Here is a 115,343-nt window from a genome sequence, read left to right as displayed (position 1 = left end):
AAACGTTAATATCATGAAATATATTTTTACAATAATTTTTTGCTTGGCGGGAATGGTTTCTTTTGCTCAGCAAGCTACAGATGAAAACGGACGCCCCGTGGGTAGTAAACCTGCTTTGGTGGTATCATCGGAAGAATCAGATATCTATTTAAGAAAGGGTACAGCAAAGACCACTTCTTCTGATATTACAGTGGAATACTCTTTGCCTTTTGGCAAATCTGGTGGTAAATTGGTTTTGTTTCATCCTAAAAAGGATGAGGAGCTGAAAACCATAACGCTAACAGGTAACCACGGAAGCGTGGTGATAGACACCAAGGAACTAGGTTTTGAAGGGTTTAACGCTGGTCTATATTTAAGTGATGGCACTTTTGTTAAGAGCCAGTCTATTTATTAAGCATAAAAGTTTTTAAGTTGTCATTATTAATAGCAGCCCATATTTGGCTGCTATTTTTTGTTTTAAGGAATAATAGTTTGGATACGGAACCCTTCATCCAAAGTCCAGAAAGGGTGTTTGGCACAAATTTAAAACTACCATTACCTTGATTTAAGAGAAGGCAGCTTTTACTGCCTTCTGTATAACCTGAGTTGATAGGTTCCGCCTCGAAGTCGTTTCCGGCTAATAGTAAATCCTTTTTGCCGTCTTTGTCAATATCTGTTATCAAAATTGACTTAATAGTGAAATGTTGAGCTTCTTTGGGTAATTCTTGAGTCTCAATCTCCTTACCGCCCTTGTTCCAAAGAATTACGCTTTTCATAAAGTTGGCAGACAGCTTGGTGTTTTTAGATGTTAAGCCTGTTGGCTTATAAATAGCGTAAGAATTATAGTCTGGGAAAAGGCGTCTTAAATACGGATATTCTCTAATTAGCTCGTCTCTTGCAGGGATAATTAAACGGTTTCCATTTTGAAAGTACGTTTGAATCTTTTCTGTTTTACCCGTTTCTGTAAGGTCGAGTTCATGATATTCTAATGGGCTTTCTTTATGAAACGGGTATCGGAAATTGACTCCTTTGTTGCCTAAAACTAAATCGTCAAAACCATCATCGTCTAAATCTGCTATTTGAATACTATTCCATAAACCTTTCTGGTTTCCAAAAATATCGCTTTTTACTAGTTTTCCTTTTTGGTTTATGAAAAGGGTAGGAGCCATGTATTCGCCTACTATTATCAAGTCTTCCCAACCATCCTTATTGAAATCAATGGCTTTTACGTCTGAAACTAAACCTAAACTTCCAAGTTCAATTTTCTGAAACTTTGTATTGACGTTTTTTAGAATGTAAGAGTCTCCCACGTCAGGAAAAGTGCCAGGAAGCACCCCTCCTGCTCTGAAAATATCTTTCTGGCCATCATTGTTAAGGTCAATCAAGCAAGCAACAGATGCGGGGAAATTATCCTTTGGAAGGTGGTCAAAAGATTCTTTCCAACTTTTCCCTTCATGGTTTAAATAAAGATGGTCTTGATAATTTGCTGAGTTGAGAGGAAATTCATTGCTGCCGCTAGCGGTATATAAGTCTAAATATCCGTCATGATTGACGTCTATGAAAAGAGCAGATGCGTCCTCCCACGTTTGTGTAATTTTTAAGGACGTTTTAGAAAAACCACCATCTGAATTTTGAAAAAAGAAGTAGGATGGTGTCTCGGTATTTCCACCAATAAATACATCATCCCATTTATCATTATTAATATCTCCAGAGATTAAAACAGGACCATTTTGAGAATATTTTTTTAATAATAAATTCTCTCTATAAAAATCAATAAACCTAGATTCTGTATGCTTGTAGTCAAACGGTTTTTCAGTAAAAAGAGTAGGGGTGATTTTTTGTCCAATTTTGAATGGACTGGCTTTAGTAATATCGGCGGTGATGGTTTGGTTTGCTTCAATATCTTTAAAAAGCTGACTTTGTCCGTCGGCCCAAAATATCCTTAATGAATCTAATTTTTCGTTTTTACCTAGCCCAATGTTTATAGGCGTAAGCATAGCAGAAAGGTATCCCCTCGTAATAGCATTGGTATATGTTTGGCAAGTACCACCGGCAAAAGCTTTAATTCTAGTTCCCTGATTAAGAATAGCTTGATTTCCTTTTATGATTTGGACCTTTATAAAATTGTTCTTAGACTCATTTCTGAAAATATGGGCAGCTTCATTGATATTATTGACAACATAATCGAGATCTCCATCATTGTCCAAATCAGCGAAGATGGCTCCGTTTGAAAAACCCTCCGTTTGGGTAATCCATTGGTCTGAAGAGTTAGAGAACTTGAATTTTTCTTCATTTTTGAAAAACACATTTTTTCTTTTAAGTTTTGGTGAATTCAAGGCGTTAGAATTCATGAAATCCCTCATTTCTTGCTGAGATTCCGTTTTTTGAGCAAAGCTCATGTTATAAGAAATGTTATCCGAATTGGTCACATCTCTGAGATATCCATTAGAAATATAGAGGTCTTTAAGTCCGTCATTATCGAAATCTAGAATCAAAGGAGCCCAAGACCAATCTGTCGCGTGAATATCGCTGTATTGACCAATTTCATTAAAATAGGTATTGCCATTGGCATCATTTCCGGCGTTTTGAAATAACATATTTCGTGTGAACTCCTTCTGGTAGCCTAAGGTCTGTTCCGTTTCAAAAACATGATAAGAGGTCATCAGCATTTTCTTTTGCTGTTCGTTATCTGGCGGCAGCATATCTACAGTAACCATATCTAGCAAGCCATCGTTATTGATATCTGCTATGTCGTTTCCCATAGAGAACCGACTTTGGTAGGGTAAAAAGTCAGCGGCCATATTAGTGAAAGTGCCGTCTTGGTTATTGATGTATAAAATATCATTAGGAAGGAAATCGCTGGATGCCAAGATATCTTCCCACCCGTCATTATTAATATCTGCTATGGCTAAACCCAAGCCATGATTATTGGCGTTAATGCCACTTTCAAGCCCTACTTCTTGATAATGGCCGGTGCCATCATTTTTGTAAAGTTTATCTAAAGCATAATTCCCATATTGGTCTATTTTTCGGAGTAGATTTGGATTGCGGATGAGGTTAGAGGTGGTCAAAACATAGAGATCCAAATCGCCATCTTTGTCATAATCGAAAAATGCCGATTGGGTAGAAAGCGAAGTATCGGCAATTCCCCGCTCTTCCGCTTCTTCTTTAAATGTCAAGTTTCCTTGATTTACATAGAGTAGGTTTTTCAGGTTTTCTTCCGTCTCATTTCCCGCTTTGCAAACGTATAAATCTAGTAAACCATCATTATTGACATCTGTGATGGTTACTCCTGTAGACCAGCCCTTTTGGATAATTCCTGCCTGCTCCGTAATGTCTTCAAACACAAAATTGCCTTTATTCAAATACAGCTTGTCGTTTACCTGATTTCCGGTAAAATAAAGGTCAATAAGTCCGTCATTATTAATGTCGAATGCCGCAATGCCGCCACCGTTATAGAGGTTATGATAATCATAAACATTATACTTTTCATTTTCAACAATATTATTAGAAAAGTAAATATTACTGTGCTCAGAACTAACTTGTAAAAAGAGTTTACTGTCTTTCTTTGAACAGGAAAATAGGAATAAGGAGAAGAAGAAAGATAGAATTATTTTCAATGACTTAGGCGTAACTGGCATAATCAAATTTACGCAATCCGCTTGTAAATCTCCATACATGCACGGGCATTATGGTAGGGGGCTTTCCATGGGTTGCCTTTGGAGCCGTTTGTTACTTCATGTTTGGCGTTAACGCCGCCATACCATTCGCCGTTTACATGGTCAATAAGGTAATCGTTAATAAAAGCCCAGCAGTTCTCCGATTTCTCTAGGTAATTCACTTTACCGCTCATTTGGTAAGCATTATAAAAGCCAACCATGGCTTCTGCCATTACCCACCAGTCTCGCGAAAAGTTACCGTGACCCGTTTCTGGGTCAATTTCGTAAATCATGCCATGGTCTCCTTGGATTCCGTCTGCGGAATCTCTCGCCATAGGAAGACAAACTTCTTTACATCTTTCTACAAGGTGTTCGTTCCCTAAGATTTCGGCGGCTTCTAAAATGAGCCAACTGGCTTCAATGTCGTGCCCATAAGAAATGATTTTAGATTGAGGTGTCCAATCCTCTGAAAAGAACAAGGTCATTCTAGTATTTCCTTCACCAATGATTTTATCCAGCATTACTTCTAAACAATGCTTTAAATGAAAATGAACCTTCTCTGATTGGTCAACACGGTACAGATTTGCGAAGCATTCTAATAAATGGAGGTGTGTGTTCATGGATTTTCTAGAAGGACCTTTGGATAGTATATAGTCGTCTGTTTCAGACCAATCTTCATTATAAGCTTCTATATAACCTCCTTTTTTAGCATCGTATGAGTGCTCAATAATAGCAGCAAAGCACTTTTGTGCCATTTCTAAAGCAGGTTTATATCCCGTGGCTCTGTAGTATTCGCTCATACCATACACATAAAAGCTATGACCATACATCAGTTTTTTACCTTCCTCTTTCTTTCCTTGGGCATTTACAGTCCAGAAAACACCACCATTTTTAGAGTCCCAGAAGTTGTCCTTCAGGCTATCAAAAGCTCTTTGTGAAAGTTTTTCATAACTGGGTATCAAATGACTGTAATGTAACAGACTTGGTGTGTTTTTTATAAAATGAACGGCGGTGCTAAAACCCCAAAGTATTCGGGCGGTAGCCACCACAGATTTCTGAGTTTCTTTAGGTTGATTGTTGGCGTCTATAGTTCCGTAAAATCCTCCATTTTTTAGGTCTGGAGAATGCTTTGCCCAGAAATCAAGAATACTGAAAAATTCTTCTTTTACTTCTGTTTTAAAAGATTGTTTTGATAATGCCATTTATTTTAGGGTTGAATGTCTAGCAATTTAGTTAAAGGAAATATGTTTTTCTAGTTTGAGAATAGTCTGTTTGATTTCGTTTGGTTTAAATATGGTATATTGACGATATTAATAAGAAAAGAATGGACATTAAACTTGCGGTGCTTATAGATGGAGATAATATCCCGTCAGCTTATATCAAAGAAATGATGGAGGAGATAGCCAAATATGGCAACCCTACCATCAAAAGGATTTACGGCGACTGGACTAAACCACATCTTTCTAAATGGAAAAATCTCCTTTTGGAAAATGCTATAACACCCATTCAGCAATACGGATATACAACAGGAAAAAATGCGACAGATTCCGCCATGATTATTGACGCCATGGATATTCTATACTCTGAAAAAGTGGATGGCTTTTGTTTAGTATCTAGTGATAGTGATTTCACCAGGTTGGCCACAAGGCTCAGAGAGGCGGGCATGCAAGTTTATGGAATAGGAGAGAAGAAAACACCAAGCCCATTTATAGTGGCTTGTGATAAATTTATATATCTGGAGATTCTTAAACAGAGTCCTGATGCAGAGGAAAGTGATTTGCCAGGGCAAATCAAACCTAAGAAAAATGAAGTAGACAAGATTACCCCTAAAGAATTAAGCCTTATAGCTGGCACTATATCAGATTTGGCGGATGATGATGGTTGGGCATTCTTGGGAGATGTGGGTAATTTGCTTCAAAAAAAGATGCCAAATTTTGACTCCCGAAATTATGGGTTTCAAAAATTGACACCTCTTATAAGATCCATCAAAGGTTTTGAGATTGAAGAAAGAGAAAATCAGAAGGGAAGATTGAAGCTTATTTATGTTAGGATTAAGGGTTAAACTAGACCTTAATTCAAGGTTTAAAAATACTTCTACCTATCATTACTTTTTCTATCATTTCTCTGTTCATGAGCTCATGACGTTTGCCGCCTTCGGCAAACATTTTGGCTTGGTCCTTATAATGAGCATTCCTGAAATAGCCTGATTGTCCTGTCGGAATCACGCCGTAGCCCACTTCTGGATTGTTAAAGTCAATGATTCGCCTTAGGGCTGGCCCACTTCTTACTTTATATAGTCCTGTAGAATCCATGGTGAAATCCATGTTATTGATGGTTTCTCTACCGCCAGCTATGGAGCCGATATTTACATTGAAAAACTTATCTAAACCTTGAACTATTCCCATAGGATGTACATGTTCTAAGGTGTGAACTTTTGACCAGTGCCACTCAGAAGAGTTGTTGCCTAATTGAGCGATTAAAGCTTCTGAAGTTTCGTTTAATGACTTCGCAAATATCTGGGCTCTGGTTTCCTTTTCAGGGGTAGCTATATTATCCCACCACGGAGAACTGTCGTTTTCAAAGAAAGCTTTTACGTTTCTTTTTAAAGTATGACTGTGTTCAAATCGGTCGAAAAAAGAACTACCTAGCTCGTCTAATAAGGTATTCTTTTCAATCGTATAAAGTAGTTTGTAGAAAATGGTAGGCTCAATATTTGTCAAATTGTGAGCTCCATCCCATTTTTTTAGGATGCCCATCAATTCCTTAGCTTCCGATGTTAAATCTCCCAAACGAACGGCAGTAGAAATACTATCTATCATTTCTGGATAGGTGCTAGAAACCACATCATTGATTATAGTTCTTAAAGACTCTTCAGTCCAGTCGGTTTTATTTATGGCTATAAGTTCTTCTATTCTTTTGGCTCTATTTGACGGTACATAATAGCCGGGAACAAGACCATTGCCCATGTCGTCAGGCTGATTGTTTGCAGTGATAAGATATCCTTTCTCAGGGTTTAATACTTGTGGATTGTATTTGAAATCTGCATATCCTTTCCATTCATCTTCTCCTGAACTGCCATCTAGAATTAAGTTAGGGTTAACATGTGGAGGTCTGATAGGAAGTTTTCCTGCTGCCCACCATGCTATATTTCCTTCGGTGTCTCCCCACATAATATTTAAGCCAGGAGCAGTCAGTTGTTCCGCGGCTTTTTGAGCATCGCTGGCATTTTTAGATTGAGATAATTGGTAAAAGGCTTCTAAACTTTTACTGGGCCACTGGTGGTAGACCCATTGGAATGCAATAGGGTCAGATTCGTGACTGATACCTTCAAATGCCCCATTGAGAATATAGCCGTGGCGAGTACGCTTTATGTCAATTTCAACATCTGGTTTATCTTTAATTTTAATGACCTCCTTTTTGATGGTCATATCTTCCCAATGGTTTTTAAACCAAACTTGTTTTGGATTTTTGGGATTTATCTTTTCCCTGTAAAAGTCTGCATCGTCGTTTTCAAACATGGTTATGCCCCAGCCGCCATTTTTATTATGACCAAGAGCAGGGAAGGGACCACCAGCCAAAAAGCTGCCGTAAACCTCAAAAGTAGGGCAGGATAAGTGTGCCTCGTACCACACAGAAGGTTGAGAGAAAGCTATATGAGTATCGTTTGAAAGTATAGGTTTGCCAGACTGGGTTTTACTGCCAGAAATAACCCAGCCATTTGAGCCATGAAAGGGTTTAAACGGAAGCTCGGCACTTAAGCCTCTAAGTTGTTCGCCCATTATGGCGAGGTTTTGAGCTGCTTTTACTTGGCCCACTGGGTCTACGGATATTCTGTAAGCATCCGTTGGCCATGTTTTTAAAACATCTGGAAGGTATGCCTCACCAAACTCATTAAGAATATAAGTAGCCACGGCGTCGGTTTGAAATGCCGCCTCAAAGGTATATCCCATATAACCCACTATCATTTCCACATCTTCTGCGGTAAACGCTCTTTTGGGAATTCCGGCCAAAGTAAATTCTATAGGTGTTTTTCCTTTTTCAAGATAGGTGTTAACCCCTTTTAAATAGGCGGCCATACCTTTGGCTTCCATACTTTGAGGGTCTCTTGCGGCTATGGCTCTTTTGGCATGTTCTTTAAAATCTAGGGTTCTAAAAAACTTGTCGGTTTGTAGAGCTTTTTCTCCAAAAACTTCTGACAGTGTGCCAGACGCCAGTCTGCGGAGAATTTCCATTTGAAAAAGACGGTCTTGTGCATGTATGTATCCGAAGGTTTGGAACAAGTCCGTCTCATTTTTGGCATAAATATGAGGTATGGCGTGGGCATCAAAAATAACTTCTACCTCGTTTTCTAAATCTGGAATTTCTACTTCAGCATTATAGTCAGTGTCTAGCGTATGGAGGTAACAATAAATGCCTGCAGCAATAAAAATGGCAATAAGAAGAACTGCGGCAAAAAGACGTTTCAGTAATTTCATTTAATTAGGGTTCCGTTAAGAAGTGAATTTATCAGTATTTTATCAGAACCCCAATTTCTATGACGAGCTGTTTGAATTACAATTCATTTGAGGCTTAGTATTTGGTACCTCTTCCGTGTCCTCTCCTTTTTTTATGTAATCCTTTTTTAGGTTTTTCTGGTTCATTATCAAAACGCACTGTTCTTACTTTCTTCTTGATGTTTGATTTCCAGTTATAGGCTTTTTTCACAGGCTCTTCTACTTTTTTGGTAGACTCATTCACCCTTAGCTTTCTATCTAATATCTCAAAGCCGTTAAGTTTATAAATGGCAGTTTTGGCTTCTGGAAGGTTTGGCATTTTTACAAAACCAAAGCCTTTGTTTTGTCTGGATTTGTGGTCTATAACAATAGTTGCTGACTCAACTGTACCATGTTTTTCAAAAAGCTCTTTTAATTCTTCTTCCTTCATTTTGAAGGGAATATTACTAACGTGAATGTCCATATACTTCTTTTGTAAGAATGCAAAGGTATGTTCTTTAGTATGAATTTCTTTGAAAACTTAATTTGCTTTCAATATCGAAGACTTTTGATATGAATTTAAAGCATACTTCTAAAGTGTATTTTAGCTCTGAGTCTGTAGACTCAGAGAGAAAGTATTGCCTTAAAGATGATCTCTTATGACTAATCCTAGTTCATTTCCGAAATATAAGAAAGCTGGAATAACAAAATAATTTGAATGTCTAAAACAAAGACCATAAAGTTTGCTCGGTTTTTTTAAGAATACTTTTGTCATGTTTTATGAGAAAAACACAGATTTTTTGAAAGATCGTCAGTTCTATTCGTTTTAGCAGACTGAAGGAGGAGAAATGAGTTTAGTGGAAAATGAAACCCATTTTATGCATTAGAAAATCTCCCGATTTTATCGGGACCGTAACTAAATTTCTTTAATTGTCTGATTTATTACACTTTAGCTACTAATTGCAATTCTCCAATGCATAAATCGGGTTTAACAAGGGGAAGATGATAAAACAGTCAAAGGATTATTTTTGTATCAACTAAATGCTACAGCCAGTAGAGTAGAGAAGTGATTTATTCACGTTCTGAAAATAATTATTGATACTCAACCTAACCTTAGAATGAGAACCCTGCCTTTAATGTAAGTCGGGGTTTCTCTTCTTCTTTTTCCTTCGGCAAAAACACCCCAAAAGTAAAAGTTAAAGCATCTACAGGAGCCAGCCAAACGCCGCCGCCATAACTATAATGCCAGCTGTCAGAATGTTCTGACGGTAACCAAACTCTACCATGGTCAAAACTCCCGAAAACGCCATATGTGATAGGTACCAATGGGTTATAATTACTCTTTAGTTTGTATCTTAAATCGGTGGATTGCCAGAAACTAGTCTTTCCATAAAACCTTTCAGATCTATATCCTCGCAAACCTTGTTTGCCGCCAATGAAAGGCATCTGATAAAATTCAAAGCCATTACCTCCTAGGATTATTCCTGTGCCAAATTGGGTGGCTAAAATTAGTTTTTCTTTGCTATCCAAAGCTCTAAAGAAACTCAAACTAGCGTTGATAGAACCGAAATCTTTAGAATTATTGGTTTGATGAGACCATTTTAGTTCAGAGTTGAAAATGATACCATTATGAGGGGCGATGAAATTGTCAACACTATTAAAACTGAATAAGAACTTAGAACCTACAAAGTTCTTGCCTTCAAACAATTGATTATCAACCGTGTTTTCTGCTAAAAATCTTCCTTGAGTAGCTTGTAAATTTAGGCGTTCGGCAAATGGACCAATGCTGAAGTATGCACTGTTATGAGCAAACCTTTTCTTTATGGCTGGGTAAATGTGTAATGCACCTTGTCTAACGCGATAGTAGTTTTCGTTATCTTCCGTTCTAAGGGTATTGTTTCCAATTCCTGCAAAATTGAAAGCATAACTAGGTCCATGTAAAAATGATTCTAGGTAAAAATCCCATTCGCCAAAGGCATCTATAAAGTCGCCTTTGTAATTTAAACTTAGTGATTTGGTCTGAAAGGCATAGCTCGTTTTAAAGTCCTGCACAGAGGAGAAAGGTTCTTTCTTAAAACCATATTTTGTAAAGTTGACACTTCCGCCTATAAGCAGACCGTCGTCAGTGTTGAAACCAAGCACTGGCAGCACCATGGCTATGTCATAATTGCTGTCGTTATTTCTTCTGTCGTAAACGTTATATCTGAAAATGTCTGTTCTTTTATCCTTAAATGCTGCGGCACGCTTTAGTTTATCTTTTTTGAAGTCATCATAAATGGATACCTTTTTTTTGCCCGTTGAGGCAGTAGATAGGTCTTTAAAGGTATCTTTCCCGTCTCCACCTATAAATCTTATTTTAAGTTTATTGTCTGATTCGCCTTCAAAAATGAATTCGTCTTTATCGCCGTTTCCATATAGGTTCACATACGCCGTAATATTGTTGTCAAAAATTCTGTGGTAAATCACCTTTCGTTTTTCGCCCTCCTTATCAAGGTCAAATACGGTTACTTCTGTGTTATTTTCATCTATTTTTTTGACTTCAAAATACTCTTCTTTTTCAGAACCAATTACATTAACAGATTTACTGACAAACTCATAATGTGCTCTCGCAATCTTCATTAAATCTGCCCTTCTGTTTTTAATACTGTGAGAGATTCTTTCTATGGAAATTTCTTTGGCTTTAGGAGGCCAGTTGTCAAAAGAGCGTTCAATAATCTCGTCTGTTAAGTTTTTTTGAATGAAAAGCACCTGCTCTTCCCAGTCTTCCCAGCTCAGGCCGTTTAGAAATGTCCTGTCTACCAGTCGTGCACTCCAGGTCGTCCATTTCATGCTTTTTATCTCTGGGTCAAAACTCTGCAACTGTCTTAAAAAGGGAGCTGTTAGTCTTGCCAAGTTTGCCGCTGCTCCATTATATAATGAGAAAGCTTGATCTCGGTCTTTTGGTATAGGTCTGTAAATGGTTTCTCCTTTGTCTTGTTTTATTTCAGCCCAAGCCCACTGGTCGTCATGCCTGTCCCAGTCACCTATGAGGAAATCAAAAAGTCGAGTTCTTACCATCCATTTTTCATCCACTCGGTCTTTATTGTCTTCCAGAATGGCCTCCATTAAGTCTGGGGTGTTGATGATTTTATCTGGATTTCCGAAAAAGTCCGCATCTTTCCAGTGTTTGCCTTTAGGTCTTTCTTCAAAGAGATTCATGGACTCACCGAAAATGTTATTGTAGGCATCTAAACTGGGCTGTTTAGGTACATAATACAGTTTGGGATTGGTATGATAGACGTTTATGGCGTCTGCCAATGCAGGCATAGAAAGTGGGGCAAAGGGGTTTGTAGAAAGGAAATTATCTTCTACAATAAATTTAGCAACACTCATTTTATTGAAAGGAAATGGCAAAAAACGAGTGACGTCTTTCGTTAAGTTTCGAAGGACATATTGTTTTTTGTCTGGGGCGTCAAAACGCAAAGAGTTGGTTTGGTTTCCTCCTCCTAACTTTACGGGTGTAAGTCCGCCTTTCATACTAGAAAGGTCCAAAACGGGGAAATAATAACTTTCTAAATACAGGTCTCTGTTATGCTTTCCCAGTAAGAAATTGTGAGCCTTGCCTACAGGTACTATTTTGTTTTTCGTCAGTTTATGCTTGGCGGAATCTAGCTTACTTTCATGTTCTGAAAAATCTACATCGATGCTTTCGTCTTCTAAAGTTTTGGCATCCTTTATTTTTTTTCGATAAACCAATGTCGCCTCTGTTCCGGTGATATTTACGGTATAGTAATTGACCCAAGTTTCTCCGCTTTCATAAAAGTCTAGTTTGCTGTAACCCATGCCTGAAGTGGCAAATTCGGAGCCTTTTCCCATCGCCACAGGGCTGCTTTTAGAACCGCTACCACTTACAATAAAATGCTGTCCATTGTTTTCAATATGTTGTAGTGTATGCTCATGGCCGCTGGCAAAAATGAAGTTGCCATTTTTACCTACACCAGCCAAAAGGGTGGAGCGTAGGTTCTTATAGTTTTTGTTGGCTAAATCCTGCCTAGACCCTATGGCTCCTCTTATTATGGCACTTAAACTGCCGAGGACAGGAATTGGGACAAAAAGATTAGGATTTAATTCTGTTAATGGAAAAAGATGCTCTTTAGCTGTAAACCTTCCGCCATGTGGCCCATAAGTATAAAGAGGGTGGTGCATGGCAATCACGATATTCTTATTCCTATATTTTCTTATGACGTTTTCAAAAACAAATTCAAAGTTCTCTCTGTTTTTGATGGCACATTCGTCATTAATTTCAGGGTCATTGTCCCAGTCGGCTAGCCACCACTGAGAGTCCACCACTACCACCACGATGTCTTCATTTAGTTCTACCACCTCTGGTCCAGAACAGCCATCTAGTGGTAAAAAGTAATCTTCATAGTCCTCTTTATCTTTGTCTTTGTTAAGGTATTTCTGAACGTACTTGCTTTGTCTTTTTAAGCCTTTTACTCCATCAATTCGCCAATCGTGATTTCCAGGGAGAACAATGGGCCTGCCTTTAAAGTTATCTAGCATTTTCAACTGTTCATTTAAGCGGTATTCTGCATCAGCTCTAGCCTTTTTGTCTGCGTTTGAAGGCATACCTTCTTGGTAGATATTATCTCCTAAAAAAATGATAGAACTGTTTTCCGATTCTTTTTCTAACTCATTTTCTAGAAAATTAATAACAGGCGATCGGTGTGAGGGTGTAGAGTTTCCCGCATCACCTATAAGATACATGGTGTGTTTTATTTGAAGAGAATCTGAAGGATGATTTTTTTGCCAATTTTCTGCTTCCTTAGTGTACTGCGTTTTATATGTGGCACAGGAATAGCAGAATGATAAAAGTAAAAGAGGGAGTAATTTGTTGATGCTAAATTTCATAAATAGAAGCCCTATTCAATGGCTCGATTAAACAAAAGTATTTTTCCTTTGGTATAGTCATCTCCTTCACTTGAAATGTATAGGTGTCCTTCTTTGTCAAAAGCAATGCCTTCCGGCTGCCAGAACTTGTCTTTTTTTAATGGAACGCTTTCTTTGAAATCCCAATTGGAATCAAAAACCAGAAGAGCCTCATTAATGGCAGAAATGACATACCAATCTTTATCTATCGGGTTTCGGGCTAGGGCAGATGGTGCAAAGCCTTTCTTTGAAAAGCTTTTTGTTTTTATTTCGAAAGTTTCAGGTTTCTTGTCCTGTTTTTTTAAGTCATATCGGAAACCCAGAATACTATTTTTTTTATCACAATTTTTGCACAAAATAAATAGTGATTCCGATTCTGAATCGGCATAAAGTGATTCATACTCCCCTTTAGGGAGTTTTATATCTATCTCTTCGGTTTCGGATGTTTTTTGTTCTACGGTTTCGATTAAAGGGGTACGGAATATCTTTCCGCTGCTTTCTAAAATGTATATTTGGTTCTTTAGAATACTCAGGTCTTCATAATCGCCATTTTTTCTAAACTCGGTTTCCTGTATTATCTTATCTTTATCTATTTGATAAATAGCTCCTTTTTCGTCCTGGACAGCATAGGTGATTTTGGGATCACCATTATGAAACGCAATTCCTGATATTTCTAAAAGACTTAAGGGTAAATAATAAACCTCGGGTTTATCAAGATTATATGGAAAATCTGAACTACTCCGTATGGCTGAAGAAGATGATGAGCAAGCTTGGCCTATTATCAATAATAATAAGGTATTTAAAGAGAAGTTTTTTTTCATATCAAAGGAGCCGACTTTTCTTGAATGATGGCCATTGTAATAAAAGCTAAAACAGAAACTATCACGCCAAACATAAAAATGTTGTAGGCTATTCTTAGAAGTCTGTATTTTCTTCCTAAAACCACGCCTTGTGAGTATATGTCTTTTGTGAGTGAGCCATATAGGAATTCCCTGTCCTCCATGAGGATGGTCATTCCGTTAGAAAAGTCTTCAAATGGCATTTTATAAAAATTCCCAAAAAACAGAAGGTTAACCTTTTTTTCCATCAAGTCCCTTGGTGTAAAGGTGCCATTGGGTATAGTGGGTCTTGTGGCCAAGATGGAAAAAACCATGGTCACTACACAAACAGATGAGAGAATCAAATTAGGAATAAGTAGGTACTGGTTTTGTTCCATTTCTCTGAAAAGAATGGTAAGCACTACAGACAGAATAATAGAAGTAGTAGTAACCATAATGTGTGCCTTGTTGTCGGCCATGTCGCTCAATCTTTGATGGTTATTTGAGCTTATCCTAAACATGGTTTCAATTCCCCTATCTGGTCTTTTAGATGGCACATTCTTGGATTTAGTTTTCCCTTTACCTTTCTTTTTTTTGAGCTTTGCGATATTGTCATTTTTTTTATTTGCCAATATATCTTTACCAAAAGACGTTTTAAAAGTATGCCCTTCTAATAATTTAATGGTTTTTTTTCGCCACTTTTTATCCGAAATGTTTTGACCAGAAAAGTGCTCTGTTTCTAACTTCATGTTTTCATTAAACTGCTGAAAATCCTCTGTTCCGAAGTGAAAAAGGTCCGCATCGCAAATGATTTCTTGTAAGAGATTACTTGGGTTTTGAGGTATAGTGGTAGATTGAATACATTGAGTTATTTCTTCTAAAGTCTCTTTTTCAATATTGTATTTGTTTAGGAAATGGATGGTAAAGTCTATGCCTCTTTTTTCATGTTCCACCACGTTTCCATTGCAGTAACCTGTATCATGAAACCAAGCGGAGGCTAAAACAATAAAGGTGTCTCGCTCATTAAGTTCATAGTATTTTGCCAGCATTTTGGCATTGGTAACTACGAGCTGAGTGTGTTTTAGGCCATGGAAAATTAAGTGGTCCTCAGCATGAGTTTTGATTAATTCACTAACGTAATTTTCAATGTCGTCTAGTATTTGCTGATAATTCATTGAACTATGTTTGTTTCAAAAATTAAATTTATGCCAACCCTCAGAGCCTTTAAACCATTAACACCTTGAAGGTGTTCGAGTTCTAAAAGCTCTAAGTCATCCAAAAGTAAACCTTGTGCCTGTAATTCTTCAATGTACGGAATATACTCTTTGGCAGTTTGGGAATCAAAGTACACCAAAGCTATTTTCCCTGGTTGCGTAAGTCTTTCGTCTTTGCCCTTTAATTTAACCTTATCAATTCGCTTTTTTATGACTTCATACCTAATGTTATAAGAGCCTTCCACGTCAAATCTTCTTTCGTCTTCTCTAAAACTAATGTCTATGGAGCCAGGGTTAATAAAAATTAACTGGGTGGTTCTTAATGGCAATGATAGTTTAGGCAATAAAGCTTCATTCAAGATCGCAATTTCCGCCATGGAGCTTATTTGCCATTTCCTGATATTTTCTAGATAGACCGTTTTAAAAGTCTTTTTAGGTTCTATAGATTGACCAAGGTATATGTCATATTCTACGCCATCTGTTCTGAATTTTTCAAAATAGGTAGGAAAGTCTTTCTGTAATTCTCCTTTACTTTTTTCAAGATATCTATTAACTGTGGAGTTAATCGTTTGCATGTCGTTTTCAAATCCTCGCCTATGTAAATGAGCTTCTCCAGAATCTTCTTTGCTTAATTCCCGATAATCCTCTATAAATTTAAGGGTATGGGTATCGGATTTGGGAAGACGGTTTTTTACTTCGTTTATGAGGATAGGAACTTCAGCATCTAAAAAGGTTTGAATTTTTAGCTCATCGCCTGCATAATTATTTTGGGTTACGCTATCTAAATACTTTTCACATCTCTTTGTTAGTTTGTCGGTCAAATCATCCTTTACTAAGTATAGCGTTTTTAGGAGAGCAGTTAATTGAAACGTAAAATCTAAATGCTGTGCTTTATTTCTTTCCATGGTAGAGTTTCTAACATCTATGGCTCCATACAAAGGATATACATTCTTAAAACCAACAGTTTCCACTTTTTTGACCAACAAGGTGTTTAACCTTTCTTCCATATAGTGAAGAGCGGCTTCTTTAAATTTCCATGCCACAGCTTCTTGTAGGAAGGTGTATTTTTCTCGTATTATGTTTTCCAGTTTTTGATTAAAAGCTTCAATGTCATGCTCTAAACTCTGACTTATAACAGAGATAGCGGAGTGAAGCTGTCCCATCACAATTTCGTTTATCGCGTTCTCTCTTTTCGAATAGCTTATCAAAATACCAATCACCATTTTTTTGCAAACCACTGGAACTATAGCTAATGACTTAAATTCGCTTTTAATAAGTTTAAGATCGAATTCATTTTCTCCGCAAGAGGCGATTTCCAAGGATGGTTTGAAAACCATGGAAGGATTTTTGAAGAACTCCTTGCAAAAATTGATGTATGTATTTTGCTCCTTATCTCCATTAAAAGTATGCCTGAACAACTGGCTATTGCACAAGTTGTCGGGGTTTAATACCACTTCATCGTTTACTTTTAGAAGCGGAACTAAGTCAAAGAATAGATTAGCGTCACCTGTTAAGTTTTTTAAAGAGTTTACAATCTCCTCGTGATAACTGCTATCTGGATAAGAAGCCCTTTCTAGGATAAGACTTTTCATGTGTTCCACTGTTTGAGCGGCGGTAATGTCTTCCAGTTTCATGATAGAAAAGCCCTCAAACCTAAATAATGACAAGGGCAGTAGTTCTAAAATAGAATTTAGATCGAAGTCTTTCTGCCACGATTCTCTTATGGCCATTAAATCAAACTCAGGAAGATCCCCTTTTGGACTGACGGTTACAAAAGTGTTATCAATATGTAATTTGTAATATTTCTTAAGTATGCCGTCTGAAGCTTTAACACTAATGATGAAGCTCCTTAATGGATGCGGTGGGAAACCATAAAGTTTTTCCAAAATAAAAGAATAGACCTGAATGATGTCTTTTTTCGGAGAAGGGGCATACTCTTCTATGGCTTCTTGATTTACATAGTCTTTTCCTTCTTTTAATAGTAAATTATAGAAAGCGTCTGTTCCGTAAAAAAAGATAGGTTTTACAGGAGTACTAAGTGCTAGATAGACTTCCGACTCGTCAGAAGCGGGGGGCACTAAGAGTCTATATATTTCTTCAAAGACATTTTCATGATTCGGAATACTTGAGATGGGGATATTGCCTTTAAGGTCAAACTCGTTCTCCAGTTTATGAAGTAGATTTTCAAAATAAGTGTTATTTACGGAATATGGATTTCTTATTTTCTCCTTCACAAATGCAATAAGAGGCTCGACAGAGATATGGGCTTCTAAATCCTTGAATCCAACCTGTGAATCCTTTGAAACGTCAAGTAATAGGCTTTTCATTGGTAAAGTAGTTGTCTGGCTATAGAAATAATTTATGTTTCTAGATAAGTAAAAATAAGATGGATAAAGCCAAATTGGCTAAAATAGAATTATAAAAGCTCAAAAAAAGAAAAGGGAAGCTTTGTTGCCCATTTCCGTTTTAAGACCTAAATACATTAGGCTAATTAAACATTTAGTATTGCCTATTTGGTTCAGACACCTGTCTGTGATGCTAAGCTGCTAGAGGTAGGGTAGAAATGTGTAATTATATCTGTGTTAACCGATTATAAGAAAAAGGAGTTTTTGTTTTATCCTAAACTAGGAATCTGAATCCCCGTTATTTTTCTATAAAGATCTACAGCATAAATGTCTGTCATGCCTGAAATGAAATCTAAAACAGAAAGTATATTTAAGTAGAGCCCCTGCTCCTCATTGATGTCAAACTGTTGAGGAATGAGTCTTTTCATTTTTTTAGATTTGGCAGATTTGGGTTCTAAAATAGCCCCAAGGAATTCTTTCAGTAGACCACCAATCACATGAAAACCAGCAATTTCTATTTCAACTACAGATTTGTGATTATAGATTTTACTCACAGAAACATGGTCAATTTTGTCAATCAACGCAATCGATTTTTTATCGATTAATTCAATCAATGATTTATTAACATCTCCATTTAAAAGACCTGTCTCGTGAGCCATAAAGGCATCTGAACACTTTCTGGTCAACAGGCTAATGAGCATGGCTCTGAGCAACGAGAGTTTTTGTTTTTCGTCTCTCATGGTAATCATCTGCTCTTTTATGTAAGCGAAATTATTTTCTGCTTCAAAAAACGGAAGTAGCAGTGATTTTACTTCTTCAAAAGACAGTATATGTAAACGAAAGGCGTCTTCTAGGTCAATAATTCTATAGCAAATGTCGTCGGCGGCTTCTACTAAAAACACAAAAGGATGTCTGGCTAAATGGGTCTTAGACGCGTCTATATAAGTCATTTTCAAATCATCAACCATTTGCTTGACTACTGGAAGTTCAGCGTCAAAATAGCCAGATTTTTTAGTAGAAATAAGACCAGTAGATTTATCAAAACCGTGTAAACTGTCAATTGGGTATTTGACAATTGAAGCTAAAGTGGTATAAGTGAGTTTTAGCCCGGCATGAAGAAAAATGGTGCTGAGTACGCGGAAGGCGTTGGCATTACCTTCAAAGTTTTTTAAATCTGCTAGTTGGTTTGGCGTCAACTCGTTTTCTAAAGTTTCCTTTTGGCTGCCAGAAAGTTCTTCAAAGAAGGTTCTGATAGCATCTTCTCCTGAATGCCCAAAGGGCGGGTTACCGATATCATGAGCGATGCAGCCCGTTTGAATAACATCTGCTAGAGCAAATTTGTAAAATTCTATTGCTGGAGTGCTTAAAGCGTCGGCATTTTTCTGGGCTATTTTTTCGCCTACCAGCCTTCCTAGAGAACGGCCTACCGATGCCACTTCAAGGCTATGTGTTAATCTATTATGTACAAAAACAGAGCCTGGTAACGGGAAAACCTGCGTTTTGTCCTGAAGTCTTCTGAACTGGGATGAAAAAATAAGTCGGTCGTAATCTCTCAAATACTCTCCACGAGTCTCGTCTGTATTTTGGAGGTTTCTAGAGCCGTATCTTTTGTTAGAAAAAAGTGTTTCCCAGTGCATAGTTTGAATTTTGACAAAGCTAAGGCAAAATATAGACCTACAGGAATTGAAAAAGGCTTATTTCTATTTTTCTAGCAGCTCTACCGTCACTAAATAGGCACAATGGTCTGATGCCACCGTATCTTGAATCACCTCAGAGCTTAATACCTTCCATCTGTTTTTGGGGTAAAACATAACATAATCAATTTTGACTTTGGGTTTATCTGAAGGATACGTGGGCTCTGGGTTCGCTTTGTCATAAGAAGAAAGCCAAAGTTTTTCTAAGGTATTTATAGCCATACTTCCAGGCACATCATTTAAATCGCCTGCCAAAATTGTCGGGTATGGATTAGAAGAGAAGTGCATGTTTATACTTTCTGTTTGAGCGAGCCTATCTTTTCCATCTTTCAAATGGTCTAAATGAGTTCCTATAAAAGATATGGTATCACCAGACGACAATACAGAAGTGACCTCTAAGGCTGCTCTGGGTTCGCTTCCAATACTGTGGGGCAAACCAACATTTCTGGTATTTAGAAAGGTGTATTTGGATAAAATCCCTTCGCCATACTCGCCGCCATCATATTTCATGGCTCTGCCAAAGAGGGGTGAAAGTTTGGTTCTAAAGCCGAGTTCCGTGACCAAATCATATTTTCTTGCTCTATTGGTTTTATAGTCTACTTCCTGTAAGGCTACAAAATCAGGATGAGTATCAGAAATTACCTTAGCAATATGATCTAAATTAAAATCTCCATAGGTGGTAGCACCATGAAGAATATTGAAAGTAAGTATTCTTATTACTCTTGAATTGTTGTCAGAAGATTGTGCCCAAGTATTTAGACTAAGAAAGAAGCAAAGTAGAATAGGAAACGTTTTCGGTTTCATACCTGAATAGGATTTGGTTTAAAACGAAAATACATCTTATACTTAAGAAAGCCATTTACTATGAATGCTCAAAAAATATCGAATGACGTGTGGTTAGTCGTGATTTTGGTCCGAAGTTAAGGCAGCTGAAACTGAATCAGTTCTTTTTCAATCAAACCATCTTCAAGCTTGGGTAAATTATAGGGAATAAACTTCACAAAACTATTTATGGCCTTCACAGCCAAAAGGTCTTTAGTGTCCGCTCTTGTTTGTATCGGCATGACCAGGTTCTTTCTCCAAAGTAAGTTGCCCGTTTGCCCATCAAAAAGTGAGGCCGTGAAAAGCATGTCTTTACCTAAGTCTTCTACTGTTCTTACTCCAGGCCTATCCACACTTTTGTCAGAATCATCAAAATACTGACAAAAAAATATGGCGTCTACACCTAAGAGTTTTCCTAAACTCGCCTTATCCATGTCTTTCAAAGTAGGATATGTGATTTTGTTATCTTTTAAAATCTCATTCGTTTTTAAGAAACTTTGAACGACTAAATCAAGCTTGCCTTTATTGACTTTCTTTGCAAATGCAGTAAAGATTTTTTTCTGAAGAAATGGTCCAGATATTTCCATTTGTTCTTGCCATAAATCAAGTTCCCCTTTTTCTCGCATTTGCCAAGTAGAATAGGGTTCGTAAGGAAGAATGGCAATTTTTTCATGACCTGCTGTGGCCTGCTCAAAATCTTCGGTAATGTAAGGTGGGTTTTTAGCTACGCCACATCCCAAAAAAGCAGCGGTTACTATTGTATAGATTATGATTCTTAACATATTGTGTGTTTTTTTGGATAATTATTAAAAGCGGACTGTAACAGTTAGACTAAAATCATATGGTTTAGTCTGGTTTCAAAACGAAAATCTCAAGTAAGATATTGTTTTTTGACAATGCAGTCGCTACGCTAATATCATCCGTAATAAATGCGGAAGCAGAAAGCGTGAGAAATATTCGCTATCCGCGACACCAAGGAAAATAGAGCAATGGGTAGGAATAATTGCCCAGACTTCTATGGTTTATTTAAATTTAAAACTGGCCAAATAAGGTTCTATCATTTCTTCGTAGTATCCATATTTTTTTGCTTCTGCAGAGAATGTTACAATATAGACCTTGCTATTTTTGACGTGATAGTATTGTCTCCAAGTTTGGCGGAGGTTGTTTTTTACTCCCGTATAAGTAATTCTGTAGCTTCTTGAGTTGAGCTTAGTTTTTTCTAAGACTTTACACTCACCACTTTAGGTAAATAACCGATAGAAAAATTGGCATATTTTTCTGCCGTATAGCTGGCGGACGAAAGTTTATTGACACCGAAATGTAACTAATTATCTTTTTTTATGTATATATCGAAATCGTCAAAACTTTTTAAGAAATCATAATTCTGAAGTAGATAGTTGTGTAGGTCTGGAATGGTTTTGATAGTCTTCATAGTCATATCCCAATAGGAATATTTTTTAGTAGTAGCTACAAGGAAAAAATAAGGTTCAGATATTTTAAGGTCGTTTAGGTAAATGTTTCGGGCTTTTTCCACAATTTTTTTATCAGAGGCTTGAAATCCTAATAACCTTTCTGGTGTGTTATAGTGAGTAGCCTGCATAGAACCAGTTTCCACGTAAATCTCATTTCTCCAGTCAAATATGGCTAATCTAGGGTCTGTTATCCCTTTTTTTTCTGAGTATGAAAGTAGAAATTTGCTTGTAGGTGATCGCACAAGCTTATTTTTAGAATGGTCTGTAATGCTTGAAATATTATTTGAATAGTTAAGCTGGTGTTGCTTCATAGAAAAACCGAAGAAAGCAGTCCCTATTGATAAGAGGGCTAGAATGTAAATTTTGAATAGGTAGGGTTTGAAGTGCAGTTCTAAGCCTTCACCCAAACAAGAAATTCCTAACCCTATGCTGAGAAAAAGGTAGTTGAAATAGTGCCCATAATAAGTTCCAGGAAGTGAAATCGAGTAGATCGTTAAAGCTGAGATGGCGAAGTAAAGAATGATTTTTTTGTTAACTTTCTTGATAAATAGAGCCATTATAATGTTTGCAATTAGAAGAGCAATATAAAAGTGCTTTACAAAATAGTTAATGAAAGGTTCAGATGTGGAGCGTACAATAAAAGTATTTATAAATCTTATGAATATACTATCAGAGGTTCCATAGCTAGAGTTAGTAGTTATGTAATAAAATATAAAATCATCTAATGCTTTGAAATGAGCAAGCACTCCAAAGGAAACTATTGTGAAAATCAATCCTGAAACTATAATTTTGATGAAATAACTTTTTTCAAGTTTTGTAGTTGAATTGAACTTCTGAAGTAATATGAAAAAACACAGACCAAAAGCTAAAATGGCAGCATGAGGTTTAGCATAAACCGAAAGCGATAATAGGAAAATGGCTAGATAATCATAGCGGGATTTGTGTTTTGATGATATGAAGTTTAGACTATAAAAAAATAGACCAGAACTTAAAAACAATAAACTGGTAGATTCATTATAAAAATAGTTGAAATCATAAATAAGGGAAGTAGATGCAAGAAGAAATGGGTAGAAAAGGAACACAAAAGCTTTTTGTGTTGAAAATAGATTCTTTATTGTTAGAAAAATAAAAGTTTGGGTTCCAAACCAATATATAATCCATATCCATCTTGTTGCGGCAAATGAAATATCTAATCCTACTAGTTGAGGAATGATAAAAGAGAAAACATGTAGAGGTCCTAAAGTTGAAAACTCTACACTTCTATAGGGTATGGGATCAATTGTTAGAAGTGATAAGGCACTACTATATACGATTGCTTCATCTCCATTCAGGGGAGCATTATACAGAAGCGGATACCATTTAAAGGCAAAAACCCAGACAACAATAAGAATTCCTAGTAAATAGCCTTCTTTTATTGATATACTTTTTTTTAAAAAGATGATTCTAATTATTTCTATCGTAAAAATAAGGAAAATGAAATATTTAAGTGCGGGTATGTCAAGGGTGTGGAGAAGTTCAGTCACTAATTGGATATAAATTTTCGCAAAAGTATTGATTTCATTCTGATTAATTTAAGGGTTTTACATTTTAATAATACTCATTTAAAAATAAAGGTGAAGAGAATACAGATGTATATAGAATCGATGCTTTGTTTCCTGTTTCCGTTTTATGCGGATGATCTTTAGGGGCAAGCGGTCCTTAACCTCGAGCTGATACGAACTCTTAGCTGGTAAACTATCAGTTGTTTATAAATTGTGAGTTCAAGCAGTCAAAGGCCTATTTAGAGGCTAATAAAATTCTTTTTAAAGGGCCTGATCCAAATACGCAATCTTTTTCGTAATAAGCTGCCGAATGGAGAGAGTGAGGATAGAGCCCTAAAGAGAAGGAAATGAAGAAATGAAACTTCTGGTTATTGATGGACAAAATATCGTTTGCCATCTTTCTAGAGAATATGTATATGCTTCCAAAGTAGGAATGCCTTTGAATATTCCAGAATCTAAATTAGCCGTAGAAAGGATTTATAGGACGTATGCTTTACATCAACTCATTCTTATGGCTAAGTAATTATGTGACGAATGGCTCAACAAGTTTGACTTAACATAATGTTCGTTTTGTGATTATTATTAAAAGAAAGCTATATTAGTTAGACTAAAAGCAGAAGGCATATGTCTATTTTGAAAACGAAATGTTAAAGTAAATTAATGCCTTTTTTGAACATGATGTCGCTATACGAATACCTTCCTGAATAAATGCCGAATGTAGTCGTGAGAAGTATTCGCTATCCACGACACCAAGGAAAATAGAGCAATGGGTAGGAATAATTGCCCAGACTTCTATGGTTTATTTAAATTTAAAACTGGCCAAATAAGGTTCTATCATTTCTTCGTAGTATCTATATTTTTTTGCTTCTGCAGAGAATGTTACAATATAGACCTTGCTATTTTTGACGTGATAGTATTGTCTCCAAGTTTGGCGGAGGTTGTTTTTTACTCCTGTATAAGTAATTCTGTAGCTTCTTGAGTTGAGCTTAGTTTTTTCAAGGACTTTAAATTCACTCACCACTTTAGGTAAATAACCGATAGAAAAATTGGCATATTTTTCTGCCGTATAGCTGGCGGATGAAAGTTTATTGACGGTAAGATTGATGCTTTCTAAATAGATGTCATAACCACCAATGGTATCACCTTTAGAAACGGCGGTGCATTGCGTGTCTGTACAGCCTGTTTTTATCTCCCAAGTATCTGGTATTTCTATGCTGTAGGCGGGGTTGTCTATGAGTAAAAGAACTTTCGTTTCTAGGCTGTCTACTTTTTCTGACACAGTTTGAGCTGTACTGAGCAATGGAGAGAGGGTCAAAAATAATAGGAAAACGTATTTCATTTTTTGGAGTCTGTTAAAAATGCAAATTAGTCAGTTTATGCGAAAGATGAAGAAACAAGCGTAATTGATACCATTTGGTTTAAGACTCTTTGGCTAATTGATTTACTTAAAACAGGACTTAATTTGAATTAAGAAATCCTATTTAAGGGCGTCTTCCTCCATCTTCAATTTTGAAAACCCATTCTTTATTTTGAGCATTAAATCTTCCTTATTTATTGGTTTGCTGATATAATCGTCCATTCCAGCTTCTAGGCATATTTCTTTATCTCCTTGCATCGCATTTGCTGTCATAGCGATTATTATAGGCTGTTTTTTCGAGAGTTTTCTTATTTGCTGGGTAGCTTCTAAACCGTCCATTTCGGGCATTTGAATATCCATCAAAATCATATTGAAATCTCCTTGCTTAAACTTTTCTATGACTTGAACTCCATTCACAGCTATAGTTGGATGAAAGCCAAGTCCCTTTAAAACCTTAGTTATAACCATTTGATTTATTAAGTTATCTTCCGCCACGATGATGTTGGCGGGGTGTTTTTGGGCAAAATACTCATCTGTTTTCTTGTTTTCTGCTTGAATATCGGGCTTTTGAAGATTAACAGGAGTTTTGAGTTGAGTAAGAATTTCTTTAAAGAGCAGCTGTTGTTTTACAGGCTTGGTAAGGCTTGCTGAAATGAGGTCTGCATGGTTTTTATAGGATATGTCACCTAGAGAACTCAGCAAAATGATCGGTGTCTTCGAACCCCTTTTACGCACTTCATGAGCAAGCTCTAAACCGTTCATTTCAGGCATTTCCATATCCGTTAAAATAATATCGAAACTTTCCGAATTTTCCATCAATTTTAGTGCTTCTGAAGCAGAGGATGCAAGAATCGGTTTGTATTCCCAGAAATTAAGTTGTGCTTCTAAGATTTTCCTATTTGTTTCATTATCATCTATTACCAAAATACGTTTTCCCCTTAAAGCGTCTAGTCCGCCTGTTGCGATATAGGCGGGCTCAGATGCTTCACCCGGCATTGTTATAATGTTAAAATAGAAAGTAGTGCCAGTTCCTTCCTGACTTTCTATACCAATTTCTCCACCCATTAAATTGACCAATCGCTTACTGATAATTAAGCCTAAGCCAGTTCCTCCGTATTTTCTTGTTACGGAGGAATCCACTTGTGAAAACGCTTGGAATAGTTTATCTCTTTTCTCATTAGGGATTCCAATCCCTGTATCGCGGACTTCAAAGGATAGGTTGATTTTATCAGGAATTTGTCTTTCAGCCAGTTTTACTTTTAGGAAAATTTCGCCTTCATGGGTGAATTTAAGGGCATTTCCGATGAGATTTATTAGAACTTGTCTAAGCCTAGTTGGGTCTCCATAAATGTGTGTTGAAACCTTTGGGTCTATCTGATAAATGAGGTCTAAGTTCTTTTCAACTGCTTTTTTCGCAAACAGGTCAATCACTTCTTCAATACAAGTCCTGAGTTTAAAATCTCTGTCTTCAAGTTCCATTTTCCCAGACTCTATTTTTGAAAAGTCTAGAATATCGTTAATGACCGTTAGCAGGTTGTCGGCCGAAATGCCAATTGTTTCTGCATAGCTTTTTTGTTCTTTGTTTAACTCTGTTTCCAATAAGAGATTACTCATTCCTATGACGCCATTCATTGGTGTCCGTATCTCATGGCTCATTGTAGCCAAAAAAACACTTTTGGCTTTGTTGGCAAGTTCAGCATCTATTCTAGCTTTTTCGGCTTCTTCACGAGCTGCAATTTCATGTTCGGTTGATATTTGAAGTTCGCTTGTGCGTTTTCTGATTTCCCTTTCTAGGGAAGCCTTTTTTCTTCTTATTGCTCTCGTTCTGTATCTATAGAGTGCAAAGATGCTTCCAAAGAAGGCCATTATGATTAATAGTCTAAACCACCAAGTTTTCCAAAATGGTGGCGTAATAGTGAGATATAGCTCTTTAGGATGTTCAGACCAATTACCGTCATTGTTCAGACCATTTACTTGAAATATGTATTTGCCAGGGTCTAGATTAGTATAAGTAGCGGAATGTTCGTTTCCCACTTGCTGCCATTCTTGGTCAAAGCCGAGCATTCTATATTGATATTTTTTCTTTTTATCGGATACGAAGTTCAAAGAAGAAAAATCGAATGAAAAAACCTGGTCTTTATAAGAGAGTGTTATTTTATCAACGATTGAAATGTTTTTCTTTAAGGGTGAGATATCTTTCTCGTCCTTTGCTACGGCAATGTTTTTATTGAAAATCTTAAAACCAGTGATGAGCAATGGAGGCTCAAAGCTGACTTGCTTTACACTGTCAGGCCAGAAAGCGTTGATTCCATTATTTCCCCCGAAATACATTTTACCCATCTTGGTTTTACAAAAAGCTAATTCTTTAAATTGGCCTTTTTGAAGCCCATCAGCTTCAGAATAATTATGAAAGGTCCTCGTCGTTGGATTATATCTACTTATGCCTTTATTGGTGCTAATCCATAGGTTTTCGTTATTGTCTTCTAATACTCCTTGAATGATATTTCCTTCTAAGCCATCTTCTTCTGAGAACTGAGTAAAAAGCTTTTCTTTTGGTTTGTATAAATCCAAACCATTCTTAGTGCTAATCCAAAGGTTACCATTCTTATCTTCAAAAACATTATCAACACTATTGCTACTGATACTGTTGTTGTTATCGTGGTGCATGAAATATGAAAAAGACTTATCCGCTTTTTTCATTCTATTCAGGCCGCCCCCATCTGTCCCAATCCAGATAAAACCTTTCGTGTCTTCTGTGATAGAAAGTATCTTATTATTATTTGTGCCTTTCTTTTCAGGAAGCGGGTCGGAGGGAAATTGTATAAAAGAATTGTTTGAAGGATTGTAAAGATTAATGCCTCCGCCGTATGTACCAATCCAGATGTTTTTATCCACATCTTGATGCATGACCCAAATGTTATTGTTACTCAGAGATGTCTTGTTTAAAGGGTTGTTTTTATAATGCCGGAGTATTTTAGCGTCAGCATTAAAAACAGTAATTCCTTTTCCCCAAGTGCCAACCCATATTTCTCCGTTTTCCATTTCTAGGACGCTTAAAACGTGGTCACCAGCAATAGTCTTAATATCTTTATTGTTATGGGTGAAATGTCTGAAACTTCCATTTTTAGGATTCATTATATTTAGACCACCACCATCCGTCCCAATCCATATTTGGGCTTTCTTGTCCTCATAAATTGTAAGAATATTATCATTATTAAGGCTATTGACTTTGGATTTATGTCGATAATGGACAAACTTTTCAGCATCAATATTTACTTGATTTATACCAGAGTTGAAGGTGCCCACCCACATGTTTCCTTTTTGATCTTTTAATAAGGAGTGTACTGAATTACTACTCAGACTATAGGAGTCCAACTCATCATTTTGAAAAGTTTCAAAAGAATTTTCCCTTTGGTTGAAGATAGAGAGTCCCCCATTTTCGGTGCCAATCCATATATTTCCTTTCGGACCTTCTTCTAAGGCATATATGACATTACTACCTAAGCCTTTGGGTTTATTCTCATCATAAACATAATGTTGAATAGAATTGCTGGTTGTGTTGTATTTAAATAAACCATTACCATTAGTGCCTATCCATAATTGGTTTTTACTGTCTTCTAATATGGTTCTTACGCTTACTTTAGTGGAGGTATATTTGCTAAAATCAAAGGGGGCGAATGACTTTGTTTTATGGTTAAAAATATAAAGTCCATTCTGGCTTCCTACCCAAATTTGATTTTTGCTGTCCTCATATATCGCTTCTATAAAATTATCTTCTAGACCAGAGGTCATATTAGCAGTATAATGTGAAAAGGAATTGTCCTTTGGTGAATATACATCTACGCCCTTGCCGTCAGTCCCTATCCATACATTTCCTTTATGATCTTCGAATACGGTATTTAGGGAATTAGAGGAAACCGAATTGGTGTTCTTTGCTTCGTGCTTAAAGCTTGTAAAGTGATCCTTAGTGTTGTCATAAAGGTTTAAGCCCCCTCCGGTTGTGGTAATCCACAAGTTTCCGTTTTTACTTTGATGAATATCGGTGACTTGATTACTACTTATACTAGTTGGATCTTTGGACTTACTTTGATAAACTTTAAAGGAATATCCATCATATCTATTAAGACCATTTCTTGTTCCCAGCCAAAGAAAGCCTTGTTTATCTTGACAGATACTTCGTACATAACTATGTGAGAGTCCTTCTGAAATACCAAAATTCTCAAATTTAAGGTAATTTTTTTGGCATATACTTTTGTTGGGAATCAAAAACAACCCTAAAAGGGTAAAAAAGCAAACGCTGAAACTCAAATTAATGAATTTGGTATTAGCAGGTCTCATAGGGGTTTTATTATAGAGCTAAAAAATATACAATAAGCTCTGTATCAATATTCAGTCCAAAATGGCGTATTGTTGATTGTCAAGAGGTTTTGTAGCGTTGCAGGGTGTTGTGCTTATATGTTATAATAACGTTATGTGTATATGAGATTGCCTTTTGTAGTTATGATGATTGCTTTAATGAGTATAAGGAAGTAGCTCAACGCACGGTTAAAATATTTATCCACATAGAATAGGGCATCAGTAAAAGAACAAAATCTCCTCTTTGAAATTGTTTATGAATCAATTAGTGGATGGCGATAAGATTGAAGGAAATGAATATATTTCCCTTCTTGGGAAGGTTTTATTAAAGATCAATGACTACCGGTACAGTGCCAACGCAAGGGATTATTTAGAATTGTTTTGAGCATTTATTCGTGTGGATGCCATTGTATATTATTAAAGACGTTTATGACATACCTTAAGAAAATTAAGGGACGAGTCTTTTCAAAATAGTTTTTCAATATGCCGTAAAATAAAACTCACTGATTTGGGGTTTTAAACATCTGATTTTCAAGTATTTTTGGAATATATATCTTGAAATATGAAAAGAATACTATTTCTTCTAGGCTTAGTTTTCGTGTCAGCCTTAGTTACTGCCCAGTCAGTTCTCATTACGCCAGGTGCCCATAGCATAAATGATGACGGCACCAACCAAGACCAGTTAAATGTTTTTGGTAATGGCCTGTTAGTGGGTCCTAAAGTTAAATTTACCAAAGAAGACCCAGCTAGCAATGTGCGTACCATGAGTTGTGCTTCTATTGATATAAGTTCTGCCTTAGCAGGAATCCTAAGAGACCCAAGTGGTGATGCAGATTACATAGGCGGGTTGTCTTACGACTGTTCCTTTGGCTTAAATACATTTGACCCACTTTTTCAAGCCTATCATATAGATTTTGAATCGTTAGATACAGAAGCAGATGGAGATACGGTTTATGTTTTAGATTTTTATTCTTCTGAGGTTCTTGGAGCGTATTCTGGTAATGCCTTACCCTTAAGTTTAATTGTTAATAATAACTTGATAAGAATTAAATTCAAGACAGATAATGATGCTAATGTAGGAGCGGGGTTTGTTTTAAAATGGAAGGCAATTTTACGAGATGGTGTTACATCGGCCGTTCAAAAATATATTGGACGGGGTCTTGTATATGATGTCGGGTCTGGTGCCTTATGGGCAGGTTTGCATAAGCTTTCAGATTTTAAAGCTAGAGGAACTTCTTCTACAGCTCTGGGTTATATTACAGCTGCCTCAGGTTCTAGTTCCACTGCTCTAGGTTATCGTACAGTTGCCTCAGGTAATTATTCCATAGCTCTGGGTTATGTTAACTCTGCCTCAGGTTCATATTCTGCAGCTCTGGGTTCTTCTACATCTGCTTCTGGTACTTCTTCTACAGCTCTTGGATCTTATACATCTGCTTCTGGTAATTTTTCTACAGCTATAGGATCTTATACATCTGCCTCAGGTACTTCTTCTACAGCTATGGGCTATCGTACTAAAGCATCTGGTTCTTACAGCACGGCAATAGGAGTTATGGCAACTACTAATGGTTTTCAAGGGGCATTGGTCTTAAGCGATTATGTTTCAGATTCAGGAGACTCCTTGAAAGCAGATGTGGAAAATAGGCTTTTGGCTCGCTTTGAAAATGGTTATACTTTTTTTACTGATAATAACCTAAGTAGTGTTATTAAATACGGCATAATGGCTCATAATAAAGCAAACTCATGGTCGTCTATATCTGACTCTACTAAGAAAGAAAACTTTATTGCTTCTAATGGGGAAAGAGTCCTAAAGAGCGTATCTCAGATGTTTATAGGCACCTGGAACTACAAAGGGGATGATAGCTCAAAAAACCGCCACTGGGGTGTGATGGCACAAGAATTCCATCATCATTTTGGTAAAGATGCCTATGGCACTATAGGAAACGACACCACCATAGCCACTGCAGATTTTGACGGGGTAAGTTTTGCCGCCATAAAAGCTTTGGAAGAAAGAACGAAGAAATTGCAAAGTGACTTAGCTAGTGAAATGAGGTTCTCGGCTACGCTCGAACTGACAGCCCAGAAGCAAGAAGAGGAAATAGAGAAGCTACAAGAGCAACTGCAAAAGCAAATTCAGAAAAACACGGCGTATGAGTCAGAACTCTTATCCGTGCGAGCAGAGTCAATGTCAGTTCGAGCGGAGTCAAGAACAGTCCAAGCAGAGACCAAAGCCTTAAAAAATGACCTTAAAGAGCTTAAAGAAATGTTATTGAAGACAGTGGCTGTGAAGGAAGATTGATTTAGAGTATAAGCTTTAGGTATTAAGAAGACTTTGGGTTTCGATACCCGAAGTCTTCTTTTTTTGCAAAAACGACAACGTTTCCGGCAACATTAAAAGCAAAAAAGCCACTGAAATTAATCAGCAGCTTTTTCTAGTTAACCCGGAAGGACTCGAACCCTCAATAAGGGCACCAAAAGCCCCTGTGTTACCATTACACCACGGGTCAATCGTGTAATTAGGCTGCAAAAATAAGGGCAATTTTCTTTCCTGTCAAGTCATTTGAGAGAAAGTTTTTAAATTATTTTCTGTCAAATATGAGCTGTTACCCCTAAGTTCCTTAATATTAGTTATTAACAACTATATTCCAGAAACCTCTACATCCGCAGCTATTTTGCTTACTAAGCCTTGAAGCACTTTTCCTGGCCCACACTCCACAAAGCTAGTCGCTCCGTCTGCTACCATATTTTGTACAGATTGTGTCCATCTTACAGGTGCTGTTAGTTGGGCAATGAGGTTGGCTTTAATCGTACTAATGTCTGTCGAAGGCTTGGCGGTTACGTTTTGGTAGATAGGGCAAGAGGGGCTGTTAAAAACGGTGTTTTCTATGGCTGCTGCCAACTCTTCTCTAGCTGGCTCCATTAATGGAGAATGGAATGCACCACCTACAGGTAAAACTAAGGCTCTTTTAGCTCCCGCTTCTTTCATTTTCTCACAAGCAATATCTATTCCTTTTACAGTACCAGAAATCACCAGTTGCCCTGGACAGTTGTAATTAGCAGCTACTACAGTTTCACCCGTTTCCTCCGTTATTTGTGCACAAATCTCTTCAACTTTATCATCTTCTAGTCTTAATACTGCTGCCATGGTAGAAGGTGTTATTTCGCATGCTTTTTGCATGGCTTCGGCTCTTTGAGATACCAGCTTAAGGCCATCTTCAAAAGACAATACACCAGCCACGACCAAGGATGAAAACTCTCCTAAGGAATGACCTGCTACCATGTCAGCCTTAATCTCATCTGCACAGAGTGCTTTTATAACCGAGTGAAGATAAACTGCAGGCTGGGTTACATTGGTCTTCTGCAAGTCTTCTGCGGATCCTTCAAACATAATTTTGGTGATTTCAAAACCTAATATTTCATTGGCTTTGTCAAAAAGTTCTTTGGCCTTGGTAGACTCTTCATAAAGCTCTTTGCCCATTCCACTAAATTGAGCTCCTTGACCTGGAAATACGTATGCTGTCATAATTTTAATGATTCAATTAATGATATATAGAAACCAACCTTAGGTCAAAATCTATATTAGTTTAAAACTTGATTTAAAAATATTTTTGCTCCTTCTGTCGGGTTTGCAGTGTCAATGGCCCTAACGAAAGCACTTCCTATAATGGCACCGTTGGCGTATTGACTGGCTTCATTAAAGGTCTCCTTGTCTTTTATTCCGAAACCTATCAATCTCGGAATTTTTAAATTCATTTTGTTAACTCTGTCGAAATAGCCTTTCATTTCTTCTGTAATACCAGCGGTAGAACCTGTGGTAGAGGCAGAAGAAACCATATAAACGAATCCAGAAGAATACTCATCTATCTCTCTAATTCTGTCTTCCGAGGTTTGCGGTGTAATTAAAAAGATATTTATCAATCCATGCTTATCAAAAAGCTCTTTAAAATCTTGAAGATACTCTGCCATTGGTAAGTTGGGAAGAATTAGACCATCTACACCCACTTCTTCACATTTCTGACAAAATTCTGCTATGCCGAACTGGAAAACTGGATTAATGTCTCCCATTAAAATAATTGGAAGATTTATCTGCTCTCGCATACCTTTCAATTGCTCAAAAAGCAAAGCCACAGACATGCCATTTTGGAGAGACCTTAAATTGGCCTTTTGAATAGTTTCTCCATCTACTACGGGGTCAGAAAAAGGCATACCTATTTCCACTAAACTAGCTCCACCTTCTTGTGCCGCCTCTAACAAAGGCACGGTGTCGTTAAGATTAGGAAAACCAGCCGTAAAGTAGATGTTCAAAACATCATTTGGCTTATCAATAAATAGCTGTTCTAATCGATTCATTTATTACGTAAAATACTACAATCACAAATTCATTATTACAGTTAACTGAGACTCATTAGTTGACTGAGGCTCTCTAAGTCAACCTTATTTATTCCAATAATCCATCACCATAACTTTATCTAGAACAGGACCTAAACCCTCTCCAAATGCTTTGTGAGCAGGATGTGGCAAATAAACTGCTCTACCTTCTTCAGAATCAAAAGTCAGTGTAAAAATATGGGTATACTCCTGATTCAAACCTTCTGGGCTGTTATTAACACCCCACTCAAAACCTTTGATTTCTGGAATTTCGTTTGGTAGATTTTCAAAAGAAGTCACCACAGCGTCTACGGCCTCCTTGGTGGCGTCATCTTTAAATTTAAACATGACTACGTGTCTTAATTTCGCTGTTTCTTCCATTGTTACTGTTTCTTTGACTTCTTCTTCTTTTGTTTCCGTTTGTGGTTGGCAAGCCATTCCTAATACGGCGATAGATAATACTAAAAGTGTTTTTTTCACTGCTAAAGGTTTGTATTTGGCCTAGGCCAAAAGGGTTGATTATAAATGCTTCATGTAAGTACTTAAGTCTTTGTCTCCTCTTCCAGATAAACTTACCACTACGGTTTCGTTTTTCTGTGCTCCTAATTTGCCTAAAACGGCTAGGGCATGAGAAGATTCTATGGCGGGTATAATGCCTTCTAGTTTTGTTAACTCAAAACCAGCTGCTAAAGCTTCGTCATCTGTGGCATCATAAAATTTAGCTCTGCCAGATTCCCAAAGATGAGCATGCATTGGTCCTATACCCGGATAATCCAGTCCTGCAGAAATGGAATGCGGCTCTATCACTTGTCCGTCGGCGGTCTGCATCAAAAGGCTTTTGCTGCCATGTAAAACACCTTTTTTCCCAAGGAAAGTTGTAGCGGCAGATTTGTCGGTCGTAATACCGTGTCCGGCGGCTTCTGCTGCTATAATCTTAACGGAAGGCTCATCCAGATAATGGAAATAGGTTCCGGCTGCATTAGACCCTCCGCCTACACAAGCGACCACATAATCAGGGTTTGCATTTCCAGTATGTTCCAAAAGTTGCTTTTTGATTTCTTCCGAAATAACGGACTGAAATCTAGCGACCATATCAGGGTAAGGGTGAGGCCCTACTACCGAGCCTATAATATAATGGGTGTCGGTCGGATTATTAATCCAATGCCTCATGGCTTCGTTGGTCGCATCTTTTAAAGTTCTTGAACCACTTTTGGCGGGTCTCACTTCGGCTCCTAACATTTTCATTCTGGCTACATTGGGTGCCTGTCTTTCAATGTCCACTTCCCCCATGTAAACAATGCACTCTATGCCCTTTAAGGCACATACGGTGGCCGTGGCTACGCCATGCTGTCCAGCACCGGTTTCTGCTACAATCTTATTTTTGCCTAATCTTTGGGCTAATAAAATCTGGCCAATGGTGTTATTGACTTTGTGAGCTCCCGTATGACACAAATCTTCTCTCTTGAGGTAAATATTGGTTTGATATTTCTCAGAAAGTCTGTTGGCGAAATAAAGTGGGGTAGGGCGTCCTACATAGTTTTTTAACAAGTCGTTAAACTCTTCTTGAAACTCATCTTTGTAGATGATGTCTAAATAGTTTTGGCGAAGCTCCTCCACATTGGGATAAAGCATTTCTGGAATCCATGCTCCACCAAAATTCCCGTAATATCCTCTCTCATTAACAGCAAAAGCTGAATTTTCTATTTGCAGCATGTAATTATCGTAATCAAATTCTAATGGTAAAAATAGCTAATTGGCTTTTAAAAACGATGTCATTTAGTTTTAAATGCGTCCAGCACCAGTTTGAGCTCTTTTAGTTTTTCTATATCTTTTTTAGCCGGTTCTGTTTCAAACTTGCTATTCACATCGATTCCCATGAAAGAGGGATTCTCAATGTATTGTAATTGGTCAATGTTACTAAGATCTATTCCTCCCGCTAAGAAAAAAGGTGTTTCTAAGGTATACTTTTTTAACAAATTCCAATCGAAAGAAATGCCATGACCACCATGTCCTCCTGACGCTTTGGTGTCAAAAAGAAAATAATCCGAAACTTTCTGATAGCTTTCAACCGTCTCAAAATCGAAATTTTCATCAACTGAGAAGGCCTTCATTACAGGAATTTTAAGGCTACGGAGTTTCTGGCAATAAGAAACCGTTTCTTTTCCGTGAAGCTGCACTAAATCTAGCTGGTATCTTCTTACTTTATCGACAACAAATTCCTCTGGGGCATCTACAAAAACACCTACTTTTTTAGTGTCTTTAGGGAAGTTGTTGAATCTTGCTGTAAGGTCGTAATCTCCAATGTTTCTTGGAGATTTTTCAAAGAAAATAAAACCCATAAAGTCTGGTTTAAGAGTTAAAACATCTTGAATGTTTTGACCCTCTCTCATGCCACATACTTTGAGCTTTAAATTCATTATTGTTTTTCTAATTCTAGAATAAATGTCTTCAATGCGTTTCCTGGGTCTTCGGCTTTCATGAAGTTTTCTCCAATTAAAAAACCCTGAAACCCTACTGCTTGAAGTTCCTTTATGGTGGCAGTTTCACTAATACAACTCTCAGATATCTTAACCATTTCTTTTGGAATAAGGTTTATAAGATTTAGGGAGGCATTCACATTGCTTTCACTGAAGTTCTTGAGATTTCTGTTATTCACACCTATCACATCTATATGTTCTAAAGGACTACTCGCCAACTCTTCTTCATTATGGATTTCTAATAAAACCTCTAAACCAATCTCATGAGCCATTGAACTGAGTTCCATGATCTCTTTAGGACTTAAACAGGCCGCAATAAGTAGAATCACGTCTGCTCCCCATGCTTTAGCTTCAAAAAGTTGATAACTGTCCACCATGAAATCCTTTCTAAGAAGCGGAGTGTTTGGATTAGCCTTTCTTGCTTCAAGAAGATCTTCTTTAGAGCCCCCAAAAAAACTGTTGTCTGTTAAGATACTCATTCCAGCAGCTCCACCGGAAGCATATCCTTGGGTAATTTCCGTGATATTGGCGTCGTTCTTGATAAAACCCTTAGAAGGAGACTTTCTTTTAAATTCTGCAATGATTCCTGAAGAGCCTTTTCGGCTCAAAGAGTCCTTTAATGACAGACCCACACGGTCAAAGTGTTTGTAAGTCTTTAAATTCTCAATAGGGATGCTTTCTTTAGCAAGGGCTATTTCAGCCCTTTTCTTTTCTACGATGGTATCCAGAATTGTCATTCTCTTTTATCAGATGCTTTGGGTTTGCAAAAATGAGGCTTTTACGTCGATTTAGCTAAAATAAGAAACTGAATTTCGTGGCCTAGAATGTATGGTTTACGAAGTCTAAAATCTTGCCTAAGTGTGTATTTTGGATGTTATTATGGAGATAAGGTCTTAGGTCATAAGAAATGTTTTTATAAATGTTTGCAACGGAAATTCCTTTGGAACAGTCTATTACATTGTGTTTATGTAGATGTTTTTTTATCTTTAAACTTTGGCGTTATTATTGTAATTATATGGATATGAATAAATTTCCTAATAGAATGAAAATTGAAAAGAAGGTACTTTTAATGCTTGGTTTGCTGTCTTTAGGCATCACAGGGTGTAATTCTGATGGTGGTCAGTCGGATGCTTTAAGTTCATCTGAAACTGCAGCAACTCCTATTACATCTACTCCGATGACAGTTGCTGAGCCTGTGGCAGTTTCTAATACAGATAATATATCTTCCGGTGCAGAAATTCATCCTCCTACCAAATTGGGTCAGTTGATGAACTTGAATGCCCCTAAAAACTTTAGTGGTTCAACTTCTGGTCTGAACCCGGCTCACGGAATGCCTGGACATGATTGTGCTGTGTCAGTGGGTGCTCCTTTGCCTAAAGCTGCTGTTGCGGTAAGCCAGCCTGTGGCAGCAACACCTGCTTTAAGTGCACCAGTAGCCGCTACGCCAAATTTGAATGCCAATCTTAAAAACATCAATCCTGCTCATGGTCAGCCAGGGCATGATTGTGCCGTTGCAGTAGGTGATCCTTTGCCGGCGGCAGGGTCTTCTCAAGCTGCTGTTCCTAGTTTAGCAGCACCAACAGCAGCAACGCCTAATTTTGGTGTACCCAATGGAGGGAAATTAAACCCTGCACATGGTCAACCAGGTCATGATTGTGCAGTAGCAGTAGGTGCTCCGTTGCCAGGTTAATAGCAAATATGTTTTCGAGAATTAATAGACTTTTAGAAACCTTCTTCAGCAATGGAGAAGGTTTCTTGTTTTTCTTAATCTTGCTTTTAATCTGGGTCAGATACTACTTCTCTATTAAAGGCTAATGTTTGATGATGCGTAATTATAGCTGCGACATTTTAAACTTACCCACAAAAAAACCTTCCCAATTTCTTGAGAAGGTTTTAATAAAGACTTGCTAAAAGCTATTATCTCATTCTGAAGTGAGAGAATGCTTTGTTTGCGTCTGCCATTCTGTGCGTGTCGTCTTTTTTCTTAACGGCTGCACCTTCACCTTTAGCTGCTGCGATAATCTCGCCAGCTAAACGCTCTGTAATGGTTTTTTCTCCACGCTTACGAGCATAGCTAATAAGCCATTTCATGCCTAAAGACTGACGTCTTTCAACACGAACCTCGATAGGCACCTGAAAAGTAGCACCACCTACACGACGGCTTTTTACTTCTACAGATGGAGAAACATTGTTTAATGCTTTTTTCCATGCTTCAAGACCATTTTCCTCGGTTCTTTTTTCAACCAATTCTAATGCTCCGTAAAAAATGCTATAGGCTAAGCTTTTTTTACCTTGAATCATCAAATTATTTACAAATTTGGTAACGTTAGTGTCCCTGAATTTTGGGTCAGGCAATACGTAACGTTTTGGCGGTTTTCTTTTTCTCATTTCTTTGTTTTTTTAATGAGGTTTCGTTTAAATAAACTAATTCACATTACTCATTGTGAGTAACATTACTTCCCTGTTTTATATATATGGTATTGCTACCCTAATTTAAAAACAATGGGGACTACTTTTTGGCTGCTTTAGGTCTCTTAGCACCATACTTAGAACGACCTTGCATTCTGCTCGCTACACCTGCGGTATCCAATGCTCCACGAACGATGTGATAACGTACACCAGGAAGATCTTTGATTCTACCACCTCTTATCAATACGATAGAGTGCTCTTGTAGATTATGACCTTCACCCGGGATGTAAGCGTTCACTTCTTTCTGGTTTGTAAGTCTCACACGAGCTACTTTTCTAAGAGCCGAATTTGGTTTCTTAGGAGTAGTAGTGTAAACACGAGTACAAACGCCACGACGCTGTGGGCAAGAATCCAATGCAGGAGATTTTGACTTATGCTGAAGCTGCTCTCTTCCTTTTCTTACTAACTGTTGTATAGTAGGCATTGTAAAAATTAAAAATGTTAAAAAAAATATGTTCTCCCCTGAAAAAGGGAGTGCAAAGGTAATGAAATTATTTTACCAAAAGATAAGTAGAAGAAAAATAGTTGATAAGCTTGTTTAGAATTTAAATTCCCTATATTATATAGGTGTAAATTTCCTTACAATAAACAAGCTTTATCAAGACAGACTTAGGTTTCTAGGCTTCGCCCATTGGGCCGCCAAAGTTCATAGGAAACGGGGCGGCATCATTGTTTTCTCTGATAGCACCAAAATTATCTTCGTATTTGCTGATGTTGTCCTGAAGTGCCGCTAGTAATCTTTGAGCGTGCTCAGGCGTCAGAATTATTCTTGATTTTACCTTGGCCTTTGGTACTCCTGGCATCAATCTTATGAAATCTATCACAAATTCAGAGTTGGAATGGGCTATCATCGCTAAGTTGGCGTATACGCCTTCGGCCATTTCTTCGGATAGTTCGATATTGATTTGTGGATCTTCGGTCTTGGTGTTTTTTGCCATGATTGTCTCTTTTTACTTTGAGCTGTCAAACTTAAATAATTGTTTCTGATTTGTGACTTTTTGAAATTGAAATCTTATTCAATGGTGCTTAAAATCTATAATATTACTTCTTTACACACTTATACTATCAAAGATAGTTTATTTCTTAGAAAAAAGTATGTACTTTTGCACCCCGAAAACAGAAAGGTAACTTTAGGATCTTTATAAGTCCTGATTCTGTTGATAGGCAACGATTTAGGTCTAAAAATAAGTAAATATTTAATAATGGCTCGCGATTTAAAATACACAAGAAACATTGGTATTGCCGCTCATATTGATGCTGGTAAAACTACCACTACCGAACGTATCCTTTATTATGGGGGTGTTAGTCACAAGATAGGAGAAGTACATGATGGTGCTGCTACTATGGACTGGATGGAGCAGGAGCAAGAAAGAGGTATTACCATTACTTCTGCTGCTACTACGCTAGACTGGAAATATAAAGGTCACAGCTATCACATGAATATCATTGATACTCCTGGTCACGTGGATTTCACAGTGGAGGTTAATAGATCTTTACGTGTACTTGATGGTTTAGTATTCTTATTTTCTGCAGTAGATGGTGTAGAGCCACAATCTGAAACAAACTGGCGTCTTGCAAATAACTATAACGTAGCACGTTTAGGTTTTGTAAACAAAATGGATCGTCAGGGTTCAGACTTTTTAAATGTTTGTGCTCAAGTAAAAGAAATGTTAGGTAGCAACGCCGTGCCTCTTCAATTGCCAATTGGTAATGAGGAGAACTTTATTGGTGTTGTTGACTTAGTTTATAACAGAGGTGTCGTTTGGAACGAAGAGGATAAAGGAATGACTTTCACAGAAGTTCCTATTCCTGCGGATATGGTGGAAGAGGTAGCTCAGTGGAGAGAAAATCTATTGGAGTCTGTGGCTTCTGTAGATGAGTCTTTAATGGAGAAATACTTTGAAGATCCAGAGTCTATTTCTGCCGAAGAAATTATTAAAGCTCTTAGAACTGCTACGATCAATTTGGATATCGTACCAATGCTTTGCGGAACTGCCTTTAAAAACAAAGGGGTTCAGACAATGCTTGACTACGTAATGGAATTACTGCCTTCTCCGTTGGATAGAGATGGTATTAGAGGTACTGACCCAGATACAGGTGATGTTATTATCCGTCAACCTGATGTTAAAGAGCCGTTTGCTGCATTGGCATTTAAAATTGCAACTGATCCATTCGTAGGTCGTTTATGCTTTATCCGTTCTTATTCTGGTGCGTTGCCATCTGGTTCTTACGTGTTAAATAATCGTTCTGGTAACAAAGAGCGTATTTCTCGTATTTTCCAAATGCATGCTAATAAGCAAAATCAGATTGATGTATTAGAAGCTGGTGATATAGCTGCGGTAGTAGGGTTTAAAGATATCAAAACAGGAGATACTCTTTCTGATGAGAAATTTCCTATTGTTTTGGAATCTATGGATTTTCCAGATCCAGTTATTGGATATGCTATTGAGCCTAAGAAAACAGCTGATCAAGATAAATTCAGTAATGCCATTACTAAATTAGTAGAGGAAGATCCAACACTTCAAGTGGAAACTGATGAGGAAACTGGTCAGACTATCATGAGAGGTATGGGTGAGCTTCACTTAGATATTATCATTGACAGAATGCGTCGTGAATTTAAAGTGGAGATTAACCAAGGTGCACCACAGGTAGCTTATAAAGAAACACTTACCCAGACTCATGACGGAAGAGAGGTTTATAAAAAGCAATCAGGTGGTCGTGGTAAATTTGCCGATATCGTATTCGAAATCGGACCCCGCGATGAGCCGGAAGAAGGAAAAGAAAAAGAAACTGGTTTACAGTTTGTAAATAATATTGTAGGTGGTACTATTCCTCGTGAATTTATTCCATCTATTGAGAAAGGTTTTAGAGAAGCAATGAAAAATGGTCCTTTAGCTGGTTTCCCTGTGGATTCTATGAAGGTTCGTCTGTATCATGGTTCTTTCCATGATGTGGATTCAGATTCTTTCTCTTTTGAGATGGCTGCTAGATTGGCATTCCGTAACGCTGGTAAATTAGCTGGTGCTAAATTATTGGAGCCTATCATGGCAGTAGAAATATTAACTCCTGATGAGTATACAGGACCTATTACTGGTGACATGAACCGTCGTCGTGGTGTAATGAAGGGAATGGATACAAAGCAAGGTTCTCAGGTGATAAAGGCTTCTGTGCCATTATCTGAGTTGTTTGGTTATGTTACCGACTTAAGAACTATTTCTTCAGGTCGTGCCACTGCCAACCTTACTTTTTCACATTATGATATCGTTCCTCAGAGTATTGCTGAAGAAGTTATCAAGAAAGAAAAAGGAGAGTAATAATCTCAAATTCGTATTAGGAAAAGGGCAGCCATCGGCTGCCCTTTTTGTTTGAAGAGGTCTACAAATTTACTTATCCAGCATAGTTTGGAAATAAAAAAAAGGCTCCTAAATAAGTTTTTATCTAGGAGCCCGAAATGAGGAAAAGGATTTTATATTTTATTAATCAATCTATTTTCTTCTGGAATATCATCTACATCTACTAGCTCTAGTCCAAATCTCAAATACGCGGGAGTGTTTTCAATATCTTCTTTTGTATTTTCATTTTTAGAAAAGGAAGTTACAGTTTCTCTTAATTTTTCTTCTCCCTCAAACAGACCAACTTGATTGTCTGGAATGGTTTTTATTTTCTTTTTAATTGATTTTGAACTAGCAAGACCTGGCATACCGAACGTAGAAAAAGGACTGTCCTCGTCCATTTCGGTATCATTTTCTGTTTCTTTCTTTTGCTCAGACAGGCTCGTGCCAAAATCTGTAATTCCAGCTGCTACGATGGTTACTCTAATACGATCTTCTAAAGATCTATCAATAGAATAACCATGTTTTACAATCTTTGCCTTGGTCTTTATTTCATTTTCAATGAAACGCATGATCATGGCTTGATCACTCATCTTAATTTTGTATTCTGGTTTTTCATCAGAGTAACATATGGACACCAACAATCTTTTGGATCCTTTAATGTTATTGCTGTGTAATAATGGGGACTTTAAGGCCTCTTCTACGGCTATTTTAGCCCTATCTACACCAGAAGCTTCAGCAGAGCCCATAACGGCCTGTCCGGCGTTTTTAAGAACTGTTTTTACGTCAGCATAGTCTAAGTTAATGATACCTGGTCTAGTGATAAGCTCTGCAATACTTTTAACACCATTAGCAAGGATTCCGTCAGCTCTTTCAAAGGCTTCTTGAATGTCCATATCATGAAAAAGATTTTCTAATCTATCATTTTTCACAATCAGCACAGTGTCACAGTAGGTTTTCATTTTTTCTATACCTTCCAGAGCCTGCTCTATCTTCTCTGTTCCTTCCCAGCTGAATGGATCGGTAACCACGCCTACGGTAAGCATGTTTCTTTCCTGAGCTATTCGGGCTATCACTGGAGCGGCACCTGTGCCTGTTCCTCCACCCATACCAGCAGTGATGAAGACCATTTCTGTGGGCTCATTAAAAAGCTGATTAATAGAGTCTTCACTTTCAAGGGCGGCTTCTTCACCTACTCTTGGAATTGCACCCGCACCAAGACCTTTTGTTAATTGAGCCCCAAGCTGTAATCTAGTGATCTCACTTGGTAGGTTCTTAAGAACTTGTAAATCCGTATTGGCTGCAATAATATTGACATCTTTAATGCCCATCTTGTGAAGCGTTTTTACGGCATTGCCACCCGCACCACCTACACCTATTACCGTGATAATGTTAGGCATGTCAGATTGGAAATCTAGTCCATAGTCTTGAGGGTATAACATAATTTCTAAATTTTAAATGAAAGCACTAATTGTAGGCTTGTCTAAGTTCAGGATCTTCCAGTCTTTCCAGAAAAGAAGAAATTGGATTATTTTTAAAAAATGAGATAGGGATTTTCCTTTTCTCTTTCATAACATTACTCATAGGCAGTCTTTCGTCTACCGATTTCAGGGTAGAAAGCATAAGTCCTACGGCTGTGCTGTATTTCGGATGAGAAAGCTCAAAGAAAGCATTATTGTCAATATTTCTAGTGGAATCTGCCACACGAACAATTAACGGTGAGAATGATTTTTCAAATATTCTTTTTACCAATTCTAATCTGGCAACGGCTCCTGAAACCATAACACCGTTTCCAAGAACTCTGGCGTAATCACTTTCAATTACGTTTGACGCTATTAAGGCTACTATTTCTTTTAATCTGCTCTCAATTACTATTGCAACAGACTTTAATAGTAATTGTTTGGTTGGTAGTCCGTCTTTACCTTCAAGCTCCAAAACTTCATTTATTTCAATCTCATTGCTGCTTTTCTCGCAACTGGAACGCAACACTTCTTCCGCTTGCTTCTCGGTGATGTTAAAGGCTTGAATAAGGTCTTTTAGGATAGCTGATGAGCCAATACCTAAAACACTAGTATGTCTTAGTCCAAAGTCTTTAAAAACCGTAATTTCTGTTAGTTGTGAGCCGAAATTTATAAGTAAAATACCATTTTGTTTGTCTTCAACAGAAAGTACAGCAATGGCATCTGCTATAGGGCCGTAAATAATCTGCTCTACCGTCACAGGATTACCGGATTTCTTAGTTTCTATGAAATCATAATTAAGGTTACTTACGGTGTCGTAAAAGTTCTCAAGCTTTTCTTTTGGGCTGGTAACAAAATTAAAATTACAAGTGAGTTTATTTCCAGTGGCACCTTCAGGATATTTATTGATTTTATCGCCATCGATGTAAAAATCTGTTGGTAGCGGATGAAGGCACTCTATCTTATTCTTTTTCCTGAAGTTTTCTTTGGCTGTTCTTACAATCTGATCTAATGTATTATCATTTACCGTGAATTTGTTTCCAGAGTTTGTGTACTCTTCTCTTGCGTTTTTGACACTGATAAACTCATTGGAGTAATTACAGTTGACAGAGCCAATATCTAAGCTCGATTTATTGGCAAGTTTTTGTAAAACGCGACTAGCGGTTTGGTCAAAGTTTTGACGATTTTTGGAAAAGCCTTTCGACATAGATTCGTAATCTGGGTCATACTTTTCTTCGGCGTAATGTAGGATTGTGATGTTTCCGTGAGCGTCTTTTTTTCCTGCTACTGCACACATTTTGGAATTACCCATGTCTAACCCCACAGAGTACATTGTTTCTTTTTTCTCTTTCATTTTTCTCGATTATTAGGATTCACATTTTTATTCGCACACAAGTTGGTTGGCATACTGTACTTTTACTTTGGAAAACTTATCCCAGCCTTTGACAGTCATTATTTGTTTATAAAATATCTTCAGTTTACTAAGTTTCTGGTCAATGTTCTCTGCCTTTCCAAATTCTATAATTTGATTCCCTAAGACAGGAACAAACTTTATTTCTCCATTTCTGCTTACATCCACTTGTGCGATTTGTGCATTCCAAAATGAGTCGTCTTTAATGATGCGAATCAGTTCCATGAGTTCCTGATCTTTTACCTTATTTAAATCTAACGAAGTTTTTCGGTTAAAGTAACTACCTGATAATAATAATACTCTGGCAGAAAAATGCTTTGAGAGGGGGAAGAAGTAACCATCTTCATTCAAATACTGGTCGTTTTGAGAAACCGATGAAATGATTCTGGCGTAAGGGATAAAAGGTTTCACTTTTATATGAAGCATACCTTTCAAATCACCAAAAGCTTCGCAGAATTCTATTTGTTCAATTTCCTGAATTCGCTCTTCCAGTAATGCAAGGTCAATGTCGGAAAGTAATTTTCCTTCTAAGGGCTCTCGACCATTTCTTGTGACATATTTTTTTATATCTTCCTTAGATATATAAAACTGGTCATTATTATCCACAAGGGTTACATCTATTCCCTGACAACGCTGTATTTTGGATTTCTCGTCTACAAACGCTATGAGTGACAGCATGACAGCTAGTCCGACGAATGCAAAACCATATTCTTTAATTTTGGTAAGATTTAGCTTCATATTAAAGTTCGTTTAAGAAGTTATTTGGTTCAGTCAGTAATTTAAATCTGTCGGAAGGTTTAGGTTCTAAATCTGAGTTACAGTAAGTTTTCAGAAGCTTTACGTCCGAATTCCACTTGCTCCCATCCCAAAACTCTAATCCTTTATGATCTCTAATTTTATAGAGAGCCGCTGGCTTGTAAGCCGTCCCCAAATAAACATGTTTTAGCTTATTTTCTTGTGCCCAATTTATGGTACGCCACATCATCCATTTGCCTAAAGAGTGACTCTTCATATAATCCGTGTCAAAAAAAGCAAACCAATAATGTAACATGTTATCTGTAAGGCTAATCAATATATAGCCTAGATCTTTTTCTGCGTTTTTAAATTTCAATATATGCGTGCCAATGCTGCTATTAAGAATGTATTGCCATCGTTCTAAAGTCATATTGCTTTCGCCAATTCTCTCAGAGATATATGCTTCGCAAAGTTTTTTAAATGCGGGCTCATTGAGATCGAAATCTGACTTTTTTATCACTTCTAGTTCAACAGCTAAAGGCTCTATTTGACGACATACTCTTCTGTTTTCAGAAGTGTCAGAAAAATTTTCAAGGTTAACTCTTAGACTTCTGGCCAAGTAGAAAGTCTCGCCTTCAAGATCAATATTTCCTGTATAAGGCAAAAATCCTTTATCATAAATAGGGGAAACGTCTTCTTGTCCTTCTCTTAACGCATATATGGCGTAGGAGAAAGTGTAACTACCGTAATCCACATTACTTTCTGAATAAAAAATCTTCATGCTTCTATTATCTTTTGTACTTCGTCTACTATTTCTTTAGCTGCATTTGGTTTAGCAAAGGCGGCGATATTATTTATTAATGCTGTCTGCAGGTCACTATCATTGACAAGTGCGAGACATCTTTTTATCAAGGATTTTTCCACCTCGCTGTCTTTTACAATAAGGGCAGCTCCCAGATTTACAAGGCTCATCGCATTTTTGGTTTGATGATCTTCCGCAGCATTTGGAAAAGGAACAAGTATGGAAGGTTTCGCCGTTAGGCATAGTTCGGAAACAGAAAGAGCACCTGCTCTAGAAATGACCACATCTGCGGCTTTATAAGCCTTGTCCATTTCATAAATGAAATCAGAAACATAGGTGCTCGATTCAGCTTTTTTATGCTCAATCGTGGCGGAAAAACTTTTTCCTGTTTGCCAGATTACTTGCAGGTTTTCATCCAGGAGTTTAGAGATTCCATTTTGAATGGCATTGTTAATACTTCTAGCTCCTTGGCTGCCACCAATGATAAGAATCGTTTTCTTGTCTTTTTTAAGATTGAAGTGGGCCAGAGCGTCTTCTTTAGAAACATTGCTTTTGTATATGTCGTTTCTTACGGGATTGCCCGTAAAAGTGATTTTATCTGCAGGGAAAAATGCCTCCATATTTGGGTAAGCCACACATATCCTCTCTGCCTTTTTGGATAGAAATTTATTGGTAATTCCGGCATAAGAGTTTTGCTCTTGTAAAAAAGTCTTAACCTTTAGAAAGTTTGCCATAAGAAGGGTAGGCCCACTGGCATAACCTCCTACGCCAATTGCTATGTCGGGTTGGAAATCTTTAACCGTTCTTCTAGCTAGTTTAAGGCTTTTTAGGAGTTTTAAAGGAAAACCTAGGTTGGCAATGATGCTGGAACGGTTAATTCCAGCAATGGGTAGCCCTATGATTTTATAACCTGATTTGGGTACTTTTTCCATTTCCATTTTACCCTCTGCACCTACAAAAAGTATCTCAGCATTAGGAAATCTAGCCTTAATTTCGTTTGCAATTGCCACAGCTGGGTAAATGTGCCCGCCTGTGCCTCCTCCGCTGATAATTATTTTGTAAGGTTTACTCATCTTAATTTGTTAGCTGCTTTACTCTCATGATTTTTTGAAACACTCAAGACAATTCCTAATGCTATGGAAGTAAACAATATGGAAGTACCTCCCTTACTTATTAAAGGTAAAGTTTGACCTGTTACGGGACCTAAACCCACATTTATAAACATGTGCGTTAGGGCCTGAAAAACGATACTTAATGTCAGACCAATACTCAAAAGACCACCAAAGGCATGGGTCGTATTTTCAATGTTTTTAAAGCCTCGTGCTAAGAGCCAGAGATAAAGACATAAAATAAACATACCTCCAATAAGCCCATATTCTTCAATGATAATGGCATAAATAAAGTCGGAATAAGATTCTGCCATACCATGTTTAATGGCACTTTTCCCAGGCCCCACACCTAAAATCCCGCCTCTGGCTACTGCTGCTAATGCTTGGTCTTGCTGTATGCTGTTACTGCCTACCAATCCACCAATCATGTTGTTGCGGTCCAAGTCGGTTCCGATAAATGCTTCAACCCTGTCAATTACAGTTTGTGTTCTACCAAAGTCTTTGCCGAAAACGGCTTTAGATAAAAGCCCCGCAGAAAAGGCAAAAACGAGTCCTAAAAAAACTGATCCTGTAAGCCTGAAAATGTATTTACGAGGTACCCGACCAATGATCATAATCATAAGGCAGGTTATTCCAAGAATAACAGAGGTAGAGAAACTGGATATCGCCAATAAAGCACAAAGAACCCCACACCAAATAATAATCGGCCAAAGGTCTTTGACATTATTTAGCGTATTCTGTTTTCTGGCCAGCATGGCAGAAAGGTTGGTTATTAACACTAGACGTACCAAATCTGAAGTTTGGAATGTCCAGCCAAAAAGTGAAATCCATCTTTTAGCTCCACCCACTTCTTTTCCCGAAGAGAGTGTGTAAATAAGAATTAAGGGTGTGAGCCAAAGTAAAATTTTAGCCAATGGGGCTAGGTTAATGAAATCGAATCTATGAACAAAGTAGGTGATGAAAAAACCAAATGCAACTAGAAATGTATGCTTTAAAAGTATCATTTCTGTGGTACCCGATGTTCTATATGCCAAAGCAGAAATAGAACTGTATACTGCAGCAATTCCGAAAAAAGACAAGAATATAATGATAACCCATATCTGCATGTCTCCTTGCAGATGGTCCTTAAGTTTGAACCTATTCATAGCACGTATTATTAAGAAAGCTTTGTATTGATCTAATTATCAGTGGATAATTAAATAACTGTTATTCAAAATTACATTTTCTAAGGTGGGTTCAAAAGATATTTTCATAATTTAATTATCCCCAAAAGAGAAAAAGGGAGAAACCTCTCGATTCTCCCTTTTTCTACCAATGTGATCTTTAAAAAATCACTTTTTTAAAGCATCTCTTATTTCTTTCAAAATGTCTAGTTCAGATGGACCAGCCGGAGCCGCTATAGGTGCAGGATCTTTTGTTTTGTTATAAGCTTTTACAATGACAAAAAGAACTATACCGACCGTGATAAGATTAATAATGCTGTTGATCCAGATACCATAATTAATAGCGTTTTCAGGAGTTGAAACTGTACCATCTGCGGCTACGATAGCTGGATCTAAAACCACTTTTAGGTCGGCAAAATCAAGTCCGCCGGCAAAGTGTCCTACTATGGGCATCATGATGTTTCCTACAAAGCCACTGACTACAAGGCCAACCGCCCCCGCCAGGATTACAGCAACTGCAAGGTCAATGACATTACCTGTCATGATGAAATTTTTGAATTCTTTAAGCATTTTTTTATGATTTTTAGGGTTAAAAAAAATTATAGGGCAAGTGAGAAACCTGCTGATAAGCCTTGGCTAAGTTGAAATTTATCAACTTGGTCTTTATCATAGATTCCTATCAGTGAGAAATTTACGTTAAAATACTTACCTATCTTAGAAGTTGCTATTAAATTAATGTTATGGTCAATAGGTTTAGATTCGGGAGCGTATGCTACAAATGCTTGATACCGCCATTTAAGATTGAAATTTTCGGTAATGTTTTTGTCAAATGCCGCAACAGCCTGAACGCCAAATTCATTAAGGATATTCTTGCCTCTATCTACGCCATATGCTCTATAAATCTCATTGTCATTTTTGTCTAGAACTAGAATTTCTTTATTTTCTCTTACCTCATCATTGAATAATAAGGTTTGACGCACTGTGGCACCGCCTAACTGTACTGTAAAAAATGGTTTAGGTACCCATTCCACACCAATGCCTTCTGAAAGAAAAGCTGGAGCAAAAATATTAGATATTAGGTTTCCTCTAGAGCCGTCCTCGTTAAAATCATATCCACCAGAAATTTGGCTTAAAAGATTTACACCAGCAAACCAGTTGAATTTTGGATTTATTTTTTTTGCATACTTACTTTCTGCAAAAAGTCTATCCACACTTTTTCTTAGATCTAAGCCTTTGTTTCTTAAAAAGCCGAATTGAAATTGTATGTCGTTAGTCCAGACACCAGTGCCTTTATGCTTTACTGCAAGATTGTTGAAAAGTAAACCTACGGCAAAGTTATTTACGCCGCCACCCTGCCAGCTGTTATTGAAAGAAGCTTGAGAGAAGTTAACTGCTAATTGGGTGTTTCTGTCCCACCAACCAACTCTTAATGAGTCTTCTAAATTTTTCATTACAATGGGCTCTTGGGCTGCGGCTCCAAATGCCATGATACTTAAGAAAAGGATACTAAGAATACTTTGTTTCATTTTGAAAATCTGGGGTTTTATTGATTGTGTATTGTTACTTTTTCAGTTTGCAAGACTCTTAAAGGGAAAACAGTTTTAGTCTCACCACTTTTTAAGGTTATGGATGTATTATCCACACTTATTACTTCACCTTTTATACCATCAATTTCAATGACTTGACCTTCTGCGTATTTGTTTCTGGAATAAAAGGAACTTATAATATTGAGCAATATTTCTTTGGAGGCAAATCCGTAACCTATTGAAAAGGCTAAAATGATTCCAGCAATTAGAATATTAAAACTACTTTCTAAAAGAGTCGTATTTATGCCAGCTTGACCTAGTGCAGCTATAATCGTTATTACTAAAAGGAAGAAGAAAACGCCTGAACCTATTAATTTGCCAGAGGCTATATTAAAAGATTCACAAATACCCACTACAAAAGATTTGACGGCATCTGCCAACAGAAGACCCGCAAAAATCATAATAGAAGCTGAAATTACTTTAGGGATATAATCCACCAGCATCACAAACATGTTTGAGATGGCAGGCACTCCCAAAGTTTGTGCTGCTTGTATTAGGAAAACTATTAATATGAAATAGTAAACCACTACAGAAATAACTTTGCTCAGCTTAATATCTAAGTCAAACTTCTTGATGGCATCTATGTTGTTTATTTTTTCTCCGAGCTTATCTAGTCCAATTTTGGAAAAGACGTTTCTTAAAACAGTACTAGCAATTTTTGCGGTAAGCCAGCCTATTAGAAGTACTACAATGGCACCTATGAGGTTAGAAGTGAATTCTCCAAATTGTACAATAAGGTTTTGGAAAGTCGAAAATAGGATGTCCTTTATATTAGGTAGTTTATTCATTATTATTTTTATGACTAGTGCTGTTAGATTCTAATTCTTGAAGCATTGCTGCTCCTATTTTAAAAGGTTCGCCTATAAACATGTTGACCAAGACCATTGCTTCCCTAATAATGTCAATCTCAGAAACTAACTGATTTTTGACTTTTTCAGAGCCCTCAAATAAAAGTTCTTTATTAATGTCGAAATTATTTTTCTCCATTTCTATTTTTTTAAGAGTAGCAATACTTTAAGAACCACCAGGCTAAACAAAGCAAGATGCTCAAGATAGAGTCTTTTCATTTTTTCCTTTGTTCTTAGAAGCCTCATTTTTGTGGCACTTTCAGAAAGTTCAAAGGTTTCAGAGATCTCCTTAATGCTGAAATTGTCTTGATATTTCATTAATAACATGGCCTTTTCTTGAGGAGAAATTTGTTCTAAGCTTTTATGTAAACCTTCCGTTTTCATGCCTAGAAGCTCGGTGTCCATCTCTTCTTCTACAAATTCCATTTTATCATCCCATGCTTCTTCTCTGGCTTTTTTCTCTTTTCTGATGTTATCCATACAGTAATTATAGGTGATGGAATATAACCAAGTAGAGAATTTGGCGTTTTCTTTAAACGTACCAATCTTAGTGATCACCTTCAAAAAAACATCATGAGCGAGGTCTTCAGCTTTTGCGGAATCTCCCGTAAAAGAGAAACATTTTCTATAGACCTTGTCGGAATATCTATCGTATATTTTCTCAAAATAAATGTTGTTTTGAGAGGAAATATAGTTCCTGACAAGCTCTTCATCTTTCATCTTTTCTACTAGTGGACTCTGCATTTAAGACTATGTTCTTTAAAAAAGTAACTTAAAAATCAGGAAATTTTTAGGTTTGGTGCCATAAATGCAAATATCCAAAAAATATTACGCTCAGTATTATCGACAAGGATAAATAAATGTAATTGTATATAAGATAGGGATTAAGGCTTTGGTTAAAGCACATTTTTAATAGAACCCAAAAGTCGAAATGGTTATATTTGTAGAAAAAATAACAACAAACTAATGAACGCAAAAGAATTTCTACAAAGGATACCCACAAAAGTAAATGCGGAAGAAAATAAGGACTTGAACACTGCCCTGCATTTTGATTTTAATGAGGAGAAATATACGCTATCTGTTAAAAATGGAGTCGCTGAATTTTCGGAAGGATTGGTAGGCGAAGCAGAAGTAACCTTAAAAGCTAAAGCCGATGACTTTGCTAAAATAGCTTCTGGTGAAATGAATCCTATGACGGCTATGATGTTTGGAAAATTGAAAGTCTCAAACCCAGGAGCCATGATGAAATATGCCAAAATGCTAGGTTTCATGTAAAATCAACTTTCTTCATCAATAATTAAAACCCTACAAAAAAATGGCTGAAAAATATTTCGACCGAAAAACATTGAATTTTATTCTGGAGCAAGTGCATGCAGGGTCTTCCCTAACTTCTTTACCATATTTTGAGGATCACGATAGCGAAACTTTCAAAATGGTACTGGATACCGCGGAGCACATCGGCGATACTATCATGTTTCCAAACCTTAAGGCGGTCGATAAGGGCCAGCCGGAATTGGTGAATGGTGAAGTGAAAGTGCATTCATCTGTTGGAGATTATCTTAAGGCCGTGGGAGAAGCAGGAATTTTGGCATCTGATTTTTCTTATGAGGACGGAGGTTCACAGCTGCCCTTAACGGTTTCTAGTTTGGTGGGTTTTACCCTGATAGCCGCTAATAATGGTATGCTATATAGTGGACTTACTACCGGCTCCGCGAGGTTAATTACAACTTTTGGTACACAAGATCTAAAGGAAAGGTATGCGTCTAAAATGCTTGATGGTACTTTTCAAGGCACCATGTGCTTGACAGAGCCTCAGGCAGGTTCCTCTTTATCGGACATTAACGCCTTTGCTACCAGAAATGATGATGGTACTTTTAACCTTACTGGCCAGAAGATATTTATCTCAGCGGGAGATCATAACTTTTGTGAAAATGTAGTGCATTTGGTTATTGCAAGAATTAAAGGAGCACCCTCCGGCTCAAAAGGTATCTCTCTTTTTGTGGTACCTAAGATTTTACCCAATGGAGGGCTTAATGACGTTACCAACGTTGGTATTTTTCATAAATTAGGTCAGAAGGGAGTGCCCGCTATGCATCTGGGGTTTGGAGATAAGAGCAACAATTGCGTAGCGTATCTCATTGGAGAGGAGAACAAAGGCTTAAGTTACATGTTTCAAATGATGAATGAAGCTAGAATAGGTGTTGGGATAACGGGAGCGGCTATAGCTTCTGCCGCTTATCAAGCATCATTAGAATATGCTAAGGAAAGGCCTCAAAGTAGAAGGTTAAATGAAAAGTCGGAGATAGAAACGCCACAGGTATATATTATTCAGCATCCAGATGTGAGGAGAATGCTGTTTTTTCAAAAGGCCGTGGTAGAAGGATCAATGTCTCTTCTTACAGAAGTGTCTAAGTATCATGATTTATCTCATCATGCCGAGAGCCAAGAAGAGAAAATGAAGTATCATTTACTCTTGGAGCTTTTAACACCAGTAGCTAAGACATACCCTTGTGAAGCCGGCATGAAATCCATATCTGAGGCCGTGCAAGTTTTTGGTGGTTACGGTTTTACAGAGGATTTTCCTGTAGAACAGTATTATAGAGATATTAGAATTACTTCTATTTATGAAGGAACTACTGGTATACAGTCTTTAGATTTATTAGGAAGAAAAGTGCTTATGGCAAATGGTAAGGCCATGCAGCTTTTAGCCGAAGAGATGAGTCATACCATTCAAGAGGCCAGTGGAAATGATGAGCTTAAAAGGTATGCAATAAAACTAGGGGTTTCTATAAAAGAACTTACGGAGGTTACCCAGCATCTTATGAAAGTAGCGGGCAGCGGAGATGTGGAGCTGTTTCTTTCTGATGCCACCTTATATATGGAATTATTTAGTTTAGTAAGTATTGCTTGGCAGTGGCTTAAGATGGGTAACGCCGCAGCTTCTGGTTTAGAACACGTAGGTTCCAATAATGAAGAAAAGGCATTTCTGAATAGTAAAATTCAAACGATGAAGTTCTTTTATCATTACGAACTCCCTAAAACAGCAGGTTTTATTACGCGGTTAAAAGACCCAGAAGTAATTACTGTTTTAAGGAATGAAGAAGAAGTAGTATTTTAGAAAATATACTTTTAAAGGTGAAATGCTTATTCCTTTATGGAGGCTAGGCTTTCACCTTTTATTTTATCTTGTAGTTTTAAAATTCCTCCTATTAAAGCTTCGGGTCTAGGTGGGCATCCTGGAACATACACATCCACTGGGATTATCCTGTCAACACCTTTTACTACGTGATAGCCATGCTCCCAATATGGACCACCGCAGTTAGAACAGCTACCCATAGAAATTACATATTTGGGTTCCGCCATTTGCTCATATAACCTTTTAATTCTATCAGCCATTTTAAAGGTAACCGTTCCAGAAATTATGATAAGGTCAGACTGCCTTGGAGAGTTCCTTGGGAAAATCCCAAAACGTTCTAAATCGTAGTTTGAAGCCATGGAAGCCATCATTTCAATGGCACAGCAGGCCAATCCAAAACCTAAAGGCCAAAGAGAGTTAGCTCTTGCCCAATTGGCTAGCTCGTCAAGGTTGGTCAATATGACTTCGCCCTGACCATCTTTTATTCTATCGCTATTTTCTAGGGAATCAAAATTCATTTGTACTTCTCGTTAATAGATTCATAAGCCGACATTGGGATTTTAGGTTCGAAGTCGGACTTTTTAAAAGAGGAACTAACCCAGTCCAAATGTCCTTCCTTCCAAGCATAAACCAAGCCCAAAGTCAGTAGAAATATGAAAATAAACATTTCACTAATGGCATACCAAGCCCATTTTCCGGAAGTTTCCATGATAAGATCTGCATTACCAAAAACGGTAGCCCAAGGGAAAAGTAAGACTAACTCTACCTCGAAAAGCAGAAATATAATGGCTACAACATAAAAGCGAATATTAAAACTTACCAGAGCAGAACCCTCAACATCTTCGCCAGATTCATAGGTGCTTAACTTTTCTGGGTTCGGTTTGTCTGGTCTTAAAAACTTAGCTACCCCCAAAAGCACGGAGACCATTAGAAATGCCCCGAGAATAAAAAGGAAGATAAATGTGAAGTTTTGAGCCATAGTTAATTCTTAAATTGCAAACCTATGTTATTTAATTTAAAAATGTAACATAAGGTTTCTTAAGGATTGAAATATTTGGAATTAAATTTGTACTAATTCAGGTAAAATTACCGTATTTATATAGATTCATGTTTAGTTTTATAGTCGGACATGTTAAATAAGATATTCATTTTGATTCTGGGATTGACCATTTTTAAAGGTTTTGGTCAGGATAGTGCTATACCCGAACCGGTGATTTGCCATGCTGATGAACGCGATGCTTTTACTCAGATTATAGATCTTTCCTTTGAGCAGTCTAGAAGGGCTTCAACAAGTGACATTATAGTTCAATACACTGATTTTCCGAATGAAGCCAAACAGGCTTTTGAAAAGGCCGTTAGCATCTGGGAAAGTACATTGATTTCAAAACAACCCATTAGAATAAATGCCGTTTGGGAAAACATAGAGGGAACCACCTTGGCTTTTTCTGGTGCTACAAGAATTTATAGAAACACCGATAATGTGCCGTATAGGGATGTCTGGTATGTAGGGCCATTGGCTGAAGCCATTTCTGGGAAAGACTTAAATAATGGCGATTTTGACATCAATGTTACGCTTAATAGTAATACGAACTGGTCTTACAGTACAGATGGCTCTACGTTTTCTGGTCGGTTTGATATGGTTACGGTAGTGATGCATGAAATTGCTCATGGTCTAGGCTTTTCCTCCTCTATGAAGCTCATTAATGACAATTCTGAAGGACAATGGGGACAATCAGGCTTCCCGTATATATATGATATGTTTATTCGAAACGAGAATGGTTTGGTAGTGGTTGAAAAAAAGAATTTTCAGAATCCATCATTGGAATTAAAAAATCAAATGATTAGCAATAGTTTAATTTTCAATGTCTCAAACAGAAATTATAATGGACGTAAACCGCAAATATTTTGTCCTGACCCTTACAAAGAAGGAGCCAGTTTGTCTCATATAGACTTTAGGGAAGGTTCTGGTTCTTCATTGATGTCTCCCGCTATAAAATCTTCATTCGCTATATATTCACCGGGGAATGAGATTTTAACGATGTTGAATGAAATAGGGTGGCCTGTTAATAACCTTGAGACGGTGAACGTTTTGGCGAATGAGCCTGAACCCAAAATTTTAGTTTTTCCAAACCCCAGTATGGGAAGTTTGGCTATAGCCATGCCGGAGAGCTTAAGTTCTGAGAACACTGAAGTTATAATTCTCGATAACCTAGGGCGTGTTTTTGACTCCTTCATTAAAAATACCCATATGGAGAGAACGTTTTATTTCTCCATAGATAATCTCCCTGCGGGTCACTATTTCTTAAAGATAAACTCCGAGAAAGGTAGTATTACAAAGCAGTTGGTGAAGTTGTAGCTTTTCTGAAAATGAAAAGGCCTGCTACCGTCAAAATACCATTCAATAATAAATTCTCAAATCCAAACCTATAAGAAGTCTGCGTTTCTATGAGGTTCACCAATGCGTAAGTTAGTATGGGTGCTGCAATACATACATAAGGCACAAACTTGTCTTTTACACCTTGTTTCGTATAAATTCCATAAGCAAATAAGCCTAATAAAGGCCCATAGGTATAACTCGCAATCTGGTAAACCGCCGAAATTACATCCGTGCTGTTAAGAGCATTGAAAATTAAGATAACCACAAAGAAGAGAAGAGAAAAGCCAATATGAGTGATGTTCTTGAGCTTTTTCCTTTCGGTTTCTGGTCTTCCCTCAAAATTCAAAAAGTCAATACAGAAAGCTGTAGTAAGTGCGGTTAAAGCAGAATCTGAACTGGCGTAGGTGGCTGCTGTAATTCCAATCAAAAACATAACGGCCACTAAAGTTCCTCCAATTCCGAAGTCGATTCCTCCAAAGTGTTGGAGGGCCATCATAGGGTAGAGATCATCTGTTTTAGCAGGTATACTCAGTCCTTTCTGCTCTGCATAAATATACATTAATGCACCAAGTGTAAGGAACATAAGATTAACAAATACCAGAACCACGGTAAACCAAAGCATGTTTTTCTTGGCTTCACCGATGTCTTTACAGACCAAATTCTTTTGCATAAGGTCTTGGTCTAGACCCGTCATTACTATGGCAATTAGGGCTCCCGAGAAGAACTGTTTAAAGAAATTTTGTGGGTCAGACCAGCCACCTTCAAAAAAGAAAATGTCGGAATAGGAGTTTGATGAAACCGTGTGGAGCATTTCCCCAAAACCCAAGCCCATTTCTGACGTAATGAGATAAATAGTGAGTGCAACAGCAGAAACCAAAAAGGTGGTTTGCAGCGTATCTGTGATGACAATTGTTTTTATTCCACCTTTAAAAGTATAAATCCAAATAAGGGCAATCGTAATTAACACAGAAAGCCAAAATGGAACACCTAGTGGGTCGTAAATGACTATTTGAAGAACCTGAGCAGCTATATAAAGTCTTACTGCAGAGCCTAAGGTTCTACTCAATAAGAAAAATGCCGAACCCGTTTTGTAGGACCAGAAGCCGAAACGCTTTTCTAAATAAGTATAAATTGAAATTAGGTTTAGCCTATAATAGATGGGCATAAGAACGGTGGCTATGAATAAATATCCTAGGGTAAAGCCCAGCACCATTTGGAAATAGGAGAAGTCTTTAGTGCCAACAGCTCCAGGAACAGAAATAAAGGTTACACCAGATAAAGACGTGCCTATCATTCCAAAAGCCACTAAATACCAAGGAACATCCTTATTTGCATTAAAAAAAGAGTTGGTATCAGCTCCTTTAGAGGTTTTTATAGAAATTAATACTAGTACAGTAAAGTAAACTAAGAGAATGGTTATGGCTAATCCTGGGCTCATAAAATTGGATTGGTTATTCAGAAAGGCTCAAAGATAAGCATTAGAAAACAGCTTTTTTTGATATTTTTGTATCGCTTTAAATGACCAAAGAATGAATCCAGAAGAAAGTCCTCAGATAGAAGTAATTGAACAAGTAGACGAAGTCATAGAAAGTGTTAAGCTTTGGAGTCTTGTGGTATTTAATGATGATGTAAATACTTTTGACCATGTGATAGACACGTTGATGGATGTTTGTGGCCATGAAGGCACGCAGGCAGAACAGTGTGCTATGATCATTCACCTTAAAGGAAAGTGTGCCGTAAATTCAGGTGAATATGATGAACTGGTAAGCCAGCGAAACGAAATCTGTAGAAGAGGGATTTCTGCCGAAGTCATGATAAAATGATAGGATTTTTTTAAAGCATTAGAAATGCTCATAAATATAAATTGTGAATTACCCTTCCAAATTAATTGAAAATGCCATAACAGAAATCTCTAAGTTACCTGGCATTGGTAAGAAATCTGCTTTAAGGCTGGCACTGCATTTATTGAAAGCGGATGAGTCAAAGACTATGAGCCTTTCACAGGCACTTATAGATTTAAGAACTAAAACGACCTACTGCCGAAGTTGTCATAACATTGCTGACGCTGAAATATGCCAAATATGTAACTCAATCAATAGAGACCAAGAGCTTATCTGTGTAGTACAGGATACAAGAGATGTATTGGCTATTGAAAATACGGCTCAATACCAAGGCCTCTATCATGTTTTAGGTGGTATAATTTCCCCTATTGCTGGAATCGGCCCAAATGATTTAAATATAGATTCTTTGGTGAATAGGATATCGGAAAACGGAGGAGTGAAAGAGGTGATTTTAGCACTGTCTCCTACCATGGAAGGGGATACTACTGCTTTTTATATTCAAAAAAAACTTTCAGACTTTGACCTTCAGATTAGTACCATAGCCAGGGGTATACCAATAGGTGGAGATTTGGAATATGCCGACGAAATAACTTTAGGAAGAAGTATAGCCAGTAGAACCAGAAGTGATGTGAAATAGTTTGAGGACATTATCAGGTAAAGCATGTGCACCGTTAATGCAAGGAATACTTCGGAAATATAATGAGATAGATAAGCTGTTGTTATATTGACTTTAGTCTTATTTATGACGTACTTTTGAGCTAATAAATATCTACAAAAATGTCTCAACAAACACTTTTAGATACAATACCTTCGGTAGATTTAGCCGAATTCGTTTCAGGTGATGCTACACTTAAAAGCAAATTTGTAAGTGAGTTAGGAGCAGCCTTTACCAATATAGGTTTTGTAGCACTAAAGAATCATGGACTTTCAGAGGATCTAAGAGAAAAACTTTATGCTGCCGTGCAGCGTTTTTTTTATCAAGAAGATAGTTTAAAAACCAAATACGAATTTCCTGAATTAGCCGGTCAAAGGGGTTATATAGGAAAGAATAAAGAAACAGCAAAAGGCTTTAAAAAGCCCGATCTAAAGGAGTTTTATCATGTAGGTCAGCTAAATCCTCGTGAAGATATGGCTGAGAATGTTTTCCCAGCTGAGGTTCCTGATTTTGAGGAATTTACCAAAGAAACCTTCAAAATATTTGAAAATACTGGACGAACGCTTTTGAAAGCGATTGCGATTTATTTAGAGCTTCCAGAAGATTATTTCGAGGCAAAGGTTTATCAAGGAGACAGTATTTTGAGAGCTTTGCATTATTTTCCAATAGAAAATCCAGAACTATTAGAAGAAGGTGCTGTAAGAGCTGCCGCCCATGGAGATATCAATTTGATAACACTTTTGATGGGTGCCTCTGCAGACGGTCTTCAAGTATTAAGAGCAGATGGAGAGTGGATTGCGGTTACTGCTCTACCTGACCAAATTGTGATAAATGTGGGTGATATGTTAGACCGACTCACTAATCATAAATTAAAATCGACGATTCATAGAGTGGTGAATCCACCTGTGGAAAAAATGAAGACTTCTAGATTTTCGATACCGTTTTTTATGCACCCGCGTGCAGAAATGGATTTAACCTCTTTGGAGTCGTGTATAACTGCTGAGCATCCGAAAGTATATGTAGATATGACGGCCGGCGAGTTTTTAGAAGAAAGATTAAGAGAATTAGGACTGAAAAAATAAATATAATAAACAAATGAAAAAAGTAATCTTAGCCATGTTTGTGGCATCCGCCATGATGTCTTGTAACTCATCTTCCTCTGAAAGTACAGAAACTACGGAAGATGTGTCAGAAGCTACGGCATATAATTTTAATTTGGCCAAAACCAAACTTACTTGGACTGCCTTTAAAACGCCAGACAAAGTGGGTGTTCCTGGTTCCTTTGATGAAATTAGCCTTTCTGGAAACTCTTTCACGATTAATACTAAAACAGTAAATACTGGTAATGAGCCTCGTGATGCTAAATTAGTGGAGTTTTTCTTTAATAACTTAAGCGATTCTTTAATTACGGGTTCTTACGGAGCGGCCGCAGACGGTAAAATTCCGGTTACGCTTAAAATGAATGGCATTGAAAAAACCTTCAGTTTCGCCATTGCGGAAAATGACACTGCGACTATCGTATCTGGAAGTATAGATATTCTTGGAGATTTTAGTGGAAATACTGCCTTAGAGCGTATTAGTGAGGCATGTAAAGAACTTCACTTGAATAAGACATGGTCTGATGTTAGCCTTCAAGTAGTTGAGATGAAATAAGATTTTAGTCATAATGTCTTTATAAAAAATAAATCGGTGTTTACGCCGATTTATTTTTTGTTAGATTGTGCTCTTATTCAGATTAATAATTTGATAACGACTCGTCAATTACGCAATTTGGTCTTCTTAAAGGAAGTGCTCTTAATAGCATTGACGGGGTTTGGTGGGCCTAATGTTCACCTCACTATGTTTATCAAATTCTTTGTTTTAAAGCGGAGGTACCTGACAGAAGCCGAGCTGATGGAGCTTCAGGCTTTATGCCAAATTTTACCGGGGCCTACTTCTACACAGACCATAACGGCTATAGGTTTTAAACTTGGCGGGCCGGTTTTGGCTTTACTTACCTTGTTTATTTGGATTCTTCCAGCGAGTCTTATTATGGCTTTGGCGGCACTAGGGGTGTCTTTTGTAGACAAAGACCTACTTTTAAAGATGACTCGGTTTATAAAGCCGATGGGAGTTTCTTTTATTTTTTATGCCGCTTATGTTATCGGCAGAAAAGTAATCCATTCTAGAACCAGCTGGGTATTGATGGTTTTGGGGGCAGGAATGGCGTTTTTGTATCGGTCTCCTTATATCACGCCAGCATTGATTTTATTAGGTGGCGTAGTTTCTTCTTTCAAATTTGAGCAGCTAGAAAAGTTTGATAAAAACCCTATCAAAATTCACTGGCGAAATTTTATTTTATGGGCAGGTATTTTTGTTATTTCTATTGCGGCAGGGTCTATTACCCAAAGTTTGCCCATTAGGCTTTTTGAAAACTTTTATAGAAATGGGAGCTTGGCCTTTGGTGGAGGTCATATTATGAAACCATTATTGTATAATGAGTTTGTGGAGTTTAAACACTATTTGTCTGCAGACGAATTTCTATCTGGTATCGCCATAGCCGAATTGGTTCCAGGCCCAACGTTTTCCATTGCTACTTTTGTCGGCTCTCTTTCTATGAGAGAATGGGGTGTGAGCGGTCAAATGTTAGGAGCGGGCATAGCATCATTGGGCATTTTCTTGCCGGGTATTTTAATGATTTTCTTTGTTATCAGGTTTTGGGATCAGCTTAAACAGTATCGCGTTGTAAGGGCTTCCTTGGAAGGAATTAATGCATCCAGTACGGGTCTAACCATAGCTGCTGGTATCTCTTTGTTTGAGCCTATGGCAGATTCTATGCTGTCCGTATGGACTATACTTTTAACTTTCATTATTCTGATTGGCACTAAAATACCCTCTTATTTAATAATTATAGGCGGTTTAATCTTGGGTTTAATTGTAAATATTTAATTTAGAATCTCTTATTCTTGTTAACAATCTTATTTTTTCAAAAGAATTGCTTCTATGAAAAGGAAAAACTTGGTTTCGGGTACGCTATGGGAAGAAAGAATTGGATATTCTAGAGGAGTTAGGATAAACAACATTATTGAAATAAGTGGTACGGTTTCAGTCACAAGCAGTGGTGAAATAGTGGGGGAGGCTGATCCGTATTTACAAACTCGTTTTATTTTAATGCGAATTCAAAATGCCATTGAGCAGCTAGGTGGTTCCTTGGAGGATGTCATTAGAACCAGAATATATGTCCATGACATTTCAAATTGGGAGAAAATAGCTAAGGCTCATTCTGAGTTTTTTGGAGAAATTAAACCCTGTAATAGTCTGGTAGAAGTGAGTAAAATGATTGACGAAGCTTATCTCGTAGAGATTGAGGCCAGTGCCGTTTTAGTCAACGATTAAAAGAAAGATATACTTTGATTTTTTGGTAGAATATGGAGAACTATATATTTTAAGTTTCTAAATCTTCCATAAATAATTTCAAAAGGATTACTTTAGTACGTTATTTGCTGTATAAAAGTCAAAGACACTTCATGGAAAAAGTGAAATACATATTGGAAGGTAGGCTATTCGGAGTCTGTGCTAAAATGGGTGAAAGACTTAGTTTTTCTGCCAGTAGCATAAGATTATATTTTATTTACGCCTCTTTCTTTACTTTGGGCTCGCCCATTATCATTTATATGGTTTTGGCATTTTGGATGGAAGTAAGAAAGCATCTAAGAAGACACCAAAATCCAAGTGTTTGGGAGTTATAGATTATCGGTCTACTTCTCCCATAACTACATCTATAGATCCCACTATAGCTACTAGGTCGGCTATCATGGTTCCTCTAGCTAATTCTGGTAGGATAGAAAGATTGTTAAACGAGCATGCTCTCACTTTAGCTCTTTCAGGAATATCTGATTTCCCATTTGTTTTAAAGAAGAATCCTAGCTCACCTTTTGGGTTTTCAGCTCTGCAATAAAAATCCATGGCTTTTGGTCTTATTTTTTTTGGTACCAAAGCTTGCGGGTCAAAACTCCTCTCACGTTTGTGTTCTTTGGTCAGTTTTTCTAGACACTGTTCGATAATCTTGACAGATTCAGAACATTCCAATACCCTTACATTGTTTCTGTCCCAGCAGTCGCCTATGCTGCCCATCTCTCCTTTTCCTACTGGAATATCAAAATCAATTTCGGGATAAACGGAATAAGCATCTACTCTTCTTAAATCATATTTTAAACCACTACCTCTTAAAACTGGCCCTGTACAACCGTAGTTTACTGCCATTTGAAGGGGAAGTACGCCTAGGTTGGCTGTTCTTTTAATGAAAATATGATTATCAATAATGATTTGACGAAGTTCTACTAGTTTGGGTTTTAGATATTTAACAAACTCCGCACACTTTTCTTCAAAGCCCACAGGTAAATCATAAAAAAGACCTCCAATCCAGATATAATTGTACAGCATTCTAGCTCCTGAAACCCATTCTAGCATTCGCATGATGGTTTCTCGGTCTCTAAAGAGCCAAAGAAATGGGGTAGCGGCACCAATATCTAAACCATAGGTGCCTATGGCTATAAAATGGGACGCCAGTCTGTTTAATTCAGCTACTAAAACACGAATGTATTCTACTCTTTTAGGAATGTCGTTTTCAATGCCTAACATTTTTTCAATGCCCATGGCCCAAGCGTGCTCGGAGTTCATGGCGGCCACATAATCTAGCCTGTCCACATATGGAATAGCTTGATTAAAAGGGACAGATTCGGCGTGTTTTTCAAAACATCTATGTAGATACCCCATATGAGGTACCACATCTTTAATGACTTCTCCCTCTGTGACTACCTCTAGTCTCAATACCCCGTGAGTGGAAGGGTGCTGAGGACCAATATTGATAATCATTTCTTCACTTTTTAAGTCTGAGGCCGTGTATTTGACAGGCTCAGAAAGTGTAAGATGCTCTGGTTTGTATTTGTATTGAACTTTTGACATTTCTGAAGGTAAAGTTAGGAATGAAAAAGTCAGGTGCTATTATTTTTTTGTAAATATGACAGGCCTCATTTAAGATTGGTTGCTTTCTCTTGAGTTTGGAGCAAAAGCCATTGTTGAAGTAATTTTGGTTTTTATATGAAAAAAGCTTTCGTGCTGTTAAACAATGCAGCATTCCAGTTGAAATTCATGTTAATTTATAGTTATTGGGTTACTAAATTTAAAGTGTTCGGCGGGTATGATAAGAAATTACAGTTGGTATAATGGACAGATAATGCTTTCCGACAAAGTGAGCATAAGTGCAAATGACTTGGGGCTATTAAGAGGGTATGGTCTTTTTGATTATTTCAGAACTTATAATAGAAAACCTTTTCAATGGGATTGGTACTGGCAGCGATTTAGTAATTCCGCTAAAATATTAAAGATTCCCTTAAATATTACACAAGAAGAAGTAGCGGAAATATTAGTGGAATTAACCATGCTTTCGGAGCATAAAGAGATAGCCTTTCGTTTTCTGCTAACTGGAGGAGATGCCCCAGATAGCTCCACCATGATAAAGCCTAATTTACTGATCAGATCAGAGGCTATTTCTGAGGTCTCTGCGGAAACTTATGAGAAAGGTATTTCAATCATTACGCATAGCTACGCTAGGGATATGCCAGAGTTGAAATCTACAGATTATAAAAGAGTGCTGTCTCTTCAGGAGCACTTGAAAGAAGTGGGAGCTTCGGATGTTTTATATCATACAGACGAAGTAATTACGGAAATGAGTAGGAGCAATGTGTTTTTGGTAAAAAACGGAAAGATCAAAACGCCTAAAGTGGGTATTTTAAAGGGGATTACTCGCAGAACTACCATTGAGCTGGTTAAACCAGATTTTGAAATAGAAGAATCGGATATTTTAGTATCTGAGCTTTATGAGGCTGACGAAGTTTTTACCACTTCTACGAATAAAAAGATATTGGCCGTTTCAAAGATTGATGGAAAGGAGATTGGCAATGGTTTGGCAGGGTCAGTGAGTAAAGAATTATTAAAACGATTTGAAGATTTTACCGAAAACTGGTAAGAAATAAAATCTTTTTTAAATCCGAGGCGTTTATTTAACCAATGCACGAAATAGAACCATACCATAACTGGCAAAAATATTATCAAGCGGAGAAAGATATGCGTTCCCCTTTCTTTGGGAGGGAATATAGCATTTATTATGAAAATGATGTTTATGGTTATTATATAGACCCAAGGTGGGATGAAATAGGCTCTGAAACGCTTTATATTAAACTACTATATACAGATTACGCAAGAAATGTGGCGGTACTAGAGCTTTTTGGCGAATGGAATGACACGCTTCATAACGATATCATGTATCTGAAAAGGAATGTGATTGACAGGCTGTTGAAAAACGGCATTGATAAGTTTATTCTGATTGCAGAAAACCTTTTTCAATTTCATGGTGGGGATCAAGACTATTATGAAGAGTGGTTTGAAGAAGTGGAAGGGGGCTGGGTAAGCATTATTAACGCACCAGATTTTATTCTTTCCGAAATGCAGAAATACAGATTGGATTATTATCTGAATTTTGGGGGCACGTTGCAGTTTGAAAACTGGCGAACATTGAAACCTAGCAGGTTGTTTGAACTGGTTCAGGCATTAATGCAACGGAGGCTGGGATAAACATTAAAAGATACATTTTTCCTGAGCAAGGCCTATCGGAACTTCTTCGCAGGTTTCATAAGTAACGTCAATGATGACATTTAACTTAATATCTGCTATAAAGGCTCCCTCATAAGCTATGCCATTCATCTCCATGGTATATACTCGGTCATTGGAGTAGCCATCTATGTCTGATCTGTCTACAAGTACATCCGTAAGAAAGGCTTTTACCTTTTCAGCACCTTTAGAGTTTAACCATTTGTCAACCGCCCAACGACTAAGCCCAGCTACGGTTTGAGTGACGGGAGCCTCACCTGACTTTGATAGGAAAACTGTTCTACCGATGGTGGTTCCGTTGTTTACATAAATTCTATAATCGAGTGAGGTTGCTTTACTGGCAGGGTTTAAATTAACACCAATGTTGACATTCTTTATGTCTACCCGTTTTATGATAAAGTCATCCGCTAAGTCTAAGTCTAAGATTTGCCTAATGATTTCGTTACCTTTAATGCTAGAGCTTTCATTGAACTCACCGGCTTTTGTAAGGGTAAATGGGAAGGACTGATTTACGGTAGTGACATATTTGAATTTCCCTCGTTCTAAACAACCAGATAAAAGAATTGATGTCACTAAAATTAAGGCAATTGATTTAAGTTTCATGTTATTAGATTAAAATGAAAGTCCGATATGTGCCGAAACTACCGTTGGCTGTAAAAGAGAAACTTCGGCGTTTAGGAGTAAAACAGAGAGTTTAAGACCAGCTCCAATTCCACCTACTAGCTTGTTTCTGTTTTTCAAGCTAATGTTAAATTGAGAAGTTAAATCTTGGCTACCTTCATATTCAAAATCTGCGTCCAATTTCCCGCTTTGAAAACCTACAAAACCATAGTATTGATAAAATTTAGCCTGTCTACCCACATGCAAACTGGCCCTTTGGGTAACAAAATCAAAGTAATTGTTCATGCCTAGTTTCTGAAAGGCATAGTTTAGGACTACAAAATCGTTTTGATTTTTCAAGAAGTATCTTCCTAAGTTATGCTGTAAACCAACTCCCAGCCACTTGAAGGTGTCATCACTCTCTTTTACTTTATATTGAGCAAATCTGAAACTTAGGCTTGAACCAACAATATTCCCGATGGTGATTTGAGGAGCCACTAATGGGATAAATCGGCTACCTGAGCCAGGGACGTAAGTATTTGCAGAGCCATTTTCATTTTCTTTGACCACGGTTTCTGATGGACCAACAATAGTTGGTACTTGAAAACCGAGTGCACGCCCTTCCGAGTCTATGGGTTCAAACGTTCTGAGTTTATCATTAATGAAATAAGATCTGTTTCCAATAAGCTTAATGGTGAAGTGAAAACCACTGTCTAATGGCATTCTATCTACATGGCCTGTATTAAGTCCTGCTGTAAGAACATCGGCAAGGGGTTGAAAATAGGAAACTTGATTTTGCCCTTCATATGCCTTAAGGAGGTCATCAAAGTTTTGAGCTTCTATCTTAAGCGAAAGACAAAGTACGAGCAGAAGAGCTAGTGTTTTTTTCATCTTAATGTCATGGTTAGCCTTTAGACTTCGCAGATTTTTATGGGAAAATGCGAGCTTAAAAATGTAGGATAATTAAGATACAAAAAAAACTTATAAAGTCAAATGATTGATGTGTAGTTTATTAGGTAGGGGTCTGTTCTTTTTAGCACTTGGTGTGGTAAAAAAAAGACGGCTTTTCTCATAAGAGATACACCGTCTTTTGTCGATTTTAAGGTACTGAGTCGTATATCTTAACGGTGCTCCATAAATGACTATAGTCTTCTACAAATTTTAAGTGGATAGGGTCAACTTGATACATTTCTTCTTCTTCCATATTCTTAAAGAAACACATCCAACTCACTGCGTAGTCTTTTACTATCACCTCTCTGTCTGTAGCTGCAGGGAAGCCGATATAGTGCTGCTGTATAGTTTCTACTTCAGCTAGTTTATTTAAACCTTCTACCAATTTGGCTCTATCCTCCATGCTATCTGGATTATTAAGATAGAAAAAAACGTGGTGGATAAAAGGGTTTTCTATAGCTGGGCTTTCTATCGTTACTGTTTCTGTTACTTCTTCCGCTGCTGGTGTGCATGAAAAAGCGAATGCCAAGACTAAAAGAGATAAGATTGATTTCATATGTTTTGTTTTAAATTATAAGTGTATTTTATTTTAATATTTTTTCAATTTGAGTTAACTCATCAGCTGAGAAAACTTTATTATCTAAAGCACCTAAAGAGTTTTCTAGTTGAGAAACACGGCTAGCACCTATAAGAACCGTGGTTACTCTCTCATCTTTTAATAACCAAGCTATGGCCATTTGAGCAAGAGATTGTCCACGACCTTCGGCTAGGTCGTTTAGTTTTTGAATTTTACCAATAACCGTTTCGTTAAGTTCGTCTTTTTGCAAAAAGCCGTGGTCTAATGCCGCACGAGAACCTTCAGGAATTCCTTTTAGGTATTTATTGGTTAAAAGCCCTTGAGCCAAAGGCGAAAACGGGATACAGCCTACACCGTTATCTCCCAATACATCCATAAGTCCTTGCTCTGCATCACGCACAAACATGCTGTATTTAGGTTGGTGAATAAGGCATGGCGTACCTAAGTCTTTCAAAATAGCTAGAGCTTCTGTAGTTTGCTCTGGGTTATAATTACTAAGACCAGCATATAATGCTTTCCCAGAACGAACTATACTGTCTAGTGCTCCCATGGTTTCTTCCATTGGGGTGTCTGGGTCTGGACGGTGAGAGTAAAAAATATCTACATATTCTAAGCCCATTCTTTTAAGGCTCTGGTCGCAACTAGAGATTAGATATTTTCTAGAACCCCACTCTCCATAAGGACCTGGCCACATGTGGTAACCCGCTTTAGAAGAAATGATGAGCTCGTCTCTATAGGGTAAAAAGTCTTTTTTCAGTATTGCACCAAAGTTTTCTTCTGCAGAGCCAGGAGGTGGACCGTAATTGTTGGCTAGGTCAAAATGCGTGATACCGGAGTCAAATGCCGTTCTTAGAATAGCTCGGTAGGTTTCGTAGGTATCTACGCCACCGAAATTATGCCATAGGCCCAGAGATATCTCGGGTAATCTTATGCCGCTTTTACCGCACCTGCGATACTCCATTTTATCATATCTCGCTGGATTTGCTACGTATGTCATTTAGGGTAGTTATTTATTATTGATTGAGAAAATTATGCTAAGGTAATAAGCTCTTTTCAGGTCTGCTTTATTTTCTTGACCAAATATGAGATTTTGGTGATATGCACATCCTCTTTTTATTGCGTGCGATGTGCCAGTACGATGGGCGGTTCTCCATTAAAAGGGTTCATCATGCTTCCTATGCTTTTGGCTCCAAAAGTAGATGCTCTCATTACGCTTCTGGCACCAAAACGGTCACGCACTTTATCCATGCCTTCATAGAGGTTAGCTGTTTTCCTACTGTCTTCAAAAAGGCTCATTTGGTAGCTCCCTTGAGTAATGTCGCTAAACTTTACGCCTACCAAACGTACCAATAGTCTGCGGCTGTAAAGGTTTTCAAAAAGCTCTAATACTTTGGGTATCATGATATGATCTGCAGAAGAGTAGGGTATTCTTACTTGTTTAGAATAAGTGTTAAAATCTGAGTAACGAACTTTTACGCCTATGCAGGCTGCTATTTTTCCTGCTCGCCTGAGCTGATAAGTAAGATGCTCTGCCATGGCTTCAATAAGTGTGCGGAGCTTATGAATATCTGTGGTGTCTCTGCCAAAAGTCCGTTCGTTAGAAATGGATTTTCTTTCATGATATTCCACCACAGGACTGTTATCTATGCCATTTGATTTTTCCCAGATAGTATGACCATTTTTCCCTAATACAGATTCCATCATTTCTAAAGGCATCTCTTGCACAGTATGTACTTTTTTGATGCCTAGGTTGCAGAGTGTTTGGTAAGTTTTGTCACCCACCATAGGTATTTTTTTGATAGATAATGGAGCTAAAAATCCTTTTTCAGTACCAAGAACTACGTTTAGTTTATTATTGGGCTTGGCTTCTCCTGTGGCTACTTTAGAAACGGTTTTATTCATAGAAAGTCCAAAAGATATGGGCAGGCCACTCTCTCTCATAATTCTTTCACGAAGTTCTAAGGAGAATTGATAACAACCGAAATGCTTATCCATTCCGCTGAGGTCTGCATAGAATTCGTCTACACTGGCTTTTTCTAAAATGGGCACGCGTTCTTTGAGTATATCTGTCACTATTTTAGAATGTTCGGTATAGACGCCGGCGTTTCCTTTGATAACAATGGCCTCCGGCATAAGCATACGAGCCATTTTCATGGGCATACCAGAGTGAATCCCATAAGGGCGAACTTCATAGCTAGCCGCAGACACCACCCCTCGGTCTCCTGTGCCACCTATGAGTATGGGTTTGTTATCTAGACTGCTGTCTATTTTGCGTTCCACAGACACAAAAAAGGTATCTAAGTCCATATGTAATATGGTTCTGCTCATTATTGATATTCAGGACGTTATTCCCGTGTTTAAGGATATGTATTCACTCGGCTTCTTGTGTTTTAAAAACACAAGAAGTTTTATGTCAAATGTAGGTCGACGAAGAGCTTCGCTACAAATATTAGTATTGAATGCTAATAATATTGACATGGTTTTAAGTAAATTGGTCTACTAAAGCGGCAGGCTTAAAGTCATTTTTTTGTGATAGAATTTTATTGCTCTAAATTGCCATTGTTAAATAACTATTACCCTAAACAGAAATGAGAAAAACATTAATAACGCTATGCCTTGCCCTCTTCACTTTGGGTGCCTTTGCTCAGAATGAATTTTATGAACTTCGAGTTTACACCATGAAACGTGGTGGGCCAGCTTCAGGATTGCATAATTATCTGGAGAAATCCTTAATACCTGCTTTAAACAGAGAAGGTGTTAAAAACATCGGCGTTTTTGAAGAGTATGGTATGAGCCAGCCGGCAAAATATTATCTTTTAATTCCGTATGCTAGCATGAGTGCTTATGAGACTATTCACGCCAAATTAAAAACAGACAAAACTTTTATTAGCGACTCAAAAGAATATAACCAACTCTCACAAGAAGCTTTTCCTTATGACAGAGTTGAGGTGTCTCACTTTAGAGCTTTTGACGGAATACCTAAGTTGATAAAACCAGCTAGCGGTTCTATGCTTTTTGAACTAAGAACTTACGAGAGCTACGGAGAAGACGCCGCCAGAAGAAAAAGAAAAATGTTTAACGAAGGCGAAATAGAGATTTTTGAAAAGACAGGCTTACACTCTGTTTTCTTCGGCGAGAAACTAGCAGGCCCACAAATGCCAGCATTAACTTATATGTTGGCATTTAAAGACATGGAAGAGCGTGATGCCAACTGGGCGAAATTTGTAGCTCATCCAGACTGGAAAGTTCTCTCTGGCTTAGAAGAATACGCCAACTCTGTTTCCGATATCAAAAGAACTTTTTTAAAGCCTTTGGGGTATTCGCAGTTGTAAGTCATATAATTTGAAGCTCAATCCTGACTAAAATGTGGCTCACTTTTCGTAAAAAGTGAGCCACAAATGTTTTTTTTGAGCTTAAATCTAACTGAAGGTAGAATAGCATGAACCTAAATAGTATTAAAAACCTTTTCAAAAGGAAAACCCAAAAGACCGTTTATTTGGCGGGAGGGGAAGTTTTCCTCAACGGAGATGATAAATGTAATAATTTCATTGCAACGCAAAATTTAAGTCTTCAGGATTTAGAACATTTCGATTCTGGCCTGCAATTAGTGTATAAGGAAAATAAGCTTTCGAAAGCTTTTGAGTTTTTTGAACTCACAGAACATGGTTTTGACTGGCAAGAAAAAAAATTAAAGCCCGATGAAATTGGTTTAGAATTTCCTGAATTTCAAAAAAACAAATTCGTCCAGTTAGAAGAAAGTCTCAAGGGAATTAATCAGTTAGGAGGGAAACCTCCAGAGGAACTGATATTCCCAAACACTAATTGTGTCGTACCTTTTCAATATTTGGGCTTCCTCGACAACGCTGACCCAAATTTCAATTGGTTACCATTTAGGCTAAACTTGATTTGCCCAATTTATCTAAACTTTAGAAGCCTATTTATGGATTATTCAATCCCAAACGCTCCTCAAGTTATCAATGTGGATGAAATAGAATCTTTTGAAACCTCTTTCGCGAATGAGTTAAATGAAAATTCAACTATTGAATATGAAGCCTTTAAATTCAGTACCGTCCAAAATGTAAAAAATTGGAAAAACTTATTAGGTGGCGGAGGAGTTCCCAAATGGATACAATATCCTGACATACCAACCTGTCCAACCTCTGGAAAAAGGATGAAATTTTTAACTCAATTCAGTAAGGGACCAAAAACTAAATATATTCAAAATGTAAACCTAGAAAACGAATCTTTGGCTAAATATTTTGAAAACATGAATTTTTGGGGAGATGGAGAATTATACGTCTTCTTTGAGCCTAGCTCAAAAACTGTATGCTATCTAATCCAAAATACATAGAAATGATAGCTTAAAGTCATTTCAAAAGCATTTGAAATGGAAGTATTTTAATAAACCAAAAACGCCAATCAACATTTCTGCTGATTGGCGTTTTTTATAACTCAAATATTAAGTCCCTATTTCGCTCCCGGAGGGCAATTCTCTTTCAAAAACTTGGTAAACATGGTGTTTAAATGAAGCGAAGTCCCTTCACCTTCTCTGATGCCATGTGTACGGTTTGGGTACTCGAAGAACTGAAACTGCTTGTTATACTTTACCATTTCATTGATAAGCATTTCTGCATTCTGATAATGCACGTTGTCATCGCCACTTCCGTGAATGTAAAGTAAGTTTCCTTTAAAGCCCTGAACATGATTTATTGGAGAACCTTCTACAAAACCAGCTAAATCTTCTGGAGGAACTCCCATATAACGCTCTTGATAAATATTGTCATAAGTCAGTTGGTTTCCTACGGCCGCTACCGCAATACCTGTTTGATAAATATCTGGGTATTTGAAAAGTAAATTAAGTGTAGTACTTCCACCACCAGACCAGCCATGCACCGCTATGCGTTCCGAGTCAATGAAATCATATTTTTTCATCAATTCCTGAGCGGCTTCTGCTTGGTCTTTGATATTAATAATTCCAATATTTTTATAAATCGCTTTTCTCCACGCACTTCCTTTTGGAGCAGGAGAACCTCTGCCGTCTACCGATACATAGATGTAGCCATCATCTGCCATACTTCCAATGTACTGACGATTCCTTCCAGTGGCATAGTTATCTAAAGCAGTTTGATTTGCAGGCTCCGCGTACACATAAAAGACCGTTGGGTATTTTTTAGTTGGGTCAAAATTAGTTGGCAAAGCCATCCAACCTTGAATATTAACACCACTTGCCGTTTCTACTTCTACAAACCTGATATTAGACGCAGCTTTTTTAGCTGGGTCTATTTTGCTGTTTACGCCATTGGCTTCATCTAAAGCCTTGTGATTTGGTAGCGACACCCATTCCCTTACAGGATTGGTATAGTAATTATGGAAAAGGTGACTAGCGTATTTTCCATTGGCCGAAATTAAATAGGTGTTTGTTCCTTCTTGGTTGGCTGGTGTAATTCTCTCTGCTTCGCCTTTATTACTCACAGAAACTCTGTAGAGGTATTTTTGCATAGCATTATCTGGAGAAGCCGTAAAGTACACATAGTCTGTGTTTTCGTCATACATCAGCGGGTCTATGATGTCATAGTTGCCATCTGTTACCAGGCGAACATCTTTGCCATCACGAGAGATTTTGTAAAGATGGTTCCAACCGTCTTTTTCAGAAACCCATAAAAATTCTCTACCGTCATTTATCCACTCCCAGCCTGCAGGATTATCATCATGCCAAATGGTACGTACGTCTACCCAAGCTTCGTCTGTTTCTTCAAAAATGGTTTTAGCTTCGCCCGTTTTTACATTGGCATACATTATTTTAGATACCTGCTGTTTTCTGTTAAGCTGCTGAACCATCAGCTCATTAGAGTTTCCGGCCCATTCCATTCTTGGAATGTAATGTTGCTTATTATCACCAGGGATATTCATCCATTTAGTTTTTCCTTTCTTTACGTCCATCACGCCTATTCTACAAGCAGATGGGTCTTCGCCTACTTTAGGATATTCTATCGGAATTACTTTGGAATAAATGTCATCCGTATTATTGATCAGATTGAAATATTTAATACCCGATGCGTCCAACTGCCAATAGGCTATTTTTTCACTGTCTGGGCTCCATCTAAAGCCATCGTAGCAGCTAAGTTCCTCTTCATAGGCCCAGTCAAAAGTACCATTGATAAGTTTTGGTTTACCGTCGGTTTTGGTCAATTGCTTTATTTTTCCAGAAGCCAAATCTTCTACATAAATATTTCTATGACTCACATAAGCGGCTTTTTGACCGTCAGGAGAAAATTTAGCAAACATGAGAGAAGCCGAAGGCAATGTCTTGCCCAATTGTTTTAGCTCATTGTTTTTTAAATTCAATACCCAGTAGTCTCCTCTGGTTTCATATCTCCATACTTTTTGAGAGTTAGTGAAGATAAGTAGTTGACTTTGGTCAGGAGTAAAGTTGAAGTTTTTCAATTCTAAGGGTTCAGACTGACCTTTAGGTATAAATTTATCTGAAGAAATTATAGGGCTATATTCTTGGGTTTTTAGGTCAAATTTTAAGATGTCTCCATCGTTTTCAAGGTAATATGCATCTCCTTCTGGAGTCCATTTTGTTCCTGAACCTGGCTGTGCAATGGCCTGAAATCCATATATTACGAATAAAGATAGTATAAATAAGAACCTTGATTTCATAGATTATTTGTTGACGTTTTAAAATGACAAAACTAATAAAATAAGACTTAATTCTGATGTCTTCATTGCATGAGACTTAACATTTGATTTTTATTTTCATGATAATAACTATTTTTGAGGTCATAACAGAATCACTTTAAGCAAGGAAACCTAAATGCGAATAGCAGTTTTAAAAGAAACGAAAGACTACGAAAGACGAGTAGCCCTTACTCCAGATGTTATAAAATCTCTTAAAAAGAAAGGGTTTGAAGTAACCGTAGAAACAGGGGCAGGAGAAAATTCCGCCATTTCTGACAAAGATTTTATAGAAGCGGGAGCTAGTATTGCAAAAAATACAAAAGAGGCATGCCAAGCAGATGTTATTTTGAAGGTTAATGCATTCACCGCAGAAGAGGTGAGTCTGTTTCCTGATGCATCGGTATGTATTTCATTTATGTATGCGTACACCATTCCAGAGGTGTTAGAAGTAATGAAAAAGAAGAATATTTCCTCTTTTTCTATGGACGCAGTTCCGCGTATTTCTAGAGCTCAGAAAATGGATGCATTAAGCTCTCAGGCAAACCTTGCCGGTTATAAAACCGTGCTTTTAGGTGCCAATGCTCTTGGTAAAATTTTCCCATTGATGATGACGGCCGCAGGTACTATCACACCTTCAAAAGTGTTGATCTTTGGTGCTGGTGTGGCTGGTTTACAGGCTGTAGCTACTGCCAAAAGGTTAGGGGCTGTGGTGGAGGTTACCGATGTACGTCCAGAAACTAAAGAGCAAGTGGAGTCTTTAGGTGGGAGATTCCTAACGGTAGAAGGAGGCGTAACAGTGGAAGGCGGTTATGCCAAAGAAGTTTCTGCCGAATTTTTACAGAAACAAAAGGAATTGGTTCAAGAAAGAATCAAAGAAGCAGATATTGTAATCACTACGGCTTTGGTGATAGGTAAAAAAGCTCCTGTACTAGTGACCGAAGACATGGTGAAATCTATGAAAGCAGGTTCGGTAATAGTAGACATGGCCGTGGAATCTGGCGGAAACTGTGAAATAGCTGAAATGAATAAAACAGTGGTGAAGCATGGTGTTACGATAATAGGGGAGTCTAATTTACCTTCTTTATTACCCGTAAATGCCAGCCAGCTTTATGCTACCAATATCAGTACTTTATTATTGCATTTGGCAGATAAAGAGGGTTTCAAATGGGAAATGGAAGAAGACATTACAAAGGGTTCTTTGATTACTCATAAAGGAGAGATAGTTCATGGTTTCACCAAACAAATACTAGGAATTTAGAATGCCTGATGCTAGATGATTGATGTTCCTTTAAATGATATCTAACATCCATAGCGTCGGTCTATAAACAATATAATTATGACAACAGAATCGCTAATTATTCTTTTTTACATCTTGGTCTTGGCCAGCTATTTGGGATTTGAATTGATCACCAAAGTGCCGCCAACTCTTCATACGCCTTTAATGTCTGGCTCTAATGCTATCTCAGGAATCACTATGGTTGGGGCTATTTTAGCCTGTAACGAATTGGGTTATTCTACCGCTAGTAAATGGCTAGGAATGTTGGCCTTAGTTTTAGCTACTATCAACGTGGTGGGTGGATATACCGTTACCGATAGAATGCTTAAAATGTTCAAAAAGAAGAAAGGTTAAAAAGAGATTTAAGACAAAGGACCTCTGGAAGGGGCACGAAGCTTGGCTTTTGGCAATTCTTTAAGGGGGCTAATTCAAAAGAATAGAAAAAAACGAAATGAATACATATATAGAAGTCGCTTACCTGATAGCTTCAATACTCTTTATTGTGGGTATCAAAAAAATGGGTAAAACGAAAGAAGCCCGCTCTGGGAATCAATTATCTTCTTTAGGAATGCTGATAGCCGTATTGGCTACTGTAGTTCAGGTGGAAGCAGTCTCTTTGGTAGAAATTTTAATCTGCGTAGTTATTGGTTCGGCTATAGGTTTATTTATAGCTTTTAAAATAGAGATGACTCAGATGCCAGAAATGGTGGCACTCTTTAACGGATTTGGTGGCTTAGGCTCATTGGCTGTGGCTTTATCCTATTATTGGTTAAATTCTCAGGAGCTAAGTCTCGATATTGATGCTATTACAGGTACCAGCACGGCCTTGAGTATTTTTATAGGTGGTCTAACTTTCACAGGGTCGATTATTGCCTTTTTAAAACTTAATGGGAAAATTTCTGGGAGCCCAATCACATTTACGGGTCAGCATTTGTTAAACTTGGTTTTGCTCATTTTAGTTATTGTAGCATCTGTTTTTGCGGTTATAAATCAAGTGGATACGACTTATGTTTTTGCCTTGGTAGCTTTATCATTGCTATTAGGTATTTTGACGGTTCTTCCTATTGGTGGTGCGGATATGCCCGTAGTTATTTCTTTGCTTAACTCATATTCTGGTATGGCAGCTTGTGCCACTGGTTTTGTGTTACATAATAATGTTTTAATTGTTTCAGGTGCTTTAGTGGGAGCCTCAGGTATTATTCTGACGCAAATTATGTGCAAAGCCATGAACAGATCACTGGTCAATGTATTATTGGGTGGCTTTGGTCAAACGGCGAGTACCGATGCAGGAGATGGAGAAGAAGTACAAGTGAAAGAGGTGGGAGTAGAAGAAGCGGCTATGTTATTTGATTCTGCATCTTCGGTTATAGTAGTTCCTGGTTATGGTATGGCTGTGGCTCAGGCTCAGCATGTTATTAGAGAGCTAGCAGAACAGTGCGAAAAGAGAAATATTGACTTCCGTTTTGCAATACACCCTGTTGCTGGTCGTATGCCAGGTCATATGAACGTTCTTTTGGCAGAGGCCAATATTCCTTATGACAAACTAATTGAAATGGATGAAATTAATGGCGATTTCCAGAATACCGACTTGGTATTTGTGGTTGGAGCCAATGACGTTGTCAATCCTGCTGCCAGAGTTAACCCTCAAAGCCCTATTTATGGTATGCCAATCTTGGATGCAGATAAGGCTAGAACGGTTATTGTGAGTAAGAGAAGTATGGGTAAAGGATATGCTGGAGTTCAGAATGAACTTTTTGGATATGATAACTGCTTAATGCTTTTCGGTGATGCCAAAACTACCATTGGTAAGTTGGTAGGAGAGATGAAAGAAATGTAATTGATAGATTCAGGCCTTGAAGTTTTAGGTTTTACTGTCAGCGTTAAGTTTTTAACTAACTTCGCATCTTAATTCCTAAAACTTCAAGACTCATGAAAATAGTCCTCATACTTTTGGCCTTAGTGGTAATAGGCTTATTAGCCATGAATTTTACCACAATTAAGAACTTATTGTCGGATAAAAAGGAGGTAGCAGTTCTACCAAAAGATGCTACGGTCTTGGGTTCTTTCTACGACTTCAAGATGAATTCATTGACGGGTCAGGAAATAGACTTGTCGAAATACAAAGGGAAAAAAGTGGTGGTGATGAATGTGGCATCTAAGTGCGGATACACCCCTCAATATGCCGACTGGCAGAAATTTCACGAAGAACATGGTAAAGACATTATAGTTCTAGGCTTCCCTGCCAATAATTTTGGAGCTCAAGAGTCTGGTTCAAATGACGAAATAGCTTCTTTTTGCGAATTAAATTACGGTGTTAAATTCCAAATGTTTGAGAAAGTAGATGTGATTGGAGAAAATCAACACCCACTTTTTCAATGGTTAAGCAAAAAGGATTTAAATGGTTGGAATGATAAAGCCCCAACTTGGAATTTCTGCAAATACGTTATCAATGAAAAAGGTGAAGTAACGCACTTTTTTGCTTCTAAGATTAAACCTGAGGACGATGAGTTTAAAGCTGCCGTGGGTATTTAATTTACTAGATTAAAATTTTATATGTCTCCTTGGATTTCAGCGGCTAGGCCGCGAACGCTCCCTTTAGCACTTTCTTGTATTTTAATGGGTAGCTTTTTAGCTGCTTATGTTGGTGAGTTCGACTGGCTTATTTTTGGTTTGGCTTGCTTAACCACCATTTTACTGCAGGTGCTTTCAAACTTTGCCAACGATTATGGCGATACTCAAAATGGTGCAGACACTTTAGAGAGAGTTGGACCAGCGAGAGCTGTCCAAACTGGGGAGATTTCGCCAGAACGAATGTACAGAGCTATTTTGTTTTTTGGAGTGTTGTCTCTTATCTCTGGTATTGCTTTGCTTTACTTTTCTTTTAAAAATGCCGACAGCTCACTTTTTGTAGGGTTTCTGGGTTTGGGTGTGCTGTGTATTATAGCAGCCTATACCTATACCGCTGGAAAGAAACCTTACGGTTATGCAGGTTTGGGAGATATTTCCGTTTTACTTTTTTTTGGTTTAGTGGGCGTTTTGGGAAGTAATTTCTTGTTCACAAAGACCTTTGATATTTATAACATCCTACCAGCACTTAGTTGCGGACTATTGGCAACGGGCGTTTTAAACCTTAATAACATTAGAGATATAAATTCCGATATCAAAGCAGGTAAAATGACAATCCCCGCTCGCTTGGGAAGAGACAAAGGCTTGGTTTATCATGCATTCTTATTAGGAGTGGCTGTTATTCTTATTTTGATTTTTGTGTTGTTAAAAGGAGATATCTCGTTGTGGTTTTTATTGAGCTTTCCACTTTTTGCGTTTAATATTATACGTGCTTATAAACTTTCCAATCCAGATCCACTTTTGAAGCAATTAGCACTTTCAACCCTGTTTTTTGTGCTACTATTTGGGGTTTCGGTACTCTTTTAACTGATTTTTAAGACTTCATGTCGTTTTGTCTTTATGAAATCTTAATTTTGACTTATACTTTTCTAATAAATAAAAAATGAAACTACGATTACTTTTTTCCTTAATTCTAATTACCTCTTTGACCTATGGTCAACAAACTGCCGCTGATTATTTTGAGCAGGGAGTGAACAAAACGAGAGTTGGTGATTATACAGGTGCTTTGGCAGACTTCAGCAGGGCTATTGCTATGAATCCTGAAAATGCTCAGAGTTATTATAATAGAGGCTTGGCAAAGCAGGCCCTAAAGGACCATAGAGGAGCCATTTTAGATTTTGACAAAGCAGTTACACTTAATTCTAGAGAGCCGTTGGCTTATTTATATAGAGGTATAAGTAAATCTGAACAAGGTGAGCCACGGTCAGCTGTTCAAGATTTTAATAGATGTATAGAGCTCAATTCTGACGATGCCTATGCTTACTTACAAAGAGGATTTACACTTTCTAAACTGAATGAATACCGAACGGCTATTTCTGATTTTAACAGAGTGATTGAATTGAATAGTGATAAAAGCAGTACTTATCAAGCTTTTTATTCTAGAGGTTTATGTAAGTCTAAGCTAGGAGACTTTAAAGGAAGTATTTCTGATTATTCTAAGTCGATAGACATTAATCCCAAAAGAGCTCAAACTTTTTCAGAAAGGGGATTTAGTAATGTGCAAGTAGGAGAATATGCGAATGCTATTTCTGATTATAATGAGGCCTTGGAGTTAAACCCTCAGGACTCGGAAGCTTTTTATAATAGAGGTTTTGCAAAATCTAAATCTGGAGACTATGTAGGAGGTGCTAAAGATTTTGATGCGGCACTAAGAATAGACCCATCAAACATCAAAGCTCTTTATGGTAGAGGTTTTTGTTATTCAAAATTGAATAATCAAAGAAGTGCTATCCAAGATTTAACAAAAGCAATTGAAACCAATAACATGGATTTGGTATCGAAGTTTGATTATTCTGCCAATATGCCTGAAAAGAAATTAGCGGCATTAAGAAATGCCGTTTCAGATGAAATTCAGATCAATTCTTTTTCTGATAATAGAGCGGAGGCTTATTACTTAAGAGGTGTTGCAGAGTTTAAAAGTGGTCATAATAAAGATGCATTAATAGATTTAAGTAAGGCGATTGATTTGAATCCACGAATGGCAGCTGCTCATTTTGCTCGTGGACTTGTAAGATCTTCTGAAGGCTTACAGCGTGAGGCGGTGGTAGACTTGACCAATGCTATAGATTTAAATGAATTTTATAAAGAAGCTTACTATGTGCGTGGTTTGATAGGTCATGCTTTAGGGAATCCAGATAAAGGATGTTTTGATTTAAGCAAATCTGGAGAATTGGGCTATGTGAAAGCCTATGAGGTGATAAAGTATTATTGTAATTAATATTTGAATAAATACTAAGATGAAAAAGTTATTTTTAGTTGTTGGGCTTGTGTTTTTTGGTTTTTCGGGACAATGCCAATCCATTGATGGTCTTTTAGATAATGTCCTTTCTTTACAAAAAAAAGGGGACAATAAAGGTCTAGGAGATGCTATGGGTTTGTTAAGTAAAGGTCTAGAAAAAGAGGCTAACGATACTGGAGGAGACTTTAAAGATGGATTATTGAAACAGGTAGGCGGATTGAACAGTCTTATCCCTTTGGCTTCTAAAGGAATGGTAAAAGCTGGAGCTTTGTCTAAAATTATAAATACTATTAAATTGATGTTAGGTGCCAACAGGCTGGGTAATATGCTTGGCGGCGGCGACGGACTTATAGGGAAGGCGTCTGCTATAAAGTCTGGCTTGGATCTTATGAAAGGTGGTTCTTCTATCTTGGGTAAGAATTCTGGTGGATTGAAGGATTTAATAGGTGGAGCTATGAGTAATGTGAATAAGCTTGATGGTGGAGGCTTAGGAGCCAAAGCTGCAGAAAAGGCCTTGCCGAGCCAGTTAGGTGGTATCCTCAATATGGCAAAAGGAATACTTTAAAAAGAAAATATCTTTTGAAGTTTAAAGGGTTCAATCGTTGACGATTGAACCCTTTATTTTTGTTGTATTTGAGATTTATTTTCTTCTTTCCGAGCTGCTATGCTTATATACATACCAAGCCCATGCTATTAACAGAAGCTGAAAAGGTAGCCTAATAAGTGCTGCGGTATGGCTGCCTATGGCTGGCGTTTCTCTAAAAACATCCCATATATGTAATGGTAAAAACAGGAGCATTAAAAGAAAAATACCGAAAGCAGAGTTTTTCTTAAAGGCGGGAACAAAAATTCCAATTCCTAGAAATATTTCTGTAAGTCCCGAACCATAGTTTATAATACCAACTGGTAAGAAATCGGGAATGAATGCAGTGTACATATCTGGTTTTAGGAAGTGATTTATTCCTCCATAGATTAAGAATACCGCGAGTAAGTATGTCAGTGTTTTTGTTAGGGTGGTCATAGGGATGTGTTATGCTTTTTAAGTTAGAATATTTATTTCAAAGTTCCTTCTCAAAACAAACACTATTCTCTACGCCTTCATATTGACCATAATTAGAAATGACGTCGTAACCATTTTTGGTATAAAGAGCCACAGCGTCTTTTTGTCTTTTGCCAGTTTCTAATAAACATTTTTTATAGCCTAGCTCCTTAGCCCAGATTTCTAAGCCCTTAAGTATGGAAGTAGCTGTTCCCATATTCCTTCCTTTGGGATTTACATACATCCGCTTTACTTCCATGCAGTTTGAGTCGAACTGCTTTATGGCTCCGCATCCAACAGGAGCCTCATCTTTATAAGCTACTATAGCATGCTGAATCTTATCCAACTTATTATACTGGCTATAAAAGGCATGATCTTCTCCATCTATAATAGCAAGTTCTTTATCAAGATTGGCTACCAGATTTATAAAATCAAGGTTATCTGATGTGGTACGTGTTATGGTAATCATGGCATTTTTTTAGCGACTTACTTCCTGTCAAAGTTATGAATGAAATCATTCCATCAAAAGAATCGGGTTATGTAGAAATTAGAAGAGTCCCATTAGGAACGTAATCTGGAGAAAAGAGCATCAACAAAAAGTCCCTTAGGGACGTAATGTTGGTAGAAAAAGCAAAAAAATACCAGAGCCTAAAGTCCCGTCAGGGACGCAACATCGGTAGAAAAAGAAAGAACAAAAACGAAAAAGTCCCGTCAGGAACGCAGCATCGATAGAAAAAGAAAGAACAAAAACGAAAAAGTCCCGCTAGGGACGTAACATCGATAACACGTATCAAAACACATTGATATTCTTCACGAATAATCTACCGATTTAAACACATATCGCTCATCATAATCGACATCAAATGCATCAAGAAACTCTTCATATTCTTCCTTGAACGTTTTCTTTTCGTGATGTTTTTCTTGGTTTTGGATATAGCTTATCACGGCAGGAACAAGTGACCTACTATAAGAAAATGCACCATAACCTTCTTGCCAAGAGAACTTCCCTTTAACCAATTCATTCTTATTAATCCACAAAGACGAATGCCCTTTTACATCTTGCATTAAATCAGAGAGCGACTGTTTAGGCCGCATCCCAAATAAAACATGAACATGGTCAGGCATTCCATTTATTGCCAATAATTTATGACCGTTGGTCTGAATTATTCCTGTGATGTATTTATACAAGCCGTCTTTCCATGAATTGGAAACAATGCTTTCTCTGTTTTGGACAGCGAAAACCGCTTGTATATGTATTTGTGTGTATGTGTTGGACATGATTTTATGAATGTTGGTGTAAACGTTTGTGGTTTTGGCGTCGTTCTCGGCTACCGATGTTGCGTCCCTGACGGGGCTTTGTTGGTGCTTCTGAAATGTTTTCTACCGATATTTCGTCCCTAAAGGGACTCCCTTTTTACTCCACACACATTCTTCCGAGCTACCGATGTCACGTCCCTAACGCGACTTTCTTTTGACTCGGTAGGGTTATTCTTCCGAGCTACCTACATATCGTTCCTAGGAGACTTTCTTTGATACCTCCATAAACTTATTCTACCAATATAGCGTCCCTAATGGGACTTTCTTGATACCTACACAATCTTATGCTACCGATGTCATGTCCCTAACGGGACACATCTTTTGATTTGGATATTTCCATTGACATCGGATTTACATAATCCTTCTGAAAGCAGAACACCCTTGTTCTGCGAAAGATTAAGCAATCATCTTACGGCCATCTAATTTAAATCCAACCAAGCTGTTTTGAATATCTTGAATGGCATTATAAAGCAAATCGGAGATGGGTCTGTCTGTAGGATTTAGGCTACACACAAAATGCCAGACTTCAAAAATATCTTCGGGTTTGATATGGTAGGGTAGATACGACTTGTTGTCTGAATGAAACTGGATGGTGCCGTCTGTTTTGGTGGTGTTATAAAGTCTTTTATAGACCAGACCGTCGTTTTGGGTAAGCACCACATAGGTGTCGCCATCTTTTATATTGTCTAGGTTTTCTACATATTTACCTATCACATAGGCTCCACTTTCTAGGGGTGGCATAGAATCTCCTTTTATAGGAAAGGCCCTGTATTTTCCACTGGTGGCATAAGGAAGACTTATTCTTGGTAAGCTTTCTATAAATTCTTCGTCGGCATAGCCATCCAAATAACCTGCCGAGGCCTTTAGAGGAACTAATTCTATGAGGTCATTCTGGTCTTGATCTACCATGACGGGAAACAGAATTCTATTACCGCCTATTTTGAGTAAATCTCTTAAATCTTTAACTTTAGTAAGGTCTATTTTTACCAAAGAGTCTACAGAGATATTGAAATAATCTGATAACTGAATGAGCATATCGATGGGCGGAGCCGCTCTGTGCTCTTCCCATGAACTCAATCTAGAACGAGTGATACCTAACTGCTCTGCCATGTTTTCTTGAGAGAAACCTTTCAGGTGACGGAGATGGGCGATGTTCTTACAGATTTTTTTCATAATAATTTATTGCAATAATATTTAGCACAAATCTGCTAAAATATTAGGCAAGAAGCAAAAAATGATAAAAAACTTAGCAATGGTATCCAGCGTAAGCCGGCTTAGGGATAGAGCGGCGTGTTTGAGCTCGATAGGGCGAGTAGCGAAAGCCCGACCTGAAAGGTAAGCCCCAAATGCGAATATTGTGATAGTGGACTATTGGTATAATAATGATGTCATCTTTTTATGATTTTGGACGATTGGATAAGCAGCATTGGCAAGCAAATTGATACTTTTGTTTTATAGGTGTAATTATTGTTACACTATTGGAGTTATAGACAAGACCATTAAGACGCCGTATGTCAATGAATAAAAGAGCGATTTCGCCATTTGTTTTCCTTTTTCTGTTTTCCTTCATGTCCTTTGGGCAGCTATTAAAACCTACTACCTGGACCTTTAAGACTAAAAGTGCAGATGTAAAAGTAGGTGAGACTATAAACTTAGAATTCAATGCCACCATAGACAAGGGCTGGTATTTATACTCCTCTGATTTTGACCCTGATTTAGGGCCAATAGTGACGGAAGTGAAGTTGGAGCCAAACGACTCTTATGAGCTAGTGGGTGGGCTTACGCCTATTCATCCTAAAAAGAAATACGACGATATTTGGGAGGGTGACATCACTTATTTTAAGGAGAAGGGTCAGTTTATTCAGAAGGTAAAAATTCTTAAGCCTAATGCTAAAATAACGGGAACCATCTCTTTTCAAACCTGCACGGATGTGGATGGCAGGTGTGTAAACGGTAAAGAAAAATTCGTTTTTAATGTTAAAGCGGCGGCAGCATCTGCTGTAGTGCCGGTGCCCGACGAGCGGGAAACGGTAGCAATATCGACCTCGGTTGACGAAGAAAAAGAAGCGACCGACGAAGTAATGGCAAGGCTAGATACGGAAGACGCTAAGGAGAATGAAGTGATTTTAGAACAAGGTACGGAGCTGGTAAACACCGACAAACCTGCCTCAGAAGCAAATAAGGAAGGCGATGCGTCTATTTTCACTTTTCTTTTAGGAGCCTTTGGTGTAGGATTCGCGAGTATTTTTATGCCCTGTATTTTTCCTATTATGCCTATTACGGTGAGTTATTTCACAAAGCAAAAAAACGGAAAAATAAAGGCCGTCTTTTACGGCTTTTGTATCCTTCTTATATTTTCATTGATGGGTTTGGTGACGATGTCATTAGGACCAACATTTTTGAATTTTCTGAGCACGCACTGGATTCCTAATCTAATCTTCTTTATCATATTTATTCTATTCGGAATTTCTCTTTTGGGGGCTTTTGAAATAGTGTTGCCACATGGTGCTGTCAATAAAATAGATGCTATGTCTGATAAGGGTGGTTTCATTGGCATTTTCTTTATGGCTCTTACTTTGGTGTTGGTGTCATTCTCCTGTACCGTGCCTTTGGTCGGAACATTATTGATACTTTCTGCAGAAGGTGACGTCTTGAGACCTTTATTAGGCATGATGGCCTTTGGTTTGCCGTTTGCCTTGGTGTTTGGCGGTTTAGCATTTTTTCCAGAAGTATTAAAGAAATTGCCAAAATCTGGTGGCTGGTTAAACGAATTGAAAGCCGTTTTCGGTTTGGCAGAATTTGCCTTAGCTCTTAAATTCTTAAGCAATATCGACTTGACTCGTCACTGGGAATTAATCCACAGAAACTACTTCTTGATGTTCTGGATATTGATTTCTGCTATGATTACACTTTATATCCTAGGTTTTTTAAGACTTCCGAAAGATGCTAAAGTAGAAAAAAGGTCTTTCTCTAGGTGGGGTTTTGCGGCTTTGTTTTTTGCGTTTACGCTGTATATGGTTCCTGGACTGAGTAATAAGCCATTGAGTTTATTATCGGGAATACTGCCTCCTATGCCTGTAAGTAATATTGCTACCAAACTGGAGCATCCTAAAATGAAACAGCTGCCTCATGGCTTGCAGGGTTTTAAAGACTATGAAGATGCCTTAGCCTATTCTGCTGAAGTGGGCAAACCTGTCTTAATTGACTTCACGGGTTATGCTTGTGCTAATTGCCGAAAAATGGAAGAGTTTGTTTGGCCGAAAGAAGAGGTTTTAACACGTCTTCAAAATGATTTTGTGATAGCGTCTTTATATGTGGATGATAAGGCGGAACTGCCTAAAGAGAAACATTATGTTTCTACGTATGATAATGAGCTAAAAACCACCGTGGGTGGCAAAAACATGGATTTAGAAATTACGATGTTCAATAATAATGCTCAACCATATTATGTCATAGTAGACTCCGAAGGAAAGACATTAATGGAGCCATTGGGTTATTCTACAGAAAAGGAGTTTGTGGCGTTTTTGGATGAGGGGAAGCGTAAGTATTAAGATTTCAACACGATAGATTAGGATGCACTTTCATGAAAATGGGAGTGCATTTTTTGTATATTGACGTAGGTCTTTTAAACCCAATTTAATGAAGAGAGTACTAGTTACCATTTGTTTATTAAGTCTATTTTCCTGTGCCAAATCACAAGAATCCAATTCCCCGAATATGCATACCAACGCCCTCATAAACGAAAGCAGTCCCTACCTATTACAGCATGCCCATAATCCTGTGAATTGGTACCCTTGGGGAGAAGAAGCTCTGGACAAAGCAAAGAAAGAAAACAAGCTTATTTTAGTCAGTATTGGCTATGCGGCCTGCCACTGGTGTCATGTAATGGAGCATGAGAGTTTTGAGGACTCTACTGTCGCGAAGTTCATGAATGACAATTTTGTGGCCATTAAAGTGGATAGAGAAGAGCGGCCAGATATTGATCAAGTCTATATGAACGCTGTGCAGTTAATAACTGGCAGAGGTGGCTGGCCCTTGAATTGTATTGCTTTACCAGACGGAAGACCGATTTATGGAGGTACTTATTTCCCGAAAGAACAATGGCTTGAAATGCTGTCAGGAGTCTTGAATTTCTCAAAAGAAAACCCTGAAAAAACAGAAGAACAAGCTAATGCATTGACCGAAGGTATTCAAAGAACTGAATTTGAGATTTCATCACAAAAACCTGACGTCTTCAATATAAAAGACTTAGATACTATTTTCAAAACATGGAAAGGCAGCATAGACTATAAAGAAGGGGGCGGCAACCGTGCTCCTAAATTCCCGCTACCTATTGGCTATCAATATTTACTTCAATATGATTATTTGAGCAATGCTCCTGATGCATTGAAAGCTGTAGATTTAACATTGTTTAAAATGGCTCATGGTGGCATTTATGACCAAATAGGTGGCGGTTTTGCCCGATATAGCACAGATTCGGAGTGGAAAGTACCTCATTTCGAAAAAATGCTTTATGACAATTCGCAGCTTGTCAGTCTATATGCCTACGCATATCAACAGTCCAAAAATCCGCTATACAAAGAAGTAGTGATAGAAACGCTGGATTTTATTGAAAGAGAATTAACGCATGAGTCTGGTGGGTTCTATTCTTCTTTGGATGCCGATAGTGAAGGAGAAGAAGGTAAGTTTTATGTTTGGACTAAAACCGAATTCGATAAAGTTTTAGGTGACGACGCCAAGCTATTGGCGGAATATTTTGAGGTAACTGAAAAAGGAAATTGGGAACACGGCAATAATATTTTACTCAAAACAGAGCATCCTGAAAAGTTAGCAGCCACGTTTCAAATATCAATGGACGCTTTAAACAAGAAAGTGAGCAAGGCGAAAGTCTATTTATTGGCGGCAAGGTCAAAAAGAATTAGGCCAGGGCTTGATGATAAAATCTTAACTTCTTGGAATGCCCTAATGCTAAAAGGATATGTGGACGCCTACCGAATTACGGATACCGATGCTTATCTCCAGAAAGCATTAAAGAATGCTGACTTTCTTCTGACCTCCATGAAAAGAAAGGATGGTGGGCTGAACAGGAACTTTAAAAATGGGAAATCAAGCATCAATGCCTTTTTAGATGATTATGCTTTTTCTATTTCCGCCTTTGTAAGTCTATACCAAGTCACTTTTGATGAAAAATGGCTTCAAGAGGCTGCTGATTTAATGCTTTACGCCAATGAACATTTTTCGGATGAAGAAACGGGCATGTACTTTTACACGTCTGATTTAGATGCTGCCTTGGTAGCGAGAAAAATGGAAATTGCAGATAATGTAATTCCTTCCTCCAACTCTGAAATGGCCAAAAACTTGTACATTCTAGGTCAATACCTTTACGACGAGACCTACATCCAAAGAGCCAAAAATATGCTGGGCAACATAGATACCGATGCTCTTAAGAATGGTCCATACTATGCAAACTGGAACATTCTAAGAACTTACTTTAGCAAAGAACCTTACGAAGTAGCTATTGTAGGGAAAGACAGTGATAATTTGAGAAAGGAAATGGATGCCCATTATTTGCCCAACGTCTTTATTTCTGGTGGCACAGAAGAAGGAAACCTAGCACTATTAAAAGGCAAATTGGTCAAAGAGAAAACCACTATTTATGTTTGTCAAAACAAGGTTTGTCAATATCCTGTGAATACGGTGAAGGAGGCTTTGGAGTTGATTAAATAGAATTACTAGCCCGCCCAATTCTCCCTATCCAAACTTCTATATTGAATAGCTTCGGCTTGAACCTGCAGAATTTATATATCTATAATCCATTTATTTATATATTCAAAAGAGTTATTCATTCAAACGACTGCACATAACAGTCTTATAAAAAGAGGCTTAAATAAAGCGGCCGTAAAATAACTTTTCTTGCTTTTCTCTCTCCCCCCCCCTTAAATTCGTTTTAGGTCTGATGAATTGATCAACAAAAGACTAACAAAATCCGGCAATGATTATTACCACATAAAGAGCTCAAGGACTAATCAAATGTAAACGGAGAAAAGGTTTTCAGTCCACACTGAAAAGGGGAAACCCGCAGAACGCCCTCATATAATGGTGAAGCACAAACTTTTAAAATTTAAAACAATGAAAAATCGTTCATTTTATCTTTTCTTAATCATATTTAGTAGTCTTTATTCCTGCTCAAAACAAGAATTGGAAAAAAGCGTTTTACCTTCAGAAGTATCAAAAGAAACAAAAGAAGAGAATTTCAGGGAGAGTAGGTTTGCAATTTCAAACCAAATAATGGAATTTAAAGATTCGCTGGAATATCTTTCACTTAAACAGAAATTAATTTCTTTCGAGGTACAAAATGAGTTTAAAAGCGGAATTAAAAGTAAAAAATTTGAAAGCCTTGCGGATTATTATTCTAACCTTGACGATTCATTCTATGAGAATCTTATTAGTACCAAAGGTTACCAAAATGATGATAATTATGAATTAATAACATATATTGGGGAACCAACGATTGAATATACTGTTCCTGAATATGAGATACAATTGATTCTAAATAAACAAAGGCAACTAATTATTGGCAAGGAATTATACACTTTTTTTTACGACTATGTGAATATTTTGAATCTTGAAAATGGGAGTGAATACAAGAAAAGTTTGAATCGAGTAGGAATAAGTAATCCTGGGTTAAAAGTTTCTGCAACAGGTCAGGAGTTTGCCGTGAGTGGTACTTATTCATATGGAGGGAAGGATTACAGATATATATTACATTCTGAGTCTGTAGGGTTCAACAGCAATCACTTTTATCAGGCAAAAATCAAAACAAAACATCAAAAGAAGTTTCTTGGGACGTTTTTCAATTCTCAATGCACTCAGATTTTAATGAATGGAAATGCTGAATCTGGCGTTTATTTACCCCCATACGGTAATCAGATTTGTGGACAATACTGGACTTATAGAACCTATGGTGGGTATTGTACAAGTTGTTCAAATACAACAACTGATATTAAAGACTGGTCTTATGATCACCCTTGCTTTCAAAATATAAATGCAGAAGTAACATTTATTTGTGAGGATGGGCTAGTTAGGGTTTTATCTTTAAATCACTCTTCACCTTGGTAGAATGCGTAATTTTTTAAATGTTTTAGCCATTATCATATTTTGTTCATCTAATCTTAAGGCTCAAAATATTGTTGAACTTGGAGTCTATTCAGTTTTCGATGATTGGGAATTTGAAGGAGTTAAGACAAAGAGATATGGTTATACCGATCCTTATTTAAATATTGCTATTACACATTATTTTCTTCGTGAAAATAAGTCCTTCAAAGTTTATGGTGGCATAAGAGGATCTCAATATTTTAGAAGAGCAGGTTTATATAGGACAAAATCTCTTATCATGTCATTTGAAAATGGTGTTTCATATAACCTACATTTTCCTCGTCGAATTAATTTTTTACCTTTTATTGGTTATGTTGTTCAGATTCCACCGTATGGAAATGACGATTTAATGGAGTTTAGAAACTTTCGAACATTTCTGATTAATGGAGGGCTTCTAGTAAATGATGTATATAATAAAAGAATAGGAATTAAGGCTTCGATAGATTTAAAACCTTTTGCTACAATTGTAAGTGAAGATTTACCTATTGATAATCTGAACAGGAAATTTAGAGTAATGCTAAACGCTACTGTCAAAATAGGTAGGTGAGTAGTTCTTGGCATGATCATCTTTTCGAAATTGATCATGCCAAATTATTAAATTCAGATCATCAACCCGCCCAGTTCTCCCTATCCAAACTTCTATACTGAATAGCCTCGGCTAATTGCTCGAAGTTCAGTATTTATGTGCCTCTTATTCATCAATATATATACCAAAAAGAAGTATTCATATCCAATATATATCATAACTTTCACATAATCTGCCACTTAAGAAACCTTACCGTTAAACAATTATTTCTTGTTTTTCTTTCCCACCCCCCTTAAATTCGTTTTAGGTCTGATGAATTGATTAACAAAAGACAAACAAAATCCGGCAATGATTATTACCACATAAAGAGCTCAAGGACTAATCATATGTAAACGGAGCAAAGCTTTTTCAGGACCAAGAACAAAAGTTGGGGGATAGCTGTTAAATTCTGAATTTTGGAGAAATTTAACATCTATAAAATTGGAAGAACTAGTAAAGCTATTGTTGCCCGAATTGTTAGTCGATAATTTCAATCTGATAAAGGTCGATAAGGATAAAAAGACTGAAATTCTGCGAATTTACTTAGAAGAGAAGTTGGATATTCCACAGGAATTATCAGAACTAAAACTTCATTCAAAAGGCTTCTATGATGAAATAACCATCCAAGACTTTCCGATTCGTAATTACAAAGTGTTCCTTCATGTCAAACGTCGTAAATGGAAGGATTTGGAAACAGGAAAGAACGTAACAAGGAATTGGGAAATAGTAGCTCAGGGAACTCGAATGACAACAGAGTTTGCTGCTTTTTTAAAAGAATTCAATAGATACACAGGCCATTGATGTCGAAACGGTTGGCAAGTTCTTCGGATTCAATGGGAAGAAACTACAGCGGCAGTATAAGAATCATTTAAGCGACTTCAAAAACTGGAAGCAAAAGCCAAGAGCCAAAGAATGGCTAATCTACCCACAAAATATGGGAGAATATCTGTCAATAGATGAAACTAGCCTTTCGGATGGAGAACTCTATACTATTCTGACCAATAAAGAAGCGAAAGGAAAAAAAGGGAGCATTGTTGCCATCATAGCAGGCACTAAGGCGGCTGATATCATAAAAGCCTTACGTAAAATACCAGAGCCTAAACGTAAGAAAGTCAAAGAAGTAACCCTTGACATGGCTCCTAATATGGAGTTGGCAATCAAGAAATCATTTCCTTGTGCAAAACGAGTTACCGATAGGTTTCACGTACAAAAATTAGCCTGGGATGCGGTGCAAGAAATGAGAATTAAACATCGTTGGGAGGCTATAGACCAAGAAAGTGATGCCATCGAACTTGCAAAAGTAAAGGGAACTCCTTATAAACCTGAGATACTAAGTAATGGCGATACACTCAAGCAGCTTTTAGCTAGAGGTAGATATGTACTTTATAAACGACCAGCAAACTGGTCTAAGTCGCAAGCCGAAAGAGCTGCTCTATTATTTGAACGCTATCCAGATATTGAAAAAGCCTTCGGACTGGGTATTAAACTAGCCGAGATTTATGACAAAACCACTGACCAAACTTATGGTTTAGCTCGACTAGCCAAATGGCATGAAGAAGTAAGACAAGCAGGCTTTAAATCCTTTAATTCAATTGCCCGAACATTTGAGCATCATTACAGAACTATTCTTAATTATTTTGATAATAGAAGTACCAATGCTTCAGCAGAATCTTTCAATGCGAAAATCAAAGCTTTTAGATCTAGGTTTAGAGGTGTCAGGAGTATTGAATTCTTCCTATTTAGACTATGTCAAATTTATGCTTAAAGAACTCATCCCCCAGATTTTGCTCTTGACCCCTTTTTCAGTCCACACTGAAAAGGGGAAATCCGCAGAACGCCCTCATATAATGGTGAAGCACAAACTTTTAAAATTTATAAAAATGAAAAAATATCTTTTGTTATTGGTTGGTTTTATAGGCCTCTTTTCGTTTCCCTTCAATGTATAAAATTATTAAAACCGGGCTTTTGACTTCTATATTACTAATACTAGGCTTTTTGATCCTTTCTTGCGAGAAAAGAAATTTTTCAGAAATTGCTAAGATTACGTATTACAATTATTCGAAATACACGATTAATCAAATTGTGTTGGATTTGATACCTGAAGGCCCGAGGTCGGCCATCGATAGAATTGAAATTAATACGTCGATACCCGCCGGCGACAGCTTACATTTCGAGTACAATACGGAATATATTCTTAGCTCTCAAGGAGGGGTTAAATTATATACGCGTGTGCTTTTAGATGATAATATCTGGATAAACAATTCAGTTTTAGATACTTTAGGTTTTGAAACGCCAGGCTATTTTGGAAGGAATCAAAATAGCATTCAAATGGTATATATAGGAAACTCCAATATTATGTTTTGTACAAAACTAAGACCTGAATATCAACATCTTAACTTGAAGCCATCACCTTGTTCACCTAACCTTTTTTGGGATGCGAATCATTAGTGTCATTCTGCTATTTACATTAGGAAAGCCGTATTTTTCGGCTGGTCAGAAAAACTACAGTACTACGCAGCTAAGTTTTTTTTCTGGTATCTCCTCTTCTGATGTCAACATCCCCAAACCATATTGGCTAAGAGAAGACAACAATAACTCTATAAAGGGTAAAAGCTTTGGCCTGGACGTAAGCAGAAGAGTTTATAGAGAAATGTGGATTGGTATGGGTCTGGGTTATTTTAGGAGGAATTATTCATTTAGGAGAAGAGATGTTTATGACCCTTTAATTAATGATACTAAATTCTTCATAGCTAATTATGGTTTTGATATATATACTAAAGTAGATTATATAAGGCATTTAAGAAATTATTACGTGTCTGGTTCCTATTTACAAATGCTTGATTTCAATATAATTAACAAACTTCTAATTTATTATCCCAATGGTGATGTTAAAGCTAGTCAGGATGCAAATTATCTATTCGGTTATCCAATGAATAGGTCTGCAGTGAAGCTGACTTTTGGGAGAAAAGTGGGAATCAAAAAACGGCTAACTTTAGGGTTAGATTTCAATTATTCATTCGACCTTATTAATAAAAAGACTTTGGAGTTTGATCACTTGAATATTAGAACTACAACACTAAGCCTTAGCTTAATTAGAAATTTTGGAAGCAAGAACTATTCACATGAGTAGCCCTTACTTCAGCAGAATCTCCGTCAGGAGACCATCCAAATAAATGCATGCTATCAGAAACTTCAAGATGGATTACTCTAAAGTTTTTCAGGTCGGACTTCAATTATATTCATCAGGGCAAATCAAATCTCAGTAAAGTTGGTTGTCTCGCGATTTTGCATGACTGCCGAATACCACTTTCGACTTAAAAATCACCCAGCCCAATTCTCCCTATCCAAACTTCTGTATTGAATAGCTTCGGCTAGTTGCTCGTTTCTGATGTTTTCAGAACCTGCCAAATCGGCAATGGTTCGGCTTACTTTTAGTATTCTGTCGTAGGCTCTCGCACTTAAGCCTAGTCTTTCCATGGCTCTTTTTAGAAGCGTTTTTCCAGCTTCATCTATTTGACAGAGCTCTTTCACCATTTCTGCTGGCATCATGGCATTTGAATGTATGTCTGGATAATCCTTAAATCTTTCAATCTGTATTTCCCTGGCTTTTACTACACGTTCTCTTATTTCGGCCGAGGTTTCATTTTTTCTGGTTGAAGATATTTGGTCAAAACTTACAGGTGTCACTTCCACATGTAGGTCAATTCTGTCTAGTAATGGCCCCGAAACCCTATTCAAGTATTTTTCTACCGCTCCAGGAGGGCAGGTACAGTCTTTGTCTGGGTGATTATAATATCCGCATGGACAAGGGTTCATACTGGCAATCAGCATAAAGCTAGAAGGGAACTCTACAGACAGTCTGGTTCTAGAAATACTTACCTTCCTTTCTTCTAGCGGCTGACGCATCACTTCCAGAACTGTTCTTTTAAACTCTGGTAATTCATCCAGAAATAATACCCCGTTATGAGCCAAAGAAATTTCTCCTGGTTGCGGGAAACTTCCACCGCCTACCAATGCAGCATCAGAAATAGTATGATGCGGATTTCGGAAAGGTCGTTTTGAAATAAGTGTCGCTTTTCCGCCAAGTTTTCCAGCCACCGAATGAATCTTGGTAGTTTCTAAAGCCTCTGGTAATGTAAGCGGAGGCAAGATTGATGGTAACCTTTTGGCCAACATCGTTTTCCCCGCTCCAGGAGGACCAATCATGATAGCGTTGTGCCCACCTGCGGCGGCGATCTCCAAAGCCCTTTTGATGTTTTCTTGTCCTTGAACATGAGAAAAGTCGGCCTCGTAATCATTGACCGTATGGTAGAAAATATCTCTAGTGTCTGTTACCAAAGGCTGTATTTCTAACTCGCCTTTTAAATAACGAACGGCTTCGTCCAGCGTCTCTACACCGATAACATCTAATTTGTTGACAATAGACGCCTCTTCCGCGTTTTCTTTGGGCAATATAAAACCTTTTTTGCCTTGAGCTCTAGCTTCAATAGCAATAGGAAGCACCCCTCTTATAGGTCTCAATGTGCCATCCAGTGAAAGTTCTCCGAGTATGACATAGTCAGATATTTCTTTGGCGTAAGTAACACCACAAGAAATATTGATTAGGCATAGTGCTATGGGTAAATCATAGGAAGAACCCTCTTTTCGGATATCCGCAGGGGCTAAATTGATGACTGTCTTTTTTCTGTCTTGCGTGTAACCTTCGTTTTTTAGTGCAGCATCTATTCTTTGAAGGCTTTCTTTTACGGCATTATCTGGCAGACCTACCACGCTGGTACCTGCACCTTTTATAATACTAATTTCTACCGTGATTAAAGTGGCACTTACGCCATAAACGGCCGCACCGAAAGTTGTTGCCAGCATATGTGGTTTATTTTATTTTTCCCAAAGCCACTCTTTACCTAAGATCAATTCATTCTTAAGGTTTTGACTTACAAGATAATCGCGAGTTTCTTCACTCGATTTTCTTTTAGGAAGTGTATCAGAATTTGCCAGAGCATAAAGCATCATGGCGGTGTATTTTACATTATTTTCTAAATGCTTTTTATCCACTAAGCTAAAGTTGTCGCAGTCGGCATGGTAACAGTTAAGAGCACTTTTTGATAATTTTCCCATTGGAGAGCAAACAGGAATACCATTTAGCATAAAGGTTTGATGGTCGCTATGCAATCCTGCAGAGCTAGCATTTTTATTTTCATAATTTTTATCAATGGCTTTAATCTCAGAGCCGATTTCCTGGAAATACTTATGAAGTTTATCGTCTCCAAAAGCATTGAATCCGTGAGGATTGTTCAGCATGTCTAGGTTCATCATCAACGCGATGTCTTTTACGCTACCGTCTGCTTTAGCTTTGTCAATATAACTTTTAGACCCTAATAAGCCTTGTTCCTCACCCATAAAGAGTACAAATTCTATAGGTCTTTTAGTTTTAAGATTTAACGTTTTAAAAACTCTTGCAATATCTATGACAGAGTATGCACCTATACCATTATCAATAGCTCCTTGAGCTAAGTCCCAAGAATCTAAATGTGCACCAATAACAATTTTTTGATTTTCATATTTGCTTTGACCCTTATGCTCCGCAATGACATTTCTTGCCCTAACGGGTTTGTTGAAATTCAGCATTTCTATTTGAGCCAATAAATCATTTTCATCGCTTTGCCATGCTCTTATCGCCTTACCACTTTCAAAAGAAATACAGATGGCTGGGATGGCAATTAAAGAGCCCGTTACCGAAGCCGTGCCGGTTAAGAGAACTTCACCAGGGACAGAATTGGCAATCATAACTGCTGCAGCTCCATATTTAATAGCCAATGCGGTTTTTTCGGAGCGATGCAGATTTTTCTTTCCCTTGTTTTCTTCAGACTGAATATTGATGTTAAAAAGAGCCACTTTTCCAGATAGCTCATCTTTTAGCTTTTCAAAATCAGATTCTAAACCGTCGTTGCAGTCAATGATAGCAGCTGAAACATTGGCAGAAATAGGAGAGTGAGCTAAAGCCACCACTTTGACCTCTTTAAAGTTGTCGCTGTTAGAGGGTACTATAGATAGCGATACTTTATTTCTGGACCAAGATTCTACTTCAAAAGGAGCATATTGGGCATTTTGGTATCCAAAATCTTTGAAAGTCTTTAGTGCAAATTCTTCTGCCTTTTTTCCGTTTTCAGAACCCGTTAAACGATGTGTACTGATTTTGATGGCTTCCTGAAGTTTTTCGTAGGCCTTACTGTTTTTGGATACATCTTGTGCTATATCCGTAAATATAGATGCTCTTTTCTTATCCAAATTAGAGAAGGATGAGAAAAGAACGCAAAAAGCAACCAGGGATGTTAAAATGTTTTTCTTCATAGAAATTATACCCGAATTAAGTTTTTTATTGAGTAAAAACCTATTCTAAGTCCTAATAAAGGTCAATAGCTGTCACTTAGTTTGATTTTATCTTTATTATTATAGATTAAAAACCATTAGATTTGATTTTTTCATTTTTTTTTGTGAAACTTGGTGGGCAGACACTCTTAGTATATCTATCCCCATAAAATTTTTTTGTTTTAAAATTAATTTCGTTGAAATTAGTTTTTTCGCCTTAACTTTAACTTTTATAAGTTTAATTTTGGCATTTGTAATCCGTTATTAGAAATTTATACTATTAAAAAGAACACATGAAAAAAGGTATATTAGCTTTTATCGCTGTTTTAACTTTAGCAAGCTATTCTTTAAAAGCACAAGATACTTGTAAAGTTTGTAAGCCGTATCCTTGGGAAATTGGAGTTCCCTTAGGTATAACGCAATACTTCGGCGATGTACACTGTAGCATGCCCTATGCAGCAGGAAATAGAATTGTCTCAGGACTTTTCGCAAGAAGACATTTGAGTGATTACTTCGCAGTACGTCCTCAAATTCTTGTAGGGGGTCTTGCAGGAAATGATTTTTCTCAACCTGATGGATATTGGGATTACAGAGGGTTAAAATTTAAAACTCCTTTAGTAGAGGCATCCATATTAGGTGAAATATATCCTTTTAAAGAGAGAAGTATTACTTGTGAAGGAATCACAAGAAAAACACTTGCTCCTTACCTATTCGGTGGAATTGGTATGACTTATACAAAACCAACGGTTACTGTTCAGTCAGGAACTACTTTTCCTCCTTTGCCTCGTGATATCGCTGCGGATGCTGCTAGCTTAAAGAAGTTTGCTGCGGTTATTCCTTTTGGTTTAGGTGTTAAATGGAATGTGGCAGAACGTTTTGCTGTGGGTGCAGAAGGTGGTTACAGATATTCTTTTTCAGATTACCTAGATGGTATCAGTATGGCAGCAAATGACCAACGTAATGATGGTTATTTCATAGGATTACTTACTGGTTCATATAGATTCGGAGATAAAGATAGTGATAAGGACGGGACTGTAAACAAATGTGATATTTGTCCTGATATTCCAGGCTTACGTAAATTTCAAGGTTGCCCTGATACAGATGGTGACGGTGTTCCAGACAATATTGATGCGTGTCCTACTATTGCAGGTCCGGCCTCTTTACAGGGTTGTCCAGATACAGATGGAGATGGTATTGCAGATAAAGATGATGAGTGCCCAACTTTATATGGCTTAGCAGCTTTGAATGGCTGTCCAGACAGAGATGGAGATGGCGTTGCAGATAAAGATGATGAGTGTCCAGACTTAGCTGGTGTGATTGAATTGAGAGGTTGCCCAGATACAGATGGAGACGGCATTGCAGATAAAGATGACGATTGTCCAAACTCTCCAGGTCCTGCGGCTACTAATGGCTGTCCAGATTCTGACGGAGATGGAGTAGCAGATAGCGAAGATGATTGTATAAATGTAGCTGGTGATGCAGATGGCTGTCCAGATTCTGACGGAGATGGTGTTCCTGATAACAAAGACCTTTGTCCTGATGTTCCTGGTCTTATTTCAAACCAAGGTTGTCCAGAAGGTTACGTTAACGGAGTAGCTCCTGCTTTAGGATATAGAACAGCTAGCGGTTGTGAAATTACAGCTTCTGAACTTGATGAGTTAAATTATGCTGCACAGCAAATTGAATTCTATAGTGGAACAAATAAATTACGCCCATCATCTTATAAGTCTCTTCAAAGAGTTTGTGATTTGTTGGCAAGATGTTCTGACGCTGCGATACATATCAATGCATATAATGATGGAGCTTCTAGTGCTACTAATATTAGATTAGCCAAACTTAGAGCATGTGCTATATATACATATTTCCTTCAAAAGAAATGTTTAACTAAATCAAGAGTGTCTTATGACGGATTTGGTGATGAAGATACAGCAAGTTATTATACCAATGCGGAAGGTAAAAGAACAGGTACAAGAATTGAGTTCTTGTTAAAGTAAACTAAGCTTTAAAGGTTCTTTATGAAATCCAGTTGATGAAAGTCAACTGGATTTTTTGCGTTTTTAGGAATTGGACTGAATTAGGGCGAAATGAATTTGATTAAGGCATCTTTATTTAAAGTATTAATGAGCCCTACACCTTGGCGTAATTGGGCGTAGGATGTTCATCTGTGTGTTCCTTGTCTATGGCTTGTTAGCGTGGGTTTAATGGGGTTGGTTTTGTTTTCCGCATGGCGTGGAGGATTGTTCTATTTGTTTGGCAGGTGTATTATCAAGAATGGCTTTGTTGTGGGACTATTTCCTAGCGGTGTTTAGTTTATTAAGATATTGATTAATGCATTTTGAGCTTAGCACAAAATGCCCTTGGTTCATTAGAGAACAAGGTTTTGGTTTAATATGACGAGGATTCTCAGAAGGAATTAAAGCGAGAGAAAACTTTATATGGCTGTTAAGTTGCTGATTTTGTGAAGGGTATATTTCTTTATGTTTTATTCTTTAATTATTTCGATTTTATTCTTGTTTGGGAATAAAATATAGTTGTATCTTTGCAATCCCAAAACGGAGAATCGTTTGGGGTTTAGTTCTAAGCGAAGATGGTGATTGAGGGAGGGAAAAAGAAAAGTAAAAAAAATATCAAATTTATTTTGGTGTTTAAAATTTAATCCTTCATCTTTGCACCCCGTTACGAAAGGAACGGAAAAAAATAAAGAAAAGGAAGGGCGTTAAGAAGCTCATCTAGCTTACAAAAACGGAGACGTTAAGTAGGATAAAGTTCATTAACTTATTGATATATATATAGACGGACCTTGAGTCAAGGAACTTTTTAAAATAGTAATTTACTATGGAGAGTTTGATCCTGGCTCAGGATGAACGCTAGCGGCAGGCTTAATACATGCAAGTCGAGGGGTAGGGAAGTACTTGTATTTCCTGAGACCGGCGAACGGGTGCGTAACGCGTATGCAACCTACCTTTATCAGGGGAATAGCCCAGAGAAATTTGGATTAATACCGCATAATAATTGAGATGGCATCATTTTAATTTGAAAGATTTATTGGATAGAGATGGGCATGCGTAAGATTAGCTAGTAGGCGAGGTAACGGCTCACCTAGGCTACGATCTTTAGGGGCTCTGAGAGGAGTAACCCCCACACTGGTACTGAGATACGGACCAGACTCCTACGGGAGGCAGCAGTAGGGAATATTGGTCAATGGACGAGAGTCTGAACCAGCCATGCCGCGTGCAGGAAGACTGCCCTCTGGGTTGTAAACTGCTTTTATATGGGAAGAAAAGGGCCTTGCGAGGCACATTGACGGTACCATAGGAATAAGCCACGGCTAACTACGTGCCAGCAGCCGCGGTAATACGTAGGTGGCGAGCGTTATCCGGATTTATTGGGTTTAAAGGGTGCGTAGGCGGCTTTTTAAGTTGGTGGTTAAAGGTAGCAGCTCAACTGTTTTACATGCCATCAAAACTGAAGAGCTTGAGTTATCAGGAGGCAGGCGGAATTTCTGGTGTAGCGGTGAAATGCATAGATACCAGAAGGAACACCTATTGCGAAGGCAGCTTGCTGTAGATACACTGACGCTGATGCACGAAAGCGTGGGGAGCGAACAGGATTAGATACCCTGGTAGTCCACGCCGTAAACGATGATTACTAGTTGTTGGAGATATACATTCAGTGACCAAGGGAAACCGATAAGTAATCCACCTGGGGAGTACGCCGGCAACGGTGAAACTCAAAGGAATTGACGGGGGTCCGCACAAGCGGTGGAGCATGTGGTTTAATTCGATGATACGCGAGGAACCTTACCTAGGCTAGAATGTGAGCGAATGTTCTAGAGATAGATCAGTCAGCAATGACGCGAAACAAGGTGCTGCATGGCCGTCGTCAGTTCGTGCCGTGAGGTGTTGGGTTAAGTCCCGCAACGAACGCAACCCCTATTAACTGTTGCCAGCATTTCGGATGGGGACTCAGTTAAGACTGCCTACGCAAGTAGAGAGGAAGGAGGGGACGACGTCAGGTCATCATGGCCCTTACGCCTAGGGCGACACACGTGCTACAATGGTTGGTACAGAGTGCAGCGAGCTAGCAATAGTCAGCCAATCACAAAAAGCCAATCACAGTTCGGATTGGGGTCTGCAACTCGACCCTATGAAGCTGGAATCGCTAGTAATCGCATATCAGCCATGATGCGGTGAATACGTTCCCGGACCTTGTACACACCGCCCGTCAAGCCATGGAAGTTGGGTATACCTGAAGCGGAAGGTTAAAGACTTCGTTAGGGTAGAATCAGTAACTAGGGCTAAGTCGTAACAAGGTAGCCGTACCGGAAGGTGTGGCTGGAACACCTCCTTTTTAGAGATATTCTGTTTTAATTTATTAGAACGGAAGAAATAAACAAGAGAAAGTTCAACGACAAAGTATTGTTAGCAATAACAATGCGACTACTTGTAGAAATACGAGTAACTATCGCGAGATAGAAAGAGGTTTCGTCTATATATATATTCAATAGGTTGACATTAAAGAGAGAATTGAGTGAGCGACCTTTAGGTAGCGACTCAAAGCAACGGGCCTGTAGCTCAGGTGGTTAGAGCGTTACACTGATAATGTAAAGGTCCGTGGTTCGAGTCCACGCAGGCCCACTTTAGTAAGCGAGGATATGATTATCTAAGCGAAAAGAGGGGGATTAGCTCAGCTGGCTAGAGCACCTGCTTTGCAAGCAGGGGGTCATCGGTTCGACTCCGATATTCTCCACGAGGCATAATTGCCTATAAAAAATTAAGGTATAGCGTTAAGTAGCTATACTTCAGATTTAACGAAGTATTACAATCACTTCCAATAAGGGTTGTAATCGATAAGTAGTTAGATAAGAGTTCATTGACATGATGAGAAAGACTGAGAAGAAAGAATTATTTAAGAGAACTATGTAAGAGCGTATGGAGGATGTCTAGGGTCTCAGAGGCGAAGAAGGACGTGATAAGCTGCGATAAGCTACGGGGAACAGCACATTTGTATTGATCCGTAGATTTCCGAATGGGGCAACCCTCTCTAATGAAGTTAGAGAATTCTATCTAATAGAAAGCGAACGTGGGGAACTGAAACATCTAAGTACCCATAGGAGAAGAAAACAAGAGTGATTCCGCAAGTAGTGGCGAGCGAACGCGGAGAAGCCCAAACCGAGATTGTTACGGCAATGTCGGGGTTATAGGACTGCATTTAGGAAGATTTTTCAATTTGAATCACTTGGGAAAGTGAGCCGTAGAGCGTGAGAGCCGCGTAAAAGTAAATGAAATCGGACGAGCAGTATCCTGAGTAGGTGGGGGCCGGTGAAACCCCCTCTGAATTCAGCTGCACCATCAGCTAAGGCTAAATACTCCTGAGACACCGATAGTGAACTAGTACTGTGAAGGAAAGATGAAAAGCACGGGGAATACCCGGGTGAAATAGAACCTGAAACCGTACGCTTACAAGCGGTCGGAGCTCTTTTATAGAGTGACGGCGTGCCTTTTGCATAATGATCCTACGAGTTACGGTATGTGGCAAGGTTAAGGTATGAAGTACCGAAGCCGAAGCGAAAGCGAGTATTAACAGTGCGTTTAGTCGCATGCTGTAGACGCGAAACCTAGTGATCTACCCATGGTCAGGTTGAAGTTCCGGTAACACGGAATGGAGGACCGAACCAGTATACGTTGAAAAGTGTTTGGATGAACTGTGGGTAGGGGTGAAAGGCTAATCAAACTAGGAAATAGCTCGTACTCCCCGAAATGTTTTTAGGAACAGCGTCGGTGTTGAGTCTTGTCGAGGTAGAGCTACCAATTGGATGCGGGGGAGTCACATCCTACCAAATTCAGATGAACTCCGAATGCGACAAGATATAACCGGCAGTGAGGGCTTGGGTGCTAAGGTCCAAGTCCAAGAGGGAAAGAACCCAGATCTACAGCTAAGGTCTCTAAATCTATACTAAGTTGAACTAAGGAAGTCTGACTGCAGAGACAGCCAGGATGTTTGCTTGGAAGCAGCAATCATTTAAAGAGTGCGTAACAGCTCACTGGTCGAGCGGGGCGGGCATCGATAATAAACGGGCATAAAGTATAGTACCGAAGCTTAGAATTTGTAATTTATTACAAGTGGTAGGGGAGCATTCTGTATGCAGTGAATGTGTCTGGTAATGGATGCTGGAGCGTACAGAAAAGCAAATGTAGGAATAAGTAGCGATAATGCATGTGAGAAACATGCACACCGAAAGACTAAGGTTTCCTCCGCTATGCTAATCAACGGAGGGTTAGTCGGATCCTAAGGATAATGCGAGAGCAGAAGCCGATGGGAATCAGTTTAATATTACTGAACCTGTTATAAATGCGACACGGGGACGGATTTTGAAGCTTTGTACGTACTGACGGAATAGTGCGTTGAGGGGAGGTTTAGGCCAAACCGAACAGGGGGACAAGGTTCCAAGAAAAGCCGTTAAGCTCTAGTTTATAACAGACCGTACCGCAAACCGACACAGGTAGTCGAGGCGAGAAGCCTAAGGTGCTCGAGTGATTCACGGCTAAGGAATTAGGCAAATTAACCCTGTAACTTCGGGATAAGGGGAGCCTCCATAATAAAATGGAGGCCGCAGAGAAATGGCCCAGGCGACTGTTTAGCAAAAACACATGGCTATGCGAAGATTAATGTCGACGTATATGGCCTGACACCTGCCCGGTGCTGGAAGGTTAAAAGGGGGGCTTAGCAGCAATGCGAAGGTCTGAATTGAAGCCCCAGTAAACGGCGGCCGTAACTATAACGGTCCTAAGGTAGCGAAATTCCTTGTCGGGTAAGTTCCGACCTGCACGAATGGTGTAACGATCTGGGCACTGTCTCAGCCGTGAGCTCGGCGAAATTGTAGTGACGGTGAAGATGCCGTCTACCCGCCACGGGACGGAAAGACCCCGTGAACCTTTACTATAGCTTAGCATTGGGACTGGGTAAATAATGTGTAGGATAGGTGGGAGGCTGTGATCCGGCGTCGCTAGGCGTCGGTTAGCCGTTGTTGAAATACCACCCTTTATTTATCTGTTTCCTAACTCCCAGCGGGAGGACATTGCTTGGTGGGTAGTTTGACTGGGGTGGTCGCCTCCAAAAGAGTAACGGAGGCTTTCAAAGGTTCCCTCAGTACGGTTGGTAACCGTGCGTTGAGTGCAATAGCAAAAGGGAGCTTGACAGAGAGACCAACAAGTCGATCTGGGTCGAAAGACGGATATAGTGATCCGGTGGTTCTGTATGGAAGGGCCATCGCTCAAAGGATAAAAGGTACTCCGGGGATAACAGGCTGATCTCCCCCAAGAGCTCATATCGACGGGGAGGTTTGGCACCTCGATGTCGGCTCGTCACATCCTGGGGCTGGAGAAGGTCCCAAGGGTTGGGCTGTTCGCCCATTAAAGTGGCACGCGAGCTGGGTTCAGAACGTCGTGAGACAGTTCGGTCCCTATCTGTGGTGGGCGTAGGAAGTTTGAGAGGCTCTGATTTTAGTACGAGAGGACCGAATTGGACATACCGCTGGTGTATCTGTTGTCTTGCCAAGGGCACGGCAGAGTAGCTACGTATGGACGGGATAAACACTGAAAGCATCTAAGTGTGAAACCCACCTCAAGATGAGACTTCCATAGAGGAACGTTGGAGATTACGACGTAGATAGGCTATAGGTGTAAGTGCAGCAATGTATGTAGCCGAGTAGTACTAATGAACCGATAAGCTCTCTTTTTTATAATAATTTATTCTACTCAGTCTTTCATCATCACAATGGAATTTAGTTTTTGAGGCTTAAGGTATCAAAGATGAAATTCATTAATGTCAAATTGTTGATTTAGATATAAACTAAATTCATCAAAAGAAATTAAGGCTAATTGCCCAAAGCAGATTGCTGAAGGCTAGTCTTTGAAGATTTGATGGTGTTTATAGGACGGGTGTCCACCTCTTCCCATTTCGAACAGAGAAGTTAAGCCCCGAACCGCCGATGGTACTTGGATCAAACCTGGGAGAGTAGGTAGACGCCGCATTTTTATTAAAAAGTCGTTAGAGCAATCTAGCGACTTTTTTGCGTTTAAGGAATGCTCGAGCAGATAGGGGAACAACGCGTTTCGCCATCTTTTATTAATCCTCCATACGCTAGTGTTGCTTTTCTTTTATGAAATTTTACTAAAGTACTTTAGGTCAAGAAGTACCTTTCAATAACTATTGGATGTACTTAGAACATTTACAAAAGTTGGGATAATAGGATATTTTCAGAATGTTCACCAAAATGTAGAAGTTCAGAATTGGAGCTTTTGATAGTTTCAGTTTAAAAACAGAAAATCCATACCAAAGCTTTGTACGTGAGCCTTCTTATTGACTATTGTTGAAAACCTATGTCTAAATCTGCGTATTTCTTATAAGATACTTGCAGTCATTGGATATTACTTGAATGCTAGTTAGTTTTTCTAGTTTAAAATTTATTTTATATTCTCTAGATAAGAAGTCACGGATTACCTTATCATGAATGGTCTTGTGAATGTAAGAAGCGATAGGTTAGTAGGCTTGTATTTTAGTAAGCGATTTCTCCTGCACCAAGTATTTAGTGCTTATGTAAATTGCTTGAGCACTAATGTTTCCTCAATCTTTAGACAAATTGTTCCACAGTTAGGGTAGAAATCAAATCCATCTATATTTCAATGACCGGTAGGGTGCTTAGAAAAAATGCTAACTCGGAATGAAATTGTTTGAATTTGGACTCTCATAGGACATAAGTATTTAGGGAAAGGTGAGGGCGAAAATGGATATACTTAGATTTGCCGTATTCTGATTCGAAATAGTCTTTGAATATTTGGGTCTGCCAAATAACGTTATCTGGTATGGTTAAATATGTCCGAAATTCGTATACTTTTGTAGTTTCGAGAGGGAGAGTTAATTGATTGTTTATACTAGTTAATAGGGTTTAATTCTAACACAGCGTCTTCCATTAAGAAGCCATTTCCAATTTCAATATCTTCGTTCTTAAGATGTTTAAATCCTAATTTGACATAGAAGTCATACGCCTTATTAAACTTGTTTACGTTTAGAGTAATTGAAGTTTGATGGTTAATAACGGCAATTTTTTGGACTTCATTAATCAGTCTTTTTCCTAAGCCTTTCCCCTGTAAGGAGGGCAAAAGGTAGATCTTATGAATTTTTGTTGATGTGGTATTGATGTAGTTCAACTGATAAGATATAAAACCAATAGGCTTGCCCAATTCTTCGGCTAAAAGAAAGATATGATTTAATTCACGTAATTGATTTTTCAGAGACTCATCCGAGTACATCATATGGAGCATGTAGTCAATTTGTTTTTCGGATAGTATGTCTTTAAACGTGGATGGCCAAATGGCTCTGGCTAGGCACTCAATAGCGGCCAAGTCCTGTTCTTCCGCCTGTCTTATTGTTATCATGTTATAAATTTACTAAAGCTCTTAAAAGCTACTTAAAAAGGATTGATTATTCTTTGTAACAAAAAAGCCACAATGAAGGATGTATTCTCTCCATTATGGCCTTCAGTATTTGAGTTAACTGTAAAAAATATTCTTTCTAATTGACAGTTACAATTTCACTTTATTCATTTTAGGTGCTAATAAATGCATAAGAAACCATGCCAAAAGGTAAGCAGCACCACAAATCAAGAACATGATGAAATATGCTTTTTCTATTTGACCAATTTCTCTGTAATGGACAAACAGATTTTTCTGAATAGCCCAAGAAAGAACAATTCCACCCATTCCACCGGCCATTCCACCTATTCCCACGACAGAGGCTGTTGCTTTCTTAGGAAACATGTCGGAAACGGTGGTGAAGATATTGGCACTCCAAGCTTGGTGAGCAGAAGCCGCAATACCTATAACCAAAACGGCCAACCACATATTGATTTCACCTGCCCACTGAGATAATACTACAGGTAGAACGCATAGGGCAAAAATGAACATTGACGTTTTACGTGCTTTAAATGCTGGCATATTTCTATTCATAAAATACATTGGTAAATAACCTCCACCTACACTTCCGATAGTAGAAATTAAATATACGACGGCCACCGGGATAGCCATTTCTATTAAACCTAAGTTATATTCACTTTGAAGGAAATCTGGTAACCAGAAAAGGTAAAACCACCAAATAGGGTCCGTTAGGAATTTACCAATTGCAAAAGCCCAAGTTTGCTTATATCCTAAAAGTTTAATCCAAGGCACTTTCTCCGCTTGACTTTCTTTCTCAATGGCCTCGTCCTCTATGTCGGAATGTATAAAATCATACTCTTCTTTGGTTAATTTTTTAGAATCACTTGGCGTGGTATAATACATTTGCCATAATACCAACCATATGAAACCAATTGCTCCAGTGATTATAAAGGCCCATTGCCATCCCCAAGCCACAGCAATAAATGGAACAGAAAGTGGAGCTACAATGGCTCCGATGTTGGTTCCTGAATTAAAAATTCCAGTAGCGAAGGCTCTTTCCTTTTTTGGAAACCATTCTGCAGTAGTTTTTATAGCTGCAGGAAAGTTACCAGCTTCTGTAACTCCAAGAGCAGCTCTTGCTATCATAAATCCGAAAGCCGAATTAGCAAAGGCATGACCTATTGCCGCTAAACTCCATAAGCCAGTAGCAGCTGCGTAGCCTTTTTTGGTCCCCAGTTTATCTACCACTCTACCTGCGATTATCATACCAAAAGAATACGCTAATTTAAATGCTATTTCAATGTTAGCATAGTCACCATCGTCCCAATTCATGTCTTCAGAGAGCACAGATTTTAGAAGACTTATTACTTGTCTATCTAGATAATTAACGGTGGTGGCAAAAAACACTAGAGCACAAATTGTCCAGCGGTAATTTCCAACTTTTTTATTCATTTTTGGTTTAGGGTTAAATTCGAATCTTTATAAAAGACTACGTAATTTGTTGAAAAATGGGGATATTTAGTTATTCATAAACTTTAAACCTCCATATACATAAAAAGAAGACCTAATTGATTAGGCCTTCTGTTCATATCTCTTGGTTTGGAATTATCTTAAAGTCTTAATTAAATCTAGTGTTTCTTTCACTTTTGATTTAAGACCATCAAAATCTTTATTACTCAAAATCTCTTTAGAAATTAACTGAGAACCCATTCCTACGCAAGTAACACCAGCGTCAAACCAACCTTTTAAATTGGCTTCATCTGGAGATACACCACCTGTAGGCATAATACTAGTCCATGGTTGTGGCCCTTTAATTCCTTTAACGAATTTAGGACCGTATAAATCTCCAGGGAAAAGTTTTACAATCTCACATCCTAGTTCTTCAGCTCTTGCGATTTCTGTAAGACTACCGCAACCTGGAGACCAAAGAACTTTTCTTCTGTTACACACTAAAGCGATATCTTCACGCAATACTGGTGTAACGATGAAATTAGCTCCTAAAGCCATGTACAAAGAGGCCGAAGCCGCATCTGTAACAGAACCAACGCCCAAAATCATACCTGGAAGTTCTTTAAGAGCATATTTGTTCAATTCTCCAAAGACCTCGTGAGCGAAATCTCCTCTTGATGTGAATTCCATCAATCTAGAGCCACCATCGTAACAAGCCTTTAAAACTTGCTTACACAACTCAATATCTGAATGAAAGAACAACGGAACCATTCCATTATCTTTCATTACTGCTGCTACTTCTAATCTTGAATATTTTGCCATTTTTTAGTTTTAAGTGTTTTTACAAACTTATTTGCAATTATATTATCTTGCTACACGACCAGATGCATCTCCGCCCATTAGTTTTTCAACTTCGGAAACGGTTACCAAGTTGGCATCACCTTTAATCGTATGTTTTAGACAAGAAGCTGCTACAGCAAAATTCAATGCATTTTGGTCGTCCTCTGGATATTTTAGTAAGCCGTAAATAAGACCTCCCATAAAGGAATCTCCACCACCAACTCTGTCTACAATATCTGTGATTTGATACTGAGGCGATTCAAACATATTTTCACCATCGTACATCACACCAGCCCAAGAGTTGTGAGAAGCAGAAATTGAACCTCTTAAAGTTGTAATTACTTTTTTGGCTCTTGGAAATTTCACCATCATTTGTTTACAAACGGATAAGAATGCCGTGGCAGTAACATCATGACCTTGCGTGGTAATGTCTAAACCTTCTGGCTTAATTCCGAAATGTTTTTCTGCATCTTCTTCATTTCCTAGAATGATATCACAATATGACGTCAATTCTGTCATAATGGCTTCTCTGTCTCCACCATAGTTCCACAATTTGGCTCTGTAGTTTAAGTCCGTAGAGATAGTGATACCTTTTGCACTGGCAATTTTAACGGCCTCTAAGCAAGCATCAGCAGCACTTTGAGAGATGGCAGGAGTAATACCTGTCCAATGAAACCAAGAAGCACCTTCAAAAGCCTTATCCCAGTCTACCATCCCTGGTGCAATTTCTGAAACAGATGAATGAGCTCTATCATAAACTACCTTACTTCCACGAGAAACTGCACCAGTTTCTAAGAAGTATATTCCTAGTCTGTCTCCTCCAGTAACAATATGATTTGTCCCAACATTTCTTTTACGCATCTCCATTAGTGCACACTCACCAATATCATTTTTTGGTAAACGTGTAACAAATTCGGTTGGTACACCGTAATTCGCTAGAGAAACAGCAACGTTGGACTCTCCTCCACCATAAACAACATCAAAGCTATTGGCCTGAGAAAATCTTAAAAAACCAGGAGGTGAAAGACGTAACATGATTTCACCGAAAGTGACTACTTTTTTCATTTTATAATTAATTAACTATTTAAAGTCTTTATAAGAGTAATTGCTTGTAAAGCTAATATTAAAATCCAAAATACTCTTTTGTATTGTTATAACAGATGTCTTGAACAATTTTTCCAGTCCATTTTATGTCATTTGGAAGTTCTCCATTTTCAATATCCTTTCCAAAAAGATTACAAAGAATTCTTCTAAAATATTCATGTCTCGGGAAAGACAAGAAACTTCTAGAGTCGGTCAACATTCCCACAAAGCGACTAATAAGACCCATATTAGATAAGATGTTCAACTGATCTTCCATGGCATCTTTTTGGTCTAAAAACCACCAACCAGAACCAAACTGAACTTTACCAGCTACCGAACCATCATTGAAATTACCAATCATAGTGGCAATCATGGCATTGTCGGCTGGGTTTAAGTTGTAAATTACGGTCTTTGATAGTTGATTATTATCGTCCAACTTATCCAAAAATTTAGAAAGAGCCGCCGCTTGAGATAAGTCTCCAATACTATCCCAGCCAGTATCCGGACCTAGCTCTCTTAAACGTCTTTTATTATTATTTCTTAATGCTCCCAGATGGAACTGTTGCACCCATCCTAAATCAGAATACATCACACCTAGAAAATGAAGAATAGCAGATTTATACTCTAGGGCTTCTTCTGAAGAAATTGTTTGTCCATCTAAAGTCTTTTTAAAGATTTTATCCGCTCCTTCATTTGTGAAATCTGCCGAATAGATTTGCTCTAAACCGTGGTCTGAAATTCGGCATCCATTTTCTTTAAAGAAATCAGCTCTTTTTCTCAGTGCCTTTTGTAAACCATCAAAATCTTTTATTTCTGAACCTACTATATCTCTTAAACGATTAATAAAGGAGCTAAAGTCACCATTTTCAATGAGTATAAACTTATCTGGTCTAAAGGCAGGAAACATGTTTACACCAGCATTATCATATGCTATATGGTGCTCTAACGAATCAAGGGGATCGTCTGTGGTACAAACCGCCTCTACATTCATTTTGGATAAAAGACCCTGAACCGAAAATTCTTTCGTTTGTAACTTTGCTGTGGTTTCACTGTAAATAGCAGAAGCGGAATCGCCATTTAAAATGGTGCTAATTCCAAAGTATCTCTGAAGCTCCAAGTGTGTCCAATGATAAAGTGGATTTCTTAAAGTATAAGGCACCGTTTCTGCCCATTTTTGAAATTTCTCTTCGTCTGTTTTATTTCCAGTACAATAGGCTTCATTGATGCCATTGGCACGCATGGCCCTCCACTTATAATGATCACCTGCCAACCACGCATGACTAATATTTGTAAAGTTGATATCATTCAATATCTGGTCTGGTGGTAAGTGGTTATGATAATCTATAATGGGCATGTGCTTAGCATACTCATGGTATAGGGTTTGTGCGGTTTTTGTTTCTAGTAAAAAATTGTCGTCGAGAAATTTTTTCATTCTATCAATTGGGTCGTTTTATATAGGTTGAGTATTTATAGGCTAACTCCTCTTTTCCAAGGAATAAAGTCGTCTTGTTGGTTTATGGTGGCTTTACATTGGGTTTCACCACTGGCTACAGCAATGATATAATCCAAAATTCTTTTACCAGTATCTTCAATTTTTTCTTCTCCTTCAATAATTGTCCCAGTGTTGATGTCTATAATATCAGACATTTTTTGAGTCAACTTAGAGTTGCTGGAGACCTTTATAACAGGTGCTATTGGGTTTCCGGTAGGCGTACCTAGGCCAGTGGTGAAGAGTACGATATTAGCTCCAGAACCTACCATCGCTGTAGTAGACTCCACGTCATTTCCTGGAGTACAAAGTAAGTTTAAGCCAGCTTTATGAACCATTTCTGGGTAATCTAAGACATCTGTAACAGGAGATGTTCCTCCTTTTTTAGCTGCTCCAGCAGATTTTATAGCATCAGTAATGAGACCATCCTTAATGTTTCCAGGGGAAGGATTCATATCAAAACCAGAACCTGCCTTTTCAGCACTGGCGGCATAGGCTGTCATAAGAGCATTAAACTTTAATGCTATGGTTTCATCCATACATCGGTCGCTTAATTCTTGTTCTACACCACATAATTCGGGAAATTCCGACAAAATAGTAGTACCTCCAAGACTTACCAATGAATCACTCACGTAACCTAAAGATGGATTGGCAGAAATACCAGAGAAGCCATCTGAACCACCGCACTCTAGACCCAATACCAATTTTGATAAGGGGGCAGGCTTGCGTTCAAGTTTGTTAGCTTCCATTAATCCTGTAAAAGTCTTTTTTATGGCCTCGGTAATTAGTTTCTCTTCGGTTCCTTCTTGCTGCTGCTCTAAAAAAACGACAGGTTTATCTGTGCAATTTCTTTTTAGTAGCTCTTCTTGAAGAATACTATATTGAGCGTTTTGGCACCCTAAACTCAATACTGTTGCTCCAGCCACATTTGGGTGGGCTATATATCCGGCTAATAGCCCACATAAACTTTGAGCATCTTGGCGAGTTCCACCGCAACCCATGTCATGATTTAGGAATTTTACACCATCAATATTTTCAAATATACGAGATGTCTTTTGATTTACTGCAACCGATTGCAATTCACTTTTTAAAATAATATCTGCAGATTCACCGTTTTTGTATTGATCTATTAGATTGGCTGCAAAGTTTTTATAGGTATTGCTTTTGCCATAACCCAACTGATTTACAAGTGCGTCTTTCATCACTTCCAAATTTCTATTTTCACAGAAAACCATTGGAAGAACAATCCAGTAATTGGCCGTTCCTACACTTCCGTTTGAACGATGATAACCATTGAAAGTTCTATCGGTAAATGAGCTAACATCAGGCTTATTCCAGCTCGTTTTTCTAGAGCCTAATTTAAAAGGTGCTGCGGCATGTTTTACGTTAAAAGTAGAAATCATACTCCCAGCAGGAATATCATACTGAGCTTTACCTACCAAAACCCCATACATAAAAATCTCTTCTCCCTTTTTCAGGTCGCTTTGATTAAACTTATGCTTGGGAGCAATATCTTCTATTAAGGTTACTCGTCTTTCGTTATAGACGATTTCCTCGCCTTTCTTTAAATCGTCTAATGCTACAATAACATTATCTTCTGATTGTACTTTTAATACACGCTGTTTCATAAGCCTTTTCTTTTTGTATCTTTTTTTGATAGGGTTTTGCCTATTATTTACTTCTCCAATGTAGAAAGAGTATTATAAATTTTCTCTACAAATCTATTTAGATTATTTAAGTTTTCTCCCCAAAGTTCCTCGTTTTGAAGAATCTTTTTGATTTTCTGCTCCAAAGGAAGGTCTGAAGTCCAAACTTCATAGAAAAAGGGAGTATTAGGGTCGTTAATAGGGTATTCTCTACCGTTTATTTCACCATAATAGATGTTATCCTTTAATGAAATGGCTTTTAAAAAACGAAGATGATATGCAAATCCCAACGTCATCAACGCTGGAGCTTGGTTGTTATTTCTGGTAAAGGAAAGGATAAGAGGAAGACATCTTGCAGCCATTTTAGTACTATAATTCATACAAATAGAAAGCCATTGATGGTCTAAAAAAGGGTTTTTAAACCTGTCGATAACATGAAGAGCAAAAACGTTTTTAGCTTCTTCGGAGATAGCTGAGGTCATGGAAGGTGAGATTTCTTCCAACATCAGCGTTTTGATAAAATTCAAAAAGGCTTCGTTTGCCATAGCATCTTTAACCAACTCAAAACCAGTAAGAAAGGCGAAGCCAGAAGAAAAGGTATGAGAGGCATTTAATAATCTCAGTTTTATCTCTTTGTGAGCCTCAATACTAGGAACCACAAAAGCTCCACTTTCTGGCGTACAAAAGCTTAGTTTTTCTTTAATTTCTGCGTCCCCTTCAATAGCCCAAAGAGCATAAGGCTCCACTATGATGGCATTATCATCCTTATAAGGAAGTGTTGAAGTGAAATTATTTTTCGCACTTCCTGGCACTATTCTGTCTACTAGGGTATTACAGAATACGTTTGCTTTTTTTATCCAAGAAATAAAAACCTTATTCTTAAAGTTTTCTTCTGCCATTTGACAAACTATGGCTTCCAGCTTATTACCATTGTCAGAAATAAGTTCTGTTGGTAGAAAGATGAGTCCTTTTGACAAGTCACCTTTAAAGTAATCGAACCTACTTTTTAGAAAGGCTACTATTTTTCCTGGAAAGGATTCAGGACAATTTTCAACTTTAATTTTTTCATCTAGATAGCTTATTCCCACCTCCGTGGTATTGGAAAAAACATATTGTATTTCCTCAAGTTTTGAAAGTTTTAGTACCTCGTCCCATTGAGAATTAGCCGTCAAAATGCGACTAACAGAGGTGCATATCTCATTTTTATTAACAAGGGTACCATTTTTCATGCCTTGCGTACCCACGGTATAAAGGTAATCTTGGCTAGCTAAAGATTCTATTGATCCCTTAGATGTGGACTTTACCATGACTATCCTCCCAGAAAAGGCTCCTTGCTTATTGGCATTGTCAATGATTAAATCTGGCAGCCCTTTTAAAAGCACTCCCGTACCAAATTGAATAATTTTTTCAGGAAACTTTAGTACCCTTTTGTCAAAGTCCGCGTAAGTTGAGCGTTCAAGATTTTTAATAGATAGGTGTTGCATTAAATTATAAATTTCTAAATAGTTTTATTAAAATGAATGGTAATTGTTTTACCATTTGTATCCGAATACCTTTTTAAAGGAAAAGTCTTTGGCTTTTTTTCCCGTGTTATCATTGTGCCATTGAAAATCACCGTTGTCTTTATGACAGTTTTTGGTATCAATGGTCATAATTAATAGGATATCGCCTTTTTTACCCATTTTTTGATGTTCTTAATATCCATAGGGAATATATAGTTTGTAACGGCCGTTTCTTTTTAATTATCAGGATTTACAATAACGCAAACATTCAAACTTTACAAACTAGTTTTTGTCGGTTGTCCTTTAACGTCACTCATTTCAGTTCCTAGATTAGTAAATGTTTCGCCAAACCGATTAAATGCTGAATGCAATTCATCTTCCCATGTATAATGAAATTTCTTTTGTTCTCCATTATAGCCTTCTCTGTGCTCCTTATTAAAGTGATAAACTAAACCCACTTTTTTATCTTTACCTAATTCGGAATTTTACAATACTTCCATTTCAAATGCTGCAAAAATAAATGGCTCCACGCTTTAAGATCGTTTTGTTTGACAGTTTCGCTCAGATAGTATGCGTATGTGCCATCTCTGTATGGATTTCCACCTAAACAGCCTAAGCTTACAGCTTTTTCTAGTTTAGTATTACCGTCAGGATTATAACTGATAAACTCTTTAAGGATTCCACTAAAGCCCTTTATTCCAGCATCTTTAAAAGAAGCATCTCGGTATCCCATTCTAGCCCCGTTTTTTTATCCGCCTTTATCTGTAAGTGGCTGCCCTTCTAACTGTTCCCAAAGGTGGTCAGTTAGGCTACAATTGCTGATAAAGATGAATTAAAGCTCGACCTGTAGTGGTGTTATCTAGGTTATAGTCTTCTAAGTGGTGGATCTTATAGAACCATCTTCGCTCACATATCTGTCCATATTGTTTTGGATATCATTTAAATATTTTGAGTCGGAAGTGCGTCGCCATACTTTTTCAATGGCTTTTAACATGAGCTGATGCTCATAGTCTCATCTGGCGGTTTTGCCTTCTGAGTCTGCATGAACTTTCATAAACCCATTTAAACTCAATCACCAGAACCCTTCGAAATTAGCTCAGGGTAAACCGTTATGCTAATCTCGTTTAAACGTCTGATTTATTCCACTTTAATACTCATTACGATTCTCCAATACATAAACTGGGATAAATAAAGTGCCATTTTATCGAACCAATGCTCTTGAGCAAGAGCGGTAGAATTAATTCCGTAAAAGCTTAGAGGTAAGATTAATTTCTGTTTCATATTATTTCAGATAAAGTCACAATTTTAGGACTAGACTTGATTAAAACAGTGAGAAGTCCTTTGCTTTGTCAAGTAGTAAACCAAACATAGGTGAGTATGACTGTAGGGGAGTTAAGGCTATGAATGTCAATATTGATTATTAACCTGGTTCCGCAACAACTATTTTAAAAAAGATTG

Annotated in this window: 97 protein-coding genes, 3 tRNA genes and 3 rRNA genes (1 of these 103 only partly in view); 42 read left to right on the top strand and 61 right to left on the bottom strand. The window is 37.8% G+C overall.

Annotated features, from left to right (window positions below):
* Both ACSBFT_RS15410 and ACSBFT_RS15405 read left to right on the top strand, forming a co-directional pair.
* Positions 1-9: the 3' portion of a tail fiber domain-containing protein gene (locus ACSBFT_RS15410; protein WP_489601291.1), read on the top strand. 1,431 nt of this gene lie to the left of the window's left edge; 9 of the gene's 1,440 nt are visible here — the last part of the coding sequence; its start codon lies off the left edge, out of view; it ends in the stop codon at positions 7-9.
* A 4-nt stretch (positions 10-13) separates the two neighbouring features.
* Complete coding sequence (locus tag ACSBFT_RS15405) at positions 14-394, top strand: hypothetical protein (RefSeq protein ID WP_489601290.1); 381 nt, start codon at positions 14-16, stop codon at positions 392-394.
* Here ACSBFT_RS15405 and ACSBFT_RS15400 read toward each other — a convergent pair.
* Positions 384-3,599 carry a VCBS repeat-containing protein gene (locus ACSBFT_RS15400; protein WP_489601289.1) on the bottom strand — a complete coding sequence of 1,072 codons (3,216 nt, stop codon included), beginning with the start codon at positions 3,597-3,599 and terminating at the stop codon, positions 384-386. The genes ACSBFT_RS15405 and ACSBFT_RS15400 overlap by 11 nt on opposite strands.
* Before the next feature lie 29 nt (positions 3,600-3,628).
* A complete protein-coding gene (locus ACSBFT_RS15395; RefSeq protein WP_489601287.1) occupies positions 3,629-4,840 on the bottom strand; it encodes an AGE family epimerase/isomerase in 1,212 nt (403 codons plus the stop codon).
* Between the two features lie 122 nt (positions 4,841-4,962).
* Between ACSBFT_RS15395 and ACSBFT_RS15390 the strand changes: the two genes are divergently transcribed.
* The gene (locus ACSBFT_RS15390) at positions 4,963-5,700 is read left to right on the top strand and encodes an NYN domain-containing protein (RefSeq protein ID WP_463046864.1); all 738 of its coding nucleotides are present in this window, start codon (positions 4,963-4,965) and stop codon (positions 5,698-5,700) included.
* Between the two features lie 13 nt (positions 5,701-5,713).
* On the opposite strand, the gene ACSBFT_RS15385 is transcribed toward ACSBFT_RS15390, so the two are convergent.
* The 10 genes from ACSBFT_RS15385 to ACSBFT_RS15340 form a co-directional block, all read right to left on the bottom strand.
* The gene (locus ACSBFT_RS15385) at positions 5,714-8,113 is read right to left on the bottom strand and encodes a penicillin acylase family protein (RefSeq protein WP_489601286.1); all 2,400 of its coding nucleotides are present in this window, start codon (positions 8,111-8,113) and stop codon (positions 5,714-5,716) included.
* 94 nt (positions 8,114-8,207) lie between these two features.
* On the bottom strand, positions 8,208-8,594 hold the full coding sequence (locus ACSBFT_RS15380; protein ID WP_489601284.1) for an RNA recognition motif domain-containing protein: 387 nt from the start codon (positions 8,592-8,594) through the stop codon (positions 8,208-8,210).
* A 629-nt stretch (positions 8,595-9,223) separates the two neighbouring features.
* Entirely contained in the window at positions 9,224-13,000 is a 3,777-nt protein-coding gene (locus ACSBFT_RS15375) for a metallophosphoesterase (RefSeq protein WP_489601283.1), read from the bottom strand.
* 11 nt (positions 13,001-13,011) lie between these two features.
* Entirely contained in the window at positions 13,012-13,839 is an 828-nt protein-coding gene (locus ACSBFT_RS15370; protein WP_489601282.1) for an SdiA-regulated domain-containing protein, read from the bottom strand.
* Positions 13,836-15,011, bottom strand: a complete 1,176-nt coding sequence (locus ACSBFT_RS15365) for a Pycsar system effector family protein (RefSeq protein WP_489601281.1) — start codon at positions 15,009-15,011, stop codon at positions 13,836-13,838. Before ACSBFT_RS15365 ends, ACSBFT_RS15370 begins: the two co-directional genes overlap by 4 nt.
* Positions 15,008-17,377: a GAF domain-containing protein gene (locus tag ACSBFT_RS15360; protein WP_489601280.1), complete on the bottom strand. Its 2,370-nt coding sequence runs from the start codon at positions 17,375-17,377 to the stop codon at positions 15,008-15,010. The genes ACSBFT_RS15365 and ACSBFT_RS15360 overlap by 4 nt, the downstream gene beginning before the upstream one ends.
* Before the next feature lie 287 nt (positions 17,378-17,664).
* Positions 17,665-19,032 (bottom strand): deoxyguanosinetriphosphate triphosphohydrolase, encoded by a 1,368-nt coding sequence (locus ACSBFT_RS15355; RefSeq protein WP_463046857.1) that lies wholly within the window; start codon positions 19,030-19,032, stop codon positions 17,665-17,667.
* Positions 19,033-19,095: 63 nt separating this feature from the next.
* On the bottom strand, positions 19,096-19,893 hold the full coding sequence (locus ACSBFT_RS15350) for an endonuclease/exonuclease/phosphatase family protein (protein ID WP_489601279.1): 798 nt from the start codon (positions 19,891-19,893) through the stop codon (positions 19,096-19,098).
* Between the two features lie 116 nt (positions 19,894-20,009).
* Positions 20,010-20,693 carry a hypothetical protein gene (locus ACSBFT_RS15345; RefSeq protein WP_489601278.1) on the bottom strand — a complete coding sequence of 228 codons (684 nt, stop codon included), beginning with the start codon at positions 20,691-20,693 and terminating at the stop codon, positions 20,010-20,012.
* A 542-nt stretch (positions 20,694-21,235) separates the two neighbouring features.
* The gene (locus ACSBFT_RS15340) at positions 21,236-22,906 is read right to left on the bottom strand and encodes a hypothetical protein (RefSeq protein ID WP_489601277.1); all 1,671 of its coding nucleotides are present in this window, start codon (positions 22,904-22,906) and stop codon (positions 21,236-21,238) included.
* Positions 22,907-23,279: 373 nt separating this feature from the next.
* Between ACSBFT_RS15340 and ACSBFT_RS15335 the strand changes: the two genes are divergently transcribed.
* Entirely contained in the window at positions 23,280-23,447 is a 168-nt protein-coding gene (locus ACSBFT_RS15335) for a hypothetical protein (protein WP_489601276.1), read from the top strand.
* Between the two features lie 276 nt (positions 23,448-23,723).
* On the opposite strand, the gene ACSBFT_RS15330 is transcribed toward ACSBFT_RS15335, so the two are convergent.
* The gene (locus tag ACSBFT_RS15330; protein WP_489601275.1) at positions 23,724-24,263 is read right to left on the bottom strand and encodes a hypothetical protein; all 540 of its coding nucleotides are present in this window, start codon (positions 24,261-24,263) and stop codon (positions 23,724-23,726) included.
* Between the two features lie 138 nt (positions 24,264-24,401).
* On the bottom strand, positions 24,402-28,619 hold the full coding sequence (locus ACSBFT_RS15325) for a hybrid sensor histidine kinase/response regulator (protein WP_489601274.1): 4,218 nt from the start codon (positions 28,617-28,619) through the stop codon (positions 24,402-24,404).
* 580 nt (positions 28,620-29,199) lie between these two features.
* Here ACSBFT_RS15325 and ACSBFT_RS15320 point away from each other — a divergent pair.
* A complete protein-coding gene (locus tag ACSBFT_RS15320) occupies positions 29,200-30,933 on the top strand; it encodes a tail fiber domain-containing protein (RefSeq protein ID WP_489601273.1) in 1,734 nt (577 codons plus the stop codon).
* 137 nt (positions 30,934-31,070) lie between these two features.
* On the opposite strand, the gene ACSBFT_RS15315 is transcribed toward ACSBFT_RS15320, so the two are convergent.
* The 7 genes from ACSBFT_RS15315 to trpC all read right to left on the bottom strand — a co-directional run bounded on the left by ACSBFT_RS15315 (position 31,071) and on the right by trpC (position 36,216).
* Positions 31,071-31,141, bottom strand: a tRNA-Gln gene (locus ACSBFT_RS15315).
* Positions 31,142-31,272: 131 nt separating this feature from the next.
* Complete coding sequence (gene fabD, locus ACSBFT_RS15310; protein ID WP_463046851.1) at positions 31,273-32,157, bottom strand: ACP S-malonyltransferase; 885 nt, start codon at positions 32,155-32,157, stop codon at positions 31,273-31,275.
* Positions 32,158-32,213: 56 nt separating this feature from the next.
* On the bottom strand, positions 32,214-32,984 hold the full coding sequence (gene trpA, locus ACSBFT_RS15305) for a tryptophan synthase subunit alpha (protein ID WP_463046850.1): 771 nt from the start codon (positions 32,982-32,984) through the stop codon (positions 32,214-32,216).
* Between the two features lie 84 nt (positions 32,985-33,068).
* Positions 33,069-33,482 carry a Dabb family protein gene (locus ACSBFT_RS15300; RefSeq protein WP_463046849.1) on the bottom strand — a complete coding sequence of 138 codons (414 nt, stop codon included), beginning with the start codon at positions 33,480-33,482 and terminating at the stop codon, positions 33,069-33,071.
* 39 nt (positions 33,483-33,521) lie between these two features.
* On the bottom strand, positions 33,522-34,715 hold the full coding sequence (gene trpB / locus ACSBFT_RS15295) for a tryptophan synthase subunit beta (RefSeq protein ID WP_463046848.1): 1,194 nt from the start codon (positions 34,713-34,715) through the stop codon (positions 33,522-33,524).
* Positions 34,716-34,774: 59 nt separating this feature from the next.
* Entirely contained in the window at positions 34,775-35,419 is a 645-nt protein-coding gene (locus ACSBFT_RS15290) for a phosphoribosylanthranilate isomerase (protein WP_489601271.1), read from the bottom strand.
* Positions 35,419-36,216, bottom strand: coding sequence for an indole-3-glycerol phosphate synthase TrpC (gene trpC, locus ACSBFT_RS15285; protein WP_489601269.1), 798 nt, complete (start codon positions 36,214-36,216; stop codon positions 35,419-35,421). The genes ACSBFT_RS15290 and trpC overlap by 1 nt, the downstream gene beginning before the upstream one ends.
* Before the next feature lie 305 nt (positions 36,217-36,521).
* Here trpC and ACSBFT_RS15280 point away from each other — a divergent pair, with 305 nt between their 5' ends.
* Complete coding sequence (locus tag ACSBFT_RS15280; RefSeq protein ID WP_489601267.1) at positions 36,522-37,169, top strand: hypothetical protein; 648 nt, start codon at positions 36,522-36,524, stop codon at positions 37,167-37,169.
* A gap of 227 nt (positions 37,170-37,396) precedes the next feature.
* On the opposite strand, the gene rpsG is transcribed toward ACSBFT_RS15280, so the two are convergent.
* The 3 genes from rpsG to ACSBFT_RS15265 all read right to left on the bottom strand — a co-directional run bounded on the left by rpsG (position 37,397) and on the right by ACSBFT_RS15265 (position 38,886).
* Entirely contained in the window at positions 37,397-37,867 is a 471-nt protein-coding gene (gene rpsG / locus ACSBFT_RS15275) for a 30S ribosomal protein S7 (protein ID WP_463046844.1), read from the bottom strand.
* 121 nt (positions 37,868-37,988) lie between these two features.
* Positions 37,989-38,372: a 30S ribosomal protein S12 gene (gene rpsL / locus ACSBFT_RS15270; RefSeq protein WP_463046843.1), complete on the bottom strand. Its 384-nt coding sequence runs from the start codon at positions 38,370-38,372 to the stop codon at positions 37,989-37,991.
* 193 nt (positions 38,373-38,565) lie between these two features.
* Positions 38,566-38,886, bottom strand: a complete 321-nt coding sequence (locus ACSBFT_RS15265) for a DUF3467 domain-containing protein (RefSeq protein WP_463046842.1) — start codon at positions 38,884-38,886, stop codon at positions 38,566-38,568.
* A gap of 264 nt (positions 38,887-39,150) precedes the next feature.
* On the opposite strand from ACSBFT_RS15265, the gene fusA reads away from it, so the two are divergent.
* Entirely contained in the window at positions 39,151-41,262 is a 2,112-nt protein-coding gene (gene fusA / locus ACSBFT_RS15260) for an elongation factor G (RefSeq protein WP_463046841.1), read from the top strand.
* A 152-nt stretch (positions 41,263-41,414) separates the two neighbouring features.
* Here the strand turns inward: fusA and ftsZ are convergent, their stop codons facing one another.
* The 11 genes from ftsZ to ACSBFT_RS15205 all read right to left on the bottom strand — a co-directional run bounded on the left by ftsZ (position 41,415) and on the right by ACSBFT_RS15205 (position 51,138).
* Positions 41,415-42,722: a cell division protein FtsZ gene (ftsZ, locus tag ACSBFT_RS15255; RefSeq protein WP_463046840.1), complete on the bottom strand. Its 1,308-nt coding sequence runs from the start codon at positions 42,720-42,722 to the stop codon at positions 41,415-41,417.
* Positions 42,723-42,747: 25 nt separating this feature from the next.
* Positions 42,748-44,094 carry a cell division protein FtsA gene (locus tag ACSBFT_RS15250; protein ID WP_463046839.1) on the bottom strand — a complete coding sequence of 449 codons (1,347 nt, stop codon included), beginning with the start codon at positions 44,092-44,094 and terminating at the stop codon, positions 42,748-42,750.
* Positions 44,095-44,121: 27 nt separating this feature from the next.
* Complete coding sequence (locus ACSBFT_RS15245; RefSeq protein ID WP_489601265.1) at positions 44,122-44,889, bottom strand: hypothetical protein; 768 nt, start codon at positions 44,887-44,889, stop codon at positions 44,122-44,124.
* Position 44,890: 1 nt separating this feature from the next.
* Entirely contained in the window at positions 44,891-45,667 is a 777-nt protein-coding gene (locus ACSBFT_RS15240; protein ID WP_463046837.1) for a GNAT family N-acetyltransferase, read from the bottom strand.
* Positions 45,664-46,761 carry an undecaprenyldiphospho-muramoylpentapeptide beta-N-acetylglucosaminyltransferase gene (gene murG, locus ACSBFT_RS15235; protein WP_489601264.1) on the bottom strand — a complete coding sequence of 366 codons (1,098 nt, stop codon included), beginning with the start codon at positions 46,759-46,761 and terminating at the stop codon, positions 45,664-45,666. Before murG ends, ACSBFT_RS15240 begins: the two co-directional genes overlap by 4 nt.
* On the bottom strand, positions 46,758-47,942 hold the full coding sequence (locus tag ACSBFT_RS15230) for an FtsW/RodA/SpoVE family cell cycle protein (protein ID WP_463046835.1): 1,185 nt from the start codon (positions 47,940-47,942) through the stop codon (positions 46,758-46,760). Before ACSBFT_RS15230 ends, murG begins: the two co-directional genes overlap by 4 nt.
* Before the next feature lie 186 nt (positions 47,943-48,128).
* Positions 48,129-48,530: a large conductance mechanosensitive channel protein MscL gene (gene mscL, locus ACSBFT_RS15225; protein ID WP_463046834.1), complete on the bottom strand. Its 402-nt coding sequence runs from the start codon at positions 48,528-48,530 to the stop codon at positions 48,129-48,131.
* A gap of 29 nt (positions 48,531-48,559) precedes the next feature.
* A complete protein-coding gene (locus ACSBFT_RS15220; RefSeq protein WP_463046833.1) occupies positions 48,560-49,486 on the bottom strand; it encodes a DUF3078 domain-containing protein in 927 nt (308 codons plus the stop codon).
* 17 nt (positions 49,487-49,503) lie between these two features.
* Positions 49,504-50,334 (bottom strand): mechanosensitive ion channel family protein, encoded by an 831-nt coding sequence (locus tag ACSBFT_RS15215; protein WP_463046832.1) that lies wholly within the window; start codon positions 50,332-50,334, stop codon positions 49,504-49,506.
* Positions 50,327-50,533 carry a hypothetical protein gene (locus ACSBFT_RS15210; RefSeq protein WP_463046831.1) on the bottom strand — a complete coding sequence of 69 codons (207 nt, stop codon included), beginning with the start codon at positions 50,531-50,533 and terminating at the stop codon, positions 50,327-50,329. Before ACSBFT_RS15210 ends, ACSBFT_RS15215 begins: the two co-directional genes overlap by 8 nt.
* A 2-nt stretch (positions 50,534-50,535) precedes the next feature.
* Complete coding sequence (locus ACSBFT_RS15205; protein ID WP_463046830.1) at positions 50,536-51,138, bottom strand: RNA polymerase sigma factor; 603 nt, start codon at positions 51,136-51,138, stop codon at positions 50,536-50,538.
* Between the two features lie 222 nt (positions 51,139-51,360).
* Here ACSBFT_RS15205 and ACSBFT_RS15200 point away from each other — a divergent pair, with 222 nt between their 5' ends.
* Complete coding sequence (locus ACSBFT_RS15200; protein ID WP_463046829.1) at positions 51,361-51,669, top strand: SCP2 sterol-binding domain-containing protein; 309 nt, start codon at positions 51,361-51,363, stop codon at positions 51,667-51,669.
* 40 nt (positions 51,670-51,709) lie between these two features.
* Positions 51,710-53,512, top strand: coding sequence for an acyl-CoA dehydrogenase family protein (locus tag ACSBFT_RS15195; RefSeq protein WP_489601262.1), 1,803 nt, complete (start codon positions 51,710-51,712; stop codon positions 53,510-53,512).
* Positions 53,513-53,538: 26 nt separating this feature from the next.
* Here the strand turns inward: ACSBFT_RS15195 and ACSBFT_RS15190 are convergent, their stop codons facing one another.
* Both ACSBFT_RS15190 and ACSBFT_RS15185 read right to left on the bottom strand, forming a co-directional pair.
* The gene (locus tag ACSBFT_RS15190) at positions 53,539-54,048 is read right to left on the bottom strand and encodes an NADH-quinone oxidoreductase subunit B (RefSeq protein ID WP_463046827.1); all 510 of its coding nucleotides are present in this window, start codon (positions 54,046-54,048) and stop codon (positions 53,539-53,541) included.
* Complete coding sequence (locus tag ACSBFT_RS15185; protein WP_489601260.1) at positions 54,045-54,509, bottom strand: NADH-quinone oxidoreductase subunit A; 465 nt, start codon at positions 54,507-54,509, stop codon at positions 54,045-54,047. Before ACSBFT_RS15185 ends, ACSBFT_RS15190 begins: the two co-directional genes overlap by 4 nt.
* Before the next feature lie 150 nt (positions 54,510-54,659).
* Between ACSBFT_RS15185 and ACSBFT_RS15180 the strand changes: the two genes are divergently transcribed.
* Complete coding sequence (locus ACSBFT_RS15180; RefSeq protein ID WP_489601258.1) at positions 54,660-55,886, top strand: T9SS type A sorting domain-containing protein; 1,227 nt, start codon at positions 54,660-54,662, stop codon at positions 55,884-55,886.
* On the opposite strand, the gene ACSBFT_RS15175 is transcribed toward ACSBFT_RS15180, so the two are convergent.
* Complete coding sequence (locus ACSBFT_RS15175) at positions 55,861-57,345, bottom strand: sodium:solute symporter (protein ID WP_463046824.1); 1,485 nt, start codon at positions 57,343-57,345, stop codon at positions 55,861-55,863. The two genes, ACSBFT_RS15180 and ACSBFT_RS15175, sit on opposite strands and share 26 nt — an antisense overlap.
* 91 nt (positions 57,346-57,436) lie before the next feature.
* Between ACSBFT_RS15175 and ACSBFT_RS15170 the strand changes: the two genes are divergently transcribed.
* The 7 genes from ACSBFT_RS15170 (at position 57,437) to ACSBFT_RS15140 (ending at position 62,131) form a co-directional block, all read left to right on the top strand.
* The gene (locus ACSBFT_RS15170; protein WP_463046823.1) at positions 57,437-57,730 is read left to right on the top strand and encodes an ATP-dependent Clp protease adaptor ClpS; all 294 of its coding nucleotides are present in this window, start codon (positions 57,437-57,439) and stop codon (positions 57,728-57,730) included.
* A 43-nt stretch (positions 57,731-57,773) separates the two neighbouring features.
* Positions 57,774-58,385, top strand: a complete 612-nt coding sequence (recR, locus tag ACSBFT_RS15165; protein ID WP_463046822.1) for a recombination mediator RecR — start codon at positions 57,774-57,776, stop codon at positions 58,383-58,385.
* 140 nt (positions 58,386-58,525) lie between these two features.
* The gene (locus tag ACSBFT_RS15160) at positions 58,526-59,485 is read left to right on the top strand and encodes an isopenicillin N synthase family dioxygenase (RefSeq protein WP_463046821.1); all 960 of its coding nucleotides are present in this window, start codon (positions 58,526-58,528) and stop codon (positions 59,483-59,485) included.
* 13 nt (positions 59,486-59,498) lie between these two features.
* Positions 59,499-60,056 (top strand): hypothetical protein, encoded by a 558-nt coding sequence (locus ACSBFT_RS15155; protein WP_489601256.1) that lies wholly within the window; start codon positions 59,499-59,501, stop codon positions 60,054-60,056.
* A 36-nt stretch (positions 60,057-60,092) separates the two neighbouring features.
* Positions 60,093-61,331 carry a chromate efflux transporter gene (chrA, locus tag ACSBFT_RS15150; protein WP_489601254.1) on the top strand — a complete coding sequence of 413 codons (1,239 nt, stop codon included), beginning with the start codon at positions 60,093-60,095 and terminating at the stop codon, positions 61,329-61,331.
* 54 nt (positions 61,332-61,385) lie between these two features.
* Complete coding sequence (locus ACSBFT_RS15145; protein ID WP_463046818.1) at positions 61,386-61,778, top strand: RidA family protein; 393 nt, start codon at positions 61,386-61,388, stop codon at positions 61,776-61,778.
* A gap of 131 nt (positions 61,779-61,909) precedes the next feature.
* The gene (locus tag ACSBFT_RS15140) at positions 61,910-62,131 is read left to right on the top strand and encodes a PspC domain-containing protein (RefSeq protein ID WP_463046817.1); all 222 of its coding nucleotides are present in this window, start codon (positions 61,910-61,912) and stop codon (positions 62,129-62,131) included.
* A gap of 1 nt (position 62,132) precedes the next feature.
* On the opposite strand, the gene ACSBFT_RS15135 is transcribed toward ACSBFT_RS15140, so the two are convergent.
* Entirely contained in the window at positions 62,133-63,347 is a 1,215-nt protein-coding gene (locus tag ACSBFT_RS15135; protein WP_463046816.1) for an NADH-quinone oxidoreductase subunit D, read from the bottom strand.
* A 235-nt stretch (positions 63,348-63,582) separates the two neighbouring features.
* Between ACSBFT_RS15135 and ACSBFT_RS15130 the strand changes: the two genes are divergently transcribed.
* On the top strand, positions 63,583-64,410 hold the full coding sequence (locus tag ACSBFT_RS15130) for an aminotransferase class IV (RefSeq protein WP_489601252.1): 828 nt from the start codon (positions 63,583-63,585) through the stop codon (positions 64,408-64,410).
* Positions 64,411-64,451: 41 nt separating this feature from the next.
* Positions 64,452-65,015, top strand: a complete 564-nt coding sequence (locus ACSBFT_RS15125) for a hypothetical protein (RefSeq protein WP_463046814.1) — start codon at positions 64,452-64,454, stop codon at positions 65,013-65,015.
* A 3-nt stretch (positions 65,016-65,018) separates the two neighbouring features.
* On the opposite strand, the gene ACSBFT_RS15120 is transcribed toward ACSBFT_RS15125, so the two are convergent.
* The 5 genes from ACSBFT_RS15120 to ACSBFT_RS15100 form a co-directional block, all read right to left on the bottom strand.
* Positions 65,019-65,654 (bottom strand): hypothetical protein, encoded by a 636-nt coding sequence (locus tag ACSBFT_RS15120; RefSeq protein ID WP_489601251.1) that lies wholly within the window; start codon positions 65,652-65,654, stop codon positions 65,019-65,021.
* A 9-nt stretch (positions 65,655-65,663) separates the two neighbouring features.
* Positions 65,664-66,542, bottom strand: a complete 879-nt coding sequence (locus ACSBFT_RS15115) for a DUF6588 family protein (protein ID WP_489601249.1) — start codon at positions 66,540-66,542, stop codon at positions 65,664-65,666.
* A gap of 208 nt (positions 66,543-66,750) precedes the next feature.
* Positions 66,751-67,158, bottom strand: a complete 408-nt coding sequence (locus ACSBFT_RS15110; RefSeq protein ID WP_489601248.1) for a Dabb family protein — start codon at positions 67,156-67,158, stop codon at positions 66,751-66,753.
* Positions 67,159-67,186: 28 nt separating this feature from the next.
* Entirely contained in the window at positions 67,187-68,176 is a 990-nt protein-coding gene (gene mgrA, locus ACSBFT_RS15105) for an L-glyceraldehyde 3-phosphate reductase (RefSeq protein ID WP_489601247.1), read from the bottom strand.
* A gap of 116 nt (positions 68,177-68,292) precedes the next feature.
* Positions 68,293-69,507 (bottom strand): DNA polymerase Y family protein, encoded by a 1,215-nt coding sequence (locus ACSBFT_RS15100; RefSeq protein ID WP_489601245.1) that lies wholly within the window; start codon positions 69,505-69,507, stop codon positions 68,293-68,295.
* A 260-nt stretch (positions 69,508-69,767) separates the two neighbouring features.
* On the opposite strand from ACSBFT_RS15100, the gene ACSBFT_RS15095 reads away from it, so the two are divergent.
* Complete coding sequence (locus ACSBFT_RS15095; protein ID WP_489601244.1) at positions 69,768-70,511, top strand: NIPSNAP family protein; 744 nt, start codon at positions 69,768-69,770, stop codon at positions 70,509-70,511.
* Between the two features lie 107 nt (positions 70,512-70,618).
* On the top strand, positions 70,619-71,530 hold the full coding sequence (locus ACSBFT_RS15090; protein WP_489601242.1) for a hypothetical protein: 912 nt from the start codon (positions 70,619-70,621) through the stop codon (positions 71,528-71,530).
* 116 nt (positions 71,531-71,646) lie between these two features.
* On the opposite strand, the gene ACSBFT_RS15085 is transcribed toward ACSBFT_RS15090, so the two are convergent.
* Positions 71,647-73,842 (bottom strand): S9 family peptidase, encoded by a 2,196-nt coding sequence (locus ACSBFT_RS15085; RefSeq protein WP_489601241.1) that lies wholly within the window; start codon positions 73,840-73,842, stop codon positions 71,647-71,649.
* A gap of 154 nt (positions 73,843-73,996) precedes the next feature.
* On the opposite strand from ACSBFT_RS15085, the gene ACSBFT_RS15080 reads away from it, so the two are divergent.
* From ACSBFT_RS15080 to ACSBFT_RS15050, 7 genes are all read left to right on the top strand, one after another.
* Complete coding sequence (locus tag ACSBFT_RS15080) at positions 73,997-75,118, top strand: Re/Si-specific NAD(P)(+) transhydrogenase subunit alpha (RefSeq protein ID WP_489601239.1); 1,122 nt, start codon at positions 73,997-73,999, stop codon at positions 75,116-75,118.
* A 78-nt stretch (positions 75,119-75,196) separates the two neighbouring features.
* Positions 75,197-75,490 (top strand): NAD(P) transhydrogenase subunit alpha part 2, encoded by a 294-nt coding sequence (locus ACSBFT_RS15075; RefSeq protein ID WP_463046803.1) that lies wholly within the window; start codon positions 75,197-75,199, stop codon positions 75,488-75,490.
* Positions 75,491-75,587: 97 nt separating this feature from the next.
* On the top strand, positions 75,588-76,973 hold the full coding sequence (locus ACSBFT_RS15070; protein WP_463046801.1) for an NAD(P)(+) transhydrogenase (Re/Si-specific) subunit beta: 1,386 nt from the start codon (positions 75,588-75,590) through the stop codon (positions 76,971-76,973).
* A 92-nt stretch (positions 76,974-77,065) separates the two neighbouring features.
* Entirely contained in the window at positions 77,066-77,668 is a 603-nt protein-coding gene (locus ACSBFT_RS15065) for a glutathione peroxidase (RefSeq protein WP_463046800.1), read from the top strand.
* 21 nt (positions 77,669-77,689) lie between these two features.
* Complete coding sequence (locus ACSBFT_RS15060) at positions 77,690-78,568, top strand: 1,4-dihydroxy-2-naphthoate polyprenyltransferase (protein ID WP_489601238.1); 879 nt, start codon at positions 77,690-77,692, stop codon at positions 78,566-78,568.
* Positions 78,569-78,644: 76 nt separating this feature from the next.
* On the top strand, positions 78,645-79,979 hold the full coding sequence (locus tag ACSBFT_RS15055) for a tetratricopeptide repeat protein (RefSeq protein WP_463046798.1): 1,335 nt from the start codon (positions 78,645-78,647) through the stop codon (positions 79,977-79,979).
* A 19-nt stretch (positions 79,980-79,998) separates the two neighbouring features.
* Positions 79,999-80,565, top strand: a complete 567-nt coding sequence (locus tag ACSBFT_RS15050) for a hypothetical protein (RefSeq protein ID WP_463046797.1) — start codon at positions 79,999-80,001, stop codon at positions 80,563-80,565.
* A 75-nt stretch (positions 80,566-80,640) separates the two neighbouring features.
* Here the strand turns inward: ACSBFT_RS15050 and ACSBFT_RS15045 are convergent, their stop codons facing one another.
* The 4 genes from ACSBFT_RS15045 to ACSBFT_RS15030 all read right to left on the bottom strand — a co-directional run bounded on the left by ACSBFT_RS15045 (position 80,641) and on the right by ACSBFT_RS15030 (position 83,529).
* Positions 80,641-81,021, bottom strand: a complete 381-nt coding sequence (locus tag ACSBFT_RS15045) for a DoxX family protein (RefSeq protein WP_463046796.1) — start codon at positions 81,019-81,021, stop codon at positions 80,641-80,643.
* 37 nt (positions 81,022-81,058) lie between these two features.
* Positions 81,059-81,508, bottom strand: coding sequence for a GNAT family N-acetyltransferase (locus ACSBFT_RS15040; RefSeq protein WP_489601237.1), 450 nt, complete (start codon positions 81,506-81,508; stop codon positions 81,059-81,061).
* A 341-nt stretch (positions 81,509-81,849) separates the two neighbouring features.
* On the bottom strand, positions 81,850-82,317 hold the full coding sequence (gene tnpA / locus ACSBFT_RS15035) for an IS200/IS605 family transposase (protein WP_489601236.1): 468 nt from the start codon (positions 82,315-82,317) through the stop codon (positions 81,850-81,852).
* A gap of 435 nt (positions 82,318-82,752) precedes the next feature.
* The gene (locus ACSBFT_RS15030) at positions 82,753-83,529 is read right to left on the bottom strand and encodes an XRE family transcriptional regulator (RefSeq protein WP_489601234.1); all 777 of its coding nucleotides are present in this window, start codon (positions 83,527-83,529) and stop codon (positions 82,753-82,755) included.
* Positions 83,530-83,873: 344 nt separating this feature from the next.
* Here ACSBFT_RS15030 and ACSBFT_RS15025 point away from each other — a divergent pair, with 344 nt between their 5' ends.
* From ACSBFT_RS15025 to ACSBFT_RS14990, 8 genes are all read left to right on the top strand, one after another.
* Positions 83,874-85,907 carry a protein-disulfide reductase DsbD family protein gene (locus tag ACSBFT_RS15025; protein ID WP_489601233.1) on the top strand — a complete coding sequence of 678 codons (2,034 nt, stop codon included), beginning with the start codon at positions 83,874-83,876 and terminating at the stop codon, positions 85,905-85,907.
* Between the two features lie 88 nt (positions 85,908-85,995).
* Positions 85,996-88,083: a thioredoxin domain-containing protein gene (locus ACSBFT_RS15020; protein ID WP_489601232.1), complete on the top strand. Its 2,088-nt coding sequence runs from the start codon at positions 85,996-85,998 to the stop codon at positions 88,081-88,083.
* Positions 88,084-88,485: 402 nt separating this feature from the next.
* Entirely contained in the window at positions 88,486-89,475 is a 990-nt protein-coding gene (locus tag ACSBFT_RS15015) for a hypothetical protein (RefSeq protein WP_489601230.1), read from the top strand.
* Position 89,476: 1 nt separating this feature from the next.
* Positions 89,477-90,058: a hypothetical protein gene (locus tag ACSBFT_RS15010; RefSeq protein WP_463047474.1), complete on the top strand. Its 582-nt coding sequence runs from the start codon at positions 89,477-89,479 to the stop codon at positions 90,056-90,058.
* A 459-nt stretch (positions 90,059-90,517) separates the two neighbouring features.
* Positions 90,518-90,877, top strand: coding sequence for an ISAon1 family transposase N-terminal region protein (locus ACSBFT_RS15005; protein ID WP_489601145.1), 360 nt, complete (start codon positions 90,518-90,520; stop codon positions 90,875-90,877).
* On the top strand, positions 90,858-91,841 hold the full coding sequence (locus ACSBFT_RS15000; protein WP_489604843.1) for an ISAon1 family transposase: 984 nt from the start codon (positions 90,858-90,860) through the stop codon (positions 91,839-91,841). Before ACSBFT_RS15005 ends, ACSBFT_RS15000 begins: the two co-directional genes overlap by 20 nt.
* A gap of 200 nt (positions 91,842-92,041) precedes the next feature.
* Positions 92,042-92,524: a hypothetical protein gene (locus ACSBFT_RS14995; RefSeq protein ID WP_489601229.1), complete on the top strand. Its 483-nt coding sequence runs from the start codon at positions 92,042-92,044 to the stop codon at positions 92,522-92,524.
* The gene (locus ACSBFT_RS14990; protein WP_489601228.1) at positions 92,511-93,206 is read left to right on the top strand and encodes a hypothetical protein; all 696 of its coding nucleotides are present in this window, start codon (positions 92,511-92,513) and stop codon (positions 93,204-93,206) included. Before ACSBFT_RS14995 ends, ACSBFT_RS14990 begins: the two co-directional genes overlap by 14 nt.
* Positions 93,207-93,397: 191 nt before the next feature.
* Here ACSBFT_RS14990 and ACSBFT_RS14985 read toward each other — a convergent pair whose 3' ends face one another.
* Both ACSBFT_RS14985 and ACSBFT_RS14980 read right to left on the bottom strand, forming a co-directional pair.
* The gene (locus ACSBFT_RS14985; RefSeq protein ID WP_463047473.1) at positions 93,398-94,939 is read right to left on the bottom strand and encodes a YifB family Mg chelatase-like AAA ATPase; all 1,542 of its coding nucleotides are present in this window, start codon (positions 94,937-94,939) and stop codon (positions 93,398-93,400) included.
* A 12-nt stretch (positions 94,940-94,951) separates the two neighbouring features.
* Positions 94,952-96,424, bottom strand: a complete 1,473-nt coding sequence (locus ACSBFT_RS14980) for a M28 family peptidase (protein ID WP_489601227.1) — start codon at positions 96,422-96,424, stop codon at positions 94,952-94,954.
* 311 nt (positions 96,425-96,735) lie between these two features.
* On the opposite strand from ACSBFT_RS14980, the gene ACSBFT_RS14975 reads away from it, so the two are divergent.
* From ACSBFT_RS14975 to rrf, 6 genes are all read left to right on the top strand, one after another.
* The gene (locus tag ACSBFT_RS14975) at positions 96,736-98,436 is read left to right on the top strand and encodes a DUF6089 family protein (protein ID WP_489601226.1); all 1,701 of its coding nucleotides are present in this window, start codon (positions 96,736-96,738) and stop codon (positions 98,434-98,436) included.
* An 838-nt stretch (positions 98,437-99,274) separates the two neighbouring features.
* A 16S ribosomal RNA gene (locus ACSBFT_RS14970) occupies positions 99,275-100,792 on the top strand.
* A gap of 213 nt (positions 100,793-101,005) precedes the next feature.
* Positions 101,006-101,079 (top strand) — tRNA-Ile (locus tag ACSBFT_RS14965).
* A gap of 38 nt (positions 101,080-101,117) precedes the next feature.
* Positions 101,118-101,191 (top strand) — tRNA-Ala (locus ACSBFT_RS14960).
* A gap of 162 nt (positions 101,192-101,353) precedes the next feature.
* Positions 101,354-104,179 (top strand): 23S ribosomal RNA (locus tag ACSBFT_RS14955).
* Between the two features lie 184 nt (positions 104,180-104,363).
* Positions 104,364-104,475 (top strand): 5S ribosomal RNA (gene rrf / locus ACSBFT_RS14950).
* Together the 16S, 23S and 5S rRNA genes with 2 tRNA genes alongside form the textbook arrangement of a ribosomal RNA operon.
* A gap of 900 nt (positions 104,476-105,375) precedes the next feature.
* Here the strand turns inward: rrf and ACSBFT_RS14945 are convergent.
* The 10 genes from ACSBFT_RS14945 to ACSBFT_RS14900 all read right to left on the bottom strand — a co-directional run bounded on the left by ACSBFT_RS14945 (position 105,376) and on the right by ACSBFT_RS14900 (position 115,166).
* On the bottom strand, positions 105,376-105,879 hold the full coding sequence (locus tag ACSBFT_RS14945) for a GNAT family N-acetyltransferase (protein ID WP_489601225.1): 504 nt from the start codon (positions 105,877-105,879) through the stop codon (positions 105,376-105,378).
* A 147-nt stretch (positions 105,880-106,026) separates the two neighbouring features.
* Positions 106,027-107,328 carry an MFS transporter gene (locus ACSBFT_RS14940; RefSeq protein WP_489601223.1) on the bottom strand — a complete coding sequence of 434 codons (1,302 nt, stop codon included), beginning with the start codon at positions 107,326-107,328 and terminating at the stop codon, positions 106,027-106,029.
* A gap of 153 nt (positions 107,329-107,481) precedes the next feature.
* Complete coding sequence (locus tag ACSBFT_RS14935; RefSeq protein ID WP_489601222.1) at positions 107,482-108,147, bottom strand: bifunctional 4-hydroxy-2-oxoglutarate aldolase/2-dehydro-3-deoxy-phosphogluconate aldolase; 666 nt, start codon at positions 108,145-108,147, stop codon at positions 107,482-107,484.
* A 42-nt stretch (positions 108,148-108,189) separates the two neighbouring features.
* Positions 108,190-109,230: a PfkB family carbohydrate kinase gene (locus ACSBFT_RS14930; RefSeq protein WP_489601221.1), complete on the bottom strand. Its 1,041-nt coding sequence runs from the start codon at positions 109,228-109,230 to the stop codon at positions 108,190-108,192.
* Between the two features lie 58 nt (positions 109,231-109,288).
* Positions 109,289-110,680: a glucuronate isomerase gene (gene uxaC / locus ACSBFT_RS14925; RefSeq protein ID WP_489601220.1), complete on the bottom strand. Its 1,392-nt coding sequence runs from the start codon at positions 110,678-110,680 to the stop codon at positions 109,289-109,291.
* Between the two features lie 35 nt (positions 110,681-110,715).
* A complete protein-coding gene (locus ACSBFT_RS14920) occupies positions 110,716-112,365 on the bottom strand; it encodes a UxaA family hydrolase (RefSeq protein WP_489601219.1) in 1,650 nt (549 codons plus the stop codon).
* Between the two features lie 47 nt (positions 112,366-112,412).
* On the bottom strand, positions 112,413-113,867 hold the full coding sequence (locus ACSBFT_RS14915; RefSeq protein WP_489601218.1) for a tagaturonate reductase: 1,455 nt from the start codon (positions 113,865-113,867) through the stop codon (positions 112,413-112,415).
* 48 nt (positions 113,868-113,915) lie between these two features.
* Positions 113,916-114,065, bottom strand: a complete 150-nt coding sequence (locus ACSBFT_RS14910; protein WP_489601217.1) for a hypothetical protein — start codon at positions 114,063-114,065, stop codon at positions 113,916-113,918.
* Positions 114,066-114,357: 292 nt separating this feature from the next.
* A complete protein-coding gene (locus ACSBFT_RS14905; protein WP_489601216.1) occupies positions 114,358-114,618 on the bottom strand; it encodes a hypothetical protein in 261 nt (86 codons plus the stop codon).
* A gap of 404 nt (positions 114,619-115,022) precedes the next feature.
* Positions 115,023-115,166 (bottom strand): hypothetical protein, encoded by a 144-nt coding sequence (locus tag ACSBFT_RS14900; RefSeq protein WP_489601215.1) that lies wholly within the window; start codon positions 115,164-115,166, stop codon positions 115,023-115,025.
* Positions 115,167-115,343: the final 177 nt, after the last annotated feature.

The organism is Arcticibacterium sp. SM2516 (assembly GCF_057914865.1).
This window is presented reverse-complemented; position numbering and strand designations above follow the sequence as displayed.

What these genes read in the sequence shown, in the direction of transcription:
- ACSBFT_RS15120 (WP_489601251.1), bottom strand. Translation starts at nt 65,654, where the DNA reads ATGAAACTTAAATCAATTGCCTTAATTTTAGTGACATCAATTCTTTTA.
- ACSBFT_RS15010 (WP_463047474.1), top strand. Translation starts at nt 89,477, where the DNA reads ATGCGTAATTTTTTAAATGTTTTAGCCATTATCATATTTTGTTCATCT.
- ACSBFT_RS15350 (WP_489601279.1), bottom strand. Translation starts at nt 19,893, where the DNA reads ATGAAACCGAAAACGTTTCCTATTCTACTTTGCTTCTTTCTTAGTCTA.
- ACSBFT_RS15210 (WP_463046831.1), bottom strand. Translation starts at nt 50,533, where the DNA reads ATGGAGAAAAATAATTTCGACATTAATAAAGAACTTTTATTTGAGGGC.
- ACSBFT_RS15220 (WP_463046833.1), bottom strand. Translation starts at nt 49,486, where the DNA reads ATGAAACAAAGTATTCTTAGTATCCTTTTCTTAAGTATCATGGCATTT.
- ACSBFT_RS15205 (WP_463046830.1), bottom strand. Translation starts at nt 51,138, where the DNA reads ATGCAGAGTCCACTAGTAGAAAAGATGAAAGATGAAGAGCTTGTCAGG.
- ACSBFT_RS15405 (WP_489601290.1), top strand. Translation starts at nt 14, where the DNA reads ATGAAATATATTTTTACAATAATTTTTTGCTTGGCGGGAATGGTTTCT.
- ACSBFT_RS14930 (WP_489601221.1), bottom strand. Translation starts at nt 109,230, where the DNA reads ATGAAAAAAGTAGTCACTTTCGGTGAAATCATGTTACGTCTTTCACCT.
- ACSBFT_RS15115 (WP_489601249.1), bottom strand. Translation starts at nt 66,542, where the DNA reads ATGAAAAAAACACTAGCTCTTCTGCTCGTACTTTGTCTTTCGCTTAAG.
- rpsG (WP_463046844.1), bottom strand. Translation starts at nt 37,867, where the DNA reads ATGAGAAAAAGAAAACCGCCAAAACGTTACGTATTGCCTGACCCAAAA.
- ACSBFT_RS15250 (WP_463046839.1), bottom strand. Translation starts at nt 44,094, where the DNA reads ATGAAAGAGAAAAAAGAAACAATGTACTCTGTGGGGTTAGACATGGGT.
- ACSBFT_RS15060 (WP_489601238.1), top strand. Translation starts at nt 77,690, where the DNA reads ATGTCTCCTTGGATTTCAGCGGCTAGGCCGCGAACGCTCCCTTTAGCA.
- ACSBFT_RS15365 (WP_489601281.1), bottom strand. Translation starts at nt 15,011, where the DNA reads ATGAATTATCAGCAAATACTAGACGACATTGAAAATTACGTTAGTGAA.
- ACSBFT_RS15070 (WP_463046801.1), top strand. Translation starts at nt 75,588, where the DNA reads ATGAATACATATATAGAAGTCGCTTACCTGATAGCTTCAATACTCTTT.
- ACSBFT_RS15345 (WP_489601278.1), bottom strand. Translation starts at nt 20,693, where the DNA reads ATGTTAAGAATCATAATCTATACAATAGTAACCGCTGCTTTTTTGGGA.
- ACSBFT_RS15015 (WP_489601230.1), top strand. Translation starts at nt 88,486, where the DNA reads ATGAAAAATCGTTCATTTTATCTTTTCTTAATCATATTTAGTAGTCTT.
- ACSBFT_RS15290 (WP_489601271.1), bottom strand. Translation starts at nt 35,419, where the DNA reads ATGAATTTAAAGCTCAAAGTATGTGGCATGAGAGAGGGTCAAAACATT.
- ACSBFT_RS15125 (WP_463046814.1), top strand. Translation starts at nt 64,452, where the DNA reads ATGCACGAAATAGAACCATACCATAACTGGCAAAAATATTATCAAGCG.
- ACSBFT_RS15215 (WP_463046832.1), bottom strand. Translation starts at nt 50,334, where the DNA reads ATGAATAAACTACCTAATATAAAGGACATCCTATTTTCGACTTTCCAA.
- ACSBFT_RS15170 (WP_463046823.1), top strand. Translation starts at nt 57,437, where the DNA reads ATGAATCCAGAAGAAAGTCCTCAGATAGAAGTAATTGAACAAGTAGAC.
- ACSBFT_RS15330 (WP_489601275.1), bottom strand. Translation starts at nt 24,263, where the DNA reads ATGAAATACGTTTTCCTATTATTTTTGACCCTCTCTCCATTGCTCAGT.
- ACSBFT_RS15130 (WP_489601252.1), top strand. Translation starts at nt 63,583, where the DNA reads ATGATAAGAAATTACAGTTGGTATAATGGACAGATAATGCTTTCCGAC.
- ACSBFT_RS15155 (WP_489601256.1), top strand. Translation starts at nt 59,499, where the DNA reads ATGAAAAAAGTAATCTTAGCCATGTTTGTGGCATCCGCCATGATGTCT.
- ACSBFT_RS15100 (WP_489601245.1), bottom strand. Translation starts at nt 69,507, where the DNA reads ATGAGCAGAACCATATTACATATGGACTTAGATACCTTTTTTGTGTCT.
- ACSBFT_RS15280 (WP_489601267.1), top strand. Translation starts at nt 36,522, where the DNA reads ATGAAAATTGAAAAGAAGGTACTTTTAATGCTTGGTTTGCTGTCTTTA.
- ACSBFT_RS15245 (WP_489601265.1), bottom strand. Translation starts at nt 44,889, where the DNA reads ATGAAGCTAAATCTTACCAAAATTAAAGAATATGGTTTTGCATTCGTC.
- ACSBFT_RS15195 (WP_489601262.1), top strand. Translation starts at nt 51,710, where the DNA reads ATGGCTGAAAAATATTTCGACCGAAAAACATTGAATTTTATTCTGGAG.
- murG (WP_489601264.1), bottom strand. Translation starts at nt 46,761, where the DNA reads ATGAGTAAACCTTACAAAATAATTATCAGCGGAGGAGGCACAGGCGGG.
- trpA (WP_463046850.1), bottom strand. Translation starts at nt 32,984, where the DNA reads ATGAATCGATTAGAACAGCTATTTATTGATAAGCCAAATGATGTTTTG.
- ACSBFT_RS15380 (WP_489601284.1), bottom strand. Translation starts at nt 8,594, where the DNA reads ATGGACATTCACGTTAGTAATATTCCCTTCAAAATGAAGGAAGAAGAA.
- ACSBFT_RS15110 (WP_489601248.1), bottom strand. Translation starts at nt 67,158, where the DNA reads ATGAAATCAATCTTATCTCTTTTAGTCTTGGCATTCGCTTTTTCATGC.
- ACSBFT_RS15395 (WP_489601287.1), bottom strand. Translation starts at nt 4,840, where the DNA reads ATGGCATTATCAAAACAATCTTTTAAAACAGAAGTAAAAGAAGAATTT.
- ACSBFT_RS15090 (WP_489601242.1), top strand. Translation starts at nt 70,619, where the DNA reads ATGAACCTAAATAGTATTAAAAACCTTTTCAAAAGGAAAACCCAAAAG.
- ACSBFT_RS15390 (WP_463046864.1), top strand. Translation starts at nt 4,963, where the DNA reads ATGGACATTAAACTTGCGGTGCTTATAGATGGAGATAATATCCCGTCA.
- ACSBFT_RS14980 (WP_489601227.1), bottom strand. Translation starts at nt 96,424, where the DNA reads ATGAAGAAAAACATTTTAACATCCCTGGTTGCTTTTTGCGTTCTTTTC.
- ACSBFT_RS15160 (WP_463046821.1), top strand. Translation starts at nt 58,526, where the DNA reads ATGTCTCAACAAACACTTTTAGATACAATACCTTCGGTAGATTTAGCC.
- ACSBFT_RS15240 (WP_463046837.1), bottom strand. Translation starts at nt 45,667, where the DNA reads ATGAAGATTTTTTATTCAGAAAGTAATGTGGATTACGGTAGTTACACT.
- ACSBFT_RS15355 (WP_463046857.1), bottom strand. Translation starts at nt 19,032, where the DNA reads ATGCACTGGGAAACACTTTTTTCTAACAAAAGATACGGCTCTAGAAAC.
- mgrA (WP_489601247.1), bottom strand. Translation starts at nt 68,176, where the DNA reads ATGACATACGTAGCAAATCCAGCGAGATATGATAAAATGGAGTATCGC.
- ACSBFT_RS15055 (WP_463046798.1), top strand. Translation starts at nt 78,645, where the DNA reads ATGAAACTACGATTACTTTTTTCCTTAATTCTAATTACCTCTTTGACC.
- uxaC (WP_489601220.1), bottom strand. Translation starts at nt 110,680, where the DNA reads ATGAAAAAATTTCTCGACGACAATTTTTTACTAGAAACAAAAACCGCA.
- ACSBFT_RS14920 (WP_489601219.1), bottom strand. Translation starts at nt 112,365, where the DNA reads ATGAAACAGCGTGTATTAAAAGTACAATCAGAAGATAATGTTATTGTA.
- ACSBFT_RS15075 (WP_463046803.1), top strand. Translation starts at nt 75,197, where the DNA reads ATGACAACAGAATCGCTAATTATTCTTTTTTACATCTTGGTCTTGGCC.
- ACSBFT_RS15050 (WP_463046797.1), top strand. Translation starts at nt 79,999, where the DNA reads ATGAAAAAGTTATTTTTAGTTGTTGGGCTTGTGTTTTTTGGTTTTTCG.
- ACSBFT_RS15180 (WP_489601258.1), top strand. Translation starts at nt 54,660, where the DNA reads ATGTTAAATAAGATATTCATTTTGATTCTGGGATTGACCATTTTTAAA.
- ACSBFT_RS14905 (WP_489601216.1), bottom strand. Translation starts at nt 114,618, where the DNA reads ATGGGATACCGAGATGCTTCTTTTAAAGATGCTGGAATAAAGGGCTTT.
- ACSBFT_RS15375 (WP_489601283.1), bottom strand. Translation starts at nt 13,000, where the DNA reads ATGAAATTTAGCATCAACAAATTACTCCCTCTTTTACTTTTATCATTC.
- ACSBFT_RS14945 (WP_489601225.1), bottom strand. Translation starts at nt 105,879, where the DNA reads ATGATAACAATAAGACAGGCGGAAGAACAGGACTTGGCCGCTATTGAG.
- ACSBFT_RS15030 (WP_489601234.1), bottom strand. Translation starts at nt 83,529, where the DNA reads ATGAAAAAAATCTGTAAGAACATCGCCCATCTCCGTCACCTGAAAGGT.
- ACSBFT_RS15175 (WP_463046824.1), bottom strand. Translation starts at nt 57,345, where the DNA reads ATGAGCCCAGGATTAGCCATAACCATTCTCTTAGTTTACTTTACTGTA.
- fusA (WP_463046841.1), top strand. Translation starts at nt 39,151, where the DNA reads ATGGCTCGCGATTTAAAATACACAAGAAACATTGGTATTGCCGCTCAT.
- ACSBFT_RS15045 (WP_463046796.1), bottom strand. Translation starts at nt 81,021, where the DNA reads ATGACCACCCTAACAAAAACACTGACATACTTACTCGCGGTATTCTTA.
- ACSBFT_RS15020 (WP_489601232.1), top strand. Translation starts at nt 85,996, where the DNA reads ATGAAGAGAGTACTAGTTACCATTTGTTTATTAAGTCTATTTTCCTGT.
- ACSBFT_RS15190 (WP_463046827.1), bottom strand. Translation starts at nt 54,048, where the DNA reads ATGAATTTTGATTCCCTAGAAAATAGCGATAGAATAAAAGATGGTCAG.
- ACSBFT_RS14910 (WP_489601217.1), bottom strand. Translation starts at nt 114,065, where the DNA reads ATGGGTAAAAAAGGCGATATCCTATTAATTATGACCATTGATACCAAA.
- ACSBFT_RS15085 (WP_489601241.1), bottom strand. Translation starts at nt 73,842, where the DNA reads ATGAAATCAAGGTTCTTATTTATACTATCTTTATTCGTAATATATGGA.
- trpC (WP_489601269.1), bottom strand. Translation starts at nt 36,216, where the DNA reads ATGACAATTCTGGATACCATCGTAGAAAAGAAAAGGGCTGAAATAGCC.
- ACSBFT_RS15095 (WP_489601244.1), top strand. Translation starts at nt 69,768, where the DNA reads ATGAGAAAAACATTAATAACGCTATGCCTTGCCCTCTTCACTTTGGGT.
- ACSBFT_RS15065 (WP_463046800.1), top strand. Translation starts at nt 77,066, where the DNA reads ATGAAAATAGTCCTCATACTTTTGGCCTTAGTGGTAATAGGCTTATTA.
- tnpA (WP_489601236.1), bottom strand. Translation starts at nt 82,317, where the DNA reads ATGTCCAACACATACACACAAATACATATACAAGCGGTTTTCGCTGTC.
- fabD (WP_463046851.1), bottom strand. Translation starts at nt 32,157, where the DNA reads ATGACAGCATACGTATTTCCAGGTCAAGGAGCTCAATTTAGTGGAATG.
- ACSBFT_RS14985 (WP_463047473.1), bottom strand. Translation starts at nt 94,939, where the DNA reads ATGCTGGCAACAACTTTCGGTGCGGCCGTTTATGGCGTAAGTGCCACT.
- trpB (WP_463046848.1), bottom strand. Translation starts at nt 34,715, where the DNA reads ATGCTGCAAATAGAAAATTCAGCTTTTGCTGTTAATGAGAGAGGATAT.
- ACSBFT_RS15080 (WP_489601239.1), top strand. Translation starts at nt 73,997, where the DNA reads ATGCGAATAGCAGTTTTAAAAGAAACGAAAGACTACGAAAGACGAGTA.
- ACSBFT_RS15360 (WP_489601280.1), bottom strand. Translation starts at nt 17,377, where the DNA reads ATGAAAAGCCTATTACTTGACGTTTCAAAGGATTCACAGGTTGGATTC.
- ACSBFT_RS15325 (WP_489601274.1), bottom strand. Translation starts at nt 28,619, where the DNA reads ATGAGACCTGCTAATACCAAATTCATTAATTTGAGTTTCAGCGTTTGC.
- ACSBFT_RS15335 (WP_489601276.1), top strand. Translation starts at nt 23,280, where the DNA reads ATGAAACTTCTGGTTATTGATGGACAAAATATCGTTTGCCATCTTTCT.
- ACSBFT_RS15040 (WP_489601237.1), bottom strand. Translation starts at nt 81,508, where the DNA reads ATGATTACCATAACACGTACCACATCAGATAACCTTGATTTTATAAAT.
- rpsL (WP_463046843.1), bottom strand. Translation starts at nt 38,372, where the DNA reads ATGCCTACTATACAACAGTTAGTAAGAAAAGGAAGAGAGCAGCTTCAG.
- mscL (WP_463046834.1), bottom strand. Translation starts at nt 48,530, where the DNA reads ATGCTTAAAGAATTCAAAAATTTCATCATGACAGGTAATGTCATTGAC.
- ACSBFT_RS14940 (WP_489601223.1), bottom strand. Translation starts at nt 107,328, where the DNA reads ATGAATAAAAAAGTTGGAAATTACCGCTGGACAATTTGTGCTCTAGTG.
- ACSBFT_RS15185 (WP_489601260.1), bottom strand. Translation starts at nt 54,509, where the DNA reads ATGGCTCAAAACTTCACATTTATCTTCCTTTTTATTCTCGGGGCATTT.
- ACSBFT_RS15265 (WP_463046842.1), bottom strand. Translation starts at nt 38,886, where the DNA reads ATGGCAAAAAACACCAAGACCGAAGATCCACAAATCAATATCGAACTA.
- ACSBFT_RS14915 (WP_489601218.1), bottom strand. Translation starts at nt 113,867, where the DNA reads ATGCAACACCTATCTATTAAAAATCTTGAACGCTCAACTTACGCGGAC.
- ACSBFT_RS15385 (WP_489601286.1), bottom strand. Translation starts at nt 8,113, where the DNA reads ATGAAATTACTGAAACGTCTTTTTGCCGCAGTTCTTCTTATTGCCATT.
- ACSBFT_RS15145 (WP_463046818.1), top strand. Translation starts at nt 61,386, where the DNA reads ATGAAAAGGAAAAACTTGGTTTCGGGTACGCTATGGGAAGAAAGAATT.
- ACSBFT_RS15230 (WP_463046835.1), bottom strand. Translation starts at nt 47,942, where the DNA reads ATGAATAGGTTCAAACTTAAGGACCATCTGCAAGGAGACATGCAGATA.
- ACSBFT_RS14900 (WP_489601215.1), bottom strand. Translation starts at nt 115,166, where the DNA reads ATGAAACAGAAATTAATCTTACCTCTAAGCTTTTACGGAATTAATTCT.
- ACSBFT_RS15200 (WP_463046829.1), top strand. Translation starts at nt 51,361, where the DNA reads ATGAACGCAAAAGAATTTCTACAAAGGATACCCACAAAAGTAAATGCG.
- ACSBFT_RS15135 (WP_463046816.1), bottom strand. Translation starts at nt 63,347, where the DNA reads ATGTCAAAAGTTCAATACAAATACAAACCAGAGCATCTTACACTTTCT.
- ACSBFT_RS15025 (WP_489601233.1), top strand. Translation starts at nt 83,874, where the DNA reads ATGAATAAAAGAGCGATTTCGCCATTTGTTTTCCTTTTTCTGTTTTCC.
- ACSBFT_RS14990 (WP_489601228.1), top strand. Translation starts at nt 92,511, where the DNA reads ATGCGAATCATTAGTGTCATTCTGCTATTTACATTAGGAAAGCCGTAT.
- ACSBFT_RS15320 (WP_489601273.1), top strand. Translation starts at nt 29,200, where the DNA reads ATGAAAAGAATACTATTTCTTCTAGGCTTAGTTTTCGTGTCAGCCTTA.
- ACSBFT_RS15370 (WP_489601282.1), bottom strand. Translation starts at nt 13,839, where the DNA reads ATGAAAAAAAACTTCTCTTTAAATACCTTATTATTATTGATAATAGGC.
- ACSBFT_RS15140 (WP_463046817.1), top strand. Translation starts at nt 61,910, where the DNA reads ATGGAAAAAGTGAAATACATATTGGAAGGTAGGCTATTCGGAGTCTGT.
- ACSBFT_RS14935 (WP_489601222.1), bottom strand. Translation starts at nt 108,147, where the DNA reads ATGGCAAAATATTCAAGATTAGAAGTAGCAGCAGTAATGAAAGATAAT.
- ACSBFT_RS14975 (WP_489601226.1), top strand. Translation starts at nt 96,736, where the DNA reads ATGAAAAAAGGTATATTAGCTTTTATCGCTGTTTTAACTTTAGCAAGC.
- ftsZ (WP_463046840.1), bottom strand. Translation starts at nt 42,722, where the DNA reads ATGTTATACCCTCAAGACTATGGACTAGATTTCCAATCTGACATGCCT.